This window comes from Pseudomonas antarctica (genome assembly GCF_001647715.1).
In the GTDB taxonomy this organism is placed as follows: Bacteria; Pseudomonadota; Gammaproteobacteria; order Pseudomonadales; family Pseudomonadaceae; genus Aquipseudomonas; species Aquipseudomonas antarctica_A.
The window spans coordinates 4,381,147-4,496,489 of the sequence record NZ_CP015600.1 but is presented as its reverse complement, the minus strand read 5'-3'; the positions used below and the strand labels follow the sequence as shown (position 1 = coordinate 4,496,489).

General features: G+C 59.4%; 89 protein-coding genes, 1 tRNA gene and 4 pseudogenes (1 of these 94 running past the window's edge). 48 read left to right on the top strand and 46 right to left on the bottom strand.

Annotated elements, in window-relative coordinates:
* On the top strand, positions 1 to 12,147 hold the 3' portion of the coding sequence (locus A7J50_RS20305; protein WP_064453416.1) for a non-ribosomal peptide synthetase. The gene continues 750 nt to the left of window position 1, outside the view; only the last 12,147 of its 12,897 coding nucleotides appear in the window; its start codon lies beyond the left edge, outside the window; it ends in the stop codon at positions 12,145 to 12,147.
* A gap of 81 nt (positions 12,148 to 12,228) precedes the next feature.
* Here A7J50_RS20305 and A7J50_RS31690 read toward each other — a convergent pair.
* A pseudogene (locus A7J50_RS31690) lies at positions 12,229 to 12,405 on the bottom strand (IS5/IS1182 family transposase); the annotation flags it as partial.
* Between the two features lie 760 nt (positions 12,406 to 13,165).
* Between A7J50_RS31690 and A7J50_RS20300 the strand changes: the two are divergent.
* Positions 13,166 to 13,801, top strand: coding sequence for a lytic polysaccharide monooxygenase auxiliary activity family 9 protein (locus tag A7J50_RS20300; protein ID WP_064453415.1), 636 nt, complete (start codon positions 13,166 to 13,168; stop codon positions 13,799 to 13,801).
* Positions 13,802 to 13,841: 40 nt separating this feature from the next.
* Positions 13,842 to 14,840: pseudogene (locus A7J50_RS20295) on the top strand (chitinase); the annotation flags it as partial.
* Between the two features lie 266 nt (positions 14,841 to 15,106).
* Here A7J50_RS20295 and dsbG read toward each other — a convergent pair.
* From dsbG to dsbD, 3 genes are read right to left on the bottom strand one after another with little or no spacing between them, the layout of a single operon-like run.
* Positions 15,107 to 15,868 (bottom strand): thiol:disulfide interchange protein DsbG, encoded by a 762-nt coding sequence (gene dsbG, locus A7J50_RS20290; RefSeq protein WP_064453414.1) that lies wholly within the window; start codon positions 15,866 to 15,868, stop codon positions 15,107 to 15,109.
* The gene (locus A7J50_RS20285) at positions 15,844 to 16,695 is read right to left on the bottom strand and encodes a TlpA disulfide reductase family protein (protein ID WP_064453413.1); all 852 of its coding nucleotides are present in this window, start codon (positions 16,693 to 16,695) and stop codon (positions 15,844 to 15,846) included. The genes dsbG and A7J50_RS20285 overlap by 25 nt, the downstream gene beginning before the upstream one ends.
* On the bottom strand, positions 16,695 to 18,440 hold the full coding sequence (gene dsbD / locus A7J50_RS20280; RefSeq protein ID WP_064453412.1) for a protein-disulfide reductase DsbD: 1,746 nt from the start codon (positions 18,438 to 18,440) through the stop codon (positions 16,695 to 16,697). The genes A7J50_RS20285 and dsbD overlap by 1 nt, the downstream gene beginning before the upstream one ends.
* Before the next feature lie 176 nt (positions 18,441 to 18,616).
* Between dsbD and A7J50_RS20275 the strand changes: the two genes are divergently transcribed.
* From A7J50_RS20275 to A7J50_RS20255, 5 genes are all read left to right on the top strand, one after another.
* Positions 18,617 to 19,312 (top strand): response regulator transcription factor, encoded by a 696-nt coding sequence (locus tag A7J50_RS20275; protein WP_064453411.1) that lies wholly within the window; start codon positions 18,617 to 18,619, stop codon positions 19,310 to 19,312.
* On the top strand, positions 19,312 to 20,631 hold the full coding sequence (locus A7J50_RS20270; protein ID WP_064453410.1) for an ATP-binding protein: 1,320 nt from the start codon (positions 19,312 to 19,314) through the stop codon (positions 20,629 to 20,631). Before A7J50_RS20275 ends, A7J50_RS20270 begins: the two co-directional genes overlap by 1 nt.
* Before the next feature lie 124 nt (positions 20,632 to 20,755).
* On the top strand, positions 20,756 to 21,523 hold the full coding sequence (locus A7J50_RS20265; protein WP_064453409.1) for an N-acetylmuramoyl-L-alanine amidase: 768 nt from the start codon (positions 20,756 to 20,758) through the stop codon (positions 21,521 to 21,523).
* Between the two features lie 196 nt (positions 21,524 to 21,719).
* Positions 21,720 to 23,132, top strand: a complete 1,413-nt coding sequence (locus tag A7J50_RS20260; protein ID WP_064453408.1) for an aspartate aminotransferase family protein — start codon at positions 21,720 to 21,722, stop codon at positions 23,130 to 23,132.
* An 83-nt stretch (positions 23,133 to 23,215) separates the two neighbouring features.
* Entirely contained in the window at positions 23,216 to 23,440 is a 225-nt protein-coding gene (locus A7J50_RS20255; RefSeq protein ID WP_064453407.1) for an MbtH family protein, read from the top strand.
* Positions 23,441 to 23,556: 116 nt separating this feature from the next.
* On the opposite strand, the gene A7J50_RS20250 is transcribed toward A7J50_RS20255, so the two are convergent.
* The 8 genes from A7J50_RS20250 to minC form a co-directional block, all read right to left on the bottom strand.
* Positions 23,557 to 24,903 carry an amidohydrolase gene (locus A7J50_RS20250; protein WP_064453406.1) on the bottom strand — a complete coding sequence of 449 codons (1,347 nt, stop codon included), beginning with the start codon at positions 24,901 to 24,903 and terminating at the stop codon, positions 23,557 to 23,559.
* 17 nt (positions 24,904 to 24,920) lie between these two features.
* Positions 24,921 to 27,086: a mechanosensitive ion channel family protein gene (locus A7J50_RS20245; RefSeq protein ID WP_064453405.1), complete on the bottom strand. Its 2,166-nt coding sequence runs from the start codon at positions 27,084 to 27,086 to the stop codon at positions 24,921 to 24,923.
* Between the two features lie 72 nt (positions 27,087 to 27,158).
* Complete coding sequence (locus tag A7J50_RS31685; protein ID WP_162232027.1) at positions 27,159 to 27,326, bottom strand: hypothetical protein; 168 nt, start codon at positions 27,324 to 27,326, stop codon at positions 27,159 to 27,161.
* A gap of 229 nt (positions 27,327 to 27,555) precedes the next feature.
* Positions 27,556 to 28,845, bottom strand: coding sequence for a M18 family aminopeptidase (locus A7J50_RS20240; protein WP_053257251.1), 1,290 nt, complete (start codon positions 28,843 to 28,845; stop codon positions 27,556 to 27,558).
* A 110-nt stretch (positions 28,846 to 28,955) separates the two neighbouring features.
* The gene (locus tag A7J50_RS20235) at positions 28,956 to 29,591 is read right to left on the bottom strand and encodes an RluA family pseudouridine synthase (protein WP_003192838.1); all 636 of its coding nucleotides are present in this window, start codon (positions 29,589 to 29,591) and stop codon (positions 28,956 to 28,958) included.
* Between the two features lie 96 nt (positions 29,592 to 29,687).
* Positions 29,688 to 29,942, bottom strand: coding sequence for a cell division topological specificity factor MinE (minE, locus tag A7J50_RS20230; protein ID WP_003175252.1), 255 nt, complete (start codon positions 29,940 to 29,942; stop codon positions 29,688 to 29,690).
* Positions 29,943 to 29,945: 3 nt separating this feature from the next.
* A complete protein-coding gene (gene minD, locus A7J50_RS20225) occupies positions 29,946 to 30,758 on the bottom strand; it encodes a septum site-determining protein MinD (protein ID WP_057011745.1) in 813 nt (270 codons plus the stop codon).
* 200 nt (positions 30,759 to 30,958) lie between these two features.
* A complete protein-coding gene (minC, locus tag A7J50_RS20220) occupies positions 30,959 to 31,696 on the bottom strand; it encodes a septum site-determining protein MinC (protein ID WP_053257249.1) in 738 nt (245 codons plus the stop codon).
* Between the two features lie 119 nt (positions 31,697 to 31,815).
* Between minC and A7J50_RS20215 the strand changes: the two genes are divergently transcribed.
* Both A7J50_RS20215 and A7J50_RS20210 read left to right on the top strand, forming a co-directional pair.
* A complete protein-coding gene (locus A7J50_RS20215) occupies positions 31,816 to 32,751 on the top strand; it encodes a lipid A biosynthesis lauroyl acyltransferase (RefSeq protein ID WP_064453404.1) in 936 nt (311 codons plus the stop codon).
* Positions 32,752 to 32,780: 29 nt separating this feature from the next.
* Positions 32,781 to 33,911 carry a patatin-like phospholipase family protein gene (locus A7J50_RS20210; RefSeq protein ID WP_064453403.1) on the top strand — a complete coding sequence of 377 codons (1,131 nt, stop codon included), beginning with the start codon at positions 32,781 to 32,783 and terminating at the stop codon, positions 33,909 to 33,911.
* 108 nt (positions 33,912 to 34,019) lie between these two features.
* On the opposite strand, the gene A7J50_RS20205 is transcribed toward A7J50_RS20210, so the two are convergent.
* From A7J50_RS20205 to puuE, 8 genes are all read right to left on the bottom strand, one after another.
* Positions 34,020 to 34,805, bottom strand: a complete 786-nt coding sequence (locus A7J50_RS20205) for an outer membrane protein OmpK (RefSeq protein ID WP_064453402.1) — start codon at positions 34,803 to 34,805, stop codon at positions 34,020 to 34,022.
* Positions 34,806 to 34,820: 15 nt separating this feature from the next.
* Positions 34,821 to 35,198: a hypothetical protein gene (locus A7J50_RS31455; protein WP_156526299.1), complete on the bottom strand. Its 378-nt coding sequence runs from the start codon at positions 35,196 to 35,198 to the stop codon at positions 34,821 to 34,823.
* A 56-nt stretch (positions 35,199 to 35,254) separates the two neighbouring features.
* Complete coding sequence (locus A7J50_RS20200) at positions 35,255 to 36,598, bottom strand: nucleobase:cation symporter-2 family protein (protein ID WP_064453401.1); 1,344 nt, start codon at positions 36,596 to 36,598, stop codon at positions 35,255 to 35,257.
* Between the two features lie 193 nt (positions 36,599 to 36,791).
* A complete protein-coding gene (locus A7J50_RS20195) occupies positions 36,792 to 38,102 on the bottom strand; it encodes a urate hydroxylase PuuD (protein WP_064453400.1) in 1,311 nt (436 codons plus the stop codon).
* 50 nt (positions 38,103 to 38,152) lie between these two features.
* Entirely contained in the window at positions 38,153 to 38,656 is a 504-nt protein-coding gene (locus A7J50_RS20190) for an ureidoglycolate lyase (RefSeq protein ID WP_003209110.1), read from the bottom strand.
* 120 nt (positions 38,657 to 38,776) lie between these two features.
* Positions 38,777 to 39,772: an allantoicase gene (gene alc, locus A7J50_RS20185; protein WP_064453399.1), complete on the bottom strand. Its 996-nt coding sequence runs from the start codon at positions 39,770 to 39,772 to the stop codon at positions 38,777 to 38,779.
* 78 nt (positions 39,773 to 39,850) lie between these two features.
* Positions 39,851 to 40,366, bottom strand: a complete 516-nt coding sequence (gene uraD / locus A7J50_RS20180; protein WP_064453398.1) for a 2-oxo-4-hydroxy-4-carboxy-5-ureidoimidazoline decarboxylase — start codon at positions 40,364 to 40,366, stop codon at positions 39,851 to 39,853.
* The gene (gene puuE / locus A7J50_RS20175) at positions 40,363 to 41,289 is read right to left on the bottom strand and encodes an allantoinase PuuE (protein ID WP_064453397.1); all 927 of its coding nucleotides are present in this window, start codon (positions 41,287 to 41,289) and stop codon (positions 40,363 to 40,365) included. Before puuE ends, uraD begins: the two co-directional genes overlap by 4 nt.
* Positions 41,290 to 41,678: 389 nt before the next feature.
* Between puuE and uraH the strand changes: the two genes are divergently transcribed.
* Positions 41,679 to 42,032 carry a hydroxyisourate hydrolase gene (gene uraH, locus A7J50_RS20170; protein ID WP_064453396.1) on the top strand — a complete coding sequence of 118 codons (354 nt, stop codon included), beginning with the start codon at positions 41,679 to 41,681 and terminating at the stop codon, positions 42,030 to 42,032.
* 154 nt (positions 42,033 to 42,186) lie between these two features.
* The gene (locus tag A7J50_RS20165; RefSeq protein ID WP_064453395.1) at positions 42,187 to 47,445 is read left to right on the top strand and encodes a dermonecrotic toxin domain-containing protein; all 5,259 of its coding nucleotides are present in this window, start codon (positions 42,187 to 42,189) and stop codon (positions 47,443 to 47,445) included.
* On the opposite strand, the gene A7J50_RS20160 is transcribed toward A7J50_RS20165, so the two are convergent.
* The 3 genes from A7J50_RS20160 to A7J50_RS20150 form a co-directional block, all read right to left on the bottom strand.
* Positions 47,423 to 48,061: a LysE family translocator gene (locus A7J50_RS20160; RefSeq protein WP_064453394.1), complete on the bottom strand. Its 639-nt coding sequence runs from the start codon at positions 48,059 to 48,061 to the stop codon at positions 47,423 to 47,425. The genes A7J50_RS20165 and A7J50_RS20160 overlap by 23 nt on opposite strands.
* Before the next feature lie 64 nt (positions 48,062 to 48,125).
* Positions 48,126 to 49,472: an NCS2 family permease gene (locus A7J50_RS20155; RefSeq protein WP_064453393.1), complete on the bottom strand. Its 1,347-nt coding sequence runs from the start codon at positions 49,470 to 49,472 to the stop codon at positions 48,126 to 48,128.
* A gap of 187 nt (positions 49,473 to 49,659) precedes the next feature.
* Entirely contained in the window at positions 49,660 to 50,094 is a 435-nt protein-coding gene (locus A7J50_RS20150) for a MarR family winged helix-turn-helix transcriptional regulator (protein ID WP_064453392.1), read from the bottom strand.
* 81 nt (positions 50,095 to 50,175) lie between these two features.
* Between A7J50_RS20150 and A7J50_RS20145 the strand changes: the two genes are divergently transcribed.
* Together A7J50_RS20145 and A7J50_RS20140 are read left to right on the top strand one after the other, a co-directional pair.
* The gene (locus A7J50_RS20145) at positions 50,176 to 51,342 is read left to right on the top strand and encodes a PLP-dependent aminotransferase family protein (protein WP_064453391.1); all 1,167 of its coding nucleotides are present in this window, start codon (positions 50,176 to 50,178) and stop codon (positions 51,340 to 51,342) included.
* Positions 51,343 to 51,352: 10 nt separating this feature from the next.
* Positions 51,353 to 51,955 carry a glutathione S-transferase family protein gene (locus A7J50_RS20140; protein WP_064453390.1) on the top strand — a complete coding sequence of 201 codons (603 nt, stop codon included), beginning with the start codon at positions 51,353 to 51,355 and terminating at the stop codon, positions 51,953 to 51,955.
* 118 nt (positions 51,956 to 52,073) lie between these two features.
* Here the strand turns inward: A7J50_RS20140 and A7J50_RS20135 are convergent, their stop codons facing one another.
* Positions 52,074 to 52,970, bottom strand: a complete 897-nt coding sequence (locus A7J50_RS20135; protein WP_064453389.1) for a LysR family transcriptional regulator — start codon at positions 52,968 to 52,970, stop codon at positions 52,074 to 52,076.
* Between the two features lie 127 nt (positions 52,971 to 53,097).
* Here A7J50_RS20135 and A7J50_RS20130 point away from each other — a divergent pair, with 127 nt between their 5' ends.
* From A7J50_RS20130 to A7J50_RS20120, 3 genes are read left to right on the top strand one after another with little or no spacing between them, the layout of a single operon-like run.
* Positions 53,098 to 54,390: a CitMHS family transporter gene (locus tag A7J50_RS20130; RefSeq protein ID WP_064453388.1), complete on the top strand. Its 1,293-nt coding sequence runs from the start codon at positions 53,098 to 53,100 to the stop codon at positions 54,388 to 54,390.
* Position 54,391: 1 nt separating this feature from the next.
* Positions 54,392 to 55,717, top strand: a complete 1,326-nt coding sequence (locus A7J50_RS20125; RefSeq protein WP_064453387.1) for an acyclic terpene utilization AtuA family protein — start codon at positions 54,392 to 54,394, stop codon at positions 55,715 to 55,717.
* Positions 55,714 to 56,034 carry a hypothetical protein gene (locus tag A7J50_RS20120; protein ID WP_064453386.1) on the top strand — a complete coding sequence of 107 codons (321 nt, stop codon included), beginning with the start codon at positions 55,714 to 55,716 and terminating at the stop codon, positions 56,032 to 56,034. Before A7J50_RS20125 ends, A7J50_RS20120 begins: the two co-directional genes overlap by 4 nt.
* A 121-nt stretch (positions 56,035 to 56,155) precedes the next feature.
* On the opposite strand, the gene A7J50_RS20115 is transcribed toward A7J50_RS20120, so the two are convergent.
* The 7 genes and pseudogenes from A7J50_RS20115 to A7J50_RS20080 form a co-directional block, all read right to left on the bottom strand.
* Complete coding sequence (locus A7J50_RS20115) at positions 56,156 to 56,527, bottom strand: glutathione S-transferase N-terminal domain-containing protein (RefSeq protein WP_064453385.1); 372 nt, start codon at positions 56,525 to 56,527, stop codon at positions 56,156 to 56,158.
* Between the two features lie 102 nt (positions 56,528 to 56,629).
* Positions 56,630 to 57,175 (bottom strand): GTP cyclohydrolase I FolE, encoded by a 546-nt coding sequence (gene folE / locus A7J50_RS20110; protein WP_010456659.1) that lies wholly within the window; start codon positions 57,173 to 57,175, stop codon positions 56,630 to 56,632.
* Between the two features lie 864 nt (positions 57,176 to 58,039).
* Positions 58,040 to 58,423, bottom strand: a complete 384-nt coding sequence (locus A7J50_RS20095) for a VOC family protein (protein ID WP_064453383.1) — start codon at positions 58,421 to 58,423, stop codon at positions 58,040 to 58,042.
* Between the two features lie 358 nt (positions 58,424 to 58,781).
* Positions 58,782 to 58,988 (bottom strand): annotated as a pseudogene (locus A7J50_RS31980) (hypothetical protein); the annotation flags it as partial.
* 311 nt (positions 58,989 to 59,299) lie between these two features.
* Complete coding sequence (locus tag A7J50_RS20090; protein ID WP_064453382.1) at positions 59,300 to 59,857, bottom strand: Smr/MutS family protein; 558 nt, start codon at positions 59,855 to 59,857, stop codon at positions 59,300 to 59,302.
* Between the two features lie 75 nt (positions 59,858 to 59,932).
* On the bottom strand, positions 59,933 to 60,253 hold the full coding sequence (locus A7J50_RS20085) for a hypothetical protein (RefSeq protein ID WP_064453381.1): 321 nt from the start codon (positions 60,251 to 60,253) through the stop codon (positions 59,933 to 59,935).
* 141 nt (positions 60,254 to 60,394) lie between these two features.
* On the bottom strand, positions 60,395 to 60,985 hold the full coding sequence (locus A7J50_RS20080; protein ID WP_064453380.1) for a cysteine hydrolase family protein: 591 nt from the start codon (positions 60,983 to 60,985) through the stop codon (positions 60,395 to 60,397).
* Positions 60,986 to 61,224: 239 nt separating this feature from the next.
* On the opposite strand from A7J50_RS20080, the gene prmB reads away from it, so the two are divergent.
* Positions 61,225 to 62,133 (top strand): 50S ribosomal protein L3 N(5)-glutamine methyltransferase, encoded by a 909-nt coding sequence (gene prmB, locus A7J50_RS20075; protein ID WP_064453379.1) that lies wholly within the window; start codon positions 61,225 to 61,227, stop codon positions 62,131 to 62,133.
* Positions 62,134 to 62,272: 139 nt separating this feature from the next.
* Here prmB and A7J50_RS20070 read toward each other — a convergent pair whose 3' ends face one another.
* Positions 62,273 to 63,079: a hypothetical protein gene (locus A7J50_RS20070; protein WP_064453378.1), complete on the bottom strand. Its 807-nt coding sequence runs from the start codon at positions 63,077 to 63,079 to the stop codon at positions 62,273 to 62,275.
* Between the two features lie 99 nt (positions 63,080 to 63,178).
* Positions 63,179 to 64,141, bottom strand: a complete 963-nt coding sequence (locus A7J50_RS20065) for an alpha/beta hydrolase (protein WP_064453377.1) — start codon at positions 64,139 to 64,141, stop codon at positions 63,179 to 63,181.
* Positions 64,142 to 64,284: 143 nt separating this feature from the next.
* Here A7J50_RS20065 and aroC point away from each other — a divergent pair, with 143 nt between their 5' ends.
* From aroC to A7J50_RS20045, 4 genes are all read left to right on the top strand, one after another.
* A complete protein-coding gene (aroC, locus tag A7J50_RS20060) occupies positions 64,285 to 65,376 on the top strand; it encodes a chorismate synthase (protein ID WP_064453376.1) in 1,092 nt (363 codons plus the stop codon).
* Positions 65,377 to 65,386: 10 nt separating this feature from the next.
* On the top strand, positions 65,387 to 66,547 hold the full coding sequence (locus A7J50_RS20055) for an MFS transporter (RefSeq protein ID WP_064454986.1): 1,161 nt from the start codon (positions 65,387 to 65,389) through the stop codon (positions 66,545 to 66,547).
* The gene (locus tag A7J50_RS20050) at positions 66,544 to 67,074 is read left to right on the top strand and encodes a 1,2-dihydroxy-3-keto-5-methylthiopentene dioxygenase (RefSeq protein WP_064453375.1); all 531 of its coding nucleotides are present in this window, start codon (positions 66,544 to 66,546) and stop codon (positions 67,072 to 67,074) included. Before A7J50_RS20055 ends, A7J50_RS20050 begins: the two co-directional genes overlap by 4 nt.
* Positions 67,075 to 67,282: 208 nt before the next feature.
* The gene (locus A7J50_RS20045) at positions 67,283 to 67,552 is read left to right on the top strand and encodes a response regulator transcription factor (protein ID WP_064453374.1); all 270 of its coding nucleotides are present in this window, start codon (positions 67,283 to 67,285) and stop codon (positions 67,550 to 67,552) included.
* A gap of 92 nt (positions 67,553 to 67,644) precedes the next feature.
* On the opposite strand, the gene A7J50_RS20040 is transcribed toward A7J50_RS20045, so the two are convergent.
* The gene (locus A7J50_RS20040) at positions 67,645 to 67,923 is read right to left on the bottom strand and encodes a DUF3509 domain-containing protein (RefSeq protein WP_048721059.1); all 279 of its coding nucleotides are present in this window, start codon (positions 67,921 to 67,923) and stop codon (positions 67,645 to 67,647) included.
* A gap of 395 nt (positions 67,924 to 68,318) precedes the next feature.
* Between A7J50_RS20040 and A7J50_RS20030 the strand changes: the two genes are divergently transcribed.
* From A7J50_RS20030 to A7J50_RS20010, 5 genes are all read left to right on the top strand, one after another.
* Positions 68,319 to 70,145 carry a long-chain-acyl-CoA synthetase gene (locus A7J50_RS20030; protein WP_064454985.1) on the top strand — a complete coding sequence of 609 codons (1,827 nt, stop codon included), beginning with the start codon at positions 68,319 to 68,321 and terminating at the stop codon, positions 70,143 to 70,145.
* 98 nt (positions 70,146 to 70,243) lie between these two features.
* Entirely contained in the window at positions 70,244 to 70,759 is a 516-nt protein-coding gene (locus A7J50_RS20025; RefSeq protein ID WP_064453372.1) for an ankyrin repeat domain-containing protein, read from the top strand.
* Between the two features lie 41 nt (positions 70,760 to 70,800).
* Positions 70,801 to 71,331, top strand: a complete 531-nt coding sequence (locus A7J50_RS20020; protein ID WP_064453371.1) for a hypothetical protein — start codon at positions 70,801 to 70,803, stop codon at positions 71,329 to 71,331.
* A gap of 68 nt (positions 71,332 to 71,399) precedes the next feature.
* Positions 71,400 to 71,591 (top strand): PLDc N-terminal domain-containing protein, encoded by a 192-nt coding sequence (locus A7J50_RS20015; protein WP_003172956.1) that lies wholly within the window; start codon positions 71,400 to 71,402, stop codon positions 71,589 to 71,591.
* Positions 71,592 to 72,008: 417 nt separating this feature from the next.
* Positions 72,009 to 74,096 (top strand): LTA synthase family protein, encoded by a 2,088-nt coding sequence (locus A7J50_RS20010; protein ID WP_064453370.1) that lies wholly within the window; start codon positions 72,009 to 72,011, stop codon positions 74,094 to 74,096.
* A gap of 54 nt (positions 74,097 to 74,150) precedes the next feature.
* On the opposite strand, the gene A7J50_RS30230 is transcribed toward A7J50_RS20010, so the two are convergent.
* Complete coding sequence (locus A7J50_RS30230; RefSeq protein WP_015885095.1) at positions 74,151 to 74,303, bottom strand: DUF3309 family protein; 153 nt, start codon at positions 74,301 to 74,303, stop codon at positions 74,151 to 74,153.
* Between the two features lie 330 nt (positions 74,304 to 74,633).
* Here A7J50_RS30230 and A7J50_RS20005 point away from each other — a divergent pair, with 330 nt between their 5' ends.
* Positions 74,634 to 75,449, top strand: a complete 816-nt coding sequence (locus A7J50_RS20005; RefSeq protein WP_064453369.1) for an SDR family oxidoreductase — start codon at positions 74,634 to 74,636, stop codon at positions 75,447 to 75,449.
* A gap of 241 nt (positions 75,450 to 75,690) precedes the next feature.
* Complete coding sequence (csrA, locus tag A7J50_RS20000; RefSeq protein ID WP_064453368.1) at positions 75,691 to 75,894, top strand: carbon storage regulator CsrA; 204 nt, start codon at positions 75,691 to 75,693, stop codon at positions 75,892 to 75,894.
* A gap of 7 nt (positions 75,895 to 75,901) precedes the next feature.
* Here csrA and A7J50_RS19995 read toward each other — a convergent pair whose 3' ends face one another.
* From A7J50_RS19995 to mnmC, 5 genes are all read right to left on the bottom strand, one after another.
* Positions 75,902 to 76,129 carry a YheU family protein gene (locus tag A7J50_RS19995; protein ID WP_064453367.1) on the bottom strand — a complete coding sequence of 76 codons (228 nt, stop codon included), beginning with the start codon at positions 76,127 to 76,129 and terminating at the stop codon, positions 75,902 to 75,904.
* Positions 76,130 to 76,188: 59 nt separating this feature from the next.
* The gene (locus A7J50_RS19990) at positions 76,189 to 77,373 is read right to left on the bottom strand and encodes an osmoprotectant NAGGN system M42 family peptidase (RefSeq protein WP_064453366.1); all 1,185 of its coding nucleotides are present in this window, start codon (positions 77,371 to 77,373) and stop codon (positions 76,189 to 76,191) included.
* Positions 77,374 to 77,544: 171 nt separating this feature from the next.
* The gene (ngg, locus tag A7J50_RS19985; protein ID WP_064453365.1) at positions 77,545 to 79,293 is read right to left on the bottom strand and encodes an N-acetylglutaminylglutamine synthetase; all 1,749 of its coding nucleotides are present in this window, start codon (positions 79,291 to 79,293) and stop codon (positions 77,545 to 77,547) included.
* 3 nt (positions 79,294 to 79,296) lie between these two features.
* The gene (locus tag A7J50_RS19980) at positions 79,297 to 81,069 is read right to left on the bottom strand and encodes an N-acetylglutaminylglutamine amidotransferase (protein ID WP_064453364.1); all 1,773 of its coding nucleotides are present in this window, start codon (positions 81,067 to 81,069) and stop codon (positions 79,297 to 79,299) included.
* A gap of 135 nt (positions 81,070 to 81,204) precedes the next feature.
* Complete coding sequence (gene mnmC, locus A7J50_RS19975) at positions 81,205 to 83,205, bottom strand: bifunctional tRNA (5-methylaminomethyl-2-thiouridine)(34)-methyltransferase MnmD/FAD-dependent 5-carboxymethylaminomethyl-2-thiouridine(34) oxidoreductase MnmC (RefSeq protein ID WP_064453363.1); 2,001 nt, start codon at positions 83,203 to 83,205, stop codon at positions 81,205 to 81,207.
* A gap of 189 nt (positions 83,206 to 83,394) precedes the next feature.
* On the opposite strand from mnmC, the gene A7J50_RS19970 reads away from it, so the two are divergent.
* From A7J50_RS19970 to A7J50_RS19955, 4 genes are all read left to right on the top strand, one after another.
* Entirely contained in the window at positions 83,395 to 88,242 is a 4,848-nt protein-coding gene (locus A7J50_RS19970) for an NEL-type E3 ubiquitin ligase domain-containing protein (RefSeq protein ID WP_064453362.1), read from the top strand.
* Positions 88,243 to 88,344: 102 nt separating this feature from the next.
* Complete coding sequence (gene pap / locus A7J50_RS19965) at positions 88,345 to 89,862, top strand: polyphosphate:AMP phosphotransferase (protein ID WP_064453361.1); 1,518 nt, start codon at positions 88,345 to 88,347, stop codon at positions 89,860 to 89,862.
* Positions 89,863 to 89,953: 91 nt separating this feature from the next.
* Entirely contained in the window at positions 89,954 to 91,138 is a 1,185-nt protein-coding gene (locus A7J50_RS19960) for a thiolase family protein (RefSeq protein WP_064453360.1), read from the top strand.
* A 234-nt stretch (positions 91,139 to 91,372) separates the two neighbouring features.
* On the top strand, positions 91,373 to 92,335 hold the full coding sequence (locus A7J50_RS19955) for a DMT family transporter (protein ID WP_064453359.1): 963 nt from the start codon (positions 91,373 to 91,375) through the stop codon (positions 92,333 to 92,335).
* Here the strand turns inward: A7J50_RS19955 and A7J50_RS19950 are convergent.
* Positions 92,298 to 93,065, bottom strand: coding sequence for an AcvB/VirJ family lysyl-phosphatidylglycerol hydrolase (locus A7J50_RS19950; RefSeq protein ID WP_064453358.1), 768 nt, complete (start codon positions 93,063 to 93,065; stop codon positions 92,298 to 92,300). The two genes, A7J50_RS19955 and A7J50_RS19950, sit on opposite strands and share 38 nt — an antisense overlap.
* A gap of 104 nt (positions 93,066 to 93,169) precedes the next feature.
* Positions 93,170 to 94,558, bottom strand: a complete 1,389-nt coding sequence (locus A7J50_RS19945) for a class II fumarate hydratase (RefSeq protein WP_064453357.1) — start codon at positions 94,556 to 94,558, stop codon at positions 93,170 to 93,172.
* Positions 94,559 to 94,751: 193 nt separating this feature from the next.
* On the opposite strand from A7J50_RS19945, the gene A7J50_RS19940 reads away from it, so the two are divergent.
* From A7J50_RS19940 to A7J50_RS19910, 7 genes are all read left to right on the top strand, one after another.
* Positions 94,752 to 95,270: a DUF2059 domain-containing protein gene (locus tag A7J50_RS19940; RefSeq protein ID WP_003236690.1), complete on the top strand. Its 519-nt coding sequence runs from the start codon at positions 94,752 to 94,754 to the stop codon at positions 95,268 to 95,270.
* 6 nt (positions 95,271 to 95,276) lie between these two features.
* A complete protein-coding gene (locus A7J50_RS19935; protein WP_053257204.1) occupies positions 95,277 to 95,573 on the top strand; it encodes a BolA family protein in 297 nt (98 codons plus the stop codon).
* 118 nt (positions 95,574 to 95,691) lie between these two features.
* Positions 95,692 to 96,633 carry a rhodanese-related sulfurtransferase gene (locus A7J50_RS19930; protein WP_064453356.1) on the top strand — a complete coding sequence of 314 codons (942 nt, stop codon included), beginning with the start codon at positions 95,692 to 95,694 and terminating at the stop codon, positions 96,631 to 96,633.
* 36 nt (positions 96,634 to 96,669) lie between these two features.
* Positions 96,670 to 97,272: a DsbA family protein gene (locus A7J50_RS19925; RefSeq protein ID WP_208604477.1), complete on the top strand. Its 603-nt coding sequence runs from the start codon at positions 96,670 to 96,672 to the stop codon at positions 97,270 to 97,272.
* A 10-nt stretch (positions 97,273 to 97,282) separates the two neighbouring features.
* Positions 97,283 to 99,085, top strand: a complete 1,803-nt coding sequence (locus A7J50_RS19920; RefSeq protein WP_167353735.1) for an ABC transporter ATP-binding protein — start codon at positions 97,283 to 97,285, stop codon at positions 99,083 to 99,085.
* Between the two features lie 71 nt (positions 99,086 to 99,156).
* On the top strand, positions 99,157 to 101,619 hold the full coding sequence (locus A7J50_RS19915; protein ID WP_064453353.1) for an EAL domain-containing protein: 2,463 nt from the start codon (positions 99,157 to 99,159) through the stop codon (positions 101,617 to 101,619).
* A gap of 79 nt (positions 101,620 to 101,698) precedes the next feature.
* Positions 101,699 to 102,472, top strand: a complete 774-nt coding sequence (locus A7J50_RS19910) for a TenA family transcriptional regulator (RefSeq protein WP_410524803.1) — start codon at positions 101,699 to 101,701, stop codon at positions 102,470 to 102,472.
* A gap of 22 nt (positions 102,473 to 102,494) precedes the next feature.
* Here A7J50_RS19910 and A7J50_RS19905 read toward each other — a convergent pair whose 3' ends face one another.
* Positions 102,495 to 103,421, bottom strand: a complete 927-nt coding sequence (locus A7J50_RS19905; protein ID WP_053257198.1) for a GGDEF domain-containing protein — start codon at positions 103,419 to 103,421, stop codon at positions 102,495 to 102,497.
* 281 nt (positions 103,422 to 103,702) lie between these two features.
* On the bottom strand, positions 103,703 to 104,845 hold the full coding sequence (gene lldD, locus A7J50_RS19900; RefSeq protein ID WP_064453351.1) for an FMN-dependent L-lactate dehydrogenase LldD: 1,143 nt from the start codon (positions 104,843 to 104,845) through the stop codon (positions 103,703 to 103,705).
* 101 nt (positions 104,846 to 104,946) lie between these two features.
* Here lldD and A7J50_RS19895 point away from each other — a divergent pair, with 101 nt between their 5' ends.
* The 3 genes and pseudogenes from A7J50_RS19895 to A7J50_RS19885 all read left to right on the top strand — a co-directional run.
* Positions 104,947 to 105,834: a LysR family transcriptional regulator gene (locus tag A7J50_RS19895; protein WP_064453350.1), complete on the top strand. Its 888-nt coding sequence runs from the start codon at positions 104,947 to 104,949 to the stop codon at positions 105,832 to 105,834.
* 82 nt (positions 105,835 to 105,916) lie between these two features.
* Positions 105,917 to 105,992 (top strand) — tRNA-Asn (locus A7J50_RS19890).
* 511 nt (positions 105,993 to 106,503) lie between these two features.
* Positions 106,504 to 107,130, top strand: a pseudogene (locus tag A7J50_RS19885) (TetR/AcrR family transcriptional regulator); the annotation flags it as partial.
* A 166-nt stretch (positions 107,131 to 107,296) separates the two neighbouring features.
* On the opposite strand, the gene A7J50_RS19880 reads toward A7J50_RS19885, so the two are convergent.
* Complete coding sequence (locus A7J50_RS19880) at positions 107,297 to 107,716, bottom strand: glycine betaine ABC transporter substrate-binding protein (RefSeq protein ID WP_064453348.1); 420 nt, start codon at positions 107,714 to 107,716, stop codon at positions 107,297 to 107,299.
* A gap of 56 nt (positions 107,717 to 107,772) precedes the next feature.
* Positions 107,773 to 108,879, bottom strand: coding sequence for an L-dopachrome tautomerase-related protein (locus A7J50_RS30865; RefSeq protein ID WP_082895931.1), 1,107 nt, complete (start codon positions 108,877 to 108,879; stop codon positions 107,773 to 107,775).
* A 426-nt stretch (positions 108,880 to 109,305) separates the two neighbouring features.
* On the opposite strand from A7J50_RS30865, the gene A7J50_RS19870 reads away from it, so the two are divergent.
* The 5 genes from A7J50_RS19870 (at position 109,306) to A7J50_RS19850 (ending at position 115,207) form a co-directional block, all read left to right on the top strand.
* Positions 109,306 to 110,208, top strand: coding sequence for a LysR family transcriptional regulator (locus tag A7J50_RS19870; protein ID WP_064453346.1), 903 nt, complete (start codon positions 109,306 to 109,308; stop codon positions 110,206 to 110,208).
* Between the two features lie 726 nt (positions 110,209 to 110,934).
* Positions 110,935 to 112,140 (top strand): CaiB/BaiF CoA transferase family protein, encoded by a 1,206-nt coding sequence (locus A7J50_RS19865; protein ID WP_064453345.1) that lies wholly within the window; start codon positions 110,935 to 110,937, stop codon positions 112,138 to 112,140.
* Between the two features lie 41 nt (positions 112,141 to 112,181).
* Positions 112,182 to 113,105: an enoyl-CoA hydratase-related protein gene (locus A7J50_RS19860; protein WP_237140858.1), complete on the top strand. Its 924-nt coding sequence runs from the start codon at positions 112,182 to 112,184 to the stop codon at positions 113,103 to 113,105.
* Positions 113,106 to 113,710: 605 nt separating this feature from the next.
* Positions 113,711 to 114,424: a YbhB/YbcL family Raf kinase inhibitor-like protein gene (locus tag A7J50_RS30855; RefSeq protein WP_208604441.1), complete on the top strand. Its 714-nt coding sequence runs from the start codon at positions 113,711 to 113,713 to the stop codon at positions 114,422 to 114,424.
* 111 nt (positions 114,425 to 114,535) lie between these two features.
* A complete protein-coding gene (locus A7J50_RS19850) occupies positions 114,536 to 115,207 on the top strand; it encodes a hypothetical protein (protein WP_064453342.1) in 672 nt (223 codons plus the stop codon).
* Positions 115,208 to 115,343: the final 136 nt, after the last annotated feature.

Genomic DNA, 115,343 nt, shown 5'->3' with positions numbered 1-115,343 from the left:
GCAATCAGCGAATACGGCGGCACCATCAGCGGCGGTCCGGATTTCGCCTATCGCCTGTGCAGTGAGCGGGTCAGCGAATCTGCCCTGCAACGCTTGGACTTGAGCGCATGGCGCGTAGCGTATTCGGGTTCCGAGCCGATCCGCCTCGACACCCTGGAACGCTTCGCCGAGAAGTTCGCGGCCTGCGGTTTCACCCCGAACAACTTCTTCGCCTCCTACGGGCTGGCCGAGGCGACCCTGTTTGTCGCTGGCGGCTCCCGTGGCCGTGGCATCCCGGCCTTGCGCCTGGACGAACAGGCCCTCGCCGCCAACCGCGCCGAGCCTGGGCAGGGCAGTGCAATCATGAGCTGCGGCACCAGCCAGCCGGAACACGCAGTGCTGATCGCCGATCCCCATACGCTGAGTGAACTGGCCGATAACACGGTCGGCGAGCTGTGGGCCACCGGCCCGAGCATCGCCCATGGCTACTGGCGCAACCCCGAAGCCACCGCCAAGACATTCGTGCAACACGCTGGCCGCACCTGGCTGCGCACCGGTGACCTGGGTTTTATTCGCGACGGTGAGGTGTACATCACCGGCCGCCTGAAAGACCTGCTGATCGTGCGCGGGCACAACCTGTACCCCCAGGACATCGAACAGACCATCGAGCGCGAAGTGGAAGTGGTGCGCAAGGGCCGCGTCGCCGCGTTTGCGGTAAATGACCAGGGCCTGGAAGGCATCGGCATTGCTGCAGAAATCAGCCGCAGCGTGCAGAAAATCCTGCCGCCCGAAGCACTGATCAAGGCGATCCGCCAAGCGGTGGCCGAGGCTTATCAACAAGCCCCGAGCGTGGTGGTGTTGCTCAACCCTGGCGCCTTGCCGAAGACGTCCAGCGGCAAGGTGCAGCGTTCGGCGTGTGCCATTCGTCACGCCGATGGCAGCCTCGACAGCTACGCGCAGTTTCCGGGCCTGCACATGCAGGCGAGTGACGCGGCGTTGGAATCCGCACTGCAAAACCGGATCGCGGCGATCTGGTGCGAGCAGTTGCACGTCGCAACTGTCACGGGCGATGATCATTTCTTCCTGCTCGGCGGCAACTCCATCACCGCCACCCAAGTAGTTGCGCGCCTGCGCGAAACCCTGGGGCTGGAGCTGAACCTGCGCATGCTGTTCGAAGCGCCGACCCTGGCGACCTTTGCCGCGAATGTCGCGCAATTGCAGCAAGACGGCGGCGTCGCCCAAGGTGCGATCAATACCCTGTCACGCCGCGAAGCCCTGCCGCAATCGCTGGCGCAAAACCGCCTGTGGATCACCTGGCAACTCGACCCGCAGAGCAGCGCCTACACCATTCCCGGCGCCCTGCGTTTACGCGGAGCGTTGGACGAAGACGCCGTGCGCGCCAGCTTCGAGCAATTGATTCAGCGCCACGAAGCGTTGCGTACACGCTTCTATGAACACGATGGCCAAGCCTTCCAGCGTGTGGATGCAAATGTAGCGTTCGACCTGCACGTCATTGACCTCGGCGACGTGCCCGCCGCCGAACGTGAAGCCCGTGCGCAACAGCTCCGCGAAGACGCCGCGTGCACCTCGTTCGACCTGGAAAAGGGCCCGCTGCTGCGGGTGACCCTCGTGCGCCTGGACGATGAGGACCACCAACTGCTGGTGACGCTGCACCACATCATCGCCGACGGTTGGTCGCTGAATATCCTGATCGACGAATTCTCGCGGCGGTACGCCGCCGCGATTCAAGGCCAAACCCTGGCGTTGCCGCCACTGGCCCTGCACTACGCTGACTACGGCAGTTGGCAGCGCCAATGGCTGGCCGAGGGTGAAGGCCAGCGCCAACTGGCGTATTGGCAAGCGCAACTGGGCGAGGAGCATCCGACCCTGAACCTGGCCACCGATCATCCACGGTCGGCGCAGCAGCGTCATAGCGCCTCGCGCCACAGCGTGCGCCTGGAGGCAAGCCTCAGCGCAGCGATTCGCCAGACCGCCCACGCCAATGAATCCACCCCGTTCATGCTGTTGCTGGCGTCGTTCCAAAGCCTGCTTTATCGCTACAGCGGTCAGCGCGACATCCGCATCGGTGTGCCGAGTGCCAACCGCCCGCGCCAGGAAACTCAGGGCCTGATCGGCTTTTTCATCAACACCTTGGTACTGCGCGCCGAGCTGGACGGGCGCCTGCCGTTCAACCAACTGTTGGCGGCAACACGCCAGGCCGCTTTGGGGGCTCAGGCCCATCAGGACCTGCCGTTCGAACAGCTCCTGGAAGCCTTCCCGCAAGCCCGTGAGCAAGGCCTGTTCCAGGTCATGTTCAACCACCAGCAGCGCGACCTGAGTGCCTTGCGCCGCCTGCCGGGCATGCTCGCCGATGAATTGCCGTGGCACAGCCGCGAAGCCAAGTTCGACCTGCAACTGCACAGTGAAGAAGACCGTAATGGGCGGTTGAGCCTGTCATTCGACTACGCCGACGAGCTGTTCGAGCCCCACACGATCCAACGCCTCGCCGAGCACTTCATCAACCTGCTGCAAGCCGTGTGCGAACAACCCGAGCAGGCCATCGGCGACCTGATGCTGATGCAAAAAGACCAAGCGCTTCAGTGGAGTGAAGCCCCGTGCACCCCGGCACAACGCTGGTTACCCGAGTTGCTCGACCGCCAGGCCTCGGATAACACCGCGTTGGTTTGGCAGGGCGCCAGCCTGTCCTTCGCCCAACTGCACACCCAGGCTAACCGCCTGGCCCACTACCTGCGTGACAAAGGCGTCGGCCCGGATGTGTGCGTGGCCATCGCCGCCGAGCGTTCACCGCAACTGCTGATCGGCCTGCTTGCAATCATCAAGGCCGGTGGCGCCTATGTACCACTGGACCCGGATTACCCCGCCGACCGCCTGGCCTACATGCTCCAGGACAGTGGCGTGCACCTGCTGCTGACCCAAACCTCACTGCTGGCGCTACTGCCGGCGACCGAGGGCGTGGGGGTGATCGCCATGGACAGCCTGCACCTCGACAGCTGGCCCACCCAGGCACCGGGCCTGCACCTCAATGGCGACAACCTCGCCTACGTGATTTATACCTCCGGTTCCACCGGCCAGCCCAAAGGTGTGGGCAATACCCATGCAGCCCTGGCTGAACGCTTGCAGTGGATGCAGGCCACCTATCAACTGAACGACACCGATGTGCTGCTGCAAAAGGCGCCGATCAGTTTCGACGTGTCGGTGTGGGAATGCTTCTGGCCGCTGATTGCCGGTTGCCGTCTGGTGCTGGCGGGGCCAGGCGAGCATCGCGATCCGCACCGCATCGCGCAGTTGGTGCAAGAGCATGGCGTGACCACGCTGCACTTCGTGCCGCCGCTGTTGCAGCTGTTTATCGATGAACCATTGGTGGCCGAGTGCACCAGTCTGCGTCGGGTGTTCTCCGGCGGCGAAGCCTTGCCCGCCGAGTTGCGTAATCGCGTCTTGGCGACGTTGCCGGCGGTGCAACTGCACAACCGCTATGGCCCGACTGAAACCGCGATCAACGTCACCCACTGGCATTGCCGCACGGAAGATGGCGAGCGTTCGCCGATTGGCCGGCCGCTGGGCAATGTGATCTGCCGCGTGCTGGACGAGCAGCTCAACCCGTTACCGGCCGGTGTGCCCGGCGAACTGTGCATCGGCGGCATCGGCCTGGCGCGCGGTTACCTTGGCCGTGCCGGGCTCACCGCAGAGCGTTTTGTTGCCGACCCATTGGGCGAGGCGGGCGCACGCCTGTATCGCACCGGTGACCGTGTGCGCTGGAGCGCCGATGGCGTGCTCGAATACCTCGGTCGCCTGGATCAGCAGGTCAAGTTGCGTGGTTTCCGTGTTGAACCGCAAGAAATCGAAGCCCGTATGTTGGCGCTGGACGGCATCGCCCAAGCGGTGGTGCTGGTGCGTGATGCACAGTTGATCGCCTATTACACCGCCCATGCCGAGTTGGGCGAGCCGGCCGTAAAAGCGGCCCTCGCGGCTGAGCTGCCGGAGTACATGGTGCCCGCGCTGTTGATGCGCCTGGATGCCATGCCTTTGAGCCCCAGCGGCAAACTCGACCGCCGCGCGTTGCCCGAGCCGGTGTGGCAGACCCGCGAACACGTTGAGCCGCAAACCCCGTTGCAGCAGCAGATTGCAGCCATATGGCGCGAAGTGCTTGGCTTGCCACGTATCGGGCTGCACGACGACTTCTTCGCCCTCGGCGGCCACTCGCTGCTGGCCACGCAAATCATCTCCCGCACCCGCCAGGCCTGCGACGTCGAGTTGCCGTTGCGCACCTTGTTCGAAGCCAGTGAGCTGGGCGCATTTGCCGAGCAAGTCGGCCTTATCCAGGCCTCGGGTCAGCGCAACCAGCAAACCGCCATCGCCAAGGTCGACCGCCGCCAGCCCGTGCCGCTGTCCTATTCCCAGCAGCGTATGTGGTTCCTCTGGCAGATGGAGCCGGATAGCCCTGCCTACAACGTCGGCGGCATGGCCCGCCTATGTGGCGTGCTCGATGTGGGGCGTTTTGAGGCGGCGTTGCAAGCGCTGATCATGCGCCACGAAACCCTGCGCACCACTTTCCCGAGCATCGACGGGGTGGCTTATCAGAAGGTCGCGCCGCAAACCGGCTTGCGCATGGACTGGCAGGATCTTTCGGCGCTGCATGACACCGAGCGCCAGCAGCGTCTGCAACATCTGGCCGATCAGGAAGCCCACACGCCATTCAACCTGGAAACCGGGCCTCTGCTGCGTGCATGCCTGGTCAAAGCCGGGGAGCAAGAGCACTACCTGGTGCTGACCCTGCACCACATCGTCACCGAAGGCTGGGCCATGGACATCTTTGCCCGTGAACTCAGCGCGTTGTACGAAGCCTTTATCGACGAGCGCGACTCACCACTGGCGCCGCTGCCGGTGCAATACCTCGACTACAGCGTGTGGCAGCGCCAGTGGCTGGAGTCGGGTGAGCGCCAGCGTCAACTCGACTACTGGACCGCACAACTGGGTCACGAGCATCCATTGCTCGAACTGCCCGGCGACCGCCCACGGCCACCGGTGCAAAGCCATCAGGGCGAGTTGTACCGCTTCGACCTGAGCGACGATCTGGCCGCTCGCGTGCGTGCCTTTAATGCCGAGCGTGGCCTGACCCTGTTCATGACCATGACCGCCACCTTGGCAGTGTTGCTCTACCGCTACAGCGGCCAGACCGACCTGCGCATCGGTGCGCCCGTGGCCAACCGCATTCGCCCGGAAAGCGAAGGGTTGATCGGTGCGTTCCTCAACACCCAAGTGCTGCGTTGCCAGCTCAATGGGCAGATGCAGGTTGGCGAGTTGTTCGAGCACGTGCGCCACACCGTGATCGAAGGCCAGTCCCATCAGGACCTGCCGTTCGACCACTTGGTGGAAGCCCTGCAACCTCCGCGCAGCGCGGCGTACAACCCACTGTTCCAGGTGATGTGCAACGTGCAGCGCTGGGAGTTCCAGCAAAGCCGCCAACTGGCCGGCATGACCGTCGAGTACCTGGCCAACGATGCGCGTGCGACCAAGTTCGACCTCAACCTGGAAGTCACCGACCTCGACCATCGCCTGGGTTGCTGCCTGACCTACAGCACCGACCTGTTCGACGAACCGCGCATTGCGCGCATGGCTGAACATTGGCGCAACCTCCTGGAGGCGTTGATCGCAAGCCCCGAACAGCGCCTCAGCGAACTGCCGTTGCTGACTGCCGTCGAGCAGCGCGTATTGCACGACAGCCTGGGCGTCGAGCCCGGCGTGCATCGCCTCGACCAGTGCCTGCATTCACTGTTCAGCCAACAGGCAGCAGCCCGTCCCGATGCCGCTGCCTTGACCTTCGCCGGGGAAACCCTCAGTTACCGCGAACTGGACACCCGCGCCAATCGCCTCGCGTGGATGCTGCGCGAGCGTGGCGTCGGCCCGCAGGTACGCGTGGGCCTGGCGCTGCCGCGCTCCCTGGAAATGGTCATCGGCCTGTTGGCGATCCTCAAGGCGGGTGGTGCCTATGTGCCGCTGGACCCGGAATACCCGCTGGACCGCCTGCACTACATGATCGAAGACAGCGGCATCGGCCTGCTGCTCAGTGATGCAGCCATGTTCGAGGCCCTCGGCGAATTGCCGGCGACCGTGGCTTGCTGGTGCCTGGAAGATGACCTGCCGGTGCTGGCCAATTACCCGGCCGACGCGCTGCCGTTTATCAGCCTGGCGCAACACCAGGCGTACCTGATCTACACCTCCGGCTCCACCGGCAAGCCCAAAGGCGTGGTGGTCTCCCACGGTGAAATCGCCATGCATTGCCAAGCCGTGATCGAGCGCTTCGGCATGCGCCCGGACGACTGCGAGCTGCACTTCTATTCGATCAATTTCGACGCCGCCACCGAACGTTTGCTGGTGCCGTTGCTCAGCGGTGCGCAGGTGGTGTTGCGCGCCCAGGGCCAGTGGGATGCCGAAGAAATTTGCGCGCTGATCCGCACCCATCGCATTAATGTGCTTGGTTTTACCCCGAGCTACGGCAGCCAGTTGGCGCAATGGCTGGCCACCCAGCACCAGACGTTGCCGGTGCGCATGTGCATCACCGGTGGCGAAGCGCTGACCGGCGAGCACTTGCAGCGTATCCGCGCAGCCTTCCAGCCGGAGGTGTTTTTCAACGCCTATGGCCCGACCGAAACCGTGGTGATGCCGCTGGCCAGTCTGGCGCCGGAGTGCCTGGAGGAGGGCGCTGCCAGCGTGCCCATCGGCAGCATCATCGGCGCCCGCGTGGCCTGCATTCTCGACGCCGACCTGGCCCTGGTACCGCAAGGTGCGACCGGCGAGTTGTATGTCGGCGGAGCCGGTTTGGCCCAAGGCTATCACGAGCGTGCGGGCATGACGGCCGAGCGTTTTGTCGCTGACCCGTTTAGTGGGAATGGCGGCCGTCTGTACCGCACCGGCGACCTGGTGCGCCAACGCGCCGACGGCCTGGTGGAATACCTGGGCCGGATCGACCATCAAGTGAAAATTCGCGGTTTCCGCATCGAGCTGGGCGAAATCGAAACCCGTCTGCTGGAACACGCAGCCGTGCGCGAAGCGGTGGTGCTGGCGCTGGATTCGCCCAGTGGCAAGCAGTTGGTGGCCTATTTGGTCAGCGACGCAGACCACGGCACATTGCGTGACGGGCTGAAGGCGCACCTCAAGGCGCAACTGCCGGACTACATGGTGCCCGCGCACCTGATCGTGTTGGACAGCATGCCGCTGACCGCCAACGGCAAGCTCGACCGCCGCGCCTTGCCGCAACCGGACCCCGAAGCCAACCGCCAACAGTACGTCGCGCCGCGCAACGAGCGCGAGCAAACCCTGGCGGCAATCTGGTGCGCCGTGCTGAACGTGCAGCAAGTCGGCTTGCACGATAACTTCTTTGAGCTGGGCGGCGACTCGATCCTGTCGATCCAGGTTGTCAGCCGTGCGCGACAGGCCGGGATTCATTTCAGCCCTCGCGACCTGTTCCAGCACCAGACCGTGCAAACCCTGGCGGCCGTTGCGACCCGCTCCGAGCTGGTCACGGCTGAACAAGGTGTGCTCACTGGCAGCTCCGGCCTTACGCCGATCCAGCATTGGTTCTTCGATACCGATATCCCGAATCGTCAGCACTGGAACCAGGCGTTGGTGCTTAAACCGCTGCAATTGCTGGAGCCTCATCGCCTGGAGCAAGCGTTGCTGGCGGTGCTGGAACATCACGATGCCCTGCGCCTGAGCTTTACCCCACGCGACGCTCAATGGCATGCCGAGCATCTGGCCGTCCCGCAAGGCGGCGTGCTGATGCAGGCGCAAGTGCGTGATATGCAGCAATGCACCGCGCTGTTCACCGACACCCAACGCAGCCTTGACCTCGAGCACGGCCCGCTGCTGCGCGCTTTGCTGGTGGACGGCCCGCAAGGTCAGCAACGCCTGCTGATCGCGGTCCATCACCTGGTGGTGGACGGCGTGTCGTGGCGCGTGTTGCTTGAGGACCTGCAAACGGTTTACCGCCAGCTGAGCACCGGCCAATCCGTCAGCCTGCCCGCCAAGACCAGCGCGTTGCGCGATTGGGCCGCGCGCTTGCAGGCCTATGCGAGCAGCGAATCTTTGCGCGAAGAGCTGAGCGCATGGCAAGACCAGTTGGCCGGGCCGAACGTGGCCTTGCCGATGGATCGGCCACAGGGTTCGCTGCGTCATCGCGATGCCGACGCCGTCAGCGTGCGCCTGGATGCCGAACACACCCGTCAGTTGTTGCAACAGGCGCCGAGCGCCTACCGCACCCAGGTCAATGACCTGTTGCTGACGGCCCTGGCTCGCGTGCTGTGCCGCTGGAGCGGCCACGATTCGGCCTTGATCCAGCTGGAAGGCCATGGCCGCGAACCCCTGTTCGATGACATCGACCTGACCCGCAGCGTTGGCTGGTTCACCAGCGCTTATCCACTGCGCCTGACGCCGCAAGGCGGGCCGGGAGACTCGATCAAGGCCATCAAGGAGCAACTGCGCGGCGTGCCGCACAAAGGTTTGGGTTATGGCGTGCTGCGCTACCTGGCGGATGACCTGTGCAAGCAGACCCTGGCCGCACTGCCAAGCGCCGACATCACCTTCAACTACCTCGGCCAGTTTGATCAGGGCTTCGGCGCCGATGCGCTGTTCCACCCGCTGGATGAATCGGCGGGCCTGGCCCATGACCCGGAGGCCACGTTACCCAATGCGTTGAGCGTCGACAGCCAAGTCTATGGCGGTGAACTGGTACTGCGCTGGACCTTCAGCCGTGAACGCCACGATCAGCAGACCATCCGCGCATTGGCCGATGCCTACCTCTGCGAATTGCACAGCCTGATCGCACACTGCCTCAACGACGAGGCCGGTGGCCTCACGCCATCCGACTTCCCGCTGGCGCAGTTGAACCAATCCCAACTCGACGCCTTACCGGTTCCGGCCAGCGCCATCGAAGACGTGTACCCGCTGACCCCGATGCAGGAAGGCTTGCTGCTGCACACCCTGCTGGAGCCGGGCACCGGCCTCTATTACATGCAGGACCGCTACCGCATCAACAGCGCGCTGGACCCCGAGCGTTTTGCGCAGGCCTGGCAGGCAGTGATCGCGCGGCATGAAGCCTTGCGTGCGTCGTTCTGCTGGAACGTCGGCGAAGACATGCTGCAAGTGATCCATAAACCGGGCAGTACACCGATTGAATATCTGGACTGGCGCGCTGACCCAGAAAGCGAACAGGAACCGCGTCTGCAAGCCCTGCTCAAGCAGGAGCGCGAAGCCGGTTTTGATCTGCTCAACCAGGCGCCGTTCCACCTGCGCCTGATCCGCGTCGGCGAAGCGCGCTACTGGTTCATGATGAGCAACCACCACATCCTGATCGATGCCTGGTGTCGTTCGCTGCTGATGAATGACTTCTTCGAGATCTACATGGCCCTCGGCGAAGGCCGCGATGCGCAACTGGCCACGCCGCCGCGCTACCGCGACTACATCGCCTGGCTGCAACGCCAGAACCTTGCCGAAGCGCGCCAGTGGTGGCAGCAGAACCTGCAAGGCTTCGAGCGCACTACGCCGATCCCCAGCGACCGGCCGTTCCTGCGTGAGCATGCGGGTCATAGCGGTGGCATGGTGGTGGGCGACTGTTACACGCGCCTCGATGCCCGTGACGGCGCGCAACTGCGTGAACTGGCGCAGGCCCATCAGCTGACCGTCAACACCTTCGCCCAAGCGGCATGGGCGTTAGTGCTGCGCCGCGTGAGCGGGGATCGTGACGTCTTGTTCGGCGTCACCGTGGCCGGGCGCCCGGTGGAAATGCCGGAGATGCAACGTACCGTCGGCCTGTTTATCAACAGCATTGCGCTGCGGGTGAAACTGCCCGAGGACGACCAGCGTTGCAGTGTGCGCCAGTGGCTGAGCGGCTTGCTCGACAGCAACATGCAACTGCGCGAGTACGAATACCTGCCGTTGGTGACTATCCAGGAGCACAGCGAACTGCCCAAGGGCCAGCCGCTGTTCGACAGCCTGTTTGTGTTTGAGAACGCGCCGGTGGAAGTCTCGGTGCTGGACCATGCGCAAAGCCTGAATGCCACCTCGGATTCCGGTCGCACCCACACCAACTTCCCGCTGACGGCGGTGTGCTACCCGGGCGACGACCTCGGTCTGCACCTGTCCTACGACCAGCGCTATTTCGACGAAACCACCGTGCAAGGCATGCTCGCTGAGTTCAAACGCCTGCTGCTGGCGCTGGTGCAGGGCTTTCATGGCGACATGGCCGAACTGCCGCTGATCGGCGAACAGGAGCGTGAATTCCTGGTGCAAGGCTGCAACCAGAGCGAGCATGACTACCCGCTGGAGCGCAGTTACATCGAGTTGTTCGAAGCGCAGGTGGCGCAGCATCCGCAACGCATCGCCGCCAGTTGCCTCGACCAACAGTGGACCTATGACGAACTGAATCGCCGCAGTAACGGCCTGGGCCACGCGCTGATCGCTGCGGGCGTCGGGCTGGATCAACCGGTGGCGTTGCTGGCCGAACGTAATCTCGACTTGCTGGGCATGCTCATCGGCAGCTTCAAGGCCGGTGCCGGTTACTTACCGTTGGACCCGGGCCTGCCACGCTCGCGCTTGAGTCGCATCATCGACCTGAGCCGTACGCCATTGCTGGTGTGCACCGAGGCATGCCGCGAACAGGCGATTGAGTTGCTGGAGGGCACCGCCTGCCAGATGCTGGTGTGGGAAGACGTGCCTGGCCGTGGCGAAAACCCGGGCGTCTACAGCGGCCCCGACAACCTTGCCTACGTGATCTACACCTCGGGCTCCACCGGCTTGCCCAAAGGCGTGATGGTCGAGCAGCGCGGCATGCTGAACAACCAGTTGAGCAAGGTGCCGTACCTGCAACTGAGCGAGACCGATGTGATCGCCCAGACGGCCTCGCAAAGCTTCGACATTTCGGTGTGGCAGTTCCTGGCGGCGCCGCTGTTCGGCGCGCGGGTGGCTATCGTGCCGAACACCATTGCCCATGATCCGCAAGGTTTGCTGGCGCATGTGCAGGCCCAGGGCATTACCGTGCTGGAAAGCGTGCCGTCACTGATCCAGGGCATGCTGGCCCAGGAGCGCATGAGCCTGGATGGCCTGCGCTGGATGTTGCCGACGGGGGAGGCGATGCCGCCTGAGCTGGCGCACCAATGGTTGTTGCGCTATCCAGAGATTGGTTTGGTCAATGCCTACGGGCCGGCGGAGTGTTCGGATGACGTGGCGTTCTTCCGCGTCGACCTGGCGTCGACCCGGGGTACCTACCTGCCGATCGGCACGCCCACGGATAACAACCGTTTGTACGTGCTCGAGGGTGCGCTGGAGCTGGTGCCACAGGGCGCCGTTGGCGAGTTGTGCGTGGCCGGCACCGGTGTCGGCCGAGGTTATGTCAGCGACCCGCTGCGCACGGCGCAAGCCTTTGTGCCGAACCCGTTCGGTGCGCCCGGCGATCGGCTGTACCGCACCGGCGACCTCGCACGTCGGCGCAGCGATGGCGTACTGGAGTACGTGGGGCGTATCGACCATCAGGTGAAGATTCGCGGCTATCGCATAGAGTTGGGTGAAATCGAAGCGCGCCTGCATGAGCAACCGGAAGTACGTGACGCGGCCGTCGGCGTGCAGGAAGGCGTTAACGGCAAGCACTTGGTCGGCTATCTGGTGGCGGCTGATGAAGCGTTGAACCCGAGTGATCGCCTGGACCGCATCAAGCAACGCCTGCGCACCGAGCTGCCGGAATACATGGTGCCGCTGCATTGGCTATGGCTCGACCGCCTGCCGCTGAACGCCAACCGCAAGCTGGACCGCAAGGCCCTGCCGGAACTGGAGATCGGCCAGTTGCACAGCCAGGACTATCTGGCACCGCGCAACGCGCTGGAAACCACCTTGGCTGCGATTTGGGCCGAGGTGCTGAAAGTCGAAAGGGTGGGGGTACAGGACAACTTCTTCGAACTGGGCGGGCACTCGTTGCTGGCCACGCAGATTGCCTCCCGCGTGCAGAAAACCCTGCAACGCGATGTGCCGCTACGGGCGATGTTCGAGTGCAGCACGGTGGCGGAGTTGGCTGAGTACATTGATGGGTTGGCGGCGAATGAGATCAGTGCCGAGAAGGTGGATCGGTTGAGTGATTTGATGGCGGAGTTGGAAGGGCTTTAAGGAACCCTGGAACAACTGGCGGTGAGCGCGCTGTTAGTCGAAACGAAAACGACTTTCAGCGTTGCTTAACGCACAACCCACATCGGCGCCGATAGTGGCCTTTATTCCACAGTGGCACGGGTTACCTTTTTGGGGCTGGTGCCTCTCAGGATCACGCTGACCTTCCTCGTTCTTGGTTGAGCTGGGAGCATGAATAATCGTGGCATCGACGATGGTGCCCTGGCGCGGGGGCAGATCTTGTTCCTGTAAGTAACCGTTCGAAGTCGGAGAAGCTTATCTGGCTCATGCGTGCAGGTATCTGCACAACTTTGAAAGGCCGCCACATCCCCGCGAAAGCGGTGGGTCAGTCAACTTCAATGTTTGCTGAGCCGACGCCTTCGCGGGCAAGCCCGCTCCCACATTTGATTGAGTTCAGCTTCAGAGATCAGGCCGGCTGTCAGGCCGCCTCAGCTTTGCTTTTGATCTTGATCTGAGGTGCCGAGTGGTGGGGCAAGAGCGTTTTGCTTACTTTTGCGCTGTTCAAAAGTGAGTCGCCGTAAGGGCGGAACCCATAGCAGCCGTGATCCAAATAACGGATATGTACCCAGCGGCCCCGCGTCAACCACAGTACTCAACCCGTAAAAAAAGTTGTGTAGATACCTATGCTCATGCGTGGCTCGGGTCAGGTGGTGAAGGTGGCTTTCGGCACATCTGATTGATTGAGAACGCTCCCTGGAAATTCTTTCTCGCCGCCAGGCCAATACCTCATCACATGCAGAGGGCCATCACTTACGAACGGGATAAGGCGATTTACGAGAGTAGCTGTGCTTATTTGCGCCTTGAATTGTAGGAAATTGACCGCCGGTGGTGTACGTGATTTCCATTTAACTGTTTTTATATACAGTGTTTTAGGGTTTATCGTCTCCTGAAAAGAAAATGAGTGAAAAACGGTCCTGTGGAAAAAAAAAGCAACTCCGTTAGGTTGAGATTCTCTCCTTCAAGAAAGGAGAGTTCTTAATCAATAGCAATGGAGTAACAAATGAATAAACCACAAACCCAGACACCTCTTCGCCATGGTCGTGTCACATCCCCTTCCAGCCGTGGCGCAGTCGCCGTGGATCTCGGCCTGCTGGCTACCTGGCAAGTCAATGAAATGGAAGGCGGCAAGAACTTTCCGGCACTGATTGCCGGTCCGTTCCCGGCGCCTTATCAAACCGACAGTGACAGCGTCACCCCACCAGCCGACGGCTTCATCCTCAGCGGCGGCAAGACCGATGCCCGTGACTGCATCAACTTCACCAACGAGGAAATGGCCAAGAAACTCAACCGCGCCTTCACCTGGCCGCTGCTCAATGTCGACCCGGGTCAGACCTTCAAGGTCACCTGGGAATACACCGCACCGCACACCACCCGTGGCTATCGTTGGCTGATCACCAAGGATGGCTGGGATCCGAAACAGCGCATCACCCGCGCACAACTGGAACCCCAGCCGTTCGCCGAAGACTTCTATACCCAGGTGCCGTACTTCAGTCATCCAGGTGAACTGAAGGCCAAGGTCAATCACGAAGTGAAACTGCCGGCCAACAAAAAGGGCAAGCATGTGATCGTGTTGATGTGGATCGTCGCCAACACCGGCAACGCTTTCTATCAAGCCTTCGACGTGGACTTCAAATAAGCCCGCGCCGTTAAACCCATACGTTCTGAAGGATTAGAACATGTCAAAGATTGACTTCACCTTACTGAAATCGCCGCTGAACGATGTCGCTTCGCTGATGCCGAGCATTGCCGGCAAAAAGATCCTCATGGGCTTCTGGCACAACTGGCCTGCCGGCGCGAGCGACGGCTACCAGCGTGGCCAATTTGCCAACATGAACCTGGCGGACGTGCCGACGGATTACAACGTGGTGGCCGTGGCCTTCATGAAAGGCAACGGTATCCCAACGTTCAAGCCGTACAACCTTTCCGACGCCGAGTTCCGCCGCCAGGTGGGCGTGCTGAACAGCCAGGGCAGGGCGGTGCTGATTTCCCTTGGCGGCGCCGATGCGCACATCGAGTTGCATAAAGGCAACGAACAGCCATTGGCCAACGAGATTATCCGCCTGGTGGAAACCTATGGCTTTGATGGCCTGGACATCGATCTTGAGCAGAGCGCGATTGATTTCGCCGACAACAAGACTGTCCTGCCCGCTGCGTTGAAACTGGTCAAGGACCATTACGCCGGTGAAGGCAAACACTTCATTATCAGCATGGCGCCGGAGTTTCCTTACCTGACCACCGCCGGTAAATACGTCGGTTACATCCAGGCGCTGGAAGGCTATTACGACTTCATTGCCCCGCAGTATTACAACCAGGGGGGCGACGGGATCTGGGTGCAGGAGGTCAACAACGGCAACGGTGCCTGGATTGCCCAGAACAACGACGCAATGAAAGAGGATTTCCTGTTTTACCTGACCGAAAGTCTGGTGAGCGGAACGCGAGGGTTTACTAAAATCCCGGCGGACAAGTTCGTCATTGGCCTACCGGCTAACGTCGATGCAGCCGCCACCGGTTATGTGATCAACCCCGCAGCCGTGACCAATGCATTCAAGCGTTTGTACGACAAAGGGTTGTCGATCAAGGGCCTGATGACATGGTCGGTGAATTGGGACCGCGGGATCAGCAAAGACCACGTGCCCTATAACGGGGAATTCAGCCGCCGTTATGGGCCGTTGATCAAAGGCACTCACCTCTCTGGCCTCGGTGAGGATGAGGCGGATCTCGAAGTCGCCAATCGGCGGTAGCGCAAAGAGACATCTGGCAGACGTGCCTGATCTCAAACAGCTATGTTTATGATCTGATCGTTGGCTTCATGAAATAAAATCCGATGCCTGTTTGGGCATCGGATTTTCTGCGTCAAGCTCAAACCTTCATCCAGGTTTCTATGAATTGTTGTGCTCGCTTTCTGTTAGGCAAGCCTGAAACATTCTTAGGGAAACGCCGATTACTTCGGCCCCAGAATCTTCGCCAGCTTGTCCGGCGATGGCGCGCCTTGCTGTTGCTGCAAGCCGCCCTTGTCATCCAGATAGAAAATCGCTGGCGTTGCCGACAATTCCAGCTCTTCCATCAACTTCATGTTGGCATCGAGCTTGGCTTCGATATCCGCCGGAATCTTGTCCAGCGCCTGCAATTTGCTGCCTTTGCCGGCGGCTTCATGTTCTTCCAGGGCTTTCTGCGGGTCTTTGGCGGCGAACAGGGCGGCCGACTTGCCTGGGCTGTCTTCGCGGATAATACCGACCATGATGTGGCGCAACTGTACCTTGCCGGCTTTTACCCACGGCCGTGCCTGTTCCCAGAACATGTTGCAGTACGGGCAGTTGGGGTCGCTGAACAGGTAGACGATACGTGGCGCGTTTTTATCGCCGTCCTGAATCCAGCTGCTGTTTTCCATTTTGCCCCAGACTTCCTTGGCCATCGGCGCGTACACCAGTTTTTCCAGGGGCGCGCTGCTCAGGTCTTTGCCTTCGGCGTCGTACAGGTTGCCGGCGATCACGCTTTTGCCGTCGGCAGTCAGGTACAGGGCCATGCCGCGGTTCTGGTACTGCGCGGCGTAGCCGGTGAGCCCGCTGGGTGCGTCGAACTTGCCGAGGATCTTGGCGCCCTTGGCTTCAATCTGCTTGATCGGTGCAGGCCAGTCTTCGGCCTGGGCCAGGGTGGCCGCGAGCGTCAGCGGCAGCAGGGTCAGCAGGTGGCGGAGTCGAGGCATGTCGGTTTCCTTGTGGCGGCAGGGGCAGTGTCGAAGGGTTCCATGGCGCGGGCCAGGCTGGCCTGGGACAATTCGCCCAAGTGGCTGTTGATCAGGCGCCCATCGGCTTGGTAGAACAGGGTGGTCGGCAACGCCATGCTGCCCACGGCCTGGCCGAGCCGGCCGCTGGCGTCAAACAGCACGTTGTCGAGGGTCAGGCCTTGGGTGGCGAGGAAGGTGCTGACGCTTTGCATGCTTTCGGCCTGGTTGACGAACAGGAAGGTCACGTCCGGCCGTTGATGCTGCGCGCGCTCCAGCACCGGCATTTCCCGGCGGCACGGTGGGCACCAGGTGGCCCAGAGGTTGATCACCAGTGGGCCGCCTTTGTAATCGGCCAGTTGCACCACGTCGCCATTGGCATTGCGCAGGGTGATATCCGGCAGTTGCGCGCCTTTGTCGTAAAGGCTCAGGGACACGCTGGTCAGGCCCCAGAACACCAGCCCGGTGATCACACCGGCGCTTAACGGTTTGCGCAAGGCCGGGCGGCGCCAGCCGTACAACAGGGCACCCAGCACCAGTGCGATCACGCCGGGCCAGGCGAGAAAACCGCCGTCGCGCAGGTCAACCATCTGCAATGGGTCGCGGCTGTAATCGCTCCAATACATCAGTACAAAACTGACGCGGGCGACCAGCATGCCCAGCAGAAACAGGCTGAACAGCACCGATTCCGGGTTTTCACCGCCACGCTTGGCCACGCGCCAGCCCACCAGCGTGGCGAGAATCAGCGCGCTGATCAGCAGGATGTGATTCAGGGCGATGGCGAAGGTGCCGATGGTCAGGGTCAGCATCAGCGTGCGTCTCGGGTTTGCGTCCAGCGTTGCAGGAAGGCGGCGGCATCCACTTCGCCGGTGATGCGTTGTGCGCGGCGTTCTTCACCGTCCGGGCCGATCCACACGAAGCTCGGTGGCCCTGGCACCTTGTAGCGGCCGAGCAGTTCGCGGCTGGCGGCGTTGTCGGCGGTGACGTCCAGGCGCAGCAGGCGCACGTCTTTCAGCGCGGCCATCACTTCGGGTTTGCCGAACACTTGTTTTTCCATGATCTTGCACGACACGCACCAGTCGGCGTAGTAGTCCACCAGCACCCATTGGCCCTGGGCTTTGGCGCTGTCGAGTTGGCTTTGCAGCACAGTCGGGTCGCTGATGGTCATGAAGGCGTCGTGGGCGCTCGGCGCAGCCGCCACTGTTGATCCGCTGTAGACCTTCAACGGTTGCCACAGGTCGTCACTGCCACCGGCCGCGCCCACCATCAGCACTGCGCCCCACAGGCCCAGCACCAGGGAACCGGCGCCGAACACTTTGGCCGCCAGGCCGTACTCGCGGGCCAGTGTCCAGCCGCAGTAAGCCATCACCAGCGCCAATGCGCCCCACAGGCCAATCCACAGGCTTTCGCCGACCACCGGGCGAATCATCAGCACCGCAGTGCCGAGGAACAGGAAACCGAAAACGCCTTTGAGCACGTCCATCCAGCTGCCCGGTTTAGGCAGGAAGCGGTTGCCCACGGTGACCAGCAACAACAGTGGAATACCGATGCCGATGCCCATGGCGAACAGGATCAAACCACCGTGCAGCGCATTGCCGCTCTGGGCGATATACAGCAGGGCGCCGGCCAGTGGCGCGGTCATGCACGGCCCCACCAACAGGCCGGACAGTGCGCCAAGAATGCCGGCACCTACCAGGCTGCCGCCGCTTTGCTGGCGGCTGACATTGTCCAGGCGATCACGCACAAAGGCTGGCAGTTGCAGTTCAAAGAAACCAAACATGGGCAGGGCGAGGAGCACAAACAGCGCGGCGAAACTGCCGAGAATCCAGGGCGTTTGCAGCAGTGCTGCGAGGTTGCCGCCCAGCAACGCGGCCATTACGCCAAGCGCCGCATACACCAGGGCCATGCACACCACGTAGCTGCTGGCCAGGGCAAAACCGCGACGCGGGCTGGCGCCACTGCCCACCACCAGCCCTGCGAGGATCGGCAACATCGGCAACGAACAAGGGGCAAACGCCAGCAGCAAGCCCAAGCCAAAGAACACCAGCAGGCTCCAACCCAGGCTGCGCTGTTGCAGGCCGCTGGCCAGGCTTTGATCCTGGGCTTGGCCTTGGGCCTGCACTTGCGCAGTGCCCGCTATGGCCGGGGTGCCGCCCAGATCCACGGTAATCGACTGTGGCGGGTAGCACAGGCCCGCATCGGCGCAACCCTGCCAGCCCAGCTTGACCTGGCCGGTGGCACCGGCGGGGATCTTCACTTCCAGGCCTTGGCGATACACTTGCTGCTCGCCGAAGAACTCATCGCTATGGGCTTCACCCTGGGGCAATACCGGTTTTTCAGCCAGGCCGTCGAACTTCATGCGCTGCTGGTACAGGTAATAACCGTCGGCAATCTGCCAATACAGCTGGGTCTCGCCGGTTTCCAGGCGCTCGGAGGTAAAGGTGAAGGCCTTGCCCACCGGGAGGAAATCGGGTTTGGTCTCGAAGGGATTGCCCGGCGCGGCCTGGGCGAACCCTGCAAACAACACCAGCAGAAAGGTAAACAGATACCGCATGGTCAAGCCTTAGTTCGATGCAAGTTAGGCACACAATGTGTGGTGTTGATTAACCGATGATTAACCGGGCGCTATTCTAAAGTGAAGGGAAGCGCTGAGCGCGCCTCTTTTCACGGCATAATCGGCACTTAATCCGCTGGACCTTTAATCCCCCCATCATTCATGAAGGGTTAACCATGCACGTACTGGTCTGTGAAGACGACGAACTGATCGCCAGCGGCATCGTGGCCGGGCTCGGTGCCCAGGGCTTTACCGTCGAGCGCGTGGCCACGGCCGCTGCCGCACGCGCGATGCTCAAGGCGGCCAACTTCGACATCATGGTGCTCGACCTTGGCTTGCCCGACGAAGACGGCCTCAAGTTGCTGCAACAACAGCGCAGCCAGGGCCTGGAAATTCCGGTGCTGATCCTCACGGCGCGCGATTCGGTGACCAACCGTGTCGATGGCCTGCAGGCCGGTGCCGACGACTACCTGCTCAAACCCTTTGACCTGCGCGAACTTGCCGCACGCCTGCAAACCCTGCTGCGGCGAGTAGCAGGGCGCCGGGTTAACCTGATCGAACACGGTCATCTGGCCTACGACCCCAGCAGTCGCGAAACCTTCCTGGCCGGCCAGCCGGTAGACCTCTCCCGTCGCGAGCAAGCGCTGTTGCAGGCCCTGCTGCATAACAAAGGCCGGGTGCTCTCCAGCGAGCAGCTCAAGGACAGTGTCTACGGCTTCAACGACGAACTGGAAAGTAACGCCCTCAACGTGCACATCCACCACCTGCGACGCAAATTGGGCAACGGCATCGTCGAGACCGTGCGCGGCCTCGGTTATCGCCTGGGTACGGCGGATGGTGGTGTGGCTGACGAAGGAGACAACGCTTCGTGATGAGCCTGCGCCTGCGCCTGACGTTCAAGCTGGGCGCTGCTTTTGTGCTGATCTGGGTACTGGCGGCGGCCTGGATGCTCAACGATCTGCGTAACCAGATGATGTTTTCGCTCGACCAGCGCCTGGTGGCGTCGGCGCGTATGGTGGCGGGGCTGACCGAGCAGATGCCGGGCCTGGCCAGTGTGAGCGCGGGTACGCATTTGCGCACCGAGCAACTGAACGTGCCGGGCGGCATGGCCTGCCAGGTCAGCTCCCTGCGTGGGGAAATCCTCGCACGCAGTCACATGACCCCGGATGAAGGCCTTGAGTCGCGCAAGAGTGGCTTTCGCGATCAGGTGATCGACGGCGTAAGCTGGCGCAGTTTCACCCTGTCCCGTGGCGACTTGCTGATCACCACCGCCGACCGCCAGGTGGAGCGCGAGGCGTTGAACCTGTCGATATTGCTGGCCGCTTCGGTGCCGGTGGGTGTGGCGCTGCTGGGCTGCCTGTGCCTGCTGTGGCTGGGCATCGGCCAAAGCCTGTTGCCGCTCAACCGCATGCGCGATGCGCTGATGCGCCGCAGTGCTGATTCCCTCGAACCGCTGCAGATTCACCCGTTGCCCAGCGAGTTGAAACCACTGCTCGATACCCAGAACCAACTGTTGCAACGCATCGCCAAGACCATCGAGCGTGAGCGCCGCCTCACCGGCGACGCCGCCCACGAACTGCGCAGCCCGCTGACGGCGATCAAGACCCACCTGCAAGTGGCGCGCATGACCGAAGGCGCGGCGCGCGACCAGTCCCTGGCCCATGCCGAAGAAGGCGCCGACCGCTTGCATCGTACGTTGGAGCAATTGCTGCTGTTGGCGAGGGTGGAGGGCAGCCTGTCGTTCGACGACGGCCTGCAATCGAGTGCCGAACAAGTCGCGCGGTTGGCGATCCAGGATGCGAATGCCGGCGACAATCGGCGCATCGATCTGGTCCTGGCGGAGAACCTCACGCAAACCCCGGTGGAAATGCCGGTAGCCTTGGCCGTTGCAGCCCTGCGCAATTTGTTGGACAACGCTTTGCGCCATACCCCGGGCGACACCCGTGTGGAGTTGAATGTGTTCACCACGGCCGACACAGTAGTGTTCCGCGTGCGTGACCACGGCAAGCAAATCTCCAGCGAAGACCTGCAATACCTGACCCAACGCTTCTGGCGCAATGGCAGCAGCGAAGGCTGCGGCCTGGGGCTGGCGATCGTTCAGGCGATCGTGCAACGCTGCTCTTGCTCCTTGAAGTTCGACAGCCAGCCGGATGGTCTGCGGGTCGACCTGGGCATGCCATTACGGCGCTGATCACTTTTTTTCAAGTGGCAAAAATAGTTACCGCCCTCCTGGATTTCATACGTTCAGGATGGCGGTAATTTTTTGCGCTTGAACGGGCTGAATGACTCGGCCTGTACTGAAAAGGACGGTTCTTATGTTGGTGATCGACAGCAGTTTCCCCGCCATGGATTTCAATCAACGCGACGGTGAAACCGTGCGGCAAGTGGTCCTGCATTACACGGCGGCGCCCTTTGCCTCGTCCCTGCGTACCCTCACCCAGGATGGCGTCAGTGCTCATTATCTGGTGCCGGACCCCGATGACAGTGGCTACCAGGCACTCGGATACGAAGAGTTACGCGCGTTTCGCTTGGTACACGAGGACCAGCGCGCCTGGCATGCCGGGGTGAGCCATTGGGGTGGGCGCGATAACCTCAATAGCCGCTCCATTGGCATCGAGATAGTCAATTTGGTGCGCGATGATGGGGGCGTATTGACCTTTCCTGCCTACGGTGAGGAGCAGGTTGAGGTGTTGATTGCGTTGGTGCGCGACCTACTCGCGCGATACCCGCAGATTGGCCCGACTGATATTCTTGGGCATTCGGATGTGGCGTATTGGCGCAAGAGTGATCCGGGGCCTCGACTACCTTGGCGGTGTTTGTTCGAGGCCGGTATCGGGGCCTGGTTTGATGAGTCGACGCGGGTGATGTATCAGCGGCGATTTTCTTTGGGGCTGCCGCCAGAGGTTGAGATAGAGCGGGCGTTTCAGCGATATGGCTATAAGCCGGCTCAGAATCGCAGGGCCTTTGAGTTAAGGACGCGGGCGTTTCAGATGCACTTTCGGAGCCGGGATTATGCTGGGGTTCTGGATGGGGAGACGTGCGCGATTTTGTATGCGTTGAATGAGCGGTATCGGGCGGTGTGAGCTCGAGTGGTCGGAGCAGCCCATCGACCTGATGCACTGAGATCCAACGGTGGCAGCGGGCTTGCTCGCGAATCCAATCAAAAACCATAACAAGCCTAAATCCCCCCACCGCTGGTGCGTCTCCAGAACATGAAATCCGTGCGCACCACGGATCGGCAGTTTGGTCACCCCCACCCGCGTATTGAGGGATCGAGAGATGTCAGTCGCTACCAGCCGTATCGAAGACGCCCCGGTGTATGCCAACCCGGCACCTGCGGAAACGCTCTACCAATTTGAAGAAACCCCACTGTTGGCCCGCCAACGCCAGCAGGAATCCAACGCCCGCAGCTACCCACGGCGTATTCCTTTGGCACTCAAGCGTGCCAAGGGGATCTACGTGGAAGACGTGGAAGGCCGCAGTTTCATCGACTGCCTGGCGGGTGCAGGCACCTTGGCGCTGGGCCACAACCACCCGGTGGTGATCGAAGCCATCCAGCAGGTACTCAGCGACGAGCTCCCGCTGCACACCCTCGACCTGACGACGCCAGTCAAGGACCAGTTCGTACAAGACCTGTTCGGCCTGTTGCCTGCAGCGCTTGCGCAGGAAGCGAAAATCCAGTTCTGCGGCCCCACCGGCACCGACGCGGTGGAAGCCGCGTTGAAGCTGGTGCGCACGGCCACCGGTCGCAGCACGGTGTTGTCGTTCCAGGGCGGTTACCACGGCATGAGCCAGGGCGCACTCAGCCTGATGGGCAGCCTGGGGCCGAAAAAACCGTTGGGCGCCTTGCTCGGCAATGGCGTGCAATTTCTGCCTTTCCCCTACGACTACCGCTGCCCCTTCGGCCTGGGCGGCGCGGAAGGAGTGCGGGTCAATCTGCATTACCTGGAAAATCTGTTGAACGACCCGGAAGGCGGGGTGTTGCTGCCGGCGGCGGTGATTGTCGAAGTGGTGCAGGGCGAGGGCGGGGTGATTCCGGCCGACCTTGATTGGCTACGTGGCTTGCGACGCATCACCGAGCAGGCGGGCGTGGCGTTGATCGTTGATGAAATCCAGAGCGGTTTCGGCCGCACCGGCAAGATGTTTGCCTTCGAACATGCCGGCATCATCCCGGATGTGGTGGTGATGTCCAAAGCCATCGGCGGCAGCTTGCCGCTGGCGGTAGTGGTGTATCGCGACTGGCTCGACACCTGGCTGCCGGGCGCGCATGCCGGGACTTTCCGTGGTAACCAGATGGCCATGGCGGCGGGTTCGGCGGTGATGCGCTACCTCAAGGAGCACGACCTGGCCGGTCATGCAGCCGCCATGGGCGAGCGCCTTGGCGAACACCTGCGCATCCTGCAGCGAGACTTCGCGTATCTGGGGGATATTCGTGGTCGTGGCTTGATGCTGGGCGTGGAGCTGGTGGACCCGAACGGCACCCTGGATATTCAGGGACACCCGCCGGTGCATCGCCAACTGGCACCGCTGGTTCAGCGTGAATGCCTCAAGCGTGGCCTGATCCTGGAGTTGGGCGGTCGGCATGGCTGCGTGGTGCGGTTCCTGCCACCGTTGGTGATTACGGCCGTCGAAGTCGACCGGGTTGCGGAGATCTTCGGTCGCGCCTTGGCGGCAGCGGTCGCCAGCCTCTAATTTTTCGCAAGCCTGGTACGTTTCTACAGATATCAGCGCTGCGCGTGGTGCGCAGCCAGCCTTTTTAGCGATGGAGAACAGCAATGACCTCAGTATTTGACCGCGACGACATCCTGTTTCAGGTAGTGGTCAACCACGAAGAACAGTATTCCATCTGGCCCGACTACAAGGTCGTACCGGAAGGCTGGCGCACCGTGGGCAAGAGCGGCATGAAGAAAGAGTGCCTGGCTTACATCGAAGAAGTCTGGACCGATATGCGCCCGCTGAGCCTGCGTCAGAAGATGGACGCTGCTGCGCTGGCCAGCTGACACACCGCTGCCCCAAACTGTGGGAGCGGGCTTGCCCGCGATAGCTGAGTGTCAGTTTGCAACTACGTCGACTGACACACCACTCTCGCGGGCAAGCCCGCTCCCACAGAACAGCCCTATTGCGGTGTGTTGGTATACAGATAATCCGTCGCCAACGACGCCAGTGTCCGCACTCCTACCACCAACGCCGACTCATCCACAAAGAAGCCCGGATTATGGTTCGGCGCGGCTTTGCTCATGTCCTGATCCCTCGGGGTCACCCCCAGGAACACAAACAGTCCTGGCGCTTGCTTGGCATAAAACGAGAAGTCCTCGGCACCGCCAACCAGCGGCCCTTGCACCACATCATCCTTGGCCGCCCAGCGCAGGCTTGGCAGCATTTTCTCGGTCAGCGCCGGGTTGTTGATGGTCGGGTCGTACTTCTCGATGATGGTGACTTCGGCCTTGGCACCGCCACTCTCGGCGATTTTTTCCACGGTCTGGCGCACATCCGCGTGCAGCTTCTGGCGAATGCCGTAATCGTAGGAGCGAATGGTGCCGCTCATGTCGACCGACTCCGGGATGATGTTGTAGCGCGTGCCGCCGTTGATGGTGCCAATGCTCACCACCGACGGAAACGACGAGATGTCGGTACGCCGGCTCACCACGGTTTGCAGGCCGACAATGGTTTGCGCGCCAACGGTGATCGGGTCGATGCCGTCCCACGGGCGGCCGGCGTGGGTCTGTTTGCCGAGGATCTTGATGCGCAGGTCATCGGAACTGGCCAGGGTCGGGCCCGGGCGGTAAGTGATCTGCCCGGCCGGTACGCCGGCCCAGACATGCAGGCCGAACACGGCATCCGGCTTGGGTGCCGTCATCACGCCTTCCTGCACCATCATTTTCGCGCCCCAGGTGTTCTTGCCGTCGGGGATAAAGTCGCTCGGGCCTTCTTCGGCCGGCTGGAAATAAAACACCACGGTGCCGGGCAGGCGGTCACGCATGCCGGTAAGAATTTTCGCTGTGCTCAGCAGGATCGCGGTGTGGGCGTCGTGGCCACAGGCGTGCATGACGTCGACCTCTTTGCCCAGGTAGGTGCCTTTGGCCTTCGAGGCGAAGGGCAGGTCGGCGACTTCCTTGACCGGCAGCGCATCCATGTCGGCGCGCAAGGCGACGGTGGGGCCGGGCAGGCCACCCTTCAAGATGGCGACGACGCCGGTGCGGGCCACGCCGGTTTTCACCTCAAGGCCGAGGTCGCGAAGTTGTTTGGCGACCAGCTCGGCGGTGCGTGTCTCGGTATTGCCCAATTCGGGGTGAGCGTGGATATCGCGGCGGGTTTCCAGCAGGCTCGGCTCCAGCGCCTTGGCCTGGGTGGCGATTTCCTCGCGGGCGCTGTCCTGGCCACTGCTGGCGGCAATCACCGCGCTGCTGGCGACCCCGCACAGCACGCCTAAAACCCATCGGTGTGTCAGACCATTCAAACGCATAAAGACCTCTCCTGAGTTTATTGTTGTTGATCTTTCTCCTGCACGCTGCCGGCGGTCACCACCTGCACACTCAAGCGCGGCGTGGCCAAATCCAGCCCGGCCTCATCCAGATGGCGCTTGAGCGACAGGTTGAACGCCCGCGACACTTCCCACTGCTTGATCGGCGCGGTTTTGAAGCGCGCGCGCAGGATCGCACTGCCGGACTCGAAGCTTTCCACGCCCTGAATTTCCAGCGGCGACCAGATGTTGCGGCGTTGCAGTGGGTCGTTGCGCATTTTCTGGCCGACGTCGCGCATCAACTTGATGGCGTCGTCGATTTCCATGTTGTAGGGGATCGCCACCCGGAAGATCGCGTAGCCGAACTCCCGCGAGTAGTTCTTGATGCTCTTGATTTCGCTGAACGGAATGGTGTGCACGATGCCGTCGATGTCCCGCAGGCGCACGGTACGGATGGTCAGGCCCTCGACGGTACCGAGGTGGCCGCCAACGTCCACGTAGTCATCGATGGCCAGGGAGTCTTCGATGATGATGAACAGGCCGGTAATCAGGTCCGCTACCAGCGATTGCGCACCAAAACCGATGGCCAGGCCGATCACACCGGCACCGGCCAGCAGTGGCGTGACGTTCATGCCCATGTTCGCCAGGGCGACGATGGCGGCGATGATAAAGATGGTCACGAACAGCACGTTGCGAATCAGCGGCATCATGGTCTGCGCACGCGCGTTGGCCAGGCCTTTGCGCGAGCGCGTGAGGGCGTGGTGGATCGCGGTGTCGCTGAGGATCCAGATCAACCAGGCAAACAGCAGCGTGCCGCCAAGGCCGAACAGCTTGACGCTGATTTCATGGCCATCGCCTTCGGTAAAACGAATCAGCGAAAGGCCCCAGACGCGCAAGCCCAATTCGATAAACGCCAGCCACACCACCAAATGAGCCAGGGTGTACACGAAGCTTTTCAGGCGCTCGGAGTAGAGCGCGTGGCGCTTGTGCCCGCGTAGCGGTTTGAGCGCATGACGGCGCACCAGCCCGTTGATCACCATGCACAACACCAGCAACACCGTGCATAACAGAGATTGGCGCAGGGCGGTGCTGGTGTCGCCGGCAGACAGGAAGGTGGCAAACAACGAGATGCCCACCAGCAGCAGCGCCGGTAAATACCAGAAGCTGCCGATAATCGAGAGCGTGTCGGTGATGGCGCGGCGGGTAAGGCGCCGGGACAGCGGTTGGTTGCGGATCAGGTGGGCGATCGGCCGGCGGAAACGCAGGATAAATACGCCGGTGGACAATGCCGCCATCACATTGGCGACGGTCGCCGCCGTATGGGCCAGGTGCTGACCCAGGGCCTGCATCATTCGCGGGTCGCTCAGCGCTTCACCAAAGGCGGCGAAGCTGCCGATCAGCCACAGCGGGCGGAAGGCCTGGCGACGCAGGATGTAGAGCGCGCGGTGGCGGTGCGGGCCGTCCAGTACGGAGAAGGCAATCACGCAGATCGCCGAGAAACAGGTGCCGACCACCAATGCGTAAGCCAGCACCATCGCCAGGGATTTGCCCAGGGACGAGGGCAGCACATAGCTCAGGTAAACCGTGATGACCAGGGCAATCAGCCATGGCCCCAATTTGCGCAGGGCGAAGCGCAGCATGTCCCAGGTACGTGGGTGTTGCGGCAGTTCCTCGGGCAAGCCGAAACGCTCGCGTACGCGGTGGCTGAGCCAGATCAGGGCGGCGGCCAGCAGGCTCCATACCGCCAGGATCACGGCAAAGCCGAAAATGATCGGCAGCCATTCACTGGCCGGCATCATCAGCGCGCCGAGTTCATCCTTGGCCAGGTCAACTTCGTTGGACCAGCGCCCCAGCGGGCTGTCTGCACCGGAAAACTGTGCCTCAAGGCCGGCCAGGGTGCCGCCGATCAACCCGAGAACGCCTTGTTCGGCGGCGGGTTGGGCCTTTTGCGTGGCTTCGCGCAGCTTCTTTAAATCGCTCAGCAACTGAGTGCGCTGCCGGTCGTTTTCCAGGGTTTTGATGACCTCGTCCAGCGACTGCCCCAGCGGTACATCGGCCTGGGGTTGGGGCTTGTTGGTGCTGCCCAGCAAGCCGGGCAAGCCCACGGCTTGGGCAGGCGTGAGCGGCAGCAGCATCAGCAGGGCGATCAGGAAACAGCAGGGCAGGGCACGAAGACGGGAAAGCACGAGGCGGTCAACCTTGGAAACGACGAATTGACCGAGTGTACGAGGCCGTTATGCCCAATGCGAGTGCATTTGTCATTCCGCCAGTTTGGCGAGGATTTTGTAAACCACGGTTCCCAGGATCAGCAGCATACCGACCCACATGCCAAACACGCCGACGGGCTTGTCGCGAAAGTTGAAGCCGGTCGCGAGCAGGATCATGCCGATCAGGATGGGGATAAGCATGGCGTGGAAAGAGGACATGGAGATCATGGGGCGACGGCCTTGTCAGAGTGGGAATACTGACAAGTCTAGGTCGGATTATCAGAAGTGCAGATGATGCAGGTCAGTTTGCAGGCCAGGTGTACACAAAACCCAATGTGGGAGGGGGATTGCTCCCGATGACAGTCTATCAGTCACTAAAATGTTGACTGACCCACTGCTATCGGGGGCAAGCCCCCTCCCACATTTTTGACCGAGTTGCCCTGCAAATTCAGGGCAGGTCGCGGCTCGCGTAGAACGCACCCAGTACCTTCACCAAATGCGCCAGGTCATGGCTGCCGCACAGTTCACGGATGGAGTGCATGGCAAACGTCGGCAGGCCGATGTCCACGGTGCGTACGCCCAAATGGCTGGCGGTGATCGGGCCGATGGTCGAGCCGCAGCCCATGTCGCTGCGTACCACAAAACTCTGCACCGGGACTTCCTGGGCCATGCACAGGTGGCGGAAGAAGCCGGCGGTTTCGCTGTTGGTGGCGTAGCGCTGGTTGCTGTTGACCTTTATCACCGGGCCCGCATTGAGTTTCGGGCCATGGTTGGCGTCGTGTTTCTCGGCGTAGTTTGGATGGACACCGTGGGCATTGTCCGCCGACACCAACAGTGATTTCTGAATGGTACGTACGAATTCATCACCTTCCGGCAACAGGCGGCGCAGGGTCTGTTCCAGCATCGGACCATCGGCACCGCAGGCCGAGCAGGAGCCGACTTCTTCGTGGTCGTTGCACACCAGCACACAGGTTTCATCGGTTTCGCTGGTGAGCAAGGCTTGCAGGCCGGCGTAGCACGACAACAGGTTGTCGAGGCGGGCGCCGGCGATGAAGTCGCCATTGAGGCCAATCACTGCAGCACTTTGGGTGTCGTAGAAGCTCAACTCGTAGTCGAGTACCACGTCGGCGTTCAGGCCGTGTTCGCGCGCCAGTTGCTCGGTGAGCACAGCGCGGAAGTCCACGCGTTCGTCACCGGCGAATTGCGCCAGGATCGGCGGCAGCTCGGTCTGTGCGTTGATCGCCCAACCCTGGTTGGCTTCACGGTTCAGGTGAATGGCCAGGTTGGGGATGATGGCGATGGGCAGCTTGAAGTCGATCAGCTGGCTCTCGACCTTGCCGTCGCGGCGGAAGGTCACGCGGCCGGCCAGCGACAGGTCGCGGTCGAACCATGGGGCCAGCAGCGCACCGCCGTAGACTTCCACACCCAACTGCCAGAAGCCCTGGCGCTGCAGCTCCGGCTGGGGCTTGACCCGCAGGCACGGGCTGTCGGTGTGGGCGCCGACCAGGCGAATCCCGCCCTGCAGCGGCGAGTGGCGGCCGAGCTTGAACGCGATGATCGAGGAATCGTTACGGGTCACGTAATAGCGACCGTTGGCCTCGGTGGCCCAGGTTTCGCGCTCGTCGAGACGCTGGTAACCGGCCGCTTCCAGGCGCTGGGCGAGGGCGGCAGTGGCATGAAAAGGAGTAGGGGAGGCCTTGAGGAAGTCGATCAGGCCTTGATTCAACGCTTCGCGCATAAATAGCTCCAGACAGCAATGCGCGGAGTTTACCGTTCGATGGCCAGAAGTGCACATTACAAATGTGGGAGGGGGCAAGCCCCCTCCCACATTTTTAATGCATTGCCAACTTAGAAAGGGGCAGGGCACTCAAAGCGCAGCCGCTCACCACTTTGCGGGTGCGTAAAGCTCAACATGCTCGCATGCAGGCACAGGCGCGGCCAGGCGGCCAGGGCTTGTTCGTGGGCGTACAAGCCATCACCCAACAGCGGGTGGCCGATCGACAGCATATGCACACGCAACTGGTGCGAACGCCCGGTAATCGGCGTCAGCTCGACGCGGCACCAGTCACCGCAACGTTCCAGTACTTTCCAGAAGGTCAGCGCATGCTTGCCGAACTCATGGTCGACCACATGGCGTGGTTTGGTCGGCGGGTCGTAGCGCAGGGGCAGGTCGATGCTGCCGCTGTCCAGTGCCGGCTGGCCCCAGGCCAAGGCGGTGTAGGCCTTTTCGGTTTCGCGATCGTGAAACTGACGGGACAGTTCGCGGTGGGTGTCGGCGTCCCGCGCGAGCAGGATGATCCCTGAGGTTTCCCAGTCCAGGCGATGGACAATGCGGGCCTCGGGGTAGCCGTTTTCCTGGAGGCGGGTGATCAGGCAGTCCTTGTTGTCATCGGCGCGGCCGGGCACCGAGAGCAGCAAGGTCGGCTTGTTCACCACCAGGACAGCATCGTCCTGATGCAGGATATGAATATTGGACAGCGGCATTAAACAGCCTCGTAACAAACGCCAACGGCGGCTCGCTCACCCGGTTCCCGCAAAGGGATCAAGGTGACCGAGCCGCCGTGGCAGCCGCCTTTTCGATTAACGATCAGGCAGGGTGATATTGAGTTCCAGAATCGAGCAGCTGCCGTCGTTTTCCAGGGCGACGTGCACGTCATCGTTGCCGATATTGACGTACTTGCGAATCACCTCGACCAGTTCCTTTTGCAAGGCTGGCAGGTAGTCCGGTGTGCTGCGTTGGCCGCGTTCGTGCGCCACGATGATCTGTAGACGCTCTTTCGCTACCGACGCGGTACTTGGCTTTTTGTTGGCGCGAAAGAAGTCGAGAAATTTCATTGTTTAGTTGCCTCCAAAGATACGCTCGAAGAATCCCTTCTTCTTTACATCGAGGAAGCGATGTTCCACGGTCTTGCCCAGCAAGCGATCTACGGCATCGCTGTACGCCTGGCCGGCGTCGCTCTGGTCGTCAAGAATCACCGGCACGCCCTGGTTGGAAGCTTTCAGCACGGCTTGGGATTCCGGGATCACGCCCAGCAGGGTCACGGCGAGGATTTCCTTCACGTCTTCAACGCCGAGCATTTCGCCGTTGCTGACGCGCTCCGGGTTGTAACGGGTGAGGAGCAGGTGTTCCTTGATCGGGTCCTGGCCATCTTCGGCGCGCTTGGATTTGCTGGCCAACAGGCCGAGCATGCGGTCCGAGTCACGTACCGAGGACACTTCCGGGTTGGTCACCACGATGGCTTCATCGGCGAAGTACATCGCCAGGTGAGCACCGGTTTCGATACCGGCCGGGGAGTCGCACACCACGTATTCGAAAGTTTCTTTCAGTTCGGCGAGAACTTTGCCTACGCCTTCTTTGGTCAGCGCGTCTTTGTCACGGGTCTGGCTGGCGGCCAGCACGTACAGGTTCTCAAGGCGCTTGTCCTTGATCAGGGCCTGTTGCAGGTTGGCTTCGCCGTTCACTACGTTGACGAAGTCGTACACCACGCGGCGTTCGCAGCCCATGATCAGGTCGAGGTTACGCAAACCGACGTCGAAGTCGACGATGACTGTCTTGTGGCCGCGCAGAGCGAGGCCGGTACCGATAGCGGCGCTGGTGGTGGTCTTACCCACACCACCCTTGCCGGATGTAACCACGAGAATCTTGGCCAAGGTGTTTCACCCCTAAGGAAAAAGGACTTTTCGGTCCCTGAAAAACATCTCTTGGAACTCGCTGCAGGCGGACAGCCTTTGTAGGAAAAAGATGTGGTTCCCGAAAAGGAAAGCCAACTTCTAATTATTCCTACGTAAGTCTTGCCGGTTTCGCTGTGCTATCAGAGTCTAGAGATGCTTGGAAAATGCGGCAGTATCCGTTAAAGACGGATGATGTTCAACACATCGCCCGACAGGCTGACTTGTACCCCGGCCCCCCACAGCGGATCACGGCGCAAATCTTCTGAAACCTTGTACTGGCCTGCGATCGACACTAGCTCAGCGGTCAACTGCTGGCAAAAAATACGCGCCTTGGTATCGCCCTTGATGCCGGCGAGGGCACGTCCGCGCATCGGGCCGTATACATGGATGTTGCCATCGGCCAGAAGTTCCGCACCCGGGCTGACCGGAGCGATCACCACGAGGTCGCCGCCCTGGGCGTAAATTTGCTGCCCGCCGCGTACGGGGGAGGTGATGATCTTTGTAGGCTTGACCGTGGGTTCCGGCGGTTTTTCCGGTTTTTTCTTCACTTCACCTTCCGTCGGGTCGAGCGGGCGCTCGCGGGCACCGGACGGTGGCAGTACTGGCAGTTCAATGGCGATGGCCGCGGCAATGTCTTCGATACGGCTGGCGCGAATTGCCAGGGTACGCAAGCCATGGGAGCGGCACACGCGCATCAGGCCGGGCAAATCAATCGCGCCTTGGCCGGCCGGGAGTTTGTCCAGGGCCAGCACCAGTGGGGCATTGTTGAAAAAATTCGGCGCCAGGGCGACCTTGGCGGCCAGTTGGCGGTCCAGGGCGTCGAGGTCATTGCGGGCCAGCTCCAGCACGGTGATGGCGAGCATGCTGCCTTTCAGCTGGAACACGGGATCTTGGTCTAGCGGTTCGGTTTGGCTCATGGTCGGCAAAAGCGGCTTGTCACGAAAAGTGTCGAGACTTATAACGAGAACATCCACGGGCCGCAAGCCGAGTCGAACCGTTGTAGAATGCGCGGCCCTTGTCTTTACCGGAATCTGTAATGGATCGCCCGCGTTTTCGAGCTGTATTTCTTCACCCGCGTTTTTGGCTGCTATGGCTGGGGCTCGGCTTGCTGTGGCTGATCACTCAGTTGCCCTACCGGGCGTTGTTGACCATTGGTCGATTGCTTGGTGCGGGCATGTACCGCGTGGCTGGTGATCGCCGCCGCATCGCCGCGCGCAACCTCGAGCTGTGCTTCCCGGAAAAGTCCGCCCAAGAGCGCAAGCAGTTGCTCAAGGCAAACTTCGCGTCCACCGGCATCGCCTTTTTTGAGATGGCCATGAGCTGGTGGTGGCCTACGTCGCGTCTGGCGCGCCTGGCCCATGTCGAAGGGCTTGAACATTTGAAGCAGGCGCATCTGGACGGCAAGGGCGTGATCCTGATGGCCTTGCACTTCACGACCCTGGAAATCGGCGCGGCCCTGCTCGGGCAGAAGCACACCATTGATGGCATGTACCGCGAGCATGGCAACCCGCTGTTCGACTTTATACAGCGCCGTGGCCGTGAGCGGCATAACCTCGATTCCCTGGCGGTGGAACGCGACGACGTGCGCGGTATGCTCAAATTGCTGCGCTCGGGCCGAGCCATCTGGTACGCGCCGGACCAGGACTACGGCGCCAAGCAAAGTATCTTCGTGCCGTTGTTCGGCATTCAGGCGGCTACCGTGACCGCCACCAGCAAGTTTGCGCGCCTGGGCAGGGCACTGGTGATGCCGTTTACCCAGGAGCGCCTGGCCGATGGCAGTGGTTATCGCCTGGTGATCCACCCGCCGTTGACCGACTTCCCTGGCGAAACCGATGAGATCGACTGCCTGCGTATCAACCAGTGGGTCGAAGCCTCGGTACGCGAATGCCCCGAGCAATACCTGTGGACCCACCGGCGCTTCAAGAGCCGGCCACCGGGTGAGGCTAAGCTGTACGAAAAGCGCCGTCGGTAACACTACCTTTCCCCCCATGGAGTGACGCTATGCGCCCAGCCGAACCGGTCACAGGTTTGATTCTTTCCGGCGGTGGGGCGCGAGCGGCGTATCAAGTAGGGGTACTGGCGGCTATTGCCGAACTGCTGCCACCGGGGGCGCCGAATCCTTTTCCGGTGATTGTCGGCACCTCGGCCGGCGCGATCAATGCGGTGAGCCTGGCCAGCGGTGCCATGGACTTCACCGCCGCCATCCAGCGCCTCACCGCCTTCTGGCAGGGCTTTCGCAGCCACCTGGTGTTGCGCAGCGACTGGCCAGGTGTCATCCACCAAGCCAGTCGTTTCCTTATCCACAGTCTGCTGGGCCTGGGCGCCCAAGTGCCGGTCGCATTGCTCAACAGTGCGCCGTTGCGGGATTTGCTCAACGACAGGTTGAACCTGCAGGGTATCGATGAAGCCATCCGCAAAAAACACCTGCATGCGGTGGCGGTCACGGCGTTCGGTTACGAATCCGGGCAAGCGGTGACCTTTTACCAAGGTGGCGGCACCATCAATGCCTGGCTGCGTCATCGGCGTATCGGCTTGCCAACCCAACTGACGGTCGAGCACTTGCTGGCCAGCTCCGCGATTCCCTTGCTGTTCGCGCCGGTCAAACTCGACCAGGAGTTTTTTGGCGATGGGGCCGTGCGGCAGTCGGCGCCCATCAGCCCAGCGTTGCATTTGGGCGCAAACCGGGTGCTGGTGGTGGGGGTGAGTGGCAACCCACGGGGTAATGAACCGTCGACCCAACGCACTTACACCGGCCAGCAACCCACCCTGGCGCAGATCGGTGGGCACATGCTCAACAGCACGTTCATTGACAGCCTGGAAGGTGATATCGAACTGCTTGAGCGTCTGAACCCGTTCAGCCATTACGCGCCCGGGTTGTCGGCGGTGGACGTGCTGGTAATTGCGCCCAGCCAGCCGATCGATGAAATCGCGGCGCGGCATCGGCAAGAGCTGCCGGCGGCGTTGCGCCTGTTCTTGCGCGGGCCGGGGGCGACCAAGACCAGTGGGGCAGGGGTGTTGAGTTACTTGCTGTTCGAGGCAGGGTATTGCAGCGAGTTGATTGAGTTGGGGCGCAAAGATGCGTTGGCCAAGCGTGAGGAGCTGTCACGATTCCTGGGCCTGGCACCGAGCTGAATGTGGGAGCTGGCTTGCCTGCGATAGCGGTGTGTCAGTCAATGCATTCGGCACAGACGTATAGCTATCGCAGGCAAGCCAGCTCCCACAGGGAGTGGCGGTCAACTGTTAGAAGTGGTACTTGACCAAAAAGCTCGCGGTGTCCTGGTTGGTCCTGAACGCGCCGCTGTCTTCAACCCCGTACTTGTTCTTCCAGTAGTCGTATTCGAAACCGACGTACAACTGCTTCGCGCCCCAATGCAGCGCCTTGCCCAGGTCATATTTAACCTGTGGGTTGAAGTGCAGGTTGGCGTGGTAGGTGCCGCGCGGGTTCTTGTCGTTGTCGACGACCCAATCCATGTAACCGTCGATCAGCACATCGGAGCTGCCCACGGGAATGGTGTACGCCCATACCGGGGTGATCTGCCAGATGTTGTTGCCAGGGCGATCGCCTGCCGGGTGGCGCTGGTAGAAGTTCAACTGGAAGAAGTCGAAGCCGGGCACATTCAGGTCAAAGCCTGGGCCGATCAGGTAGGAATTGTTATTGCCCTCACCAAACTCGTAAGTCATTGCCAGCAAGACGTCTTTGATCGGGCCGAACGACATGTCTTTGTCGAAAATCTTGCCGAACGATAAGCGCGGCGTGAACTCACCGTAATACGTATTCGGGCCGAAGTTGCCATCTTCCTTGCCGTTGTAAAAGATGCGGTCGACGAACAGGAAGTTGTCGCCGTACTTCCATGAGTCGGCATGTTCGAACGTGAGGGTTTGCTGGATCGACGGGTTGATGGTGAAGCTCTTGCCATACAGATACGTCAGGCTGTTGTTCTGCCACTGCAACAAATCACCGGCCACTGCCTGGCTACCGGCCAGCAGGGATCCCGCCAGCATCAGGCCTTTGAACATAGGTTTCATTCGGTTGCTCCCGAGTTAAAGTTTTATGGTTTTTTCTTCTACGCAGACGCTCTGGTGTGGCGCCTTTTGGTTCGCTGCAAAAATCGTCTGTTCGGTCAGCTTTAATGCTTTTAGCAAGAGCTGCGCCAAGGTGTTTAAAAAGCCAAAAAATCCCCGTCGGCTGCATCGGATGCAGTCGAATTCAGAGGGTTTTTGCGCACGTTGGCAGCTGCTGCGGGGCCGGGATAAGTTGGCCTTGCAGTCAGCTTTTACATTGGCTGTTTTTTTTTGAGTCGATTCGAGCGGGCGCGGAGAATACTGGCTCACAAGCCTTGGCTCAAGTGCGCTGTAAAAGAGCGCGTGGGGCAAGAATGGGGCGCGGCGTGTGACCGGCCCCAGGTGAAGGGTGTGCATGCGGGTGTTCCCTGTTCGTTATTGTTTTTGTTGTTCTTATCAAGAGCAGGAAGGAATCAATGCGTAGGGGCGGCCACAGGGCGTTCAGAGCCACCGAGGATGTTGAACAGTACATTCAGCGACAACGCGCTGAGGGTGGCCATGGCAATCCCGCTGTGGGTTATCGGGTTCATCCACAGCGGCAGTTGCGCGAAGAAATCCGGGCGCACCACGGGGATCAGGCCCATGCCGATACTGACCGCCACCAGCAATTGGTTGCGGCGGTCGGCGATGTCGGCTTCCTGCAGGATCTTGATGCCGGTCGCCGCGACCATGCCGAACATGGCAATCGCCGCACCGCCTAATACTGCCGGTGGAATCGATGCCACCAGAAACGCGGCTTTGGGCAGCAGGCTGAGCACAATCAGAAAGGCCCCGGCCATGATCGTCACCGAGCGGCAGCGCACGCCGGTCATCTGCACCAGGCCGATATTCTGGGCGAACGAGGAGTGGGTAAAGGTGTTGAAGAAACCGGCGAAGAACGACGCACCGGCATCACACAACAAGCCACGGCGGAGCATCTTCGGCGTGACTTCCTGGCCGGTAATCTTGCCCAGGGCGAGGAACATGCCGGTGGACTCGACGAAGATGATCACCACCACCAGGCACATTGACAGGATCGGCGCCAACTCGAATTTAGGCAGGCCAAAATGCAGCGGCGTCACCACTTGCACCCACGGTGCCTGGGCCAGGCCGCTGAGGTCGACCATGCCGATCATGCCGCAAAGGCCGTAGCCGAGTGCCATGCCGATCAGCACCGAAATATTCACCCAGAAGCCGCGCATGAAGCGGTTGATCAGCAGGATGGTCGCCAGTACCAGCGCGGCAATCGCCAGATAAATCGGCGAGCCGTAGGTGGCGGCAGCGCTGCCGCCACCGGCCCAGTTCACGGCCACTGGAAACAGCGACAGCCCGATCGCAGTGATGACGGTGCCGGTTACCAACGGTGGAAAGAAGCGCACAACCTTCGACATGAACGGTGCGATGACGAGGCCGAAGAACCCGGCGGCGATGGTCGCGCCGAAGATGCCCTGCAAGCCGATCCCTGGCATGCCGGCCATGGCGACCATGCTGCCGACGGCGGCGAAACTGGCGCCCATCATCACCGGCATGCGAATGCCCACAGGGCCGATACCGAACGACTGCACCAGCGTGGCGATACCGGCGACGAGCAGGTCGGCGTTGATCAGAAAGGCGATTTCTTCACGGCTCAAGCCAGCGGCCTGGCCAATGATCAGGGGGACGGCGACGGCACCGCCGTACATCAGCAAGACGTGTTGCAGGCCTACCAGAATCAGTTGCAAGAGGGGCAGCCGCACCATGGCGGGCGCAGCAGGAGTCTGCGGTTCTAACTGGGACATGCAACACCTCGGATCTTTTTATTGTTGTGTTGTTCGGCAGTCAATTGCCGGGTGGAACGCAATCTTCAAAGCACCACAAATCCCCTGCGGGAGGGGGCTTGCTCCCGATACCGATGTTTCATTCAACATATCGGTGAATGAACCACCGGTATCGGGAGCAAGCCCCTTCCCACATTGGAGCTCTGTGAATCAGTTAATTGGTGCGAGCCCCCTGATTGATCCAGGTGCCAATCAAATCCCGCTCCTGCTGAGTCATCTGGGTGATGTTGCCCAGCGGCATGATCTGGCTGGCCACGGCTTGCGCTTGAATGCGCGGCGCCATTTGCTGGATCTGCTGCGGGGTGTCGAACATCACGCCAGCCGGTGCCGTGCTGAACAGCGGGCTGGTGGGCTTGGCCGAATGGCACACGGCGCAGCGTTCCTGGATCACCCCATGCACCTTGTCGAAATCAATCGATGCCTGGGCGGGCGCAGGTGCGGCGGCAGGTGTGGCAGGTGTGGCAGGCGCTGCCGGTGCGGCAGGTTTCAAGCCGCCACCCAAGGCGGTTTCGGGCAATGGCTGGTATTCGATCGCGGCAGGCGCCTTGGCGACATCCGGTGCAGTTGCCACAGGTTTCGGGCCGGTCACGTATGCCAGGCAAATCATCGCCAGCGCGCCAACCGGCAAGGTCCACGCATATTTCTGGCTGTTGTGACGGGTGTTGAAGTAGTGACGCACCAACACGGCCGCCACGGCGATACCGGCCAGGATCAGCCAGTTGTATTGGCTGCCGTAGGTGCTCGGGAAGTGGTTGCTGATCATGATGAACAGCACTGGCAAGGTGAAGTAGTTGTTGTGACGTGAACGCAACAAACCCTTGGCCGGCAACGCCGGATCGGGTGTGCGGTTCTCCGCGATCGCCGCCACCAGCGCGCGCTGTGCGGGCATGATGATGCGGAACACGTTACCGACCATGATAGTGCCGATCACGGCGCCCACATGCAGGTACGCACCGCGGCCGCTGAACACTTTGCTGAAGCCGTACGCAGCGGCAATCAACAGCACGAACAGGATCAAGCCGAGCAGGGCGGGGCGCTTGCCCAGTGCCGAATCGCAGAGAAAGGAGTAGATGAACCAACCGGCCAACAGCGAGCCGAGGCCCAGCAATACACCTTCCGGACCGCTGAGGCTGCTGCCCGGGGCCAGCAGGTACAAGGTCGGGTTGGCGTAAAACACCACGCACAGCAGCGCGATGCCGGACATCCAGGTGAAATAGGCTTCCCATTTGAACCAGTGCAGGTTGTCCGGCATGGTCGGTGGGGCCAGTTTGTATTTCTCCAGGTGGTAGATACCGCCACCGTGGATCGCCCACAAGTCGCCGGCCAGGCCGTCCTTGGGGTTGACGCGATTGAGGTTGTTTTCCAGCCAGACGAAGTAGAAAGAAGCGCCGATCCACGCGACGCCGGTGATCATGTGAACCCAGCGCACGCTAAGGTTCAGCCATTCCATCAAATGTGCTTCCACAGTCTTTACCTCTCGCCTGTCACTCTGTTGTCGAGTGATCAGACCTTCTCTTATTGGTGGGGGGCGAGGATCAACCGCTCATCCTCTTTGAAAAAATGCTCATCGCAGTTATTGCCGGTGCCACTGCGATCAACCACCAGGAAGTCATCCCGCTTTTCGATCGTCAGCACCGGGTGGTGCCAGACGCCGCGATGGTAATTAATGCCCTGCCTGCCGTTGGTAACGAAGGCGCGGACCAAGCCCGATACAGGTTCATCGCCAAGTGGCGCGACCACGATCAGAAAGGGGTTGCCGAGCAGCGGAATGAAAGCCTGGCTGCCCAGCGGGTGTCTCTCCAGCATACACACGGTCAGCGGCATGTCCTGCGCGTCGGCGCGGAAGATGCTGATGATGGCGTTGTCTTCAGGCGTCGCGGTTTCGACCGTCGCCAGTTTATGAAAGCGCATGGTCGACCCGTTGTTGATCATGAAGTGATCGCTGCCGTCGGTTTCGATAACGTCACCGAAAGGGGCGAAGGCTTCTTTGGTCAGGGGTTCGATCATCAGTGTGCGCATGGCTGTCTTCTTATCCGAATGCTGTGTTGTTTGGTCTATTGCTATCGCGGGCAAGCCCTGCTCCCACATTTGACCGCGTAACCCTGTGGGAGCTGGCTTGCCTGCGATCGGGTTAACCGCTTACTTGGCGACTTTGCCCAGGACTCGCAGGCGACTCACACCACCATCCGGGAACACGTTCAGGCGGATGTGGGTGATTGGGCCCAGTGCCTTGATCTGCTCGGCGAAGGTGTGTTCGGCGTGCATCTCCAGTTTCTGCGCCGGCAGCAGTTCGCGCCAGAACAGCGATTGGGTTTCGATCTGGCTGTCGGTGCCGCCCTTCACGAACGCGCCCTGAATCGAGCAGGTGTCCGGGTAGTTGCCCTTGAAGTGCAGGGTGTCGACCACGATTTTCTCGATCTCACCCGGGTGGCCCAGCGCGACGATCACCCAGTCATTGCCCGGTGTACGACGACGGGCAGTTTCCCAGCCGTCGCCCATGTTGATGCCACGGCCCGGGTTGAGGATGTTGCTCATGCGCCCGAAGTGTTCGTCGGAGCAAGCGAGGGCACGACCGCCGTTCAAGGCTGCAGCCAGGTCGACTTGTTCGTTGTCACCCACCGACGACCAGTCGCGGAACGGCACACCGTACACACGCAGACGGGCCACGCCGCCATCCGGGTAGATGTTGAAGCGCAAGTGGCTGAAGGCTTTGTCGTTGTTGATCTCGTGGTAGTGGTGGCTGTTGCCTTGCAGCTCGACGGCCGAGAGCACTTCCACCCACTGGGTGTTTTCGTCAGGATCGCCCGAGGCCAGGAAGCAGGCTTCCAGGGAGGCCGACGGCGGGAAGTTGCCGGTGAAGAATGAAGTGTCGATGTCCACGCCTTTGATCGAGCCCGGTACGCCCAGGCGGATCACCGCGCTGTCGTAGCCTTCGAAGCGCTTGCGGCGCGACTCCCAGCCGTCCATCCACTTGCCGTTGTCATCGAAAACGCCCTCCTTCCACACGGCCGGAGTCGGCTGGAACAGGCGGTTGGCGTCTGCGAACCAGTCATCGGTCACCGAAAGAATCTTGGTGCCAAGACGGGCGTCGGCCAGGTTGACGAACTTCTCGAAAGGTACGGCGTAAGCTTTCATTCTTCTTGTCTGCCTTGAGTTAGGTGGCTTGGGATGCTCGCCAGGCCCTGGGCGTCATGAGCGCTCGGGCCCGGTCTGCTAAAGGGTCAGTAATCGGAACAACGCGATTTTATTGATCTCGGCCAGCGCGCATTGGAACTCGGCGTCTGCCGGGTTGTGAATGCGCGTTTCGAACGCGGCCAGGATCTGATGCCGGTTGCTGCCTTTTACCGCCATGATGAAGGGAAACTTGAACTTGGCTTTGTAAGCGTCGTTCAGCTCGGTGAAGCGCGAAAACTCGTCGCTCGAGCATTGGTGAATACCGGCGCCAGCTTGTTCATTCGTGCTGGCTTCGGTCAACTCGCCCTGGACGGCGGCTTTGCCGGCCAGGTCCGGGTGAGCGTTGATCAGCGCCAGCTGGCTGGCATGATCGGCACTCAACAGGATGTCGCTCATGCGCTGGTGCAGGGTTTCGATCTCATCGATCGAGGCGTCCTGGCCCAGGTCGAAGGCCTTTTCGGCCACCCATGGCGAATGTTCGTAGATGTCGGCGAAGGCGTTGATGAATTCATCGCGGCTCAGGGTCGACGGTTTCAAGGTTTGGAACGCAGTCATTTCGCCGCTCCCGTGTACGGATGGGTGTCGTGCCAGTGACGGGCAATGTCGACTCGGCGAGTGAACCACACCTGTTCGTGACTTTTGGCGTACTCGATAAAACGCTTCAGGGCGGCCAGGCGGGCAGGGCGGCCGATCAGGCGGCAATGCAGGCCGATGGAAAGCATTTTCGGGGCTTCAGCGCCTTCGGCATAGAGCACGTCGAAGGCGTCTTTGAGGTACTCGAAAAAGTCGTCGCCCTTGTTGAAACCCTGGACCTGGGTGAAGCGCATGTCATTGGTGTCCAGGGTGTAGGGAATCACCAGGTGCGGCTTGCCGGTGGGGTTGTTCGGTTCCCAGTAGGGCAGGTCGTCGTCATAGGTGTCGCAGTCGTAGAGGAAGCCGCCTTCCTCCATCACCAGCCGCCGTGTGTTGGGGCCGGTGCGCCCGGTGTACCAGCCCAGTGGGCGCTCGCCGGTCAGTTCGGTGAGGATGCGGATCGCTTCGAGCATGTGCTCGCGCTCCTGGGCCTCGTCCATGTATTGGTAGTCGATCCAGCGATAGCCGTGGCTGCAGATCTCGTGACCGGCGGCGACCATCGCGCGGATCACATCCGGGTGGCGCTGGGCGGCCATGGCCACGGCGAAGATGGTCAGCGGGATATCGAATGCTTTAAACAACTTGAGGATGCGCCACACACCGGCACGGCTGCCGTATTCGTACAGCGACTCCATGCTCATGTTGCGCTCGCCTTGCAGCGGTTGGGCCGAGACCATTTCCGAGAGGAAGGCTTCGGACTCTTTGTCACCGTGCAAAATATTGCGCTCGCCGCCTTCTTCGTAGTTCAGTACGAAAGACAACGCGATGCGCGCCTTGCCCGGCCAGTGTGGGTGAGGAGGGTTACTGCCGTAACCGATCAGGTCGCGTGGGTAGTCAGCGCTCACTGCAGTCTTCCTTCTTGTGCGTGGTAGCGGTGTGTGTGGCGTCCGGGCAGTGAAAAGACTGGGTGGCGTCACAGCGATGAGTGATTGTATACAACTTATCGCTAACTTTGTAAGCCCGAATTTCTGCATTTTTTCTGCAGCGTTCGTTGAATATGGCGTAGCAAGAAACTTGCCTAACTGGTCAGCTAATGGACAAAAGGTCGTTTGAAAGCAAGGATTACCCATCAATTGCCCTACCGATTAACCCCACCGGGAGGATCGCAAAGTTTGTGATTTTTATTGTGTACAATTTTTTTAAAAAGTGTCTTAATCAGCCATCGCCGGCTTTTTCGATGCCCCGAAAAAGTGCAGGTTTCTCTTCTACTGACTTCAGGAGGCGCGTAGACGCCATGGGACGTTTGACCACACACGTTTTGGACGCCGCACACGGCTGCCCCGGCAGTCACATCAAGGTCGAGCTGTACCGCGTCGAAGGCGCGCAGCTGGAGCTGGTTGCCACCGCCACTACCAACAGCGACGGCCGTTGTGATGCGCCACTGCTGCAAGGCGACGATTACGTCAGCGGTGTCTATCAGCTGCAATTCAACGCCGGCGACTACTACCGCGCCCGTGGGGTGCAATTGCCTGCACCTGCGTTCCTCGACGTGGTGGTGCTGCGCTTCGGCATCAGTGCCGAACAGGATCACTACCATGTGCCACTGCTGATTTCGCCTTACAGCTACTCCACCTATCGCGGTAGCTGAGCGTCACCTCGCTTCACACCCCCAAAGCTCTTCGTTGGTTTTTCGCCCGCCCACACTGCGGGCTTTTTTTTGCCTGTTCCCGTGCAACTATCTAGTGCCAATGGACCCTCGGTGGTGCCTAGGCTGGGTGTTTTCCTCATCGAGAGAAAACACCATGACCTCTTCCCAAGATTATCCCGACGATTCATCTGACAACGCCGACGCTGACGTCGCTGCCGAAGCCGCGTTGCAGGGCATTCGTGATGAGTTAAGGCAGCGGGTTAATGTGTCTACCCACCCCAGTCGCCTGATCAATCAGATCGGCCTTGCCGACTGGCGCTGCCACGCGTCGACACAGGCGCTTATACGCCTGATAGGGCGCTCGCCAAAAGTCTTGACGGTGATCCGTACCGAACTGCGCAACGCATTTGAGATTGACCCCGACAGCCTGCTGTTTACCGAACACAGCCCCTCCAACCCGCCAGGCGTATCCGAGAAAGTCGACAGCTTGACCGATCGAGCGTTGTTGCTGCTGGTTCAGCCCTGGGTGCCTATTAATACCAATCTATTCACTGGCTTGAGTGTCAAGGGCGAGCCGAGTCGTCGGTTGCCTTATACACCGTTGCAAGCACTGGAGCGCGTTGTCGCGTTGACGCTTTTTGACCGGCTGGCCCGCGCGCATACCGAGCATTGGGACACGCTGGCGCAGGGTTCCTGGCGTACACGCCGGGAGCGTTGGAGTGAGTTGCACGCGGAACTCTTCGCTGACCGCGCCTTTCTGGCGCGGCAACTGAACGAGCTATCGAGTGCGGGAATGGCCCTGGTCCAGGCAGTGATCGATGCCCCGACCGCTGAGGCGCGCCAGCGTGCAGGTGGGGAGTGGGCCTGCGTGCGGGTAGGCCAGGTGATGTGGCCCGGTACGCCTGCGGTGGCGATCCCCGGTGCATTGCATTTTTACCGTGAGGGCGACCCTGACGGTGTGCCTCATGTCGTTTACCTGCCGGGTGTGGCCCGTCACTTCTATGAGTACCCATCCTTCGTCTTGCTTCAATGTGGCGTGCTGACGCTGAACCGGTTGCTGTTCCGTGATCTCTGGCAGTGCCTGCCGTTAAGTCGTCGCAATGCGTTATGCCGGCCTGCGGACTTGTCCCCGGCGCTCAGTGTTGTCCGCGGTCTGGAGATCAAGGGTGATGCGCTGGCGTTAGGCGCGCAGGCGTTGCTGAGTGAGCAATGGGGGAACGAATTGGCCTGTGCCGTGATGATCAATCACGCCCACGTATTTTCTAAACAACGGCCTCGGCCTCAGCCGTTGGAGGCCGTGTCGTTTCTCGCGCACGTGGAGAAGGCCAGGAAGCAACTGGTCGGTGGCGCGCGGCTCGGCGTCCTTCGGGAGCAATTGCTCAAATGGGACCAGCAACGGCGAAGCGAAGAAATCATTTTTGCCAGCACGGCGCCCGGCCTGGCCCTGCGCACCACAGAGCAGCAGGTCAAGTGTTACGAAAAAGGTCTGCTTGCGCTGCTGAATCCGGATGACCCCAGCGCAGAGACGCCTGCGTATCAGGAATTCGTGTCGCTGGTGAATCAACTCAAGGTCCATGCCCAGGCATTGGATACCTTGATGCAGGGTACGCAGACACGGCTGCTCGATTTGGCTTTTTGGACTGAGCGCCCCGGTGGCGCGGGCACGCTCAGGCGTGGCTCCCTGTTCATGAACGCGCAAACCGAAGCGCTGCGCTGTGAGGTTCAGTTGCAACACCGGCTCAAGCTGTTAAGCGCAGCCCATCGGGACTTGGTTATGGAGGTGGTGGAACAGCCTTTGCCGTCTAAACGCCCAGGCAGTGAAACCCAGGTGTTATGGATCGCGGTGGGCAGTGAGCCAGACGCTTTCTACTCACTCCATAACGTGTGGGTGGTGACGACAGCCGCGGCAGTGAGGGTTCCGACCCGCCAGCGTCCGGTGGTCCTGTACGCTTTCGGGGTAAAGGGTGGGGTGCAGGCTTTTTCCGGGCTGGATGCATTGACTCGAAGCATCAAGGCAAGCCTGAGCAGTCGGGATGACTCCGTGCTGTGGGGCTGTGTCGAGCGCGATAAACGTAACGACTTACGCGCACATGCGTTGCGTGACACCTTGGCCGTGCGCTACTTGCCCATTGAGCGCAAGCCCGCGCTGGCCGCTGTGCAGAAAATGCTTGGGACCTACACTCGCTTGCACGAAAGCACTGAGGACATCACGCGAATTTTCAGTGAGGTCAAGGACGCCGAGCTGAGCCGCGCGCTGCTGACAGTTGAGCTGGAGGAACAGCTGAAGGCTCCCGTCAATAGTGCCCTGAGCCAGGCCCAGGCCAATATTGAGTTGCTGCGCAAGGCTGCGTCTGAAGCGAAAAAATGGCCGGCATGGTTGCCGGATGCAACGCGTGCCCAGCGTAAAAACTTCAGGCGCTCGCAGCGTCTTTATCTGAGTAGCGTATTCGCCTATAAAAACCGGCTTGAACAACATCTGCCCGACCTGGAGACGTTCGCCCGCTGCGCCTTGACCGCCCGTTTGAGTCAGGACGGTATCTCGCCGCAATGGGATATTGACCAACCCTTTATTGATATGCCTGATGATGTTCAAGGCAGCTTTTGTGGGGGAGCAAGCGCCTGTCCCGTGGGCGATAACAAAATAATACTGACCCCGAGCCCTACGCGTACAACCTTCAGTCTGCTGCAATTGTTGCTGCATAACCTGGACCCGTTGGCGCCCTGGACGCAGTGGCGATTGAACCGCGCGCGCTTTCTGCAACCTGACGCGCAACAACAACTCAACGCCGCTTATCTGATCCGTATGGTGTCCTCGCTGGATATCGGCGGCCAGTACGACGCGTTGATCAACCAGGCGTTTTATCCGCGTATTGGCGCCAACTACACGCTCAGCGAAGGGCGTATTCCCGAGTTGTTGAATCGCGCGTTGCAAGCCGGCGTTGCGCATCATCTTTTTTCGGCGATTCAACGCGGGCTGACGGCGGCTGCACAAAGCGTATTCAGCACCGCGATGGCGGCCCGAACGCCGCAAGACCTGCTGAAAAACCAGCATGAACTGCAACTGTACGTGGTTCATCTGGTGGGTCACACGATGCAGCATGATCGCTATATCGCAGGGATAGTGCTGATGCACGACAAGCGTTCCGGGCTGTGCCTTGTCTATTGGCCCCAGGCCACGCACGCGTTGATCCTCACCGAGTACATCAGCCTGCAACAGGCCCATGCTGAATTGAACCGTATCGGCGCATTGCCGGATAATGCCAGGGCGCTGGCGCGGCAGGTTGCACCCGGCTGGGCATTTGAGGTGCTCAATTACCCTCTGGCTAACGTCGACGAGGGCGTCCCGGCCTGGAATATACTCACGCCTACCAATGTTCTGGTGAAAGGGATTTGGCAGGGGGTTGAGTTCATTCGCTCGTTCCGCATCAAGCATCTGGAGCCGACGGCGCTTGCTGATGAGATCGAAAAGCAAACCCTTGAGCAGATTGCCAGTGATCCGCAGGACTGGTTGGCGATTGTCGCCACGCCCCACAGCAATGCTCAGGCGTTGCTGTACCACGCCAGCGTGCTTGAACTGCAACGCCGAACCCAGGCTGCCAGCCATTCCGGCAAGGCGCTTGAGGAATACCGGGTCCGCCGCCTTGGCGAACAGCACGACGCCACCAAACGCAGGTTGGTCGGTTTTTTCAGTCCGTTTTTCGGGCTGTTAAATGACGTCTATGAGCTGTTGCTGGTGGCGCGGCGTTATCACCGCTATGGAGACCCCCACGATGCGGTCGATGTGGGCTTTATGAGCGCCTTTTTGGCGACTGATTTGTTATCGAACTTTGTACCTGGCCCCAAGAAGGTGGGCGGTGGTGCGACTCGCATTGCGCGGCCTGCACTGAGGCCAGCCTTGGGGCGAATACACCGTTTTCGTATGACGACGAGCGAGGTTCCTCACCAAACGCAGTCAGCCGTGCCTCAACTCAAAGCCCTGGCGCCATTTAAAATCAAGGGTGTGCCTGAGGGGGCTGTAGCCTTGAAAGGGCCGGGTAAGAACGGTGTTTACGTGAAAAATGCCGAGCCATTTGTGGCGGATGACACACACCATTACCCACTTTATCGGCGCCGGAACGAACAGTCGTTTCGCCTGCAAAACAAGCAGGCACCGGGGCAAGACGAACTGATCCTGAACATCCACCAGCCCAGGGAGTGGTTGCTCGCAGCGGACGCACCGCAACCGGGGCCGAGCTCAGGAGTACTTAACCCATGGCGCGCTCCCTTGCCGGATTGGCAACCACCTGACCCGCGTACGGCGACTGAGCCGCGGATTCTTCAGTCGCGCACTACGGATACCCGTTGGCTGGATTGGCGTACTCAAGTTCATCCCAATCAAATAGTGAACTCCCCGACTCCCGGGGTATTTGAGGTGGGTATGGCACCAACAGGGTCTGGGCTCAATGCCAGGTTCTTGCGCGTGGCTCGTCCTAATACCTCCATCCTGGATCCGGACAGTGGTTTTTACAGGATGCTCCCCCAGAGTCATCAAGCACTGTCGACCGATATCTCGTTTATCACCCGAAATGAGCCCCTGGTGTCATTGGCTGAGGTCGATATCGTGCGTTGGACAAGCACTGATATTCTCGACCAGCCCATTCCAGTATCACGCACCCCGACAGGTGGATGGCAAAACCATCCGGCATTGTTCGACAGGCCTTTGGAGCAATATGTGGGCGAGGCTTTTCCCACCATGACGAACAGAACACGGGAGTTTACGGTCAGGAGGATGATTGAGCTGTCAGGTCCGCGACGCCCGGTAACGGCAAGTCACATGCTTGGCATCCGTGCGACGCTGGACGGGTGGTTACCCTCGGCCCCTGCCAGGCGGGGTCAAACGGATGATTTGCTGAGGATGTTACGGCCAATTCAAAGAGGGGGGCATTCAACACTTGTCAGCTACCAAGGTGCGGCACCGGGTTTTGAACGCATGGACTTTCTGCCACCGGTCATGCTGCAGCCCAGGCTTCATCGAGGTGGGACACCTGTTAGGGCGGATAGAAATACCGCGCAGCGTGCGGCAGTCCGAATTGTTTTGGAGCAGCAGGGTTTCACTGTTCAGGACCTCCAGGTTAAACGTTACCGAATGAGGCCCACTCATGAATCGGTTGCTATTCATCCCAATTCGCCAGATCGCATCTATTACATTTCATATGAATGGGTCGAGATGGGCCATGTCCGCTTGAACACCAGATTGAAGAATGGCTGGTTTTATATAGGGTTCAAGTCCTACACAGATGCTGCGCTGGCGGTTACGGTCAGCAAAGCGCTGCAGGAAAATCGCCTGGTTCGGATCCTGGCGGGCATCCAGTGGCCTATCAAAGGCGACATCTCGCCAACCGTTTATTTCATTAAATTGGCGCCTTCGCCTTGAGCAGCGACACCACACCGGCGCAACTGAACAACGCAGCGCTGACCCGATTGAACCAGCTCTGGCCGGCGCCGCTGCGCAAATAGCGCGCCGCGCCATGGGCACCCAGGCCATAGGTCAGCTTGCACAGCAGGTCGAGCACGGTCCAGGTGGCGATCATGATCAGCAACTGCGGCAGGAACGGCTGCTGACTGTTGAGAAATTGCGGCAAGAAGGCGGCGAAAAACAGGATGTCCTTGGGGTTGCTGGCGCCCAGCACAAAGGCACGGCCAAACAAGGCGCTGAAGCGCGGCACCGCAGGTGCTTGCGGGACTTCGGCAGCGTGGGCCGGTTGCCGCGATTGCTGCCAGCTTTGCCAGGCAAGATAAAACAGGTAAAGCGCACCGACGATCTTCAAGGCACTGAACAACTGCTCCGACGCCAGCAATAGAGCGCCCAGGCCCAGAGCCGAAGCACTCAACAAGCAAATTGAGGCAAACACGCCGCCGAGAAACGCCGGGTACGCGCGGCGCAGGCCGTAGTTGAGGCTGTTGCTGATCATCAGCAGCGACAGCGGGCCGGGAATCAGGATCACGATCAAAGCAGCGCCGCTGAACAGCAGCCAGGTTTCCAGGGTCATTTACAGTCCTCCATTCGTGCAAAAGCCCCACCCGAAGGTGAGGCGGTTTTCAGCCATTCCCGAACTACAGGAAGATGAATTTCGCGATGAAAATCGCGCACAACACCCACAGGCTGATGGAAATCTCGCGGTACTTGCCGGTGCCGGCCTTGAGCGCCACGTACGTGATAAAGCCCAGGGCGATACCGTCGGCGACCGAGAAGGTCAGCGGCATCATGATTGCCGTGACAATCGCCGGAATGCTGTCGGTGGCTTCATCCCAATTGATATGGGCCATGCTCGCCATCATCAGCATCGCCACGTAAATCAGTGCGCCTGCAGTGGCATAAGCCGGGATCATGCCGGCCAGCGGCGCAAAGAACATAGCGGCCACAAACAGCACGCCCACTGTCACGGCGGTCAGCCCGGTGCGACCGCCGGCGGCTACACCGGCAGCACTTTCCACATAGCTGGTCACGGGTGGCACGCCGACCATGGCACCGAACACGCTGGAAGCGCTGTCGGCCTTTAACGCGCGGGACAGGTTATGAATCTTGCCATCCGCACCGACCAGGCCGGCGCGTTGTGCAACGCCCATCAAGGTGCCGGCGGTATCAAACATGTGCACAAACAAAAAGGCAAACACCACGCTGATCATGCTGACATTGAACACACCCTTCACGTCCATGGCCATCCAGGTCGGTGCCAGGCTCGGTGGGGTAGAGAGAATGCCGTTGTAGTGCACCAGGCCCAGGCCCCATCCGGCCAGGGTCACGGCGATGATGCTGATCAGGATGGCGCCGAATACCCGGTGGTAGCTGAGGATCGCAATCAGCAAAAAGCACACCGCCGCCAGCAGCGGGGCGGGCTCGTGCAGTGAGCCGAGTTTGATCAACGTGGCCGGGCTGTCGACGATGATGCCGGCTGTTTTCAGGCCAATCACGCCGAGAAACAACCCGACACCGGCACCCATGGCGTGGCGCAGGCTCACTGGAATGCTGTTGAGCAGCCATTCACGCACGCGGGACAGGGTCAGGCCCATGAACAGCACGCCCGAGATAAACACCGCACCCAGCGCCGTTTCCCAGTGATAGCCCATGGTGCCGACCACGGTATAGGTGAAAAACGCGTTCAGGCCCATGCCCGGCGCCAGGCCGACTGGCCAGTTGGCGTACAGGCCCATCAACAGGCAACCCAGTGCGGCGGCGATACAGGTGGCGACAAACGCTGCACCATGATCGATTCCGGCGTCGGCCATGATGTTGGGGTTGACGAAGATGATGTAGGCCATGGTGATGAAGGTGGTGAGGCCGGCAATCAGCTCGGTCTTCACTGTGGTGCCATGCAAGCTCAGTTTGAACAGGCGTTCCAGCCAGCCGCCTTGCGGTGCGGCCAGGTCCAGCGTTGGGGCTTCGGATTTGCGGCTTTCCACAGCGAGTACTCCTCAAGAGTTTTATTGTTATTTCCAGCGCCGGTCACATGAGTGGGCAACGGCGCTTTGAGGTACTGGCGGGTTTTGTTGACCATAAGGTCAGGAACTCGCACGAAGCGAATTATGCTTTTGTATACAAATAAAGCAAATAATGTTTTCTATTATGTGCGCAAAAGGGGATGAAAGGCTAATTCGCGGCACTCAGCGCCTGGTTGACCGCCAGCCATCCCGCCACCGCGTCTTCGCCGGCTTCGCTGAACGCGCGTTGCAACAACTTCACTTGTTCGCGGCGCAGTGACTGCTCGAAACGCACGCCTTCCTCACTCAATTCCAGCAGGCGTTTGCGCTTGTCGGTCTCGGACGCGACGCTGTTGACCAAGTGCATTTCCTGCAATTGGCGCAATGGCATGTTCAACGCCTGTTTACTCACGCCGAGCAATTCCAGCAGTTGTGTCACGCTCAAGGCGGGGTAGCGCGCGATGAAAAACACGATGCGCTGGTGCACGCGGCTCAGGCCGCGGCGCTCCAGCATTTCATCGGCCTTGGCGGTGAACGCCTGATAGCCGAAGAAGAAGGCTTCCATGGCTTGCTGCTGGCTGCTCTGGTTTTTAAGGTCAAGCATATTGACGTATCTACCCAGGTCGTCGTAATTTCGGTCAAGTAGTTTGACGTATTTCCTGCGCGCTTTGCCACCGGTGACCTTATGGCCTTCTCTGAACGTGTTACGCGCCTCAAAAGCTCCTTGATCCGTGAAATCCTCGCCGCGGCCCAGCGCCCGGAAGTGATGTCGTTCGCCGGCGGCCTGCCGGCCGAAGCCATGTTGCCCGCGTTGAACTGGGACGGCATGCCGCTCAACATCGGCCAATACGGCATGAGCGAAGGCGAGCCGCACTTGCGTGAATTGCTCGCCGCCGAGGCGCGCGCACTGGGCGTGCCCTGCCAGGCCAGCCAGGTGCTGGTGGTCAGCGGTTCCCAGCAAACCCTGGACCTGGCGGCCAAGTTGTACATCGACCAGGGCACGCAGATCCTGCTGGAAGGCCCGACCTACCTGGCCGCGCTACAGATTTTCCAACTGTTCGGCGCCGATTGCCTCACCGTGCAACTGGAGGCCGACGGTCCGGACCTGGCGGCGCTGCGGACCACGCTTGAACAGCAGCGTCCGGCGTTCATCTACCTGATTCCGACGTTCCAGAACCCGTCGGCCGTGCGCTACAGCGAGGCCAAGCGCGAGGCTGTCGCCGCTTTGCTCGATGAGTTCGGCGTGACCCTGATCGAAGACGAACCCTACCGCGAGCTGACTTTCGATGGCGGCAGTGCGCAGCCGATTGCCGGCCGCCTGAAGAAAGCCAGCTGGATCTACACCGGTACGGTCTCCAAGACCTTGTTGCCAGGCTTGCGCGTCGGTTACCTGATCGCCAGCCCGGACCTGTTCCCGCACCTGCTCAAGCTCAAGCAATCGGCGGACCTGCACACCAATCGCGTTGGCCAGTGGCAGGCAATGCAGTGGATCGGCACCGAGCGCTACCAGCAACATCTGGTGGAACTGCGCCGCTTTTACCGCGAACGCCGCGATGCATTCCAGGCCGCTCTCGAGCGCCACTTCGGTGATTTGGCCGACTGGCAAACGCCCCAGGGCGGATTATTCTTCTGGCTGACCTTGAAACAACCGCTCGACACCCGCACCTTGTTGGCGCAAGCATTAGATCAGAACGTCGCGTTCATGCCCGGTGAACCGTTCTTTTCCGAGCCGGACCAGCACCTTGGCTCGTTTCGGCTCAATTTCAGCCATATCGACCCGGCCCGTTTGGACGAAGGTCTCAAGCGCCTGGCCGCGGTGGTCCGTCAAGCACAGCACGCGCAAGCGGCATAAGGGGAGCCTCATGTACAAGGTTTATGGCGATTACAGGTCGGGCAACTGCTACAAGGTCAAATTGATGCTCAATCTATTGGGCATCGCGTACCAGTGGATCGATGTCGACATCCTCAACGGTGACACCCAGACCGCTGAATTCCTGGCCAAGAACCCTAACGGCAAGATCCCGGTGCTGGAACTGGAAGATGGCACGTGCCTGTGGGAATCCAACGCGATCCTCAACTTCCTGGCCGATGGCAGCGAGTTTTTGCCGACCGAGCCGCGCCTGCGCACTCAGGTGTTGCAGTGGCAGTTCTTCGAGCAATACAGCCACGAACCGTATATCGCCGTGGCGCGGTTTATCCAGTTCTACCTGAACATGCCGGAAGATCGTCTTGAAGAATACAAAACCACGCATAAGGGCGGTTACAAGGCGCTGAAGGTGATGGAGCGTCAATTGCAAGCCACGCCGTACCTGGTGGGCGAGCAATATTCGATTGCCGATATCGCACTGTATGCCTACACCCATGTGGCCCATGAGGGTGGCTTTGACCTGACGCCTTATCCGGCCGTGCAGGCGTGGTTGAAGCGCGTGGCCAGCCATCCCAAGCATGTGGCGATGCTGGACTGATTCACACCGATCAATGGTGGGAGCTGGCTGGCCTGCGATAGCGTCACCGTGCAGCATCTGGCCAAACGAGTTGCCTGCATCGCCGGCAAGCCAGCTCCCGGATGGGCCGTGCCCCGCTTCAGCTTGGCGGTCTGCCTGACAGTTGCGCATTCAGCAGTTCGAAACAGCGCTGCGCCGCCGGGCTCAAGCGCATCCCGCTGCGACTGATCAACCCGATCTCCCGGTTCACCCCGGGATGATCGATGTTGATGCGCTTCAAGCCTTCCAGGCTGTCCGCCGCCGACTCCGGCAATACACTGATCCCCAAGCCCTGGCGCACCAACGCCAGGACGGTCGACATATAGTTGGCTTCCATTCCCGCATTCATCGTCAGCCGCGTCTGATCAAACAATGCGTCCACGTGCTCTCGCACACTGCTGTCGCGCCCGGTGAGTATGATCGGCTGCGCCGCCAATTGCTCCAGGGTCAGTTGACGATGGCGGGCGAGGGGATGCTCCAGCGGCACAAACGCGCACAGCCGATCATTCAACACCGGCACGAACTCCAGGCCATGGCTCAGCCGCGCCCGCACACCGAGGCCGAAGTCCACCTCGCCGGACCGCACCTGCGCGTGAATGCGGTGGGCCACCACGTCATGCAGGCGTACTTCGATCCCGGCAAAACGCTCACGAAACAGACGCAAGGCCGGGGGCAGGGCGCCGGCGCACACCGAGGGCAGCGCGGCGATGGTGACCACGCCTCGGCGCAAGGCGGCCAGGTCGCGTGAACCGGTGACGATGTTGTCCAGGTCCAGCAGCAGTTTTTCCATGGGTGCGCGGGCGTCTTCTCCGGCAGCGGTGATGCTGACATGGCGCGGGCTGCGGTCCAGCAGGGCGACGCCCAGCCAATCTTCGAGTTGCTGGACTTGTACGGTAAGTGCCGACGGCGACAGATGCAGTTCGTTGGCCGCCTTGGTAAAGCTGCCGGTGCGGGCAACCGCCAGGAACGCTTGAATATGCTGGATCGAGTTTTTCATGTGGTTATCCGATCGTTTTGTTTTTACGAACTTGGACGGCTGAATATTCCAATTTACAAAGACTAACGCGCTTCCAATACTCCAGGGAAAACAATAACCGGCCACAAAGGCCGCTCTGGAGTAACCCATGCTCGCTACCCTGGGTGTCATTACCATCCTGTGCCTGCTCGCTGCCGTCATGAGCAAGCGGCTCTCGCCGCTGGTGGCCCTGATCGCCTTGCCGATCATCGCTGCGTTGCTCGGCGGATTTGGCCTGCAAACCAGCGCCTTCATCATTACCGGCATCAAAAACGTCGCCCCTGTGGTGGGCATGTTTGTGTTCGCAATTCTGTTTTTCGGGATCATGACGGACGCCGGCATGCTTGACCCCATCATTGACCGCATCCTGCGCACGGTAGGGACGCGCCCTACACGGATTGTCGTCGGTACCGCGACCCTGGCGTTGCTGGTGCATCTGGACGGCTCCGGCGCGGTGACCTTTCTGGTGACGGTGCCGGCGATGCTGCCGCTGTACACGCGGCTGGGCATCGACAAACGCATCCTTGCCTGCGTTTGCGCGATGGCTGCCGGGGTCAACTTCCTGCCGTGGACCGGCCCGGTGCTGCGCTCGTCGGCGGCGCTGCATGTGCCGGTGGCCGACCTGTTCCAACCGCTGATTCCGGTGCAGATCGTCGGTCTGATCTTCGTATTCGCCTGTGCCTGGTGGCTGGGCCATCGCGAAGAAAAGCGCCTGGGCCTGGGGGTCGGTTCCACGGTCGATGCGGTGCCGCAACGGGTGCTCAGCGCCGATGACATCAAGTTGCGTCGCCCACGCCTGTTCTGGGTCAACCTGATGCTGACCGTGCTGGTGATGGTGGTGATGATTGCCGGCTGGGTCGATCCGGTGGTGATGTTCATGCTCGGCACCGTGGTCGCGCTGTGCATCAACTACCCCAATGTGGACGCGCAGCGCGCACGCATTGACGCACATGCCAAGACGGCGTTGACCATGGCCAGCATCCTGCTCGCCGCCGGGGTATTCACCGGCATCATGCAAGGCACTGGCATGCTCAAGGCCATGGCCGAAGTGGCGGTGGCGCAGATTCCGGCCGGCCATGGCAAGCTGATCCCGGCGGTTGTCGGGTTCATCTCCATGCCGCTGAGCCTGCTGTTTGACCCTGACTCTTATTATTTCGGCGTGATGCCGGTGATTGCCGAAGTCGGCAAGGCCCTGGGCGTCGACCCGCTGCAAGTGGCCCAGGCCTCGTTGCTGGGTGTGCACACCACCGGGTTTCCGGTCAGCCCGCTGACTCCCGCGACCTTCCTGCTGGTGGGGCTGTGCAAGGTCGAACTGGCCGATCATCAGCGCTTCACCATTCCTTTTCTATTTGCCGCGTCGGTGTTGATGACCCTGACCGCGTTGCTCCTGGGAGTGATTTGAGATGAAAACCCTACGCATCGGTTCTGGCGCCGGCTATTCCGGCGACCGAATTGAGCCTGCCGTGGAACTCGCCGAGCAGGGTGACCTGGATTACCTCGTGTTTGAATGCCTGGCCGAACGCACCATCGCCTTGGCGCAACAGGCGCGCATCAGTGATCCACAGGGCGGGTACGACCCGCTGCTGAGTGAGCGCATGCGCCGGGTGTTGCCCTTTGTCGGCCGGCCTGACGGTCGACGCCGCTTGCGCGTCATCACCAACATGGGCGCGGCCAACCCGGTGTCGGCGGCCATGGAAACGCGGCGGATTGCCAGTGAGTTGGGCCTGAACCTCAAGGTGGTGGCCGTGGTGGGCGATGACGTGTTGGCGACCTTGCAGCCCGAGCAATTGCTGGATAACGGTCAGACCCTGGGTTCCCTGGGCGAGCGGCTGATTTCTGCGAATGCCTATCTGGGTGTCGACGGCATTCTTGAGGCGCTGCACGCCGAAGCCGATGTGGTTATCACTGGGCGTGTGGCCGACCCGTCGCTGTTCCTGGCGCCGCAGATGTTTGAGTTCGGCTGGGCGGCGGATGATTGGCAGCGCCTGGGCCAGGGTACTTTGGTCGGGCATTTGCTTGAGTGCGCGGGTCAGGTCAGCGGTGGCTATTTCGCAGACCCTGGTTTCAAGGACGTGGAGGATTTGGCGCGGCTGGGCTTTCCCCTGGCTGAGGTGAATGCCGACGGCGCAGCCTTGATCACCAAGGTGGCAGGTTCGGGCGGGCGGGTCAGCCGTGCTACCTGTACAGAACAATTGATCTATGAAGTTCACGATCCTGCGGCTTACCTCACGCCGGACGTAACGGCCGATTTTTCCCAGGTGGGGTTTGTCGAGGAGGGCGTTGATCGCGTGCGCGCTCAAGGGGCGGGCGGCCGTGCGCGGCCCGAACAGTTGAAGGTCAGTGTCGGTTATCTGGACGGTTGGATCGGCGAAGGGCAGATGTCCTACGGTGGACCGGGTGCTGTTGCACGGGCGCAACTGGCACGGGATGTCGTACTCAAGCGCCTGGCGTTGATGGGCGTCAACATGCAGGACGTGCGCGCCGAGTTGATTGGCATGGACTCGCTCCACGGCCCACGCAGTAACGTCGAACCTTGGGAAGTACGCCTGCGCGTGGCCGCTCGCTGTGAAGCACGCAGCGAGGCGGTGCGGGTCGGCAATGAAGTGGAAACCCTCTACACCAACGGCCCGTCCGGCGGCGGTGGGGCGAGCAAGAGCGTGCGGCAAGTGGTGGCGGTGGCGTCGTTATTGCTGGCGCGTAGCGCTGTAAAACCGAGGATCGAAGCATGAAATTGCACACGCTGGCCCATTCGCGTACTGGCGATAAGGGCGACACCTCGAACATCTCGATCATTGCCTATCGCGCTGAAGACTACCCACTGCTGTGTGAACAGCTGACGGCCGAGCGCGTCGCCGAGTTTTTTGCCGGCTTGCGTGAACCCGGCGCGGCGCCAGTGCGGCGCTATGAGTTGCCCAACGTGCAGGCGCTGAACTTTGTGTTGCCCGGAATCCTGCGCGGCGGCGTTACCCGTTCGCTGGCGTTGGATGCCCATGGCAAGTGCCTGGGCTCGGCTTTATTGGATCTAGATGTGACAAGCCACACTTAAAAACACCACAGAGCAAATGTGGGAGCTGGCTTGCCTGCGATGGCATCACCTCGGTACTCCTGAGAGACCGAGTCGCTTGCATCGCAGGCAAGCCAGCTCCCACAAGGGATACCTGTGTTTGTCAGATCGCAGCAAACCGCTTGTCCAGGTAGTCGATGATTACCTTGGAGTCATACATCCAGGTGGTCTGGCCATTTTCTTCGATGCGCAGGCACGGCACTTTGATCTTGCCGCCTTGTTCCAGCAGGGTCTGGCGGTCTTGCGCGTTGTTCTTCGCGTCCTTCAACGCCACCGGCACATTCAGGCGGTGCAGCGTACGGCGGGTCTTCACGCAGAACGGGCAGGCGTGGAACTGATAGAGGGTCAGGTCCTTGGCCGCTGCGTTGACTTGCGCCTGTTGTTCGGCAGGGCGCTGCTTTTTGCGTGGGCGGGTAAGGAAGTCGCCCGCGATGATGACGTGGCCGAGGCCCACTCGAAGTGCTTTGACGAACATGGCTGAAACCTCTTGCCCATGACAGAAGGGGCCGCAGCTTACCTTAATTCTGCAGGCGAAAAAAAACCGGCGATGAACGCCGGCTTTTTCCTACGCAGCCTGTTACTTGATCAGGCTGAGGAATTCGCTGCGGGTGGCCGCGTTTTCGCGGAACTCACCCAGCATCACCGAGGTGATCATTGACGAATTCTGTTTTTCCACACCGCGCATCATCATGCACATGTGCTTGGCCTCAATCACCACTGCAACGCCCAAGGCGCCGGTGACCTGCTGGACCGCATCGGCAATCTGACGGCTGAGGTTTTCCTGGATCTGCAGGCGGCGGGCGTACATGTCGACGATACGTGCAACCTTCGACAGGCCCAGCACTTTGCCGCTCGGGATATACGCGACGTGAGCCTTGCCAATAAACGGCAGCAGGTGATGTTCGCACAGCGAGTACAGCTCGATGTCCTTTACCAACACCATTTCGCTGTTGTCGGAGCTGAACAAGGCACCGTTGGTGACTTCTTCCAGTGTCTGTTCATAGCCGCGGCAAAGGTACTGCATCGCCTTGGCGGCACGCTTTGGCGTGTCGAGCAGGCCCTCGCGGGAAACGTCCTCGCCGAGCTGGCCGAGGATCGCGGTGTAATTCTGTTCCAATGTCACAGAGCGTTATTCCGTATGGGTTCTAGAGGGGTACGGTTTCAGTCTGTACCAATTTTGTACCATTCAGGCTTTGCTCAAGCTTCCCGACTTCGCTCCAATCTTCACTGGAGTTGATCCACCGGGCGTAAGTCGTCAGCAGCATTTGCACGCTGTGACCGAGCTGATTAGCAATGAACCCAGGGTTCATGCCTGCCATTAAGCACATGGTAGCGTAAGTGTGGCGGCAGTTGTATTGCCGTCTGGCCCTGATCTTCAACGCGACCCGCGCCGCCTTGAAGTGCTTGTCAGTCACGCTGGCCTGTTGGATGAACTCGAAGTTCTTGGTAGGCGGGAAGACCTACGGCGATTGCTTGTGCTGACGCCTGCTCTGTTTCGCCCTCAAACCGGCCACGCTCTTGGCCATTTCAACGGCATTTAATGCCCTGCTATTTAGCATGAATCGCCGTGCTTCACGGGTTTTCGTGCGCGCCTCGATCTTATAGTCAGTCACGATTCTGCACACGTTGGCGACACGTCCATCTATGTCCACCTCATCCAGCGCAACGCGGTTATCTCCCCAGGCCGCATGCCGGTGTAAAACGCGAACTCAAAATAGTCCGCGTGAATCCGCATTGAGTCGGTCAGCACCTCGTACAGGTGCCCGAGATCAAATCCGTCTCCGCTACTGTGAAAGGGGCCGTGGGCCACCTCCTCGACGCGCGCTTTGATCGGCACGGCGCGATCCTTAGCGGTCCTGTGGCAAAAGCGTGTTTCAGCATATATGAGAACGTGTTCGAGTTTTCCTGATTCCGTTCAGCTTCACTTTCGCTACACACTGCTGGTTTCCACGCAGCAACGTTTAAGTAGAAGATTTCAGACAGTACTTTATTCGCTAATCAATTCGTTTATTCCAAAGACGTACCCGTTAGGATCTTTGAAGTAGAATATTTTGTAGCCGCCTTCGCTTGATTCTTTCAGGACTTCTGCTTTTCCTTTAATGCGGGCAACAGTTACATCAAATTCTTCGGTGTTTATGTAGAAAAAGCCACTTCCGCCAACTGGATAACCCGCTAGAAATGGCATGAATTCCTTAACCTCATGCTCGGGTTGGATCATGAATAGCGGATTATCACCATCAAGTATCATGTGAATGCTGTGGGGCGGCGCGATACTCTCACGTGTCACAACGTAGCCAATACGCTCAAAAAAATCGAGGGTTTCAGTAACGTCGCGTACTGCCAAGCAAGCAGTGAATTTTAGTGGTTCCATTGTTTTGGGTTCCTTTATTTAATATAGGGTTTGGAGGGGCGGTGAAGCCACTTCGTTTTGCTCCCGAATGTCGGGTTGAAAGAAATTATACATACCCCTAGTGACAGATTCTGTCAGTAGTGAACAGCTCAATTGACGACTTAATTGTGGGTTAGATCGATACCTTTCAATAAAGCCCTACGCTGCTCCGGCTCATTTTAAGACTCTAGCATGTCCGCCCTCTGGCACCTCTGGCCCTCGACGATCGACTGCAGACTCCCTATGGAATCGCTGAACAGGTCTCCGATCCAGAGTTACGCGCCTCGGCTGCATCAGCTTTGGTCGGTGGCCTGTAGGTAGTGGTGGTATTTGACGGCCAGTCAGGCGCCATGAGGACGGCCAGGGTCAGCTTGATGAACTCCTCGTTCTCGTCGATGGTGTGCAGGGCGTCGCGTATGTTCTCTGCGACTTCAGCGGAACCGCGCTGCTCTACCTAGTTCGATAGCTCCATGATGGAAGCCTAGAGGGCGAGTCGGTTTTCGTAGAGTTTCGAGAGGAGGGAAGGGATCAGATCTGAGTTAGGCAGCGGTGTTCCTCCAAGGAGTGAACAGGGTACCAGCTGATGCGATTTAGTTTGTTGGGTGTTCGGTCGGCAGGATGCCGGAGAGGGGATGGATCTCGTATCAGTTTTTGTACCAATGACCGTGTAAATTAGGTCAAGACCGGGTAACACTGGAGTAAGCAAGTCCCCGGATTAATTAACTATTGTTACTTTGCCTTACCCCTTTAGAATCACGGTGTAATTCTGTTCCAGAGACACCAAACTGCCTGTGGGATTCTCGCAAGGCGCATGGTTACGGTGGCGGACACATCGCTGCAAGCCTGACGATGGCCTTGTTACTCGTCACGCCCTTCCATCATGGTGCGCTTGAGCATCACGTACACCGCACCGGCGCCGCCGTGGCGGGCCTGGCATGAGGTAAAACCCAGCACTTGGGCATGTTGACGCAGCCAGGTGTTGACGTGGCTTTTGATCATCGGCCGCTTGCCATCCAGCCGCACGGCCTTGCCGTGGGTAACGCGCACGCAGCGGATTTCGAATTTGGTTGCTTCGGCCAGAAAGGCCCAGAGGGTTTCGCGGGCTTTTTCCACGTTCATACCGTGCAGGTCGAGGCTGCCTTCGAACGGGATCTGACCGATCTTGAGCTTGCGCATCTGGCTTTCCTGCACGCCGTCGCGGGCCCACATCAGCTCATCTTCGGGGCCTACGTCGATCACGAACTGGTCCGAAAGGCCGTCCACAGTAGTGGCATCGGTGCGCACGGTCGCAGCCTGGCGCAGTTTGGCGATCTGTGCCCGGTCGGTCTTGGGTTTGCCGGTGTCGGCGCGGTCGTGCTTGATCGGCTTGACGCCGCGCAGCTCGTTTTTGAACAGGGAAAAATCGTCGTCTTGCATGTCAGCCTCCGCGAAGGGCGGGCAGTTTACCTAAATCGCGGCGGCCAGGGCGCAGGAAACGCTATCCATGCGCCATCAGTCGTGCTTTTTCATCAGGTGCGAAGCGATGTTCAGCGACAACGGCTGGCGCATGCGCCGACGGCTGCGACGCCACAACCATACGCCCAACCACAGCACCAGCAGCCCGATTCCCAACAGAATAGCCGAGCCGCCCGGGCTGGCATTCAGCTCGCCGAGGGCCGGCGAATGACCAAACAAACCGGCGCCACCGGCACCCGCCAGCAGCAGACCTACAATTGCCAGCAGCGCGGCAAAGCCGGCCACCAAGCGCAGACGCCAGTTGCTCGGCCCCTTTGGGCGCAAGCGACGAGCATCAAAACCATCGGATATCTTCATTCCGACCTTTCCTCCAGGGTATCGGCCCTTCGACCGGAAGATACACAGGTTGTTCCTGTGCCTGAGGCAATTGCAGCAAATGACAGGCATTTGCAGATGAGCGGGGCAATAAACACGCCGCGCCGCTCATCCGAGGGGCGATCAGATCAGATCTTTGGTTGACGCGAGGGTAGCGAAGTTGTCAGCCATGATGGCCATCTCAGTCTGCTGTACGTGCTCGGCACTCAGGATGCCGCCTTTGTAGGGCAGGTCGCGGGTGGCGCAGGCGTCTTCCACCAGGGTGCAGCGAAAGCCCAGGTTCTTGGCCGCGCGCACGGTGGTGCTGACGCTGGAGTGGCTCATGAAGCCGCAGACGATCAAGTCCAGGGAGCCCAGGTCTTGCAAGTGCTTTTCCAGGCCGGTGCCGTGGAAAGCGCTCGGCAGCAGCTTGCCGATAATGGTTTCGTCACCGAGCGGCTCCAGGCCGGGAATGAATTCGCCACGCTCGCCCTGCGGGTCGAACAGGCCACCGACGGTGCCCAGGTGACGTACGTGCACGATCGGGCGCCCGGCGTTGCGCGCTGCGGCGACCAGTTGCTGGATGTTGGCGACCGCTGCGTCCATGCCTGAGAGGGCGAGTGGGCCGCTGAGGTATTCCTTCTGGGCGTCGATGATCACGAGGGTCGCATGGTTCAGGTTGGCTGCTGCATAACCGCGACCGCTGAGTTGAAACATCGTCTTTGGAACGGACATTCTGGGGCTCCTGTGAGGGGGGCTTTTGTGACATTGTCCACTGGCTGAGCGGTTCTGTGAATCGCTACCATCGTAAGGTACGCCGTTGTTGGCTCACAGCCATGTCAAGTGGGCGGCTTGTTTAGTGCAACGATGGCAAATTGGATGAATTCCGACGGGTGGCGAAGGGTTTTCATCCATCGTCGGTACAGGCGAAGGCTGTTAGAATCGCCAGTCGTTTTTTCCAGGAGCTTGCCCCCGTGATCACATCCCGCCTGCGCACGTTGCGCGACCACATCCGTTGGGCTGTCAGCCGTTTCCATGGGGAAGACCTGTTTTTCGGCCATGGCACCGACAACGCCTGGGACGAAGCCCGGCAATTGGTGCTCGGCGCCTTGCACCTGCCTTGGGAAATCGCCGACAGCTACCTGGACTGCAACCTTGAAGAAGAAGAAATCTCCCACGTGCAGCGTTTGCTGCACCGCCGTATCCATGAGCGCGTGCCTACCGCTTACCTGTTGAAAGAAGCCTGGTTCTGCGGCATGTCGTTTATTGTCGATGAGCGTGTGTTGATCCCGCGCTCGCCGATCGGCGAACTGATCGAAAACCGCTTCGAACCGTGGCTGGCCCAGCCGCCGGCGCGCATCCTCGACCTGTGCACCGGCTCCGGTTGCATCGGCATCGCGTGTGCCTATGAGTTCCAGGACGCTGAAGTGGTGCTGGGCGACTTGTCCTTCGAAGCGCTGGAAGTGGCCAACCAGAACATCGAGCGCCATGGCGTTGATGAGCGCGTATACACCGTGCAGGGCGACGGCTTCGACGGTCTGCCGGGCCAGCGTTTTGACCTGATCGTGTCCAACCCGCCGTATGTGGATGCCGAGGACTTCGCCGACATGCCGGATGAATATCAGCATGAGCCGGAACTGGGCCTGGCCTGCGGTGATGATGGCTTGAACCTGGTTCGACGCATGTTGGCCGAGGCCGCAGACCACCTGACCGAGAAAGGCTTGCTGATTGTCGAAGTCGGCAACAGCCAGGTCCACGTTGAGACGTTGTACCCGGAAGTGGACTTTGCCTGGCTGGAATTCCAGCGCGGTGGGCATGGCGTGTTCATGTTGACGGCTGAACAGTGCCGGGAACATCAGGCAGTGTTTGCTGCGCGGGTTTAACCAAAATCGGCTGAAGAAACACGATCAATGTGGGAGCTGGCTTGCCTGCGATGGCGGTATATCAGTGGCACAAGTGCTAACTGACCCACCGCCATCGCAGGCAAGCCAGCTCCCACCTGTTTGTTTGCATTCCAGCCTGTTATCGGTGTGTCGCAATCCAGATCAGCAACCCGGCCTGAAACACGGTAAACGCCACCAGGCAGGTGATGGTAAAGCGCAAACCGCTGTCCTCACGCTTGAACTTGGTGACCTTTTCCTCTTCCTTGCGCAGCTTTACTTCCTGCTCGGCGAGGTTCTGTTCAGCTTGCTGGAGCATTTGCGCAGCTTCGAGGATTTCCACGAACTGCACCTTCTCGGTGTTCCAGCTGTCCAGCACTTCGCTGACCTTGCCCGGCTGCACATTGCCTTTGAGGTGCTGTACATCGGCATAAGCCACATCAAAGCCCTGGATACGCAGGAAGTGATCGCGGCGCAGGCGCGTAGCTTCGTTGAGTGCATCCTTGTTAGCCAGGTCCACACCGTCGACGCGGTAATGTGACCATTTCTTTTTTGCCCACGCCGCGCCTTGTGCGACGAGGAAACGACCGATACCCCGGTTGGCCGGTTCGATTTCCAGGCTGTTGCCCGGGCCGAAATGCACGCGGTGCGTATCGTGATCGACCCAGATATCCAGGTGGTTCTGCTCGCGACGTACTCGCTGGCCTGGCAGTTGGATGACCATGCGCAACAGGCTGTGGTGTTTATCATTGCGCTCGGCATAGCCGAATTGCACGAAACGCAACGGCCGCACGCCGGTGGCGCGATCCGTGGCCAGGGGCGCCAGGCGCAGCATCTTGAAATGTTCGGCCTGTACGTCCGCCCACGGCAGTGCCGCTGCCTCGACGGCCTCGGTTTGTTCAGCCGGGGTGTCGGCGGTCGATTCGGGTGTTGCTTCGGTGGTTGTCATGCGGCGCGATCCTGTCCAAGCCCTGCGAGTCGACAGTCTTTTTACTGTTGACCCTGGGCTTATCGGCCGTTTTCTGCAGGACTGGAGGCAAATAGTCGCTTAATGGGGTTGAAGTCCGTCGATAAAGCGCACGATGCGCTGGCCCAACTCAGCGGCGAGGGGCAGTTTCGGATCGTTGTAGGACTCCAGTTGTTCCTTCACGTCCTTGGGCACGATGCGCATCACATGGTTCATGCCTTCGATTACCGTCAGTTGCGCGTCCGGCTTGGCATTTTTCAGTTGTCGGGCATCGGCCACGCCTACCTGAATGTCGTTGGTACCCTGGATAATCAGCGCCGGCATGCTCAGTTTGGCGAAGGCAGCCGACGGATCGGCGCGAAACAGGCTAATAAGATAAGGCTGCACGCTGGGTCGGAAAATACCTTCCAGCGGGCGCGGTACATCGGCATCCACCTGGCCGGCCTTGAGGTGGTCGAGAATTTCATTGCTGCGCAGCAACAGGGCAGGGGGCAGGTGATCGGCCAGTTGCTGGCGAATCACCTGGTCCACCGGTCGTGCGCTGCCGGACAGGGAAATAACGCCAGCCGGGTCGAGTTGCGGTGCGGCGAGGGCCGCTACCAACGCGCCTTCGCTATGGCCCAGCACAATCAGCGGGCCCATCCGGATATCCGCCTTGAGCAGTTTGCCCCAGGCGACGGCGTCGGCCACGTAGGCATCCAGGGTCAGGTTGCGCTCATCGGGGGTGGCAGCAAGGCTGGCGGCCACGCCGCGCTTGTCATAGCGCACGCTGGCGATGTTATTGCGGGCCAGTACCCAGGCCAGGCGCTTGAGGCTGTCGTTACGCGCGCCATCTGCACTGTTGCCGTTACGGTCGGTCGGGCCGGAGCCGGCGATGATCAACACGACGGGCACGGGTTTGTCGGATTTGGGCAGCAAGAGCGAGCCAAACAGCTCGCCGCTGCCGGTGTCCAGGCTGATAGGCCGTTGCAGCACGACAGGGGAGGCGGCGAAGCCAATACTGGAAAACAGGGTAAGGGTCAAAAGCAAAACTCGCAGCATCATCGCGCCATCATTGGGAAGGTGCCGGTTGGACCAACGTCTACCGGTAAGGTTTCGAGGATGAACTAGTCGGTTAGCCTGCGTATACTGGCGGCCTTAAGTTATTACGGTTGACTTGATTCAACTGATTTCACGGAGCGCCCTGCATGTCCGGCAATACCTTCGGCAAGCTGTTCACTGTCACCACCGCGGGCGAAAGCCATGGCCCGGCGTTGGTCGCCATTGTCGACGGCTGCCCGCCCGGCCTCGAGCTGTCTCTGGAAGACCTGCAGCGCGACCTCGATCGCCGCAAGCCCGGCACCAGCCGCCACACGACCCAGCGCCAGGAGCCCGACGAAGTCGAGATTCTCTCCGGCGTGTTCGAGGGCCGCACCACTGGTTGCGCCATTGGCTTGCTGATCCGCAATACCGACCAGAAGTCCAAGGACTACTCGGCAATCAAGGATCTGTTCCGCCCGGCCCACGCCGACTACACCTACCACCACAAATACGGCGAACGCGACTACCGTGGCGGCGGCCGCAGCTCGGCCCGCGAGACTGCCATGCGTGTGGCCGCCGGTGCCATTGCCAAGAAATACCTGGCCACCCAGGGCATTGTTGTCCGTGGCTACATGAGCCAGTTGGGCCCGATCGAGATCCCTTTCAAGACCTGGGACAGTGTGGATGACAACGCGTTCTTCAGCCCCGACCCGGACAAGGTGCCGGAGCTGGAAGCCTACATGGACCAGTTGCGTCGCGATCAGGACTCGGTCGGTGCCAGGATCACGGTAGTCGCCGAAGGCGTGAAGCCTGGCCTGGGCGAGCCCATCTTCGACCGTCTGGATGCCGAACTGGCCCACGCGTTGATGAGCATCAATGCGGTCAAGGGTGTGGAAATCGGCGCCGGTTTTGCCTGTGTCTCCCAGCGAGGCACCGAGCATCGCGATGAGCTGACACCGCAAGGTTTCCTCAGCAACAACGCGGGTGGCATCCTCGGCGGTATCTCTTCCGGCCAGCCGATTGTGGCGCACCTGGCCCTCAAGGCAACGTCGAGCATCACCACGCCGGGCCGTTCGATTGATGTCAACGGCAACCCGGTCGACGTCATCACCAAGGGCCGCCACGACCCGTGCGTCGGTATCCGTGCCACGCCGATTGCCGAAGCGATGATGGCCATCGTGTTGATGGATCACCTGCTGCGCAACCGTGGGCAAAATGCCGATGTGCGCGTGAGCACTCCGATACTGGGCCAGCTGTGACGGCTTGACCGTGACAGCGCTCCCGTACTGGCGACTCTCCAGCTTCTACCTGTTTTACTTCGCCCTGCTGGGGGCGACGGCCCCTTTCCTGGCGCTGTACTTCGATCACCTGGGGTTCTCCAGCGCGCGTATCGGCGAACTGGTGGCCATCCCCATGCTGATGCGCTGCGTGGCGCCGAACCTGTGGGGGTGGTTGGGCGACCATACCGGCCGACGCCTGGCCATCGTGCGATTTGGCGCGGTGTGCACCCTGGCAAGTTTTTCGCTGATTTTTGTCAGCAAGACCTATGCCTGGCTGGCGTTGGTCATGGCGTTGCACGCGTTTTTTTGGCACGCGGTGTTGCCGCAGTTTGAAGTGATTACCCTGGCGCACCTGCAAAAGCAGACCTCGCGCTACAGTCAGATCCGCCTGTGGGGCTCGATCGGTTTCATTCTCACCGTGGTGATCATGGGCCGCCTGTTCGACTGGCTGAGCCTGGACATTTACCCGGTGGTGGTCGTGGTGATCATGGCCGGCATCATCGGCGCCAGCCTGTGGGTGCCGAATGCGCAGCCTGTCAGCCATGGCAATCGTTTGGCCGGCGACGGTTTTCTCAAGCAGCTGCGCAGCCCCGGTGTCCTGGCGTTTTATGCCTGCGTGGCGTTGATGCAAATGAGCCACGGCCCGTATTACACCTTCCTGACCCTGCATCTGGAGCATTTGGGCTACAGCCGTGGCGTGATTGGTCTGCTCTGGGCAGTGGGCGTTGTGGCGGAAGTGCTGATGTTCCTGGCCATGAGCCGCATCCTCACGCGCTTTTCGGTGCGACGGGTGCTGCTGGCCAGTTTCCTGTTGGCGTCGGTACGCTGGTTGCTGCTGGGCTCATTCGCTGAATTCTTCTGGGTGCTGCTGCTGGCGCAGGTGATGCACGCCGCCACCTTCGGCAGCTTTCATGCGGCGGCCATTGCTTTTGTGCAACGTAGTTTCGGCGATAAACAACAAGGCCAGGGCCAGGCGCTCTATGCTGCCTTGGCCGGTACCGGGGGCGCCTTGGGGGCCCTGTATTCCGGTTACAGTTGGAATCTGCTGGGGCCGACCCTGACGTTCAGCATCGCCAGCATCGCGGCCCTGGCCGCCGCCGTTATCATTGGCCTTCGATTGCAAGAGCCGAACCAAGGAACCGTGCAATGAGTTATGTAGCTGTTTACCACGTCGCCACACCGGACACCCCGAACAAGGTCCTGACCCATTTCGACGATATCGCTGCGGCCCTGGCCGAGCATGGCGTGCGGTTCGAACGTTGGCAGCCCAGCCCCATCGAGAAGGGCGCCGGCGACGCTGAAATGATCGCTGCCTACCAGGAGCAGATCAATGCTCTGGGTTACGCCTCTGTGCAAGTGCTCAGCGTGACGAGCGACCACCCACAGAAAGCCGAGCTGCGTGCCCAGTACCTTGAGGAGCGCCGCTACAGCGACGACGAAGTGCGCTTTTTCATCGCCGGCGTAGGCCTGTTTGCTGTGCACGTGGGCGAGTACATATACGCCGTACGCTGTGAGAAAAATGACCTGCTGGTGATCCCGGCCGGAACGCCCCATTGGTTCGACATGGGCGAAAATCCGCACTGTGTGACATTGCGCCTGTTCAACAGCGCTGACGGCGCAGTGCCTGAATTCACCGGCAGCGATATGGCTGCTCGTATTCCCGGATTGGACGACTAAATACACGTATCTAAATATGCAATCCCGACAATTTGGAAGTTGCTGTGGGAATAAGCCTAATTATCTGTAAGGCATCGCTGTTTATGCGGCGACTTATGCCTTGATTCCATTCGTTATGTAACTCTCTCCTGACTTGATGTTTATATCACCTGTCAATAGCAGGAATCCGAAAGGTGATAAGGCATCCACTACTACAGGAGAGAGATCAATGAGTGGCCGAGAGGAGTCGTGTCGTACGCCGGTGACCGAGCCTGTGGGCGTTAGAAGACGTCTGAGCCTGGGCGGCAAACCCCTCACACCGACCGAGCTGGAAATCCTGCGGTGGGCTGCTGAAGGCAAGACGGTTTGGGAAATCAGCCAGATTCGCGCCACCTCTGAAGCCACGGTGAAATTCCATCTGCGTAATATCTACGGCAAGCTGGACGTCACCAACCGCGTGCAGGCGATAAATGAAGCGACGCGCCAGGGGCTGTGCTGAACGTATAAAAGGCTGTGCTGAACGTATAAAAAAGGGCCGCGACGCTTAATGGCGTCGCGGCCCTTTTTTTATCGGTGTTGCTTCGGTGTTGCTTATGCCGAATGGTAAGTCGGCAGGGCAAAGCGGTTCTGGCTTTGCAGCATCGAAATCTGGGGCAAATCGCTGGCTTGTTCGGCCAAGTCGCGGCGAATGGCGCTGATCACCCACGTCAGTTGGTCAGCAGTGTGCAACTGTTGGTATGAGATCGAGCGCTTGACTTGTTTGCCTTCGCTGTTGCGCAGGGTCAGCAGGATACCGCCGTCAGGACGTGGCTGAGTGGTGACGTCGTATTGGGAGAATACAGAAGCGAATTTATCTTGGATCAGGCTCATGTCTATCAGCTCCGTTGGCTCAAGTTGGCAAGCATGGAGAGATAGGTGCAGTGATTGTGCCAGTATTCAGATTTATAAAAAATCGTTGTAAATCAACAGTTTAAAAATTTTCAAGATTTTCAGTTTCGTGCAAAATGCATGAATGGCCATCGTGCATCCTGCATTTTGCGTTGTTCGGGCCACCCGTTTCAGCCCTTCATTACTGATAATGACTTTGATAGCTGCGCAAAATTCCTTTTTTGTGGCCGCCGGCACGGGATACAAAACTTTTCAAATCCTGCATGTACAGCCAAAGAATGGCAGGCGTATTTTCCTGCAAGGTATTCGGCGTGCCGCCTACTGCGTCACCGCTGTTCCTGGATCATACGAAGAACAAGAAAAAAGGACGTTCCGCCATGAGCCATCCGCAAGACGACATGATCACTTGGGGCAAAATGCTGCGAAAGGTGCCCGCGATTGTTCGCGCCCTGCCGCGCGTGGTAAGCGGGATGCGTGCCGCGAATGTCACTGACCCGGGGCAACCTTGCGGCCTCGGGTGGCAGTTCGAGCAGGCTGTGCTGCGTAATCCCGACGGTGCTGCGTTGTTGTACGGCGACAGTGTGCTCAGCTACAGCGAAGCCAACCAGCGCGCCAATCGTATCGCTCATCATCTGCACGCGCAGGGCATCGGCAAGGGTGATGTGGTTGCGCTGTTTATCGAGAATCGGCCTGAATTACTGCTCAATGTATTGGCCGTGGCGAAGCTGGGTGGTATCTGCGCAATGCTCAATACCTCGCAAACCCAGGCGGCGCTGGTGCACAGCCTGAATCTGGTGACCCCGGTGGCCATTGTCGTGGGGGCGGAGTTGGTGCCTGCCTTTTCTGCGGTGCGTGAGCACGTCGCGATCAAGGCCGACCGCACCTGGTTTGTCGCCGATCAACCATCAAGTGCGGTGCCTGAAGGTTACATCGACCTGATGGTGGCCAGCGCCGAATGCGCGGTGAGCAACCCCACCAGCACCGAGCACATCTTTTTCAACGACCCGTGCTTCTATATCTACACCTCCGGCACTACGGGCTTGCCCAAGGCCGGGATCATGAAACACGGCCGCTGGACCAAAACCGCTGTGAGTTTCGGCAGCATCGCCCTGGACATGGGGCCGCAAGATGTCCTGTATTGCACGCTGCCGCTGTACCACGCCACCGGCCTGTGTGTGTGCTGGGGTTCGGCGATTGTCGGCGCGTCGGGGTTCGCCATCCGGCGTAAATTCAGTGCAAGCCAGTTTTGGGACGATGCGCGCAAATTCAACGCGACGACCCTGGGTTATGTCGGGGAGTTGTGCCGCTACCTGCTCGATCAGCCGCCCAGCGCGCAGGACCGTGATAACCGCGTGACCAAGATGGTCGGCAATGGCCTGCGCCCCGGCGTCTGGGCGCAGTTCAAGCAACGCTATGGCGTTGAGCATATCTGCGAGCTGTACGCTGCCAGTGACGGCAATATCGGCTTCACCAATGTGCTGAATTTCGATAACACCATCGGCTTTTGCCTGCAGCACTGGGCACTGGTGGAATACGCCCACGACACCGGTGAACCGATCCGTGGCAGCGATGGTTTGATGCGCAAGGTGCAAACGGGCGGGCAGGGGCTGCTATTGGCCCGGATTGATGAAAAATCACCCTTCGACGGGTACACCGACCCAGAAAAGAACCGCAAGGTGGTGCTCACGGATGTGTTCGAGAAGGGCGACCGCTATTTCAATACCGGCGACTTGTTGCGCAGTATCGGCTTTGGCCATGCTCAGTTCGTTGACCGCCTGGGCGATACCTATCGCTGGAAGGGGGAGAACGTCTCGACCACCGAAGTTGAAAACGTCCTGCTGCAACACCCGCAGATCGCCGAAGTGGTGGCCTATGGCGTCGAGATCGAAAATACCAACGGCCGGGCGGGGATGGTCGCCATCACCCCGAGCGAATCCCTGGCGTCCCTGGACATGCGTGAATTGCTCCAGTTCGCCCACGGCCAACTGCCGCACTACGCGGTGCCGTTGTTTCTGCGCATCAAAGTGAAGATGGAAACCACCGGCACCTTCAAATACCAGAAGGTGAAGCTCAAGGAGGAAGCGTTTGACCCGGCAAAAGCCGGTAATGACCCGGTCTACGTTTGGCTTCCTGGGTCGGACAGCTATGTGCCGGTCACCGGCCAGCTGTTGGCGCAGATCCAGGGCGGGCAGTTTCGTTATTGATTCTGGCTATGGCCGCTTTTGGCAAAAAAGGCATGACAGTGGGGAACTCCGTCGCGACACTGGGCGCCTATAAAGCACACCAGACAAGGAGCCCTCACATGTCAGACCAGCCCAAACAAATGACCGAAGACGAAGCTGCCGAATTTGCCGAACAGGTCTTTGACGTGGCTCGCCGAGGCGACGCCGCCATGCTCGCTGCGCTGCTGGCCAAAGGCTTGCCGCCCAATCTGCGCAACCATAATGGCGACACCTTGCTCATGCTCGCGGCCTACCACGGCCACGCCGATGCGGTAAAAGTGCTGCTGGAATTCAAGGCTGACCCACAGATCGCCAATGACAAAAACCAACTGCCGATTGCCGGTGCCGCATTCAAGGGCAACCTGCCCGTGGTCACGGCGCTGATCGAAGGTGGCGCACCGGTTGATGCATCATCGTCGGATGGGCGTACCGCGCTGATGATGGCGGCGATGTTCAACCGCGTAGAAATGGTCGACTACCTGCTTGGGCAAGGTGCCAATCCCAAGGCGACTGACGCCCAGGGCGCGACGGCGTTAGCAGCAGCGCAAACCATGGGCGCGGCGGATACGGCGGCGCAGTTGCAAAAACTGGTGTAGGCTACGCGCCCTCAAAAACCAGCCCGCCACAGGACCTTCCCATGAAAACCGCCCTCGTCGAACTCATCAGCAAAATCAGCGCCGGCGTCATGGGCGAGGACGAGGTGGCGCGCATCGCCGAAGAAGCGGCCCAGGCCTACGCGGACCCTGCGGCCTTTCTGGCAGCCAATCCGGATATCAACTACGACGACTCGTTCCCTATTCCATTGGGTGAGTGGGTGGTGGTGGGCAGCCTGCCGGACACCGTCCTGTTCCAGGCCGACACCTATGGCGATCTGTTTGCGCAGATCGTCGCGTCCTTCGGCCCGGGCGTGGCGTTCAACCTCAAGCCCAAGCAGTTGGCCAAGACCGAAGACCTCACTGCGCTCAATCGCATCCAGATCCAGATGAGCGCCCTGAGCCCGGAAGAGGGCGGCTATGTGCTGCTCAACTTCAGCCAATTGCTCGATGACGAGATCCAGTGCGTGCTGGTGTACGGCAACGACCTGCCGCGCGTGCTGGAACTGTGCGCCCACGTTGGCATCAAGGCTGAGCCGTCCCTGGAAGCGCTGCGTGTTGCGGTGCACGTCTGAAATAAAACGGAACCGGCGCCACGGCTGACTATCCTAAGGAGGCATGCCCTCACTTTAGGAGCGACACCATGGGTTCGACTTTCAATGGTCTGATTGGCCTGATTATCCTTGCGCTGGATATCTGGGCGATTATCAACGTGTTCAAAAGCGGCGCGAGCACGGGCGCCAAGGTGTTGTGGATCTTGCTGATCCTGTTGCTGCCGGTACTCGGCCTGATTATCTGGGCAATTGCCGGGCCGCGCGGGAATGTGCGGATCTGATCACCGGGCCCGCTCCAATCCGGAGTAGGCACTGCACTAAATGTGGGAGCGGGCTTGCTCGCGAAAGCGGTGGTTCAGTCACTGATGTATTGACTGACGCAGCGCTTTCGCGAGCAAGCCCGCTCCCTATTTGTCTCCAGCGTATGCAGAGATTTGTGTGTCGAGATTATTCGGTGCACGAAATTTTCACACCTCGTCCAAGACAATTCGCCGGTTTTTAAGGCACTGCCAAGGCTCTCTATCCAGTGCCATTAACCGCATGGCCGTGGCATATGTTCAGTAATTAATAGCGTTGATGCCGTTGATCGGGCACCATTTGCGCCACCGCGCTAACCGCCTACCCCAGCCAGCCTGGGCGAGGGACGGGCGCCACTGCATTACTTCTAAACTTAAACTTCCAATGGGTCCTGAAACGACATGGCAAACCCGGACGCCCTGAGTCAGCAGCGAGCTTCTAATCGCCTGCTGCAACCGACCGTCAAATCCCATCTGGCATACACGCTGCTTTGCGCGCTGGTCATGATGGTGATGTTCTCCCTGCTGCGCCTGGCGCTGCTGGTCTACAACCGCGAGATGATCCTCGACACGCCGGCCTCGACGTTCCTCGAAGCGTTCGTCAACGGCACGCGCTTCGACATACGCTTTGTGATGTACGCGCTGGTTCCGATGCTGCTGGCCTTGTTCAGCGTTCGGGCCATGGCGGCGCGCGGGTTTTTCCGTTTGTGGCTGACCGTCGCGTCGAGTATTGCCCTGTTCCTGGGCTTGATGGAGATGGACTTCTACCGCGAATTCCACCAGCGCCTCAACGGCCTGGTCTTCCAGTATGTGAAGGAAGACCCGAAAACCGTGATGAGCATGCTCTGGTACGGTTTCCCGGTGGTGCGGTACCTGCTGGCCTGGGCCGTGGGTACGCTGATCCTGAGCATGGCCTTTAAAGGCGCCGACCGTGCGACGCGCCCACGTGGCCCGTTCAGCGGGGGCACCGTCGGCACCCGCCAGGTGGCGCCGTGGTACACCCGCATCGCCGTATTCGTGGTCTGCCTGTTGATCGCCGTGGTCGCCATCCGTGGCACCCTGCGCCAGGGCCCGCCGCTGCGCTGGGGTGATGTCTACACCACCGATTCGAACTTCGCCAACCAGTTGGGCTTGAACGGCACTCTGTCGCTGATCGCCGCCGCCAAGGCGCGCTTCTCCGAAGAGCGTTCGAACATCTGGAAAGCCACCCTGGACCAGCCGCTGGCGACCCAGACCGTGCGTGACATGCTGGTGTTGCCACAAGAGAAACTGGTGGACACGGAGTCGGCTGCCGTTCGCCGGGACTACACGCCACCTGCCGAAAAAACCCTGCCGATCAAGAACGTCGTAGTGATCCTGATGGAAAGCTTCGCCGGTCATTCGGTGGGTGCATTAGGCCGCCCGGGCAACATCACGCCGTACTTCGACAAATTGTCCAAGGAAGGCCTGCTGTTCGACCGTTTCTTCTCCAACGGCACCCACACCCACCAGGGGATGTTCGCCACCATGGCGTGCTTCCCGAACCTGCCGGGCTTCGAATACCTGATGCAGACCCCGGAAGGCAGCCACAAGCTGTCGGGCCTGCCGCAGTTGCTCAGTGCGCGCAAGTTTGACGACGTGTATGTCTACAACGGCGATTTCGCCTGGGACAACCAGTCGGGTTTCTTCAGCAACCAGGGCATGACCAACTTCATCGGGCGTAACGACTTCGTCAACCCGGTGTTCTCCGACCCGACGTGGGGCGTGTCCGACCAGGACATGTTCAACCGTGGCCTGGAAGAACTCAAAGCCCGCGAAGGCGGCAAGCCGTTCTACGCCCTGCTGCAAACCCTGTCCAACCACACGCCGTACGCATTGCCGACGCCATTGCCGGTCGAGAAAGTCACCGACCGTGGCAGCCTCAACGAGCATTTGACGGCCATGCGCTACTCCGACTGGGCCTTGGGCCAGTTCTTTGAAAAGGCCCGTAAAGAGCCTTACTTCAAGGAAACCCTGTTTGTGATCGTGGGTGACCACGGCTTCGGCAACGAACAGCAAATCACCGAAATGGACCTGGGCCGCTTCAACGTACCGATGCTGATGATTGCACCGGGCATGCAGGAGAAGTTCGGCGAGCGTGATCACACCGTTGGCACCCAGATCGACATCGTGCCGACCATCATGGGCCGCCTGGGTGGCGATACCTTGCACCAGTGCTGGGGCCGTGACCTGCTGAACCTGCCGGAAGGCGACAAGGGCTTTGGCGTGATCAAGCCGTCGGGCAGTGACCAGACCGTAGCGTTGGTTACCGCAGACCGCATTCTGGTACTGCCCAAGGACATGCCACCGAAGCTGTGGGAGTACGAACTGGGCGCTGAGCCGACCGGTAAAGTGATTCCCGAGTCACCGGACGAAGCAGCGCTGAAACAGAAACTCGAGTCGTTCCTGCAGACGGCGACCAAGAGCCTGTTGGATAACACCGCCGGTGTGGTCGACGGCAAGCCGGACTAATAAGTCGGGCATAAAAAAAGAGGCCTCAGTGAGGCCTCTTTTTTTGTCCGGTGTTTATATCCGGCCAAGCAACAGCAGCACCAGCAACACCACCAGTACCACACCCAGAATACCCGACGGGCCATAGCCCCAGTTACGCGAGTGCGGGAATACCGGAAGGCCGCCAACCAACAGCAGGATCAGGATAATGATCAGAATGAGGCTCATAGTTTTTTTCCTTATAGGCCTTCTGAAAAGACCGGTGATTAAACAGTAGGCCTGTCAGTTTAAAGACAGACACCTTATAAAATCCGACTGTGCCATGGGGTAAAAGATTCCGTATTTTTTTAAAGCATTTTGCAAACCGGCTTATTTCTTTTAATGCGTTCACACCTGCAGCGTATTAGTTGAAAAAGATTGAACTTACGCAATAAGTCGCTCTCGTACCCGGCCTCAAGTTTGCCCGAGGCATTCATCAATTGGATGGTGCGTGGGTCGCGGAAAAACCTTCGCTACACTGCCGATCACTTCTTCCGTGAACCACAAGGCAGCTCTCCTATGCAAAATCGCATGATGATCACCGGCGCCGGGTCCGGCCTGGGTCGCGAAATCGCTCTGCGCTGGGCCCGCGAGGGTTGGCAATTGGCCTTGTCGGACGTCAGCGAGCCGGGCTTGCTTGAAACCCTCAAGCTCGTGCGCGAGGCGGGTGGCGATGGGTTTGTCCAACGCTGCGACGTGCGCGACTACAGCCAGCTCACGGCCTTTGCCCAGGCCTGTGAGGTGAAGCTGGGCGGCATTGATGTGATCGTCAACAATGCCGGCGTCGCCTCGGGTGGCTTCTTTGCTGAGTTGTCCCTGGAAGACTGGGACTGGCAGATCGCGATCAACCTGATGGGCGTGGTCAAGGGCTGCAAAGCGTTCCTGCCGCTGCTGGAGAAAAGCCAGGGCCGGATTATCAACATCGCCTCAATGGCCGCATTGATGCAGGGGCCGGCGATGAGCAACTACAACGTGGCCAAGGCCGGTGTGGTGGCGTTGTCGGAGAGCTTGCTGGTGGAACTCAAGCAGCAGGAAGTGGGCGTGCACGTGGTGTGCCCGTCATTTTTCCAGACCAACCTGTTGGATTCGTTTCGCGGGCCTACACCGGCGATGAAGGCGCAGGTGGGTAAGTTGCTTGAGAGCTCGCCGATTTCGGCGGCGGATATCGCCGATTACATCTACCAACGCGTGGCTGAAGGCGAGTTCATGATCTTGCCTCACGAGCAGGGGCGCATGGCATGGGCGTTGAAGCAGAAGAATCCGCAGTTGTTGTATGACGAGATGACGCAGATGGCCGACAAGATGCGGGCCAAGGCACAGGCGGTTAAGGGCTGATGCCGGTCCAAATGTGAAAGAGGGCTTGCGCCCAATGGCGCAGTGATCGTCAACCTATCACCGCTATCGGGAGCAAGCCCCCTCCCGCCTGTTTAAGCGTATTTGGCTTGGGATTTTTATGTGGTCTGTCAGGCAAGTTACCCGTTTATGTAGGTCTCGCCTGATTTAGAGGCAAGCCATTGCTGCTCCCCAGCCGATCACGCATGGTCAACGTCCTGTCACTCCAAAAGGATACCCCGCCATGCTGGTCTTAAGCCGCGCCCTGGGCGAAGTCATTTCCATCGGCGATGACATTACGTTGCACATCCTCGAGTTGAACGGTTCCCAGGTGAAATTCGGCGTCGACGCGCCGGCTGGGGTGCACGTCCATCGCTCCGAGGTTTACCAGAAGATTCTCGACCGCCCAGGCACCGCCACCCCTCCGGTGGCAGTCCCCAATCCCTGAACCCCGCTCAGTCGAACAGATGCTTGGGCACGTCGTGCTTGAGCATCAACTGGCATTGCTCGCTTTCAGGGTCGAACACGATCAGCGCCTGGCCCTTGGTCAGCGCCTGACGCACGCGCAATACGCGGGTTTCCAGCGGTGTTTCGTCGCCATTGTCAGTGCCATCGCGGGTAACGAAGTCTTCGATGAGGCGGGTGAGGGTGTCGACTTCAAGTGCGTCGTAGGGAATCAGCATACAAGCCTCAGAGGTAGGAACCCGGCGATCCTACTGCGCCGGGACCGTAGTTGCCAGTGTCAGGACTTCTGGCCGACCAGGCTGTCCACCGACGGCACGCGTGTGTCGCTCTCCATCTGTGTCTCATGCTCGATCTGATGGCTGAAGCGGTCCAGCGAACCCTGCGCCGGTTGCGCGTCGCTGGCGAATACCGGCGGGCTGAGAATGTAGGCACTCAACAAGCGACTCAGCGCCGCCAGGCTGTCGATGTGCGTGCGCTCGTAGCCGTGGGTGGCGTCACAACCAAACGCCAGCAGGGCTGTGCGAATGTCGTGGCCGGCGGTTACGGCAGAGTGGGCGTCGCTGAAGTAATAGCGAAACAGGTCGCGGCGCACGGGCAGGTCGTTATCCGAAGCCAGGCGCAGCAGGTGACGGGACAGGTGGTAGTCATACGGCCCGCCGGAGTCCTGCATCGCCACGCTCACGGCATGCTCGCTGGAGTGCTGGCCGGGTGCGACCGGGGCGATGTCGATGCCAACAAATTCGCTGACATCCCAGGGCAGGGCCGCCGCGGCACCACTGCCGGTCTCTTCGGTGATGGTGAACAACGGGTGGCAGTCGATCAGCAGCGGTTCGCCGCTGTCGATGATGGCCTTCAGCGCGGCGAGCAGGGCCGCGACACCGGCTTTATCGTCCAGGTGCCGGGCGCTGATATGCCCGCTTTCGGTGAACTCGGGCAGCGGGTCAAAGGCGACATAGTCACCGATGCTGATGCCCAGGGAATCGCAATCGGCACGGGTCGCGCAGTAGGCGTCCAGGCGCAATTCCACATGGTCCCAACTCACCGGCATTTCATCCACGGCGGTGTTGAACGCGTGCCCGGAGGCCATCAACGGCAACACGCTGCCACGGATCACGCCGTTATCGGTGAACAGGCTGACGCGGCTGCCTTCGGCAAAGCGGCTGGACCAGCAACCCACGGGGGCGAGGGTCAGGCGGCCGTTGTCTTTGATCGCACGCACGGCGGCACCGATGGTGTCCAAGTGTGCGGACACGGCGCGGTCGGGGCTGTTTTTCTGGCCCTTGAGGGTCGCGCGAATGGTGCCACGCCGGGTCATTTCAAAAGGGATGCCGAGTTCTTCCAGGCGCTCGGCGACGTAGCGCACGATGGTGTCGGTAAACCCGGTGGGGCTGGGAATGGCGAGCATCTCCAGCAGCACTTTTTGCAGGTAGTTGAGATCCGGTTCGGGGATGGTTCGGCTCATAAAGACTCCTGATGAAGTGTGGCGAGCAGGTTTGTTGTGGCGAGCGCGCTTGCGCCGCGTTGGGTCGCGAAGCGGCCCCAAACCTGCCAATGAGTTCTGGCTGAAAGACTGCGGTGCATGGGTCAGGGCTGCTGCGCAGCCCAACGCGGGGCAAGCCCGCTCGCCACAGGGTTATTGAGCAGTCGGCTGGCTATGCGGAAACAACAAGTCCACAAACTTCTCCGCAGTCGGTTGCGGCTCGTGATTAGCCAGCCCGGCCCGTTCGTTGGCTTCGATAAATACGTACTCGGGTTGGTCGGCGGCGGGCACCATCAGGTCCAGGCCCACCATGGGAATATCGAGGGCGCGGGCGGCACGCACGGCGGCGTCCACCAGCGTCGGGTGCAGGATCGCCGTGACGTCCTCCAGGCAACCGCCGGTGTGCAGGTTGGCGGTGCGGCGCACGGCCAGGGTTTCACCGCGCGGCAGGATGCTGCTGTAGTCGTAACCGGCGGCGTGCAGGGTGCGTTGGGTTTCGGCGTCCAGCGGGATTTTGCTTTCGCCGTCGGTAGCGGCTTGGCGGCGACGGCTTTGGGCTTCGATCAAGGCGCCGATGGAATGCTGGCCGTCACCGGTCACCTCGGCAGGACGGCGAATCGCGGCGGCGACCACCTCAAAGCCGATCACCAGGATGCGCAGGTCGAGGCCTTCGTGAAAGCTTTCGAGCAACACACGGCTATCGAACTGGCGGGCCGCTTCGATGGCTTTCTGCACGTCTTCGATCGTCTGTAAATCCACCGCCACGCCTTGGCCTTGCTCGCCGTCCAGCGGCTTGACCACGACGCGCTGGTGTTCGTCGAGAAACTCCAGGTTGTCGTCGGCACTGCCCGCCAATTGTTGTTGCGGCAGTTTCAAACCGGCGGCTTTGAGCACCTTGTGGGTCAGGCTTTTGTCCTGGCACAGGGTCATGCTGATGGCGCTGGTCAGGTCGCTCAAGGATTCACGGCAACGCACGCGGCGTCCACCATGGCTGAGGGTGAACAGGCCGGCACCCGCGTCGTCCACGTGCACATCAATGCCGCGTCGATGGGCCTCTTCGACAATGATCCGCGCGTAGGGGTTGAACCCCGCCTGCGGCCCCGGGCCGAGAAACAGTGGCTGGTTGATGCCGTTCTTGCGCTTGATCGCAAAGGTGGTCAGCGCGCGAAAACCCAGCTTGGCGTAGAGGCTCTTGGCCTGGCGGTTGTCGTGCAACACCGACAGGTCAAGGTAGCTCAGGCCACGGCTCATAAAGTGCTCTACCAGGTGGCGCACCAGCACTTCACCCACGCCGGGCCGGGTGCATTGCGGGTCGACGGCCAGGCACCAGAGGCTGCAACCATTTTCCGGGTCGTGAAAGGCTTTTTGATGATTGAGGCCCATCACGCTGCCGATCACCGCGCCGCTGTCTTCGTCTTCCGCCAACCAATACACCGGGCCGCCTTGGTGGCGGGGCGTCAGGCGTTCTGCGTCGACCGGCAGCATGCCGCGCCCTTGATAGAGCACGTTGACCGCGGCCCAATCGGCCTCGCTTTGTACGCGCCGGATACGAAAACCGCGAAACACCCGAGTCGCCGGCCGGTAGTCGCTGAACCAGAGGCGCAGGGTGTCGGACGGGTCGAGGAACAACTGTTGCGGATCAATCCCGAGGATCTGCTGGGGCGCCGCCACGTACAGCGCGATATCGCGCTCGCCAGCCTGCTCGTTCAGCAACTCTTCGGCCAGGCTGGCAGGGTCAGGGAACGTGTGGCCGATCAACAACCGGCCCCAGCCGCAATGCACGGCAATCGGCTCGGCGCCCAGTGGGCTGCCATCTTCAGCCAGGCGGGCTTGCAGGCGTTCGTAGGTCGGCGCCTGGCCCTTCAGCAAGCGTTGGCTGTAAGCCGCTGCAAGAGGTTTCATCAATCAGATTCCTTGTTCGCTGAGCCACAGGTTCAGCGCCGCCAGTTGCCACAGCTTGGAGCCGCGCAGCGGGGTCAGTTGGCCTTGCGGGTCGGTCAGCAAGCGATCAAGCATGGCGGGGTTGAACAGGCCGCGATCCTGGCTCGGGTCCAGCAGCAGCTCGCGCACCCAGTTCAAGGTGTCGCCCTGCAAATGCTTGAGGCCCGGCACTGGGAAGTAGCCCTTTTTGCGGTCAATGACTTCGCTGGGGATGACCCGGCGCGCGGCCTCTTTCAACACCTGCTTGCCGCCGTCGGGCAATTTGAATTTACCCGGCACGCGTGCCGACAGTTCGACGAGGCGGTAATCGAGAAACGGTGTGCGCGCTTCCAGGCCCCAGGCCATGGTCATGTTGTCCACGCGTTTGACCGGGTCATCGACCAGCATCACCGTGCTGTCCAGGCGCAAGGCCTTGTCCACGGCGGCGTCTGCGCCTGGCATTGCAAAATGCTCACGCACAAAGTCACCGGCAGCGTCATTGGCAGTCAGCCATTTCGGCGCGACGGTGGCGGCATAGTCGTCGTAGCTGCGGTCGAAAAATGCATCGCGGTATGCGGCGTAGGGATCGCTGGCGCCATCCACCTGCGGGTACCAGTGGTAACCGGCGAACAACTCGTCGGCACCCTGGCCGCTCTGTACCACCTTGCAATGCTTGGCCACTTCCCGCGACAGCAGGTAGAAGGCGATGCAGTCGTGGCTCACCATCGGCTCGCTCATGGCGCGGAACGCAGCCGGCAGTTGCTCGATGATTTCGCTTTCGGCGATGCGCAGTTGGTGGTGACGGGTACCGTAGTGCTTGGCAATCAGGTCCGAGTACTGAAACTCGTCGCCGCGCTCGCCACCGGCATCTTCAAAACCGATCGAGAAGGTCGACAGGTCCTGCACGCCGACTTCACGCAACAGGCCGACGAGCATGCTCGAATCGACGCCGCCGGAGAGCAGCACGCCGACATCCACGGCGGCGCGTTGGCGGATGGCCACGGCTTCGCGAGTGCTGTCGAGTACGCGGTCGGTCCAGTCTTCCAAGGTGAGATTTTGCTCATCCTCACGAGGGCCGTAGGGCAGGGTCCACCAGATTTTCTGTTCGGTCTTGCCGTTGGCGTCGATGCGCATCCAGCTCGCTGGCGGCAGCTTTTCAATGCCCGCCAGCAAGGTGCGCGGTGCAGGCACCACGGCGTGGAAATTCAGGTAGTGATTGAGCGCCACCGGATCGAGGATCGGGTTGATATCGCCGCCCTTGAGCAGTGCCGGCAACGCCGAGGCGAAGCGCAGGCGCTGGCCGGTGCGCGACAGGTACAAAGGCTTCACGCCCAGACGGTCACGGGCGATGAACAGGCGCTGGGCGTCACGCTCCCAGATCGCGAAGGCAAACATGCCGTTCAGCTTGGGGAGCAGTGCTTCGCCCCAGGCGTGGTAGCCCTTGAGCAGCACTTCGGTGTCGCCACCGGAATAGAAGGCGTAGCCCAGGGCTTCCAGCTCTTCGCGTAATTCCGGGAAGTTGTAGATGGCACCGTTGAACGCCAGCGACAGCCCAAGCTGGGCGTCGACCATTGGTTGGGCCGAGCCGTCCGACAGGTCCATGATCTTCAGGCGCCGGTGGCCCAGGGCAATCGGCCCTTGGGCGTGGAAGCCCCAGGCGTCGGGACCGCGTGGGGCCAAGTGATGGGTGATGCGCTCAATGGCCGCCAAGTCGGCAGGTTGGGCATCGAAACGTAATTCTCCAGCTAATCCGCACATAAATTCCTTACCGGTTTTTCCGTTGGGGAGGGGTCAATATTCAATGCGCCAAAAGGGCGCGTACCCAGAAACTGACCCAGTGCTATCCGTGGAGTTTTAGACCGATAAGTTATAAGGCAAATAGCCGTGATGGCGTTAAAGCCGCCCTTTGCTTGCCGCTGACTTGCCTTTCACCAACGCGCGCAGCGCAAACCGATTCGGGTGGCAGGCCTCGGCCACACTGGCCGGAACCGGCAACGGCTCAGCATTCAGCCAGGCCGCAATCAGCTCGCCGCACAGGGGCGCCGTGATCAGACCGCGTGAGCCGTGGCCGCTGTTGATGTACAGACCCGGCAGCCAGGGGCAAGGCGTATCCGGTACTTGCCGGGCGTCTTTGCCGAGTACCGCATACGCCTGTTGGAATGCTTCGTGATCGGCCAACGGCCCGACGATCGGCAGGTAGTCAGGGCTGGTGCAACGAAATGCCGCCCGACCCTCCAGTTGCTCAGGGGCCAGGTGATCGGCGCCCAGGCGTTGCAGCAAATCTTCGGAAATCTCCCGCAGCATCGCAAGGTTGCCGGCATGTTCGGTGATGGTGGGCGTGAGGTCTTCATTGGTGAAATCAAAACTCGCGCCCAGGGTGTGTTCACCCAGCCGGGCGGGTGCGACATAACCCTCGGCGCAGACCACCGTGGCCAGCCCCTCACTCGCTGCCGTTTGCGCCAGTCGGGTGATTTGCCCGCGAATTCGCTTGAGCGGCAAGTCGGCGCTGGGGGGGAATCGCTTGATCTCGGCGGCGCCGGCGAGCACCACCACACTCGCGCTGGCCAGCACGCGGTCGGCGTCGCGCGCCTGCCACTGATCATCGACCCGGTGCAGCGCAAGGGCGTCGTGATGGGTGAGCACTTCAATCAGTGGATGTGCCGCCTGCCATTGGCACAGCGCCGGTGGATGCACCCAGCCGCCTTCCGGGAAAAACAGGCCGCCCTGAGCCAGGTCGACCCCGGCCCGTTGTTGCGCCTGCTCACGGTCCAGCAGGTGCAACAATTGGGGCGCAAAGGCCTCGGCCAGTTGCGCCTGGCGCTGAGCTTCCTTGGCGTCAAATGCCAGTTGCAGCACGCCACAGCCATCCCAATCAACACCTCGGTGCAAGTGTTCCAGCAGGCGCCGGGTGTGACCGAAACCGCTGAGTATCAGCTGCGACAGTGCCGTTCCATGCGCCGAAAGCTTGAGGTACAGCACGCCCTGCGGGTTGCCCGACGCTTCCTGGGCCAGGCCGGCGTGGCGCTCCAGCAGGCTGACACGCCAACCACGTGCGGCCAGGCTCGCAGCGGTGGCGCAACCGGCCAGGCCGGCACCGATGACCATCGCATGGCGTTCGCCCTCGATAGTCGCCGGGCGGGCGAACCAGGGTTTGGGTTTGGCCGGCGGTGGCGTGTCTTCGGGCCAACCGAGGAACTCACCGCGCAGGATCTCCCACTTGTGGCCGATGCCCGGCGTGCGTTTCATCTTGAACCCGGCGGCATTGATCAGGCGGCGCACCCAACCGGTGCTGGTGAAGGTGCTGATGGTCGAGCCCGGAGCCGCCAGGCGCGCCAGTTCGGCAAACAGCTCGGCGGTCCACATGTCGGGGTTTTTCGCCGGGGCGAAGCCGTCGAGAAACCAGGCGTCGATCTGTGCATCCAGTTGCGGCAATTGCTCCAGGGCGTCGCCGACCAGCAGGGTCAGGGTGACACGGCCGTTATCCAGTACCAGGCGCTGGAAGCCTTGATGGATCGCGATGTACTGCGCCAACAGGGGCTCGGCGAAGGCACTGAGTTCCGGCCAGAGGGCCAGGGCGCGTTGCAGGTCGGTTGGGCTCAGTGGGTACTTTTCCACGCTCACAAAATGCAGGCGCGCACCGGCCACTGCGTGTTGCTCGAACAGCTGCCAGGCGCAGAGGAAGTTCAAGCCGGTGCCGAACCCGGTTTCTCCGATCACCAGCCTGCCACCCTCGGGCAGGGCGGCAAAACGCTCCTGCAAGCGGTTCTGCTCAAGGAACACGTAGCGGGTTTCTTCAAGGCCCGACTTGTCGGAGAAATACACGTCGTCGAAGACCCGCGAGTGCGGGCGTCCTTGGTCATCCCAGTCGAGCTGGGCGTGGGTTACGGGGTTCATGGGCGGCTCATAAAATAAAAGCGGGCAAAGGCAAGGTGGCCATTCTAGCCGAAGGGGGTAGCCCCATAGTTTTTACATGGAAAAAACTGCTGCGCGCGTCCTTCCACCCATCAACAATCAGCGTTAATTCCGTGCAGGCGGCCGCGGTATCGTAATGCCTTGATTTATAGGCAATAAAGGATATTGCTGATGCGCACCCAGGATGATTTGAACAACAAGCTGAACCAGTTGACCCAGAGCCAGTTGCAAGCGGCCTTACTGGAAATGACGGGTGATCTGGACAAGGCCCAGGTACTGCAAAAGAAGCTGCCGGGCTGGATGGTCAACGCGCCGCCGGGTGTGTTGGATGCACTGACCCGAGATGCCGCACGGGTGGCAGATGCCCAGGCAACCGTCGCCGAGTGCTTGAAGCCATTGCGGGCGCTGGATGAGTTTTGCAATGAGCGGCTCAAGGACTATTGCCTGACACGATGGCAACTGACCGTGGAACCGAAAAAAGATCTTTTTATTCGTGCGGTCAACGAATACGAGAAAGAAGTCTTGCCATTGAAGTACGTGAAAACCGTGAGGCTGGTGCAGGACAGCCTGCTGCAGGTGGCGATGCAGAATTTCTCCGAGGATGAGGCTCGGGCGCAATACTTTCCGGCCGGCTCGCTGTTGCAGTCGGGGTCCGGCGCTCGTGGGGTGATGGGCATTACGCCCCTCGAGTTTGCCCAAGGCTGTCGTGCCCTGGACCTTGGCCGCTTGTATCAGCAGCACCTCAGTGAAGTGCTCAAACTGGACAGTAACCTCACAAGCGATAAGCCCTACGTCAATGCTGTTGCGAGCGATATCGGCCGGATGAAAACCCTGGACGTGAAAATCGACTCTCACATTGCCTTGATGCGGGGAGATATTTCACAGGACACCTACAAGATGGTGTGCACGCTGCTGGACCGCCAGCTGACACCGTCCCAGGCTCAGGCCGCAGGGGTGGTGTTTCAAGGGCGGCCGGTCACTTGGCAAGGGCTGAACACACAGGGCGGCTGCCTGTGGAGCATCCTGGTGTTTTCCAGCCGGTCGATTGCGCAATACCCGCAGGAACCCTGTGTGGTTTACATGCCCAATGAGCCGGAACGGCCATTTTTTGAGTATTCCTCGCTGGATGACTTTCAGGTCTACCTCAAGGGCAAGCTTGAAGTGGCCGCGTATCGGGCCTTCTTTACCCGGTACCTGAGCCAGGGCGACCGGGTCGGGTTCTTCAGCCGTTTTGATCAAGCCCGTACCCTGGGGATGCTGGACGCCAACCTGCTTACGGTCAGCCTCGCGAGGCATTTTTTTGATACCTACGCAGCAAAGCTGCAAGCCGACGCGCGGACCCTGGCGGTGCCGGTGGCCGATGTGGATGAGGAGGTTCGCGAGCAGCGCTTGCAGGCGTATTTGGACGCCGGGTTGACGGTGCTCAACCTCGCCGGGTTGGTCGTCCCCGAGTTGGGGCTATTGATGACCGGCGTGGCGGTGGGCCAGATGCTCGGTGAACTCTATGAGGGCATTGAAGACTGGCGCCGTGGTGACAAGGAAGAGGCGTTCAAGCAGTTGGCGGTGGTAGCGGAAAATATCACCTCGATGGTGGTGTTCGCGGCAGGCAGCAAGGTTGTCGGTTCGGCAATGAGCCGTAGCGGTCTTAACCTGGATAGTTTCTTTAGCAAGTTTGAAGTGGTACGCCCCACGGATGGCAACCTGCGGCTGTGGCGCCCGGATATCACGCCGTACGTCCATGATCAGAGCGTTGTCGACGACGAAGTCGCGGATGATTCGGGAATCTACAACGTGGGTGGTCATTCCTACGTCAAGGTCAATGATCGTGTCCATCGGGTTTCGTTCGACTCGAAACTGGATCAATGGCGGGCCAGTCACCTGTCGCGGCACACGGCTTATCGCCCGCAATTGCTGCATAACGGCGAAGGATGTTGGCGTTTTGCGTTCGAAAAGCCTGACGAGTGGGAGGCTCAGGAGTATCTCTTTTCACGCTTGAAGCCGACAGGTCCAGGTTCCTCGCTCCATCCCGGCAAACTTGTACAGATCAAGGCCATTATGGATAAGCCCCATGATTGGGGCGTTTATCAGGCGCAGGAGTGCTTGCCCTTTCCCGCACGTTTTCGCGATCTGTACGAGCGTTTCAAGCTGGATCAGTCCATTCGCGATTTTATCTGGCAGTTGGAAAGCGGTGCCTCCCCCAGCGTCGAAAACTCGAGCTTGCAGATGCACGCCTTGCCCCTGTTAAAAGGTTGGCCCGTGGGACGCTATTTTGAGGTGCTGGATGCCCGGCGCAACGTCAAGGCACGCTACCCCGCCAGCGCAACGGTTAACGCTGCAGGCCAGCGTTTGACGGTCACCGAGCAGATGCTCAGTGACGGGAAAGTGTTTGATGCGCTGTTGTCCGGGTTGGATGAGGCACAGAAGACTGGCCTGCTGGGAGAGGGCATTGCGGCCGATCAGGAGCACGCTGTTCTGGAGCGTCAGTTGCTCGCGTATCTGAAGGCCGATCGCAAGCCGTTGTTTGAGCAGTTGTATCAGTCTTATGACGGACCCGTACCACCCGAATGGGCGTTGCTCAGGCGCACCTATCCCCAATTGCCCTGCACGTTGATGCGCGAATTGATGGCCGAGACATCAACCGTGCAGCGTGAGTCCCTGCGCGATAACCAACGAATTCCCATGGCATTGGCCGAGTCAGTGCAGCGTGCCCTTGGGGAACAACGTCTGGACCGCGCCTTGATGGGGTTTGATCAGCCAGAATTGGCCAGCCTCGATACCGCGCGGGTCGCGGTTCGAGTCATGCCGCGCGTGGCCGGGTGGGGCAGGGCGCTGCGCCTCGAGTTGCGCCAGGATTCGCCACAGGGCGACTTATTGGCCTTGGGCGCGTTCAACGGGGCTGGGGTGCGGCGCGCAGTGGTCAGGTCGAACGCCGGGTTCGAAGCGTTTGATGACCATGGCCTGAGCCTCGGTGGGCCTTATGCCGGACCGGACGGACTGTTCGAGGCGATCGATTCAGCGCTGACGGCCAGCCAGCGAGTAGCACTGGGATTACCTCTGACGGAGCCCAGTAACATTTGGCGCCTGCGCTACATGAGCGGCTCGCAGGCCAAGGGGGAGCGGGAGCTGGCTGGCGAGGCGTTTTCCAGCAGGGTCAGTGAACCTCTGGCAGAGGGGGTTCCCTGTGAAATGGCCGATTCGCCGACGGGGCCGTTGGTGCATCCGCGCGCGCTGGTGCGTAAGGTGAAGCGCTTGTACCCCTTGTTCAGTGACGCACAAGTGTCTTCACTGCTGATGTCGCTGGGCGCTGAGCCTCTTTCGCGGGCCAGGGCGGTAAAGCGTTTGAAGGCCGAGCTGGGGCATCTGCGAGCGCTGCTCAAGCATTGGAAGAACGATGTCCAGGACCTGGAGAAACAGCCGGGCCTGAGTGACATTCGTATTAGCCGCCAGCAGGTGGCAGAGCGCATTGAAGCCTGTTGGCGGCGTCAAAGCTTTGCTCTGGACGAGCACCAGACCTCCGTCGCCAGTTTGAACCTGGACGGGATGCGCATTGGTTCGTTGCCGACGCTGCCGGCCGAGATTCGTTTCGACCATGTCCAACAGTTGTCACTCAAAAATATGCAGCTGGGTGATGACGTCGCTTATTTCCTGAAGTGTTTCAAGGGGCTGAGGCGTCTGGACCTGGACCGAAACCACCTGACCCGGTTACCGGAAGTGCTCTCACGCATGTTTGAACTTGAGAGTTTGTCGATGCCCCATAACCGGTTGGCGCTGACTGACTACACGCGGCTGAAACTGGCGGACCTGAGTGCGTTGCGCCTGCTGGACCTGAGCCATAACCCGCTGGAAAAACTGGTGGATATCGGCAAGATGCGTGACTTGCATACGCTGTTATTGCAGGACACAAAAATCACCGACCTGCCCGTAGGTCTGGGGCGGCTGGCCCGGCTTGAGCAAATGGATTTGCGCGACAACGCGATTACCGTGTTGCCCGAGTGGTTGTTTGCGACGCCGCGTAGTTTCAGTCAGTCGATTAACCTGGGCGGTAACCCGTTATCCAGTTCGACGGTAACGGCACTCCTTCGTTATCGCGACGATGTCGGTATTGGCATGGGCTACGTGAGGGACGATCAACCACGCAGGACCGAGTTGAGGGCCAGGGCATTATGGTTGCCGCAGGAAACGGCCACCCGGGATATTCACAAGCGTACGGTTTGGGCCAACCTGCGCGATGATCCGGAATCGACACCGTTGTTCGAGTTGCTGGCTCAATTGACCGGGACTGCGGACAGTCAATACGTGCGCGAGGACTTGACCCGGCGCGTCTGGGAGGTGTTGCAGGCGACCCATGACAGCGTCGGGCTGCGCGAGCGGGTGTTTCAACTGGCGGCTCATCCGACGAACTGTTCAGATGGGACGGCACAGATATTCAGTCAGATAGAGGTCTTGAAGGAGGTCGAGAAAGCGACTCTTCAGGCCGGTCGCTCACACAGCAACTCCGGCGCGTTGTTGAACCTGGGCCGTGGTTTGTTTCGCCTCAGTGAACTGGAAAAGATTGCCGCGACTTACGCTGTCGAGCACTTCTCCCTGGACCCCCTGGAAGTCAGCCTGGCATTCCGGGTCGGGTTGGCCCAGGCCCTGGAACTACCGGGGCAGCCCAAGCACATGAATTTTGCATTTTTTGCCAATGTGACCAGCGATGGGCTGGAGGTGGCGCAGTCCCAAGTGCGCACGGCAGAGTTGTCCCCCGCATTCTTGCGCTTTATTACCCAATTGGCGTTCTGGCGAATCCACCTGGAACAGCAATTTCCCGGGGCATTCCAGTCCGCGACGGCGCCCTTTGATGCGCAGCAACAAACACTCTTCGAGAACAGCCAGAACCTCACCGACGGCGAGTACCTCAAGCAAATGGAAGCCCTGCGATCGCCTCGCGGGCAGGCAATCACTGACGTAGTGGAGCGCCTGACACAGCAGATGTTGAAACAGCAGGACCTGGGCATTTGCCATGTTCCCGGGAATTAGCCATCGGCCCCGCTGATTGATCCACGGCAAGCCGGTAGGAATTCCTTGACCGGCGTGCTGCCCAATCCGCTAGTCTTGAGCCATCTTGAAACGGAGCTGCCCATGTTCGAATCCGCCGAAATCGGTCACGCCATCGACAAAGACACCTATGACGCCGAAGTGCCGGCCTTGCGCGAAGCCTTGCTGGAGGTGCAGTACGAGCTGCAACAGCAGAAGCGCTTCCCGGTGATCATCCTGATCAACGGCATCGAAGGGGCCGGCAAGGGCGAGACCGTCAAGCTGCTCAATGAATGGATGGACCCACGCCTGATCGAGGTGCGCACCTTCGACCAGCAGACCGACGAAGAACTGGCGCGCCCGCCGGCGTGGCGTTACTGGCGGCAACTGCCTGCCAAAGGCCGCATGGGCATCTTTTTTGGCAACTGGTACAGCCAGATGCTGCAAGGCCGGGTGCACGGTGACATCAAGGATGCCCGCCTGGACCAGGCTATCGCCGGTGCCGAACGCCTGGAGAAGATGTTCTGCGACGAAGGCGCGCTGATCTTCAAGTTCTGGTTCCACCTGTCCAAGAAGCAAATGAAGGCGCGGCTCAAGGCGCTGGCCGACGACCCGCTGCACAGCTGGCGCATCAGCCCGCTGGACTGGCAGCAGTCCAAGACCTACGACAAGTTTGTGCATTTTGGTGAGCGCATCCTGCGCCGCACCAGTCGTGACTACGCGCCGTGGCATGTGATTGAAGGGGTCGACGCGCATTACCGCAGCCTCACTGTGGGCAACATTCTGCTGGAGGGCCTGCAAAACGCCTTGAAGCAGACCAAAGGCAAGGCCAGCGGCATGAACCCCGCGCCGTTGCTGGCGTCGGTGGATCACAAGAGCCTGCTGGACAGCCTCGACATGACCTTGCGCCTGGAAAAGGACGATTACGAAGAACAACTGATCACCGAACAGGCACGCTTCTCCGGGCTGATGCGCGATAAGCGCATGCGCAAACACGCGCTGGTCACCGTATTCGAAGGCAATGACGCGGCGGGCAAGGGCGGGGCAATCCGGCGTGTCGCGGCGGCGCTGGACCCGCGCCAGTACCATATCGTGCCGATAGCTGCGCCGAGTGAAGACGAGCGCGCCCAGCCTTACCTGTGGCGGTTCTGGCAAAAGATCCCGGCGCGCGGCATGTTCACGGTGTTTGACCGTTCGTGGTACGGCCGCGTCCTGGTGGAACGCGTCGAAGGCTTCTGCACTCCGGCGGACTGGATGCGAGCCTACGGCGAGATCAATGACTTTGAAGAGCAACTGCGCGATGCGGGTGTGATCGTGGTCAAGTTCTGGCTGGCCATCGACAAGCAGACCCAGTTGGAGCGTTTCCAGGCCCGCGAGGAAATCCCGTTCAAGCGCTTCAAGATTACCGAAGACGACTGGCGTAACCGCGACAAGTGGGATGACTACCGCGCCGCCGTGGGCGACATGGTCGACCGCACCAGTACCGAAGTTGCGCCATGGACCCTGGTGGAAGCCAATGACAAACGCTGGGCGCGGGTCAAGGTGCTGCGCACCATCAACCTCGCGTTGGAAGAGGCGTTCGCCAAGTCCGACAAGCACGACAAGAAAGGCAAGAAGAAGTAGGCCTATCTATGGGGTGAATGATCGTCGCGGTTGGGAGGGCCTGGATCTATCCTCGATCCATCTCCCAACAACGACAAGATCGAGGTAGCCCATGCGTGAAGTAGTGATCGTCGACAGCGTGCGAACCGGCCTGGCCAAATCCTTTCGTGGCAAGTTCAACCAGACCCGCCCCGATGACATGGCGGCCCATTGTGTGAATGCGCTGCTGACCCGCAATGGTATCGACCCGGCGACTGTCGAGGACTGCATTGTCGGCGCCGGCTCCAACGAAGGCGCCCAGGGTTACAACATCGGGCGCAATGTGGCGGTGCTCTCGCAACTGGGCACCGGTACGGCCGGCATGACCCTCAACCGCTTCTGCTCCTCGGGCTTGCAAGCGATCGCGATTGCCGCCAACCAGATCGCGTCGGGCTGCAGCGACATCATCATCGCCGGGGGCGTCGAGTCCATCAGCCTGACCCTGAAAAGCGTGAATACCGACAACCTGATCAACCCGCTGCTTAAAGAGCAGGTGCCGGGCATCTACTTCCCCATGGGCCAGACCGCCGAAATCGTTGCCCGCCGCTATCACGTGAGCCGCGAAGACCAGGACCTGTACGCCTTGCAAAGCCAGCAGCGCACTGCCCAGGCTCAGGCCGACGGTTTGTTCGACGATGAAATTGTGCCGATGGCGGTCAAGTACAGGGTCGAGGACAAGCACACCGGCGAGGTGCAGGTGCTGGAGGGTGTGGTTGAGCGCGACGACTGCAACCGCCCTGACACCACCCTGGCCAGCCTCAGCGGGTTGAAGCCGGTGTTTGCCGAAGACGGTTCGGTGACGGCGGGCAACTCCTCGCAGCTCTCCGATGGCGCCTCTATGACACTGGTGATGAGCCTGGAAAAAGCCCTCGAGCTGGGGCTCAAGCCCAAGGCGTTTTTCCGAGGCTTTACCGTGGCCGGTTGTGCGCCTGACGAGATGGGCATCGGCCCGGTGTTTTCGGTGCCCAAGCTGCTCAAGGCCAAGGGCTTGCAGGTGGCGGATATCGACCTGTGGGAACTCAACGAAGCGTTTGCGTCCCAGTGCTTGTACGCGCGCAACCGCCTGGAAATCGACAATGCCCGGTACAACGTCAACGGCGGTTCGATTTCCATCGGGCACCCGTTTGGCATGACCGGCTCGCGACAAGTCGGGCATTTGGTGCGGGAGCTGCAGCGGCGCAACCTGCGTTACGGCATCGTCACCATGTGCGTGGGCGGCGGTATGGGCGCTACCGGATTATTCGAAGCCGTGCGCTAGGTTTTTATTGGGAATACTGGATCAACGTGGGCGCTGGCTTATGTGGGAGCCGGGCTTGCCCGCGATGCAGGCACTGCGGTGTGTCAGTCACACCGCAGTGATGCAATCGCAGGCAAGCCAGCTCCCACACACGCCCTAGCTTTGATTTGTGTGTGCTGGAAAATATCGCTCGCCAAGGCACCCCTTGGTCCCCCTAGAATGGCTGTTCCACTTCCTCAGGCATTCGGGGCACTCATGCACATCTCTTCCGGCCGCTGGGTCTATGGCTTTGGCTTGACCCTGCTGACCGCGTTTCTTTGGGGCATTCTGCCGATCAAGCTCAAGCAGGTGCTGCAGGTGATGGACCCGATCACCGTCACCTGGTTTCGCCTGACCGTTGCCGGCGGCTGCCTGTTCCTCTACCTCGCCGCGACCAGGCGCCTGCCTAGCCGCAAAGTGCTCGGCCCCAAGGGCGGCTGGCTGGTAGCCATGGCCGTGTGTGGCCTGGTGGGCAACTATGTGCTGTACCTGGTCGGCCTGAAAATGCTCAGCCCCGGCACCGCACAATTGGTCGTGCAGATGGGCCCGATCTTTCTGATGGTCGCCAGTGTATTTGTGTTCAAGGAGCGCTTCAGCCTGGGACAGGGCATGGGCCTGGTGGTGTTGATCATCGGCTTCGGCTTGTTCTTCAATCAGCGTCTGGTGGAACTGTTGACGTCGCTGGGAACTTACACGGCCGGTGTGCTGACGATCCTGCTCGCCACCACTATCTGGGTGTTCTATGCCCTGGGCCAGAAGCAGTTGCTGACGGTGTGGAACTCGCTGCAAGTGATGATGGTGATCTACCTGTCGTGCGCCGTGCTGCTCACGCCGTGGGCACATCCGCTGGAGGCGCTGCAACTGAGCCCGTTGCAAGGCTGGCTGTTGCTGGCGTGTTGCATGAATACGCTGGTGGCTTATGGGGCGTTTGCCGAGGCGCTGGCGCACTGGGAAGCCTCGCGGGTCAGTGCGACCCTGGCGCTGACGCCGTTGGTGACCTTTGTGGCCGTGGCGCTGGCGGCGTGGCTATGGCCGGACTTTGTGCAGGCCGAAGAGATCAACGCCATCGGTTATGCCGGGGCGTTGGTGGTCGTGCTGGGCTCGGCGATGGTTGCCTTGGCGCCGTCATTGCTCGCCGGGCTCAAGGCCCGGCGGCTGCGGTTGGGTGTAGCTCGATAAGGCGTCGAGTCAAGTGGGTGAAGTCCCCATTGAAAGAGTGAGTGCCGGGGATTTCTGCTGCGCTTACCCACTCGGGAAGCGAGGGCTGACGGCATAACCCAGTGCTATTTTCGGAGGTATGCAAGCAGGTAACAGGCATCAGCCCTTTCAATTGAAACAGTGCCGGTAATGGGTCGTGGTGGGTAACCGGCTCGCGCAGATGCCGGTAGGCCTGGGTGATCCGGTTGAGCCAGCCCACGGTGATGTAGTGTTCCAGTTCGATCTCCAGGAACACATCCTGGGTAGGCTCCAGCAATGTCAGTTGCGAGATGCGCACACGGTTCTCGGGTTTAAGCTGGTTGATGAGTGATGGCAGGACATTGGCCCCGAAAGAAAAGCCAATTAACCAGATCTTGGGCGCACCCCATTCCTTGCGGTAAACCGTGATAAGGGCGTCCAACTGTGCGGCCGAGTCTGCCACGGGTTGTTCATGCCAGAAATACGCCAGTGTACTGATGCCCAACACGCCGTAGCCACGTTCGTTAAGGTTGTGGCTGATGGCCTGCTCCAAGGGTGCCCAGCCGCCGTCACCGGAGTAGAAGATGACAAGCTCGTTCATGGCGGGTGCTGTCGAGGGGGGCGGCAGAATAACGGGAAACGCCCGCAACGCGGAGCTGTCGGCCGGGTACCAGGCTGCCAGCCCCATAAGCCCTGTCACCATGAAGAGGATAAACAGGCTGCTTCGCTTCATGCGATGATCGTCCGTCCAGAGGTTTGTTATGCATTGAACCTCTGGAGGACGGGCGCACGTAACTGTGACAACTGACAGTAGACGCGGATGGTTTCGACGACGTACTAGTGCCCGGCTTCGAGCATGTTTTCCGGGCGAACCCACTGATCGAACTCTGCGTCGGTCAGGTAGCCGAGGTCCAGTGCGGCTTCCCTTAGCGTCAGCCCTTCGGCGTAAGCCTTCTTGGCGATCTGCGCCGACTTGTCGTAGCCGATATGCGGGTTGAGCGCCGTCACCAGCATCAGCCCGCGCTCCAGGTGCTCGGCCATTTTCCCGGCGTCGGGCTCCAGGCCTGCCACGCAATGCTCCTGGAAATTATTGCAGCCATCGGCCAGCAGGCGGATCGACTCCAGCAAGTTGTGGATGATCACGGGTTTGTACACGTTCAACTGCAAGTGCCCCTGGCTGGCGGCAATGCCGATGGTCACGTCGTTGCCCAGCACCTGGCAGGCCAGCATCGACAGCGCTTCACATTGGGTAGGGTTGACCTTGCCGGGCATGATCGAGCTGCCTGGCTCGTTGGCCGGCAACTTGACTTCCGCCAGCCCGGCACGCGGGCCGGAGCCCAGCAGGCGCAGGTCATTGGCGATTTTCATCAAGGCCACCGCCAGGGTTTTCAGCGCGCCGTGCAGGGTCACCAGCGGCTCATGGCCCGAGAGGGCGGCGAATTTATTCGGCGCGGTGACAAACGGCAACCCCGACAGGGCTGCCAATTCAGCAGCAATCGCTTCGCCAAAACCATGGGGCGAATTGAGCCCGGTGCCGACGGCGGTGCCGCCCTGGGCCAGTTCGCACACCGGGGGCAGGGCGCTGCGGATCGCGCGTTCGGCGTAATCCAGTTGGGCGATAAACGCCGAGAGTTCCTGGCCGAAGGTGATGGGCGTGGCGTCCATCATGTGAGTGCGGCCGGTCTTCACCAGCTTCATATGCCGTGCCGACAGTTCCGCCAGGCCACCGGACAGATAAGTGATCGCCGGCAGCAGTTGCTTGGTCACGGCTTGCACGGCCGCGATGCTCATGGCGGTGGGAAAGCAGTCGTTGGAGCTCTGGGAGCGGTTGACGTGATCGTTGGGGTGCACCGGGCTCTTGCCGCCACGGGGTTTGCCCGACAGCTCGTTGGCACGGCCGGCGATGACTTCATTGGCGTTCATATTGCTTTGGGTGCCGCTGCCGGTCTGCCAGACCACCAGGGGGAATTGGTCGTCATGCTGGCCGTCGAGCACTTCATCGGCAGCCTGTTCGATCAGGCGGGCGATGTCGGCGGGGAGGTCGCCATTGCGGTCGTTGACCCGGGCGGCGGCTTTCTTGATCAGCGCCAGGGCGTGCAGTACCGCCAGGGGCATGCGTTGCTCGCCGATGGCGAAATTCACCAGTGAACGTTGGGTCTGCGCGCCCCAGTAAGCGTCATCCGGGACTTGAACGTCTCCCAGGCTGTCGGTTTCGATACGGCTCATCGGGCACACTCCTTCAGGTTCGTTTGCGCAGTTTAGGCCGTGATGGGCCCGTGGGGTTCCATAAAAGACTTTTCATCGGATGCAAGTCCCGCAAATCCCGGCCGAACAAGGCCCGGGGTTGAGCCGCAAGGTTTTTTAGGCGCAGAATGGTCGCCCTTGGGGTCTTACCTCGCCTGCTAGAAAAGGAAACTCGATGACTCGTCTTCGTGCCATCTGTACCGCGGTTGCTCTGGTTTGCGCCAGCGGCCAAGTGTTTGCCGATACCGCCAGCCATAACGCCAGTGCCGAAGCCTTCCTTACCCTGGCCCACGCTGACAAGCTGGGTACCCCGGTGTACATGCAAGTGCAGCAAATGTTCGCCCAGCGTTTCGAACAGACCAAGGCGCCTGCCGCCAAGCAGTCCGTACTGGACAGCTACCAGGCCAAGGCCAACGCTGCTCTGGACCAAGCCATTGGCTGGCCGAAGCTGAAGCCGGACATGGTCAAGCTCTACACCACCAACTTCAGCGAATCCGAGCTCAAGGACCTGGTTGCGTTCTACCAGTCCCCACTGGGCAAGAAAGTCCTGGAAAAAATGCCGCAACTGACCCAGCAATCGGCCCAGATGACCCAGGCCAAACTGGAAAGCGCCGTACCGGTGGTGAACAAGCTGTTGGAAGACATGACCAACGAGCTGACGCCTAAAGCCGCCGCACCGGCCAAGAAGAAGTAAGCAGGAATGACCATGCAACAGCGTATCGAAACGGCGCTCGCCGCCCTGAGCCCGCAACACTTGAGCGTGCTGGATGAAAGCCACATGCACAGCCGTGGGTTGCAGACCCACTTCAAGGCCGTGCTGGTCAGCCAGCAGTTCGAGGGGCTTAACCGCGTCAAGCGCCACCAGACGGTCTATGCCACCCTGGGTGACCTGATGAGCGAATTTCATGCGCTGGCGCTGCATACCTACACGCCCGAAGAATGGGCGAAAATCGACGCAGCCCCGGCCTCGCCGACCTGCGCCGGCGGGCATAGCTGACGCACGGGTGTCTCTGACACCTCGCATTTGCTAGAATCCGCAACGCGCCGCTTAGCCGGCGCGTTTTTTTTGCATCCGGTTCACCCCTTACGAGGGTAGCCACCTGGAGAGAACACCCATGACCCAACCGATTGTCGTGGCGGCACTGTATAAGTTCGTCACTCTCGAAGATTACGTCGCCCTGCGCGAGCCCCTGCTGCAGGCAATGGTCGACAACGGCATCAAGGGCACCTTGCTGATCGCCGAAGAAGGCATCAACGGCACCGTTTCCGGCAGCCGCGAAGGCATTGATGGCCTGATGGCCTGGCTGAAGAACGACCCACGCATGGTCGACATCGATCACAAAGAGTCGTACTGCGACGACCAGCCGTTCTACCGCACCAAGGTCAAGCTCAAGAAAGAGATCGTGACCCTGGGCGTCGAAGGCGTCGACCCGAATAAAAAGGTCGGCACCTACGTCAACCCACAAGACTGGAACGCACTGATCAGCGACCCGGAAGTGCTGTTGATCGACACGCGCAACGACTACGAAGTGTCCATCGGCACGTTTGAAGGCGCGATCGACCCGAAGACCACCAGTTTTCGCGAATTCCCCGACTACATCAAAGCCAACTTCGACCCGGCCAGGCACAAGAAAGTCGCGATGTTCTGCACCGGCGGCATTCGTTGCGAGAAGGCTTCCAGCTTTATGCTCAGCGAAGGCTTCGATGAGGTCTACCACCTCAAGGGTGGCATCCTGAAGTACCTCGAAGAGGTGCCGCAGGCAGAGACCAAATGGCAGGGCGACTGTTTTGTGTTCGACAATCGCGTCACCGTGCGCCACGACTTGAGCGAAGGCGACTACGATCAATGTCATGCCTGCCGTACACCGGTGAGCGTAGAAGACCGCGCGTCCGAGCATTATGTGGCTGGCATCAGTTGCCCGCATTGCTGGGATAAGCTGCCGGAGAAGACCCGCCGCAGCGCGATTGACCGGCAAAAGCAGATCGAGCTGGCCAAGGCCCGCAATTTGCCGCACCCGATTGGCTTCAACTACAAGCAAACCCCCTCCGAGGCCTGACCCATGCCCGCGCGCCTGCTCTATGTGATGGACCCGATGTGTTCCTGGTGCTGGGGCTTTGCCCCGGTGGCGCAGGCGCTGGTTGAGCAGGCCCAGGCGGCCGGCGTGGAGCTGCACCTGGTGGTGGGCGGTTTGCGCACCGGCAGTGGCGCGGCGTTGGAGCCAACGACCCGGCGCTACATTCTGGAGCATTGGCAGGCAGTCACCGAGGCCACCGGCCAGCCGTTCAAGCGTGAAGGTGCATTGCCCGACGGTTTCGTCTACGACACAGAGCCGGCGTGCCGCGCCATCGTCACTGCACGCAGCCTGGCGCCGGACTGCGCCTGGACGTTGCTGGGGTTGATCCAGCGCGCGTTTTATGTCGAAGGCCGGGACGTGACCCTCGCCAGCGTGTTGGTAGAGCTGGCTGAAGAAGCCGGCATACCGCGTATCGAGTTTGCCGGTGCCTTCGACCGTGCCGAGCAGCACGCCGCGACGGCCGCCGATTTCACCTGGGTGCAGGATTTGGGGATTGCCGGTTTCCCGACCTTGCTGGCCGAACGTAATGGCCAGTTGGCTTTGCTGACCAACGGCTACCAGCCGCTGTCCGAGCTGTCGCCGTTGCTTGCCCGCTGGTTGGAGCGAGCCACCTGTGTATGATCAGCCCGACATTTCCGAACCGACCAAACGCACAGATCGCCTGACCTGGGCGGAAATTCGCCGCCTGGCCCTGCGTCACAAGAAATCCCTGTGGATCGCCAACGGTGTTGCCGTGCTGGCGACCCTGTGCAGCGTGCCCATCCCTTTGCTGTTGCCCTTGCTGGTAGACGAAGTGCTGCTGGGCCACGGCGACGCCGCGCTCAAAGTGATGAATAACGCATTGCCCCTGGGTTGGCAGAAGGCCGCCGGGTATATCGGCCTGATGCTGCTGGTGACCCTGTGTTTGCGTTGCGGCGCGTTGGTGTTCAACGTCGTGCAGGCGCGGCTGTTTGCGCGGCTGGCCAAGGACATTGTCTATCGCATCCGCGTGCGCCTGATTGAACGCCTCAAGCGTATTTCCCTCGGCGAATACGAGAGCCTGGGCAGCGGCACAGTCACCACGCACCTGGTCACGGACCTGGATACGCTGGATAAGTTTATCGGCGAAACCCTCAGCCGTTTCCTGGTGGCCATGCTGACTTTGGTCGGCACCTCGGCAATCCTGGTGTGGATGCACTGGCAATTGGCGTTGCTGATCCTGCTGTTCAACCCGTTGGTGATCTACGCCACGGTACAGCTGGGCAAGCGCGTCAAACACTTGAAGAAGCTTGAGAACGACAGCACTTCGCGCTTCACCCAGGCCCTGACCGAAACCCTCGACGCCATCCAGGAAGTGCGTGCCGGCAATCGCCAGGGGTTTTTCCTTGGGCGCCTTGGCCAGCGTGCCCAGGAAGTGCGCGACTACGCCATTCATTCCCAATGGAAAACCGACGCCTCCAGCCGTGCCAGTGGCCTGTTGTTCCAGTTCGGTATCGATATCTTTCGCGCGGCGGCGATGCTCACCGTGTTGTTTTCCGACCTGTCCATCGGTCAGATGCTCGCGGTGTTCAGCTACCTGTGGTTCATGATCGGCCCAGTGGAGCAACTGCTGAACCTGCAATATGCCTACTACGCGGCCGGCGGCGCGCTGACGCGGATCAACGAGCTGCTGGCGCGTGCCGATGAGCCGCAATATGCCGGGGGCGAAGACCCGTTCACCGGGCATGAGACCGTTGGTATCGAGGTGCGCGGGCTCAACTTCGGCTACGGCGAAGACTTGGTGCTCGACCAGTTGAACCTGACCATTGCGCCGGGCGAGAAGGTCGCGATCGTTGGCGCCAGTGGCGGCGGCAAAAGTACCTTGGTGCAACTGCTGTTGGGGCTCTACACGCCGCAGGCCGGCAGCATTCGTTTCGGTGGTGCAACCCAGCAGGAAATCGGTCTTGCGACCATTCGCGAGAACGTCGCCGTGGTGCTGCAACACCCGGCGCTGTTCAATGACACCGTGCGCGCCAACCTGACCATGGGCCGCACACGCACGGACCAGGCCTGCTGGCAGGCATTGGAAATTGCGCAGCTGGATGCTACCGTCAAGGCACTGCCTTTGGGCTTGGACAGCGTAGTGGGGCGCTCTGGCGTGCGCTTCTCCGGCGGCCAGCGCCAGCGCCTGGCCATCGCCCGGATGGTATTGGCCGAACCGAAGGTGGTGATTCTGGATGAGGCCACCTCCGCCCTCGACGCCGCCACCGAGTACAACTTGCACCAGGCATTGGCGCGGTTTCTCAGTGGGCGTACTACACTGATCATCGCCCACAGGCTTTCGGCAGTTAAGCAGGCTGACCGGGTGCTGGTGTTCGATGGCGGGCGTATCGCCGAAGATGGCGACCATCAGCAGTTGATTGCTGACGGTGGGCTGTACGCCAAGTTGTACGGACACCTGCAACAAGTGCGTTGATTTAGCTTAGTCTGTGCTATCGGGATTGGATTTTCGCGTGCGTATTCAGCTGTGCATGTGTAAGGGACTTCATGAAGCAAAAGCGGACTCTCGGAACGCCACGGCTGTTGGGCATCGTTTGGCCCTTTATCGCCGTCGTATTGTTCCAGGCATTGTTAGGCTGCGTCAGTCTCTATGTGCTGTCGGCGGTGCGGGGCTATGTGGCTGGCGAGAGTCTTTGGTCCAAGGGTCAGAAAGACGCTATCTACTACCTGACGCTTTACGCCGATAACCGCGACGAAACCACTTTCCTCAAGTACCAGCAAGCCATTGCCGTCCCGCAGGGCGGGCACGAACTGCGCGTCGCCCTGGACCGTTCCAGCCCCGACCTCACTGCTGCGCGCCTGGGTATCCTCAAGGGCGGCAACCACCCCGATGACGTTTCCAGCCTGATTTGGCTGTACCTCAACTTCCGCCATTTCAGTTACCTGGAAAAAGCCATCGAACTGTGGACCGTGGGCGATGGCTACCTGGTGCAACTCGATGACCTGGCCCAGGCAATGCACCGGGCGATCCGCAGTGATCACGTCAGCCCTGGGGATATAAACGAGTGGAAAGAACGCATCATTGCCATCAATGACGGCGTCACGCCGTCTGCCAAAGCGTTCAGCGATGCTTTGGGCGAAGGTTCACGGATGATTCTGCGGCTGTTGCTGGTCACTAACCTGGCCACCGCCCTGGGCCTGATTGCCCTGGCGTTGCTGCGTACCCACAAGCTGCTGAGTCAGCGCCACGCGTTCGCCACGGCCTTGCAAGCCGAGAGGGAGCGGGCACAGATCACCCTGGAGTCGATTGGCGACGGCGTGATTACCACTGACGTCGACGGAGCCATCGCCTACATGAACCCGGCCGCCGAGGCACTCACCCACTGGAAGAGTGCCCAGGCCCAAGGCTTGCCCTTGGCGGCGTTATTCAATCTGCTTGATGAGGCTGCCGAACCCGACGGCTTCACCCTGCTCGAGCACATCATCAAAGGCCGGCTCAGTGGTGGCAGCGAGCATTCCAAGCTGATCCAGCGCCTGGATGGCAGCACGGTCTCGGTCACCCTGGTAGGCGCGCCGATCCGCAGCGCCGGCAAGGTCAGCGGCGCGGTGCTGGTTCTGCACGACATGACGCAGGAGCGTCAGTACATTGCCAATCTGTCGTGGCAAGCCACCCACGATGCCTTGACCGGTTTGGCCAATCGCCGCGAGTTCGAATTCCGCCTGGAACAGGTGCTGCATAACGTGGGGCGCCAGAAAGGCGGACGCCATGCCTTGATGTTTCTCGACCTGGACCAATTCAAGCTGGTCAACGACACCTGCGGGCATGCGGCGGGTGATGAACTGTTACGGCATATCTGCGCGCTGCTGCAGTCGGACCTGCGCGAAGGCGACACCCTGGCGCGCCTTGGGGGCGACGAGTTCGGCATCCTGTTGGAAAACTGCCCGGCGCCGGTGGCGGAAAAGATTGCCGAGAACCTGCGCCATACGGTGCAAAACCTGCATTTCGTGTGGAAGGGCCGACCGTTCATGACCACCGTCAGTATTGGCCTGGTGCATATCTCGCAGTCCCCGACCACCCTGGAAACGTCGCTGCGCGCTGCCGATATGGCGTGCTACATGGCCAAGGAAAAGGGCCGTAACCGTGTGCAGGTCTACCATACCGATGATTCGGAATTGTCCCTGCGTTTTGGCGAAATGGCCTGGGTACAGCGTTTGCACATGGCATTGGAGGAGAATCGTTTCTGCCTCTACTCCCAGGAAATCTCCCCGCTGGGCCACACTGATGGCGGTAATGGCCATATTGAAATCCTGTTGCGGCTGCACGATGAGGCGGGCCGCATCATTCTGCCCGACAGTTTTATTCCAGCAGCCGAACGTTATGGATTGATGACGTCGCTGGATCGCTGGGTGGTGGAAAACGTATTCAAGATCATCGCCGGTTGTATGCACGAACGGGCCGGGCGACCTATGGCCATGTGTGCGATTAATCTGTCAGGCATAACTATTGGAGATGATGATTTTCTCGGTTTTTTACGTGAGAAATTCGAGGCTTACAGCATTCCGCCGGAAATGATTTGTTTTGAAATAACTGAGACAAGCGCTATAGCCAATTTGGGCAGTGCAATTCGCTTTATTAATGAACTCAAAGCGTTAGGTTGCCATTTTTCCCTTGATGACTTTTGCGCCGGAATGTCCTCATTCGCTTATCTGAAACATTTACCTGTAGACTTCCTGAAGATCGATGGAAGTTTCGTAAAGGATATGCTGGACGACCCGATTAACCGCGCCATGGTCGAAGTGATCAATCACATCGGCCACGTCATGGGTAAACGCACCATTGCCGAGTTTGTTGAAACACCGCAGATCGAACAGGCTTTACTTGAGATCGGTGTGGATTACGCTCAGGGCTACCTGATTGAACGCCCGCAACTGTTTACCTTTGATAGCTTGCAGTGTCGACCTGTGCGGCCGCAGCCTCTGTTATTCAAGGCGCCCGGCACATTCCGCTGAAACATTTGCTGGTCTGTACAATCACACTTAAAAAAGGAGCCCTACAGTGATCGACACATTCAATCGAACCGGCCCGCTTATGGAAGCCTCAAGTTACCCAGCCTGGGCGCAGCAATTGATCCAGGACTGTAGCGAGAGCAAGCGCCGAGTTGTCGAACACGAACTGTACCAGCGCATGCGTGATAACACGCTCAGCGCCAAAACCATGCGCCACTACCTGATCGGTGGCTGGCCAGTGGTGGAGCAGTTTGCCTTGTACATGGCACAGAACCTCACCAAGACCAAGTTTGCCCGCCATCCTGGGGAGGATATGGCGCGTCGGTGGCTGATGCGCAATATTCGTGTGGAGCTCAACCACGCCGATTACTGGGTACATTGGGCTCGCGCGCATGGCGTTAGCCTGGAAGAGCTGCAAGCGCAAAACGTACCGCCTGAATTGCACGCACTGAGTCACTGGTGCTGGCACACCAGCTCGGCCGATGCGTTGATCGTGGCGATTGCCGCGACCAACTACGCGATCGAGGGGGCGACTGGGGAGTGGTCTGCCGTGGTGTGTTCGACCGGTGTGTACGCGGCAGCCTTCCCTGAGGAGGACCGCAAGCGCGCGATGAAGTGGTTGAAGATGCACGCCCAGTACGACGACGCACACCCTTGGGAAGCCCTGGAAATCATCTGCACCCTGGCCGGGATGAACCCGAGCAAAGCGCTGCAGGTAGAGCTGCGCCAGGCCGTGTGCAAGAGCTATGACTACATGTACCTGTTTTTGGAAAGTTGCATGCAGTTGGAAAATGAAAAAGCAAAGGCGTCAGCTGCCGTTCGCGAACGCCCGGTTCGCGTCGCCAGCGAGGCGTGATGTAAGCGTGATGGCGGGGTGATTACCCCGCCATTGCCAAGCGGTTGCGACCTTCGCGCTTTGCCACATACAAGGCGTTGTCGGCCCGGCGCAACAGGCTTTCGGCAGACTCGGCAGCCAGCAAGGTCGAGCAGCCCAGGCTCACCGTCAGCTCGATCCGCTTGCCATCGGCCCAATAATCCTGAACCTGCGCAGCCCGGCGCAGGCGTTCGCCGACCATCCCAGCCGCGTCCCGGCCGGTGTTCGACAGCAAAATCAGAAACTCTTCCCCGCCAAATCGAAACACCATGTCTACGTTGCGCAACTGGCTTTTGATCGAACCGGCCACGGCGCGCAGTACGATATCGCCTGCTGCATGGCCGTGGGTGTCGTTGATTTTCTTGAAGTGATCGATGTCCAGCATCAACAGGGACAGCGGGCTCAGGTGTCGCCGGGCCATGTCGATTTCCCGTTGCAGGGTCTGGTCCATCGCAATGCGATTACCGGTATCGGTCAATGGGTCACGCAGGGCGCTGCGAGTGGCGGCGCGATAGAGCAGGGCGTTGCGCATCGGGTAAAGCAAGGTTGAAAGCAGGGACTCCAGTTGGCCCAGCTCATCTTCCATCAAGCGTTGGTTGCGACGGAATATCAGCTCGCCCAAGTGTTCGCCTTCATGGCTCAAGGTATAGCTCACCGAGTGGTGCCCGCGGTGGCCGAACTCGAGGCGCAAGTCGCTGGCTTCATGGCGATATTGCAGAGCGTCCAGAGGGACCAGGCGCTGAACTTCACGAAAGAACAAGGCCAGGATACGCTCCGGCTCCAGGCTGGTTTGCAATTGCTGGCTCAGTTGCTGATGAAGTTGGGCAAGGGTGGCTGGACGGCGTGGAAGGAGAGCTGGCTGACCAAACCCCAGGCGTTGCAATTTGGCACTGTCGAAGTCAATTGCGTTGGTCTGGGTAGGTGATTTCATAAGCTGACGGCCTCTAAGCACATAACTGTCCTACAGGCTGCACGAGAGTGGCAAATGCCAAGCGTCTTACTGTTCCTTCAGTTCCGTAAAACATTGGAAACAGTTTAAACCGCTTTACCATGGGTTATAACCCCTGGACCGTGCCACACGTCTTGTCATCGCTTTACCTGCTTCAATGGTAATAGAGCGAGATTCATGCCACTTTGCTCAACTTAATAAAAAGCCTTATAAATCAACGACCGTTTTTAAAGGCAAAATCGGTCGCTGAATAACTGCGTCAGTTATTTGGCTGCTTGAACCAACGTGGTGTGGTCAATTTGGTCAATCGACGTAACGCCAGTCAAGGTCATGGCTACGCGCATTTCCTTGGCGAAAATATCCAAGAGGTTTTCCACGCCGTGCTGGCCGGCGGCGGCCAAGGCATACACCGTCGAGCGCCCTAGCAGGCAGCCCTTGGCACCGAGGGCGAGCATGCGCACCACGTCGAGCCCGGAGCGAATGCCTGAGTCCACGAGCACTGTCAGGTCATCGCCCACCGCCTCGGCAATCGGCGGCAACGCTTTGGCGGTAGACAACACGCCATCGAGCTGACGGCCGCCGTGGTTGGAGACCACGATGCCATCGGCACCGAAACTTACCGCGTCCTTGGCGTCCTGTGGGTCAAGGATGCCCTTGATGATCATCGGGCCCTTCCAGAACTCGCGGATCCACTCCAGGTCTTTCCAACTGATCGAAGGGTCGAAATTGTTCGCCAGCCAGCCGATGTAATCTTCCAGGTGGGTCGGTTTGCCGAGGTATTTGGAGATATTGCCCAAGTCGTGGGGGCGGCCCATCAATCCCACATCGAATGCCCATTGTGGCTTGGTGATGGCTTGCAGCATTCGGCGTGACGCCGCGTACGGCCCGGACATGCCGGAGTGAGCATCACGATAGCGTGCACCTGGCGTCGGCATGTCCACGGTGAACACCAGTGTCGTCACCCCGGCAGCCTGGGCCCGCTCCAGCGCGTTACGCATGAAACCGCGGTCCTTGAGCACATAGAGCTGGAACCAGATCGACTGCGGGCTTTGCGACGCCACTTCTTCAATCGGGCACACCGACACGGTCGACAGGCAGAACGGTATGCCCTTGTTGGCCGCGGCCTTGGCGGCCTGCACTTCACCACGACGCGCATACATGCCGGTCAGGCCAACCGGGCTGAGGATAATCGGCATGTCCTGTTCCTTGCCGAACAACGTGGTCTTGAGGCTCAGGTTGTCGACATTGCGCAGGATGCGCTGGCGCAGGCTGATCTCGGCCAGGTCCGAACCGTTGGCGCGCATCGTGTGCTCGGCGTAAGCGCCGCCGTCGATATAGTCGAACAGGAAGCGCGGCAGCTTGCGTTTGGCGGCTGCGCGGTAGTCGGAGGCGGACGAGATGATCATGAACGGGTTCTCCACAGAGCTTGGTCACCCCACCATAAGCAAAAAGCTGGCATGATAAAAACAACTTTTATTACTAGCATCCAGTCGCTAAAGGAATACCAATGAACCTGCGAACATTGCGTGCCTTTGTTGAAGTGGTGCGCCAGGGCGGCTTCTCCCAGGCGGCTGACGTGGTGGCATTGACTCAATCCACCGTGAGCAAGGCGGTCAAGACGCTGGAGGATGAATTGGGCACGCCGCTGCTTAACCGCCTGGGTCACAAGAATGAACTGACAGCCGCCGGGGAAATTGCTTACCGCCGCGCCTTGGTGTTGCTCGCCGAGCAAAACGACCTGGTGGCTGAGATCAATGATTTGCGCGGTCTCAAGCGCGGTGTACTGCGCATAGGCTTGCCGCCGGTAGGCTGCGGCGTACTGTTTGCGGCGATGTTCGCGGCCTACCGCACGCGCTACCCCGACATCGAAATCGAACTCACCGAGTACGGCAGCAAAAGGCTGCGCGAATGCCTGGAAGCCGGGGAGGTCGACCTCGCGGCCCTGCTGCTGCCAGCGGATGAAGGGTTCGACTACCAGCCCGTGCGCAATGAACCGCTGATGGCTGTGTTACCCATGAGCCACCCACTGGCCCGACGCAAACGCATCGACTTCACTGACCTCGCCGACTCCCCGTTCATCTTGTTCGAAGCCGGCTTCGCCCTGAACGCCAAGATCCTCGCCGCCTGTGAGCGCAAGGGCGTCACGCCACGAGTAACGGCGCGTAGCGGGCAAATCGACTTTATCGTCGACCTGGTTTCCGCCGGATTGGGCGTCGCCTTTTTGCCGCGCATGCTTGCGCTCAAACATCAGCACGCCGGCATTGCCTTGATCCCCCTGGACGAGCCGCACACCGATTGGCACATCGCCCTGGCTTGGCGTGCCAGTGCCCACCTGCCACCCGCAGCCCGCGCATGGCTGGACCTGGCCAAAGAAATGGCCAGCCCTGTGCAGTGAAGGACACCGTCTGTGCGGGTTTTCGGCCGAATTACATCGTAATGCTTGACTTCTTCTTTTTAATCAGTAACATACGGTGCATTCCGCGATAGCTCAGTTGGTAGAGCAAATGACTGTTAATCATTGGGTCCCTGGTTCGAGTCCAGGTCGTGGAGCCAGATAAAGAAAAGCCTGCAGAGATGCAGGCTTTTTTTTGGCTTGGATTTGGCCGTGCGATCAAAGCGCACAGTATGACACCGTCTCTATACCTTCGATTCAGAAGTAAGCCCATGAAAGTCATTTCAGTCGTTCCGCTCTAATTGCCAGCTGTATCTACGAGGCCAGTGCTCGCCATGGCAAACTTTTACTGGTCTAGGGGGTGTGAAGAACTTCAGACTGGTAATGCCTGGCGCTGGCGTGCGAAGAGAAAATCTTCGGTCCAGTGCTTGCCTGCGTTCGCGTGCCTGATTCCGCCAACGCATTGCAGTTAGCGAGCGGTCATGAATTTGGCGAGTAAGTCGTTTGCTCATATATCAAGCAAAAATCCACCCTGTACCGCTGGCTGAAAAGTATTGGAAACGGTGTCGAACGGGTGATGCCTACCGCCGAATAGGCCGCTGCTCCGGAAAAGAGGATGCGGGCGTGAGGAATGAGTTGCTTGATGAAGACGAGCAGTCTAATAATCGACGTATGAAGAACATTACAGCTGCCCCCCGCAAGCGCGGTCGTCCGGCGAAAGCCGCAGGCGATTACCGAGAGACGCGTGACACGCTGTGTCGTGCTGGCGTTGCCGTTTTGACAGAGAAGGGATTTTCGGCCACTGGCATTGACGAAATATTGAAGTCGGTTGGAGTGCCCAAAGGATCTTTCTATCATTTCTTTGAGAGCAAAGAAGCTTACGGCCTTGAACTGATCACGCAGTACGCCCGTTATTTCGTGCGTAAACTCGACCACTGTCTGCTTGACGACAGCCTGACACCGCTTAAGCGCATTGAAGCGTTCTGCGAGGTAGCGGAGCGTGGCATGCAGCGATTCGATTTCCGCCGTGGCTGCCTCGTCGGTAATTTGGGGCAGGAAATGGGATCCCTACCGGAATCCTTTCGAGTTCAACTTACTGATGTATTACTGGATTGGCAGTCCCGGATCGCACGTTGTCTGGACGAAGCCAAGGCAGTTGGCGAAATCTCCAACGATACGGATTGCGCACGCTTCGCGGCGTATTTCTGGATTGGCTGGGAAGGTGCTGTTCTGCGCGCGAAGCTAGAGCGTAGTGGTGCGCCTTTACGGGTGTTTGCGGATATATTTTTGATGAGCCTAAGGGCCAGCGGTGGCACGTTTCATTCAGTACCAAACCGATGTGTAAATAGCGCGATTGGCGAGCGAATGTCCATTTGCGTCTTGGAGGGGGCAGGGGCGGTTGATGAGCTTTGTCCAAACCCTAATGAACATTAGGCTTCGGACAAGAGTTTTTGGGCCTCTGCAATCAACCGTTTGAATTCTCTCTCGGCCCCATAGTCTTATGCCCTTCTTTGACGTCAGGTTTGCGTAGGTCCTCGACTGAATTTACACACTGTTGGGGGATGTAGTAGGGAACCCCCCAATAAGCGAACGGTTCGTAATGGGTACCTAGCTCGACCGTGGCAACGCGCTGCTCTACCTCTTTCTTGTAGTTACCGTGGCTGTGGGGTAACCAAGCAGAGACAACCATATCAATATCACCCGCTCTCAATTGCCGAAATGTCTCTTCATGAAGGGCAAAATTACGTTCGACAGTAAATCCTAAGATTTCAAATATTTTAGTGACCACCGCCGCTGTCGCTCGATGGAATGATAGATCGATGACACCTAACTTTATGACTCTATCGCTCGTCATTTGAACGTTGGCGCTTCTTAGTGCTTTCATATAAGTACTCTAGCGTGTTCAGCTCTTCTAATTCACAGTCCCTTGGCATTGGCCCGTTAAGGTTTTGTAGAGGGTGCAAGGTGATAAATTCGAATCGGCCACTGAAGTTGCGATTTTCCATTATTGAAGAGGGCTGTTCTGTCCATTTGAGGCGTGGGAAGCCAAAGCCCTCCCTCTCGATCTAAAAAGGGTGCGTCAACCCAATGTAAGCGTTTGTCCACGATCAGCGTTTCAATAGTTCCATCAACGTGGCGAACTCGAAATGCGTCGTTTGCCAGATCCGAAAAGTACAAGTTTCCCTTTGCATCCATTACAGATCCACCTGTGGGTGGTATATCGGCAAAAGGTTCAACACTTGCCGCAAGGCGTTGTGGTGAAAGCGTTGTATCCACGAGGTCATCGGTGCGCACTTTGTACCAAGGCCCTTGTAATGCGCCGAAGTAAAGCCAGTACCCATCTTGGCTGATTTCCAGCGGGTCGGAGTTGACTCGTAATGGAGAGCCGTTTGGTAATCTGACGACCTTGTGGCTGAGTACAATGTTTCTTTCAGTTGATGCAGTGACAGATGGATGGTTTTCAAGAACCCTACGGGATATGCCCGATTCAAGGTCAAGTACAATTATTCCACCGTGACCGGCATCCGTGAGGAAAGCCTTCCCCTTGTGAAAGCGAACGTCATCTACATAGCTGCCGGGTTTAGCCACATTTGTCGGGAAGTAGTATGTGTGGACCACTCGATTTTCAACCAGGTCAATGCACACGAGCTTAGCTCCGGCCTTAACGGGATTGCCACCGAAATCAGGTGAACCCGTATCGACCACCCATAATTTGTTTCCCTCCAGCCGCAGCGCATTAATGTTTACAAACGAGTGGCTAGCATCTTTTCCTGTGATCCAATTGTTCCATTCAAGATTTGGAAACGCTCCACGCTCCCCATTCTTGTCTATCACGTTTAGCTGAGGGCCCGTTGACCCAGTCCAGCGTGGACCAGACATAAATGTTCTATTCCCCACGTGAACAACAGCATTCCAAATCTGTTGGTTGCTTTCTACGGCTACCTCTAGTGAAGGGCGCTTACTTGTCGCGCAGGCAGAAGTTGCAGCAGCAAGGCTTATTGCGATGGAAATCAAGCCTACGTAAGAGGAACTAAAATTTTTTTTCATGCCCTTGGAATCCAGAGTTAAGTCCTTAACGGTTTCGTCCACGAAAAGGAATTTGATTAGTGGGTCGTGTTTCTAAAGCTTCAGCTTTTAATCGCATTCCGTTTTCCGCGAATTGGGCAGTGGTTATCAGGCTAGCTGGGTCGATTGCGCTTTAGACACAGGAATGCTGAGCGTTCGGTGGGGCTAATTGAACCTACGAAATCAGGATTCACTTTCAATAGAAAATTGAAAATCATGAGCTTTTCGCCTCTATTTACCTGTGGCTAAGGCACTGACACAACAAGAAATTTTGATCGTACGGCTGTTGCAGATGATTCGAGGTGGCCACCCCGGCAAATCAATTCTGTGCTGTTTCGTCGTCAGCGCTGGCTAGACTGGGTAGGCACTACCGGTGCTAGTATCGGACACTACTTGAGTGTATAACCGATGGACACATCGCATCTTGCTCTGTTTGTTGAAACAGCCCAGAAGGGTAGTTTTGCCGCTGCTGCCCGTAGTTTTGATATCGATCCTTCAGCCGTTACTCGCGCCGTCACGACGTTGGAGAAAAGTTTAGGTTTACGCTTACTTGAGAGGACTACACGTCGAGTAGCTTTGACTGAGGCAGGTAAAATTTACTACGAACATGCACGAAAACTGCTTCAAGATCTGGCGCACGCCAGTGATCAAGCTCGAGACGTAGTGGGCAGCCCAGCGGGTATAGTACGCGTGACTGCTTCAGTGACATTTGGCTACAGAGTTTTAATTCCTTTGTTGCCTGCCCTGAGGGAGTCATACCCGGAAATTGAGGTGGATTTGTTGCTGTCCGATACATTGGTTGACTTGGTCGGTGAAGGTGTCGACATTGCGCTACGTCTGCGCCAGCCGACGGACACCTCAATGATTGGCACGCGACTGGCTAAAATTCGCTATCACGTATGCGCCAGTCCTGAATACCTTAATCGCCACGGTCGACCTATTCAGCCTTCTGAACTTGCCGTACATAACTGTCTGCGCTGTTCGGTTCACGGTCATCTTTCCCCGTGGAAATTTCGTGACGCATCGGGAAGGGTCCAGGAAGTGAGCGTAGATGGTTGGTTAGTCGTTTCCAATTCACTGGCAATGCATCGGGCGGCATTGGATCATCAAGGGCCTGCGTTGCTTGCCGATTGGATTGTCAAAGAGGATTTGGCGGCCGGAAAGTTGATTAACTTATTTCCGAACATAGAAGCCACGCCCACGGACTTCGATAACGTACTTTGGCTGCTCTATACCTCCCGTGTATATGTTCCCAAGCGAGTTAGAGCATTCATTGAGTTTATGAAAGATAAAATTGGAGAGTATGTATAGCTCTGATGCTGGTGTTCGGGGATGCGTCTGTGGCGTCAAGGAAGGTCAGTGTCTAGAGTTTTTGATGAGTCACAGGCTTGGCGCTGAACCAGTAATGTTGCCATAGCATCTGTAACGTTATGAATTTATTGATACTTTTCAGTGTGAGCGATGTGGCAGAAAGCTTCTTGTTGACTTTTATAGACGCCCAGTCTATTAATTTTAAACGGCAGGCTCGGCAGCCTTTCCTCGCAAGCGAGGCTGCCCATTGACGATCGATGCGGGTTAACGAGAAACGCGAATCACGCTTATCCCTGCTGCTGCCCTCATGGAGTAGAGGGTGTAGGCAACTGGAGTTGCCGAAATACTCAAATCGGTACGGTCTCTAAAAGGTCAGTCTGGTTGAGTGGAGCCATGAGCTGTGATGACCTCATGTGAAATTTTCAAGTATTAAATTGATGTACGTCTGGATCGTGTGCTGGGTGCTGCCGAGCCGCTGCCGCTGCTGCAGATACGTTTCAGGTGCTTGAAGTGTTGTTTTTTTACCGTTTTATAGACGATAGGTCTAATAAAATTCCACGCTATCAAACTCAGCGTGCGGGTGATCTAGCTTCTGGCTACGCGTTCGCCAATCCCAGCGAGCGCATTTCGAGCTAATCCTGATCAACCGGTTGCCACACATGAGCTGGGCAACGAAAGAAATACTCAAACGCCGGCCACGAACTATCAGCAGAGGTAAGAATAAAAATGGAAACCCCACACAGTATTCCACCCAAAAAAGGACCTCTGGACGGCATCACCGTCCTGGACTTCTCACGCGTGTTGGCAGGCCCATACTGCACAATGGTCCTTGCCGATCTAGGTGCTCGTGTGATCAAGATAGAGCGGTTGGCTACAGGAGATGACACACGAGCGTTTGGGCCTTTTTTGGAGCAGGAGTCGGTCTACTTCATGTGCTTCAACCGCGGCAAGGAAAGTATCGCGCTAGACATTAAAAGCCCGAGAGACCGTGACCTGCTTGAGCGTCTACTGGGACAGGCAGATGTGCTAGTTGAAAACTTTCGGCCAGGCGTAATGGAGCGATTGGGCTATGGCGCCGAACGCTTAGCGCAAACTCATCCACATCTCATATATGCCTCTATCTCAGGCTTCGGACAAACAGGACCATTCAGCAGTTTGCCTGGCTACGATATGGTGGTTCAGGCGATGGGTGGAATCATGAGTCTAACAGGGTGGCCTGATGCGTCACCTGCGCGTGTAGGTACAAGTTTTGGTGATCTGAGTGCCGCTTTATTCGCTGTTATCGGCATTGTGTCATCGCTTTATAAAAGAACTCAGAATGCTCAAGGAGTGCGTGTTGATATCGGCATGCTGGATTGCCAAGCCGCCCTTCTAGAAACGGCACTTGCACGATTCGATACGGAAGGTAAGGTCCCTACGCGGACGGGTGATAGCCATCCATCACTCGCACCCTTTGAGACCTTTGCCGCGCTCGATGGTCGTTTTGTTATTGCTGCGGGAAATGATCAACTTTTTCTGCTGATGGCAGATGCACTGGGAAATCCACAGCTGGCGCTGGACCCTCGCTTCATAACGAATGACCTGCGCTGTCGTAATCGTCATTTGTTGGTACCCGCTATAGAAGCGATTACGGCCCACTCACCGATTGCACACTGGAGTGAGCGTTTGAATGCAGCGGGCGTTCCTTGTTCACCGCTCAATACGATTGATCAACTCTTCGATAATCCTCAATTAGACGCGCGAAATATGATTATTAAAGTCCAGGGCGCTGCGGGACGCCCTGTTAGGACTGCGGGGAATCCGATAAAGCTCAGCGGTTATAGGGATATTGATGGCTCAGTTCCAATAAGGGCTCCAGCACTGGACGAGCACAGAGAAAAAATACTGGCTGAACTCATGTCGCAGACCGGAGACTATGCCCCTGCTGTTTAAATTCAAGGTCAACGTTAATTAAAGAAGTCAGTTTAAGTGCCATGACTGATATTCGAAGTCTACTTATTGCTAACGAGGTACTAGAAATGTCAACTTCATCAACTCCAAGTGTGTCGACTGGTAAAAAATCACCGCTTCACGTGTCCGCGCCATTAAATGAGGCGGGAAGTAACGTTGACGCTTTTTCTAAGCTCCAGTATGAAACGATTTTGGTTGAGCGCCGTGGGCGTGTCGGAATAATTACCTTAAATCGGCCGAAAAGTTTGAATGCGATCAACGTGCTAATGTCACAAGAGGTGGTGTCAGCATTGAGAGGTTTTGACGCAGATGAAAACGTGGGAGCGATCGTCATTGTGGGCAGTCCGCGAGCTTTTGCTGCGGGTGCGGATATTGAAGAGATGGCTGACAAAACAATGGTCGACCTGCAAAATCAAGATATTTTTGCGGCCTGGCAAGAACTACTTTCTATTGGTAAACCTATCGTTGCTGCTGTCAGTGGTTACGCGCTGGGTGGAGGTTGTGAGTTAGCAATGATGTGTGATTTCATTATTGCAGCGGAGGACGCTCATTTTGGCCAGCCTGAAATTAAACTCGGGATACTCCCCGGTATTGGCGGCTCTCAACGTCTCACCAAATCGGTCGGTAAGGCATTGGCGATGGATATGATACTTACGGGCCGATCTATAAATGCACTGGAGGCGAAGGCCGCTGGATTAGTGTCAAGAATCGTACCTTCCTCGGAGTTGCTGCAAACAGCGTTAGAAGCGGCACATACAATCGCGGGCTACAATTTGCCCGCGGTACGCATGGCCAAAGCGGCAGTCAACCGTGCGCTAGAGGTCGGTTTGACCGAAGGTGCATTGCACGAGAGAAGGCTTTTCCAAGCCGCCTTTGCAACGGATGGACAAAAAGAAGGCATGCAAGCATTTCTGAGTAAGCGTGCGCCTGTTTTCCGCCACCGTTAAACCGTGATCGTCCGATCCTAAGACGGTCCAGCATGGCCTTCTTAGGATCGAAGCAATGACGTATCACAGACGTTTTCACCCATCGATTGACGTACCTGCGTATTTAGAGCCGACGCGGGTGATCTCGTTTTTGATTAGAGCGCTCAGTTTAGGTCAAATGCCTATTTTTCTTGCAAGCTCTTAAGACGACGAATTGTTTTCGGTTGTTTGCAGTCTGTTTTTTCAAATCATCCTGCCCTGCTTCATGGCGTCCAGATCTTATAAACGAAGCCTCAAGGGTGGCGCATTTATTATTTATGTTTCTGAGTATCAGCCTGTGTTCTGGGGCGGGGGATCAGCGCGAGCACCTCAGTATTTCATAAGTAATTGTCCATCTCAGCATATGCCATCGCAAATGTAAATAATCAACCCTGTACTGCAGCGGTAGCACATTTTGGATGGGGCGTTGTTACTTCATTAAATTGCCATGGTTAAGAAAGTGGTGTTGTGCGCTCTTTGTAGTGCCGACTCCTTCGTTTTTTGCAATGATCTCTTGAGCGTTTTCATATAGAACGGTCACCTCTTTATCGATACTTTTAATGCACCCAATCACGAGGTGCCACCCCATGAGCTCTAGAGAAACGACCCGCATCGCAAACGAAAATAATGAATTCGAAGGAACAAACATGCCCATTTTCTCAAACACTAAAAGATCTAACGATAAAACTTTTTTGTCGGCTTTTCCCCGTGGCGCTGCGTTGGCAGCGTTTATGGTGATGAGTAGCTTAAGCACGTTAGCGTCAGCCGCATCTGCCTTTACGGTATCAAGTCCTGACTTGGCGTCGGGCCAATTCGACAAAGCCTATCTGCTCAATGGCTTTGGTTGCTCGGGCTCCAACGTTTCGCCAGCAATCCAGTGGTCAAATCTGCCGGCCGGAACAAAGTCTGTCGCGCTGCAAGTCCAAGATAAGGATTTGCCTACGGGTAGTGGTTTCTGGCATTGGGCGGTGTACAACATTCCTGCCTCAGAAACAGGGCTTGCCCGGGGTGCTGGTAGCGCTGGTGGCAAGCTGCCAGTGCCCGCGTCAAATGGTACTAACGATTTTGTTGATACCGGCGCTACAGGTGCGAATGGAAACTACGGCGGCCCATGCCCACCGCTGGGGGACAAACCACATGCTTACGTTTTCACGGCTTACGCCTTGTCTGTTGATGATATCGAAAAAGCCGCAGGCATTCCAAAAACAGCGAGCCCAGCGATTCATTCATTCTTTTTGAATAAAGGGCTAGGTGACAAAGTTTTAGGTAAGGCTAGTTTCACTGCTTACTATGGTCGCTAGTAAGACGTCGGCGTCGATATCTGTTTTTAGCTAAAGCAAATCAGCTGCGCACCAGGATTATAGTCATGCTGGTGCTTAGCTGATTTTTTACGTTTTTATATGGACAATGTAATGAAAAAGCTTCGAATTCTTTGCTTGCATGGCTATCACGGAAGCGCCGATATCATGCAAAACCAATCTAATTCGCTGGTAAGCGAGCTGAAAGAACTGGCTGACTTTATTTATTTGGATGCCCCCAGCCTTGCTGAGGGTGACCACGGTTGGTGGCATGCTATAGAGGCAAGTAATAAGGTTAAGGGGGCCGGTGTGCATTCCACACCGGTGAGTTATAAAGGGTGGGCAAAAACCTATGAACATATAGTCTCGTTTTTTAGAGACAATGGGCCATTTGACGGGGTTCTGGGTTTTAGCCAAGGGGCGGCGCTTACTGCTTTATTGGTTGGGCTTCGCGCGCCGGACGGCATTATTGGGGCGCAATATCCTCTTGCTTTTAATTTTGCAATTTTGGTGGGTGGTTTTTTCGCCAATGACCCGCTTCTACAGAGTCTCTATGAAGCAAAAGACAGTTACGACCTTCCTTCGGTGCACATAATTGGGCGTGCGGATTTTATAGTCCCGCTGCGTTATTCCTACGAGGTGTCGGCCCTCTTTAAGAGGCCCTTGGTGATAGAACATAATGGCGGTCATGTCATTGATTGCTCCGAAAGAACCAGACTTCAGTTAGCGTTCTTTTTGAAGGAGCAACTAGATCAAGTGAAGCGTCTAAGCGATCGATCAAAATAGCCAATGCCACTCTGTTGATTGAACGGCAAGGTTGTTGGGGTAGGGCGTTAAATTGTATCGGCTCGCGCAGCCCTTTTAGGTGGGCCAGGCAAAGCCTTCATTAACCGTTGGAGTGCCACCAAAATATGTGTCGGCA

What these genes read in the sequence shown, in the direction of transcription:
- A7J50_RS20300 (WP_064453415.1), top strand. Translation starts at nt 13,166, where the DNA reads ATGAATAAACCACAAACCCAGACACCTCTTCGCCATGGTCGTGTCACA.
- dsbG (WP_064453414.1), bottom strand. Translation starts at nt 15,868, where the DNA reads ATGCCTCGACTCCGCCACCTGCTGACCCTGCTGCCGCTGACGCTCGCG.
- A7J50_RS20285 (WP_064453413.1), bottom strand. Translation starts at nt 16,695, where the DNA reads ATGCTGACCCTGACCATCGGCACCTTCGCCATCGCCCTGAATCACATC.
- dsbD (WP_064453412.1), bottom strand. Translation starts at nt 18,440, where the DNA reads ATGCGGTATCTGTTTACCTTTCTGCTGGTGTTGTTTGCAGGGTTCGCC.
- A7J50_RS20275 (WP_064453411.1), top strand. Translation starts at nt 18,617, where the DNA reads ATGCACGTACTGGTCTGTGAAGACGACGAACTGATCGCCAGCGGCATC.
- A7J50_RS20270 (WP_064453410.1), top strand. Translation starts at nt 19,312, where the DNA reads ATGAGCCTGCGCCTGCGCCTGACGTTCAAGCTGGGCGCTGCTTTTGTG.
- A7J50_RS20265 (WP_064453409.1), top strand. Translation starts at nt 20,756, where the DNA reads ATGTTGGTGATCGACAGCAGTTTCCCCGCCATGGATTTCAATCAACGC.
- A7J50_RS20260 (WP_064453408.1), top strand. Translation starts at nt 21,720, where the DNA reads ATGTCAGTCGCTACCAGCCGTATCGAAGACGCCCCGGTGTATGCCAAC.
- A7J50_RS20255 (WP_064453407.1), top strand. Translation starts at nt 23,216, where the DNA reads ATGACCTCAGTATTTGACCGCGACGACATCCTGTTTCAGGTAGTGGTC.
- A7J50_RS20250 (WP_064453406.1), bottom strand. Translation starts at nt 24,903, where the DNA reads ATGCGTTTGAATGGTCTGACACACCGATGGGTTTTAGGCGTGCTGTGC.
- A7J50_RS31685 (WP_162232027.1), bottom strand. Translation starts at nt 27,326, where the DNA reads ATGTCCTCTTTCCACGCCATGCTTATCCCCATCCTGATCGGCATGATC.
- A7J50_RS20240 (WP_053257251.1), bottom strand. Translation starts at nt 28,845, where the DNA reads ATGCGCGAAGCGTTGAATCAAGGCCTGATCGACTTCCTCAAGGCCTCC.
- A7J50_RS20235 (WP_003192838.1), bottom strand. Translation starts at nt 29,591, where the DNA reads ATGCCGCTGTCCAATATTCATATCCTGCATCAGGACGATGCTGTCCTG.
- minE (WP_003175252.1), bottom strand. Translation starts at nt 29,942, where the DNA reads ATGAAATTTCTCGACTTCTTTCGCGCCAACAAAAAGCCAAGTACCGCG.
- minC (WP_053257249.1), bottom strand. Translation starts at nt 31,696, where the DNA reads ATGAGCCAAACCGAACCGCTAGACCAAGATCCCGTGTTCCAGCTGAAA.
- A7J50_RS20215 (WP_064453404.1), top strand. Translation starts at nt 31,816, where the DNA reads ATGGATCGCCCGCGTTTTCGAGCTGTATTTCTTCACCCGCGTTTTTGG.
- A7J50_RS20210 (WP_064453403.1), top strand. Translation starts at nt 32,781, where the DNA reads ATGCGCCCAGCCGAACCGGTCACAGGTTTGATTCTTTCCGGCGGTGGG.
- A7J50_RS20205 (WP_064453402.1), bottom strand. Translation starts at nt 34,805, where the DNA reads ATGAAACCTATGTTCAAAGGCCTGATGCTGGCGGGATCCCTGCTGGCC.
- A7J50_RS31455 (WP_156526299.1), bottom strand. Translation starts at nt 35,198, where the DNA reads ATGCACACCCTTCACCTGGGGCCGGTCACACGCCGCGCCCCATTCTTG.
- A7J50_RS20200 (WP_064453401.1), bottom strand. Translation starts at nt 36,598, where the DNA reads ATGTCCCAGTTAGAACCGCAGACTCCTGCTGCGCCCGCCATGGTGCGG.
- A7J50_RS20190 (WP_003209110.1), bottom strand. Translation starts at nt 38,656, where the DNA reads ATGCGCACACTGATGATCGAACCCCTGACCAAAGAAGCCTTCGCCCCT.
- alc (WP_064453399.1), bottom strand. Translation starts at nt 39,772, where the DNA reads ATGAAAGCTTACGCCGTACCTTTCGAGAAGTTCGTCAACCTGGCCGAC.
- uraD (WP_064453398.1), bottom strand. Translation starts at nt 40,366, where the DNA reads ATGACTGCGTTCCAAACCTTGAAACCGTCGACCCTGAGCCGCGATGAA.
- uraH (WP_064453396.1), top strand. Translation starts at nt 41,679, where the DNA reads ATGGGACGTTTGACCACACACGTTTTGGACGCCGCACACGGCTGCCCC.
- A7J50_RS20165 (WP_064453395.1), top strand. Translation starts at nt 42,187, where the DNA reads ATGACCTCTTCCCAAGATTATCCCGACGATTCATCTGACAACGCCGAC.
- A7J50_RS20160 (WP_064453394.1), bottom strand. Translation starts at nt 48,061, where the DNA reads ATGACCCTGGAAACCTGGCTGCTGTTCAGCGGCGCTGCTTTGATCGTG.
- A7J50_RS20150 (WP_064453392.1), bottom strand. Translation starts at nt 50,094, where the DNA reads ATGCTTGACCTTAAAAACCAGAGCAGCCAGCAGCAAGCCATGGAAGCC.
- A7J50_RS20145 (WP_064453391.1), top strand. Translation starts at nt 50,176, where the DNA reads ATGGCCTTCTCTGAACGTGTTACGCGCCTCAAAAGCTCCTTGATCCGT.
- A7J50_RS20140 (WP_064453390.1), top strand. Translation starts at nt 51,353, where the DNA reads ATGTACAAGGTTTATGGCGATTACAGGTCGGGCAACTGCTACAAGGTC.
- A7J50_RS20135 (WP_064453389.1), bottom strand. Translation starts at nt 52,970, where the DNA reads ATGAAAAACTCGATCCAGCATATTCAAGCGTTCCTGGCGGTTGCCCGC.
- A7J50_RS20130 (WP_064453388.1), top strand. Translation starts at nt 53,098, where the DNA reads ATGCTCGCTACCCTGGGTGTCATTACCATCCTGTGCCTGCTCGCTGCC.
- A7J50_RS20125 (WP_064453387.1), top strand. Translation starts at nt 54,392, where the DNA reads ATGAAAACCCTACGCATCGGTTCTGGCGCCGGCTATTCCGGCGACCGA.
- A7J50_RS20120 (WP_064453386.1), top strand. Translation starts at nt 55,714, where the DNA reads ATGAAATTGCACACGCTGGCCCATTCGCGTACTGGCGATAAGGGCGAC.
- A7J50_RS20115 (WP_064453385.1), bottom strand. Translation starts at nt 56,527, where the DNA reads ATGTTCGTCAAAGCACTTCGAGTGGGCCTCGGCCACGTCATCATCGCG.
- A7J50_RS20095 (WP_064453383.1), bottom strand. Translation starts at nt 58,423, where the DNA reads ATGGAACCACTAAAATTCACTGCTTGCTTGGCAGTACGCGACGTTACT.
- A7J50_RS20090 (WP_064453382.1), bottom strand. Translation starts at nt 59,857, where the DNA reads ATGCAAGACGACGATTTTTCCCTGTTCAAAAACGAGCTGCGCGGCGTC.
- A7J50_RS20085 (WP_064453381.1), bottom strand. Translation starts at nt 60,253, where the DNA reads ATGAAGATATCCGATGGTTTTGATGCTCGTCGCTTGCGCCCAAAGGGG.
- A7J50_RS20080 (WP_064453380.1), bottom strand. Translation starts at nt 60,985, where the DNA reads ATGTCCGTTCCAAAGACGATGTTTCAACTCAGCGGTCGCGGTTATGCA.
- A7J50_RS20070 (WP_064453378.1), bottom strand. Translation starts at nt 63,079, where the DNA reads ATGACAACCACCGAAGCAACACCCGAATCGACCGCCGACACCCCGGCT.
- A7J50_RS20065 (WP_064453377.1), bottom strand. Translation starts at nt 64,141, where the DNA reads ATGATGCTGCGAGTTTTGCTTTTGACCCTTACCCTGTTTTCCAGTATT.
- aroC (WP_064453376.1), top strand. Translation starts at nt 64,285, where the DNA reads ATGTCCGGCAATACCTTCGGCAAGCTGTTCACTGTCACCACCGCGGGC.
- A7J50_RS20050 (WP_064453375.1), top strand. Translation starts at nt 66,544, where the DNA reads ATGAGTTATGTAGCTGTTTACCACGTCGCCACACCGGACACCCCGAAC.
- A7J50_RS20045 (WP_064453374.1), top strand. Translation starts at nt 67,283, where the DNA reads ATGAGTGGCCGAGAGGAGTCGTGTCGTACGCCGGTGACCGAGCCTGTG.
- A7J50_RS20040 (WP_048721059.1), bottom strand. Translation starts at nt 67,923, where the DNA reads ATGAGCCTGATCCAAGATAAATTCGCTTCTGTATTCTCCCAATACGAC.
- A7J50_RS20030 (WP_064454985.1), top strand. Translation starts at nt 68,319, where the DNA reads ATGAGCCATCCGCAAGACGACATGATCACTTGGGGCAAAATGCTGCGA.
- A7J50_RS20025 (WP_064453372.1), top strand. Translation starts at nt 70,244, where the DNA reads ATGTCAGACCAGCCCAAACAAATGACCGAAGACGAAGCTGCCGAATTT.
- A7J50_RS20020 (WP_064453371.1), top strand. Translation starts at nt 70,801, where the DNA reads ATGAAAACCGCCCTCGTCGAACTCATCAGCAAAATCAGCGCCGGCGTC.
- A7J50_RS20015 (WP_003172956.1), top strand. Translation starts at nt 71,400, where the DNA reads ATGGGTTCGACTTTCAATGGTCTGATTGGCCTGATTATCCTTGCGCTG.
- A7J50_RS20010 (WP_064453370.1), top strand. Translation starts at nt 72,009, where the DNA reads ATGGCAAACCCGGACGCCCTGAGTCAGCAGCGAGCTTCTAATCGCCTG.
- A7J50_RS30230 (WP_015885095.1), bottom strand. Translation starts at nt 74,303, where the DNA reads ATGAGCCTCATTCTGATCATTATCCTGATCCTGCTGTTGGTTGGCGGC.
- A7J50_RS20005 (WP_064453369.1), top strand. Translation starts at nt 74,634, where the DNA reads ATGCAAAATCGCATGATGATCACCGGCGCCGGGTCCGGCCTGGGTCGC.
- csrA (WP_064453368.1), top strand. Translation starts at nt 75,691, where the DNA reads ATGCTGGTCTTAAGCCGCGCCCTGGGCGAAGTCATTTCCATCGGCGAT.
- A7J50_RS19995 (WP_064453367.1), bottom strand. Translation starts at nt 76,129, where the DNA reads ATGCTGATTCCCTACGACGCACTTGAAGTCGACACCCTCACCCGCCTC.
- A7J50_RS19990 (WP_064453366.1), bottom strand. Translation starts at nt 77,373, where the DNA reads ATGAGCCGAACCATCCCCGAACCGGATCTCAACTACCTGCAAAAAGTG.
- ngg (WP_064453365.1), bottom strand. Translation starts at nt 79,293, where the DNA reads ATGAAACCTCTTGCAGCGGCTTACAGCCAACGCTTGCTGAAGGGCCAG.
- A7J50_RS19980 (WP_064453364.1), bottom strand. Translation starts at nt 81,069, where the DNA reads ATGTGCGGATTAGCTGGAGAATTACGTTTCGATGCCCAACCTGCCGAC.
- mnmC (WP_064453363.1), bottom strand. Translation starts at nt 83,205, where the DNA reads ATGAACCCCGTAACCCACGCCCAGCTCGACTGGGATGACCAAGGACGC.
- A7J50_RS19970 (WP_064453362.1), top strand. Translation starts at nt 83,395, where the DNA reads ATGCGCACCCAGGATGATTTGAACAACAAGCTGAACCAGTTGACCCAG.
- pap (WP_064453361.1), top strand. Translation starts at nt 88,345, where the DNA reads ATGTTCGAATCCGCCGAAATCGGTCACGCCATCGACAAAGACACCTAT.
- A7J50_RS19960 (WP_064453360.1), top strand. Translation starts at nt 89,954, where the DNA reads ATGCGTGAAGTAGTGATCGTCGACAGCGTGCGAACCGGCCTGGCCAAA.
- A7J50_RS19955 (WP_064453359.1), top strand. Translation starts at nt 91,373, where the DNA reads ATGCACATCTCTTCCGGCCGCTGGGTCTATGGCTTTGGCTTGACCCTG.
- A7J50_RS19950 (WP_064453358.1), bottom strand. Translation starts at nt 93,065, where the DNA reads ATGAAGCGAAGCAGCCTGTTTATCCTCTTCATGGTGACAGGGCTTATG.
- A7J50_RS19945 (WP_064453357.1), bottom strand. Translation starts at nt 94,558, where the DNA reads ATGAGCCGTATCGAAACCGACAGCCTGGGAGACGTTCAAGTCCCGGAT.
- A7J50_RS19940 (WP_003236690.1), top strand. Translation starts at nt 94,752, where the DNA reads ATGACTCGTCTTCGTGCCATCTGTACCGCGGTTGCTCTGGTTTGCGCC.
- A7J50_RS19935 (WP_053257204.1), top strand. Translation starts at nt 95,277, where the DNA reads ATGACCATGCAACAGCGTATCGAAACGGCGCTCGCCGCCCTGAGCCCG.
- A7J50_RS19930 (WP_064453356.1), top strand. Translation starts at nt 95,692, where the DNA reads ATGACCCAACCGATTGTCGTGGCGGCACTGTATAAGTTCGTCACTCTC.
- A7J50_RS19925 (WP_208604477.1), top strand. Translation starts at nt 96,670, where the DNA reads ATGTGTTCCTGGTGCTGGGGCTTTGCCCCGGTGGCGCAGGCGCTGGTT.
- A7J50_RS19915 (WP_064453353.1), top strand. Translation starts at nt 99,157, where the DNA reads ATGAAGCAAAAGCGGACTCTCGGAACGCCACGGCTGTTGGGCATCGTT.
- A7J50_RS19910 (WP_410524803.1), top strand. Translation starts at nt 101,699, where the DNA reads ATGGAAGCCTCAAGTTACCCAGCCTGGGCGCAGCAATTGATCCAGGAC.
- A7J50_RS19905 (WP_053257198.1), bottom strand. Translation starts at nt 103,421, where the DNA reads ATGAAATCACCTACCCAGACCAACGCAATTGACTTCGACAGTGCCAAA.
- lldD (WP_064453351.1), bottom strand. Translation starts at nt 104,845, where the DNA reads ATGATCATCTCGTCCGCCTCCGACTACCGCGCAGCCGCCAAACGCAAG.
- A7J50_RS19895 (WP_064453350.1), top strand. Translation starts at nt 104,947, where the DNA reads ATGAACCTGCGAACATTGCGTGCCTTTGTTGAAGTGGTGCGCCAGGGC.
- A7J50_RS19880 (WP_064453348.1), bottom strand. Translation starts at nt 107,716, where the DNA reads ATGAAAGCACTAAGAAGCGCCAACGTTCAAATGACGAGCGATAGAGTC.
- A7J50_RS30865 (WP_082895931.1), bottom strand. Translation starts at nt 108,879, where the DNA reads ATGAAAAAAAATTTTAGTTCCTCTTACGTAGGCTTGATTTCCATCGCA.
- A7J50_RS19870 (WP_064453346.1), top strand. Translation starts at nt 109,306, where the DNA reads ATGGACACATCGCATCTTGCTCTGTTTGTTGAAACAGCCCAGAAGGGT.
- A7J50_RS19865 (WP_064453345.1), top strand. Translation starts at nt 110,935, where the DNA reads ATGGAAACCCCACACAGTATTCCACCCAAAAAAGGACCTCTGGACGGC.
- A7J50_RS19860 (WP_237140858.1), top strand. Translation starts at nt 112,182, where the DNA reads ATGACTGATATTCGAAGTCTACTTATTGCTAACGAGGTACTAGAAATG.
- A7J50_RS30855 (WP_208604441.1), top strand. Translation starts at nt 113,711, where the DNA reads ATGAGCTCTAGAGAAACGACCCGCATCGCAAACGAAAATAATGAATTC.
- A7J50_RS19850 (WP_064453342.1), top strand. Translation starts at nt 114,536, where the DNA reads ATGAAAAAGCTTCGAATTCTTTGCTTGCATGGCTATCACGGAAGCGCC.